The sequence below is a fragment of the Bradyrhizobium sp. LA2.1 genome (genome assembly GCF_040547725.1).
GTDB lineage: Bacteria > Pseudomonadota > Alphaproteobacteria > Rhizobiales > Xanthobacteraceae > Bradyrhizobium > Bradyrhizobium barranii.
In genome coordinates this window covers 1-112,451 of the sequence record NZ_JBEPQI010000012.1, presented here as the reverse complement: position 1 = coordinate 112,451, position 112,451 = coordinate 1, and the positions used below count along the sequence as shown (strand labels likewise).

108 protein-coding genes, 1 tRNA gene and 16 pseudogenes (1 of these 125 running past the window's edge) are annotated in these 112,451 nt (G+C 61.1%); 69 read left to right on the top strand and 56 right to left on the bottom strand.

Annotated elements, in window-relative coordinates; translation table 11 throughout:
* A protein-coding gene (locus tag ABIB95_RS23900) for a response regulator (RefSeq protein WP_354116245.1) crosses the window boundary here: on the bottom strand, positions 1-368 show its 5' portion. The gene continues 295 nt to the left of window position 1, outside the view; 368 of the gene's 663 nt are visible here — the first part of the coding sequence; it begins with the start codon at positions 366-368; its stop codon lies off the left edge, out of view.
* 214 nt (positions 369-582) lie between these two features.
* On the opposite strand from ABIB95_RS23900, the gene ABIB95_RS23895 reads away from it, so the two are divergent.
* From ABIB95_RS23895 to ABIB95_RS23885, 3 genes are all read left to right on the top strand, one after another.
* Positions 583-759 carry a hypothetical protein gene (locus ABIB95_RS23895; RefSeq protein ID WP_247458543.1) on the top strand — a complete coding sequence of 59 codons (177 nt, stop codon included), beginning with the start codon at positions 583-585 and terminating at the stop codon, positions 757-759.
* 449 nt (positions 760-1,208) lie between these two features.
* Positions 1,209-1,400 carry a hypothetical protein gene (locus tag ABIB95_RS23890; protein ID WP_354121855.1) on the top strand — a complete coding sequence of 64 codons (192 nt, stop codon included), beginning with the start codon at positions 1,209-1,211 and terminating at the stop codon, positions 1,398-1,400.
* Positions 1,401-1,627: 227 nt separating this feature from the next.
* The gene (locus ABIB95_RS23885) at positions 1,628-2,029 is read left to right on the top strand and encodes a hypothetical protein (protein WP_354242578.1); all 402 of its coding nucleotides are present in this window, start codon (positions 1,628-1,630) and stop codon (positions 2,027-2,029) included.
* A 51-nt stretch (positions 2,030-2,080) separates the two neighbouring features.
* On the opposite strand, the gene ABIB95_RS23880 is transcribed toward ABIB95_RS23885, so the two are convergent.
* The 4 genes and pseudogenes from ABIB95_RS23880 to ABIB95_RS23865 all read right to left on the bottom strand — a co-directional run bounded on the left by ABIB95_RS23880 (position 2,081) and on the right by ABIB95_RS23865 (position 3,734).
* A tRNA-Met gene (locus ABIB95_RS23880) sits at positions 2,081-2,167 on the bottom strand.
* Positions 2,146-2,599 (bottom strand): annotated as a pseudogene (locus ABIB95_RS23875) (thiaminase II/PqqC family protein). The gene ABIB95_RS23880 and the pseudogene ABIB95_RS23875 overlap by 22 nt, the downstream one beginning before the upstream one ends.
* Positions 2,600-3,254: 655 nt before the next feature.
* Positions 3,255-3,455: a hypothetical protein gene (locus ABIB95_RS23870; protein ID WP_502916682.1), complete on the bottom strand. Its 201-nt coding sequence runs from the start codon at positions 3,453-3,455 to the stop codon at positions 3,255-3,257.
* A gap of 96 nt (positions 3,456-3,551) precedes the next feature.
* Positions 3,552-3,734 (bottom strand): hypothetical protein, encoded by a 183-nt coding sequence (locus tag ABIB95_RS23865; protein WP_354121857.1) that lies wholly within the window; start codon positions 3,732-3,734, stop codon positions 3,552-3,554.
* Between the two features lie 139 nt (positions 3,735-3,873).
* Here ABIB95_RS23865 and ABIB95_RS23860 point away from each other — a divergent pair, with 139 nt between their 5' ends.
* The 4 genes and pseudogenes from ABIB95_RS23860 (at position 3,874) to ABIB95_RS23845 (ending at position 8,027) form a co-directional block, all read left to right on the top strand.
* Positions 3,874-4,314, top strand: a complete 441-nt coding sequence (locus ABIB95_RS23860; RefSeq protein WP_354121858.1) for a hypothetical protein — start codon at positions 3,874-3,876, stop codon at positions 4,312-4,314.
* Between the two features lie 678 nt (positions 4,315-4,992).
* A pseudogene (locus tag ABIB95_RS23855) lies at positions 4,993-5,457 on the top strand (nitrilase-related carbon-nitrogen hydrolase); the annotation flags it as partial.
* Between the two features lie 736 nt (positions 5,458-6,193).
* A pseudogene (locus tag ABIB95_RS23850) lies at positions 6,194-7,005 on the top strand (alpha/beta fold hydrolase).
* 158 nt (positions 7,006-7,163) lie between these two features.
* The gene (locus ABIB95_RS23845) at positions 7,164-8,027 is read left to right on the top strand and encodes an NmrA family NAD(P)-binding protein (RefSeq protein WP_354121859.1); all 864 of its coding nucleotides are present in this window, start codon (positions 7,164-7,166) and stop codon (positions 8,025-8,027) included.
* Positions 8,028-8,292: 265 nt separating this feature from the next.
* Here the strand turns inward: ABIB95_RS23845 and ABIB95_RS23840 are convergent, their stop codons facing one another.
* Complete coding sequence (locus tag ABIB95_RS23840; RefSeq protein WP_354121860.1) at positions 8,293-10,404, bottom strand: adenylate/guanylate cyclase domain-containing protein; 2,112 nt, start codon at positions 10,402-10,404, stop codon at positions 8,293-8,295.
* 320 nt (positions 10,405-10,724) lie between these two features.
* On the opposite strand from ABIB95_RS23840, the gene ABIB95_RS23835 reads away from it, so the two are divergent.
* The 4 genes from ABIB95_RS23835 to ABIB95_RS23820 are packed head-to-tail and all read left to right on the top strand — an operon-like array spanning position 10,725 to position 13,268.
* The gene (locus ABIB95_RS23835; RefSeq protein WP_354121861.1) at positions 10,725-11,030 is read left to right on the top strand and encodes a BufA1 family periplasmic bufferin-type metallophore; all 306 of its coding nucleotides are present in this window, start codon (positions 10,725-10,727) and stop codon (positions 11,028-11,030) included.
* Positions 11,031-11,072: 42 nt separating this feature from the next.
* Positions 11,073-11,981 carry an MNIO family bufferin maturase gene (bufB, locus tag ABIB95_RS23830; RefSeq protein WP_354121862.1) on the top strand — a complete coding sequence of 303 codons (909 nt, stop codon included), beginning with the start codon at positions 11,073-11,075 and terminating at the stop codon, positions 11,979-11,981.
* Positions 11,971-12,753, top strand: a complete 783-nt coding sequence (locus tag ABIB95_RS23825; RefSeq protein WP_354121863.1) for an HvfC/BufC N-terminal domain-containing protein — start codon at positions 11,971-11,973, stop codon at positions 12,751-12,753. The genes bufB and ABIB95_RS23825 overlap by 11 nt, the downstream gene beginning before the upstream one ends.
* Complete coding sequence (locus ABIB95_RS23820) at positions 12,750-13,268, top strand: DoxX family protein (RefSeq protein WP_354121864.1); 519 nt, start codon at positions 12,750-12,752, stop codon at positions 13,266-13,268. Before ABIB95_RS23825 ends, ABIB95_RS23820 begins: the two co-directional genes overlap by 4 nt.
* An 80-nt stretch (positions 13,269-13,348) precedes the next feature.
* On the opposite strand, the pseudogene ABIB95_RS23815 reads toward ABIB95_RS23820, so the two are convergent.
* From ABIB95_RS23815 to ABIB95_RS23805, 3 genes and pseudogenes are all read right to left on the bottom strand, one after another.
* Positions 13,349-13,589, bottom strand: a pseudogene (locus ABIB95_RS23815) (DUF2798 domain-containing protein).
* Between the two features lie 106 nt (positions 13,590-13,695).
* Positions 13,696-14,847: a patatin-like phospholipase family protein gene (locus tag ABIB95_RS23810; RefSeq protein ID WP_354242575.1), complete on the bottom strand. Its 1,152-nt coding sequence runs from the start codon at positions 14,845-14,847 to the stop codon at positions 13,696-13,698.
* Positions 14,848-14,915: 68 nt separating this feature from the next.
* Positions 14,916-15,740: a 3-hydroxybutyrate dehydrogenase gene (locus tag ABIB95_RS23805; RefSeq protein ID WP_354242572.1), complete on the bottom strand. Its 825-nt coding sequence runs from the start codon at positions 15,738-15,740 to the stop codon at positions 14,916-14,918.
* A 191-nt stretch (positions 15,741-15,931) separates the two neighbouring features.
* Between ABIB95_RS23805 and ABIB95_RS23800 the strand changes: the two genes are divergently transcribed.
* A complete protein-coding gene (locus ABIB95_RS23800) occupies positions 15,932-16,819 on the top strand; it encodes a LysR family transcriptional regulator (protein ID WP_354242569.1) in 888 nt (295 codons plus the stop codon).
* A gap of 42 nt (positions 16,820-16,861) precedes the next feature.
* Here ABIB95_RS23800 and ABIB95_RS23795 read toward each other — a convergent pair whose 3' ends face one another.
* Entirely contained in the window at positions 16,862-17,578 is a 717-nt protein-coding gene (locus ABIB95_RS23795) for a peroxiredoxin-like family protein (protein ID WP_354242566.1), read from the bottom strand.
* An 84-nt stretch (positions 17,579-17,662) separates the two neighbouring features.
* Entirely contained in the window at positions 17,663-17,944 is a 282-nt protein-coding gene (locus tag ABIB95_RS23790; protein ID WP_354121870.1) for a hypothetical protein, read from the bottom strand.
* Between the two features lie 228 nt (positions 17,945-18,172).
* Between ABIB95_RS23790 and ABIB95_RS23785 the strand changes: the two genes are divergently transcribed.
* The 6 genes and pseudogenes from ABIB95_RS23785 (at position 18,173) to ABIB95_RS23760 (ending at position 22,007) form a co-directional block, all read left to right on the top strand.
* Positions 18,173-18,667, top strand: coding sequence for a DUF302 domain-containing protein (locus ABIB95_RS23785; RefSeq protein ID WP_354121871.1), 495 nt, complete (start codon positions 18,173-18,175; stop codon positions 18,665-18,667).
* 399 nt (positions 18,668-19,066) lie between these two features.
* A pseudogene (locus tag ABIB95_RS23780) lies at positions 19,067-19,627 on the top strand (FAD-dependent oxidoreductase); the annotation flags it as partial.
* A gap of 206 nt (positions 19,628-19,833) precedes the next feature.
* A pseudogene (locus ABIB95_RS23775) lies at positions 19,834-19,971 on the top strand (hypothetical protein); the annotation flags it as partial.
* Positions 19,968-20,150: a hypothetical protein gene (locus ABIB95_RS23770; RefSeq protein WP_354242743.1), complete on the top strand. Its 183-nt coding sequence runs from the start codon at positions 19,968-19,970 to the stop codon at positions 20,148-20,150. The pseudogene ABIB95_RS23775 and the gene ABIB95_RS23770, both read left to right, overlap by 4 nt.
* A 50-nt stretch (positions 20,151-20,200) precedes the next feature.
* Positions 20,201-20,683 (top strand): cupin domain-containing protein, encoded by a 483-nt coding sequence (locus ABIB95_RS23765; RefSeq protein ID WP_354242563.1) that lies wholly within the window; start codon positions 20,201-20,203, stop codon positions 20,681-20,683.
* A gap of 112 nt (positions 20,684-20,795) precedes the next feature.
* On the top strand, positions 20,796-22,007 hold the full coding sequence (locus ABIB95_RS23760) for an MFS transporter (protein WP_354242560.1): 1,212 nt from the start codon (positions 20,796-20,798) through the stop codon (positions 22,005-22,007).
* Positions 22,008-22,071: 64 nt separating this feature from the next.
* On the opposite strand, the gene ABIB95_RS23755 is transcribed toward ABIB95_RS23760, so the two are convergent.
* Positions 22,072-22,608 (bottom strand): peroxiredoxin-like family protein, encoded by a 537-nt coding sequence (locus tag ABIB95_RS23755; protein WP_354242557.1) that lies wholly within the window; start codon positions 22,606-22,608, stop codon positions 22,072-22,074.
* 74 nt (positions 22,609-22,682) lie between these two features.
* On the opposite strand from ABIB95_RS23755, the gene ABIB95_RS23750 reads away from it, so the two are divergent.
* Positions 22,683-23,564 carry a helix-turn-helix transcriptional regulator gene (locus tag ABIB95_RS23750; protein ID WP_354121876.1) on the top strand — a complete coding sequence of 294 codons (882 nt, stop codon included), beginning with the start codon at positions 22,683-22,685 and terminating at the stop codon, positions 23,562-23,564.
* 311 nt (positions 23,565-23,875) lie between these two features.
* Here ABIB95_RS23750 and ABIB95_RS23745 read toward each other — a convergent pair whose 3' ends face one another.
* From ABIB95_RS23745 to ABIB95_RS23735, 3 genes are all read right to left on the bottom strand, one after another.
* Positions 23,876-24,133, bottom strand: a complete 258-nt coding sequence (locus ABIB95_RS23745; RefSeq protein ID WP_502917528.1) for a response regulator transcription factor — start codon at positions 24,131-24,133, stop codon at positions 23,876-23,878.
* Between the two features lie 216 nt (positions 24,134-24,349).
* Complete coding sequence (locus tag ABIB95_RS23740) at positions 24,350-24,532, bottom strand: hypothetical protein (RefSeq protein WP_354121877.1); 183 nt, start codon at positions 24,530-24,532, stop codon at positions 24,350-24,352.
* 381 nt (positions 24,533-24,913) lie between these two features.
* The gene (locus ABIB95_RS23735; protein WP_354242554.1) at positions 24,914-25,300 is read right to left on the bottom strand and encodes a response regulator; all 387 of its coding nucleotides are present in this window, start codon (positions 25,298-25,300) and stop codon (positions 24,914-24,916) included.
* 294 nt (positions 25,301-25,594) lie between these two features.
* Here ABIB95_RS23735 and ABIB95_RS23730 point away from each other — a divergent pair, with 294 nt between their 5' ends.
* The 6 genes from ABIB95_RS23730 to ABIB95_RS23705 all read left to right on the top strand — a co-directional run bounded on the left by ABIB95_RS23730 (position 25,595) and on the right by ABIB95_RS23705 (position 32,512).
* Positions 25,595-27,049: a sensor histidine kinase gene (locus tag ABIB95_RS23730; RefSeq protein ID WP_354242740.1), complete on the top strand. Its 1,455-nt coding sequence runs from the start codon at positions 25,595-25,597 to the stop codon at positions 27,047-27,049.
* On the top strand, positions 27,034-28,404 hold the full coding sequence (locus ABIB95_RS23725; protein ID WP_354242551.1) for a sigma-54-dependent transcriptional regulator: 1,371 nt from the start codon (positions 27,034-27,036) through the stop codon (positions 28,402-28,404). Before ABIB95_RS23730 ends, ABIB95_RS23725 begins: the two co-directional genes overlap by 16 nt.
* A gap of 112 nt (positions 28,405-28,516) precedes the next feature.
* A complete protein-coding gene (locus tag ABIB95_RS23720; RefSeq protein WP_354242548.1) occupies positions 28,517-29,242 on the top strand; it encodes a hypothetical protein in 726 nt (241 codons plus the stop codon).
* Positions 29,243-29,286: 44 nt separating this feature from the next.
* A complete protein-coding gene (locus tag ABIB95_RS23715) occupies positions 29,287-29,892 on the top strand; it encodes a hypothetical protein (RefSeq protein ID WP_354121883.1) in 606 nt (201 codons plus the stop codon).
* Between the two features lie 52 nt (positions 29,893-29,944).
* Positions 29,945-31,228: an MFS transporter gene (locus ABIB95_RS23710; protein WP_354121987.1), complete on the top strand. Its 1,284-nt coding sequence runs from the start codon at positions 29,945-29,947 to the stop codon at positions 31,226-31,228.
* 51 nt (positions 31,229-31,279) lie between these two features.
* On the top strand, positions 31,280-32,512 hold the full coding sequence (locus ABIB95_RS23705; protein WP_502917865.1) for an arsenic transporter: 1,233 nt from the start codon (positions 31,280-31,282) through the stop codon (positions 32,510-32,512).
* Positions 32,513-32,798: 286 nt separating this feature from the next.
* Here the strand turns inward: ABIB95_RS23705 and ABIB95_RS23700 are convergent, their stop codons facing one another.
* Complete coding sequence (locus ABIB95_RS23700; protein ID WP_354121885.1) at positions 32,799-33,161, bottom strand: VOC family protein; 363 nt, start codon at positions 33,159-33,161, stop codon at positions 32,799-32,801.
* 12 nt (positions 33,162-33,173) lie between these two features.
* On the bottom strand, positions 33,174-34,655 hold the full coding sequence (locus tag ABIB95_RS23695) for a multicopper oxidase domain-containing protein (protein ID WP_354242543.1): 1,482 nt from the start codon (positions 34,653-34,655) through the stop codon (positions 33,174-33,176).
* 145 nt (positions 34,656-34,800) lie between these two features.
* Between ABIB95_RS23695 and ABIB95_RS23690 the strand changes: the two genes are divergently transcribed.
* On the top strand, positions 34,801-36,288 hold the full coding sequence (locus tag ABIB95_RS23690) for a multicopper oxidase family protein (protein ID WP_354121887.1): 1,488 nt from the start codon (positions 34,801-34,803) through the stop codon (positions 36,286-36,288).
* A gap of 5 nt (positions 36,289-36,293) precedes the next feature.
* Here the strand turns inward: ABIB95_RS23690 and ABIB95_RS23685 are convergent, their stop codons facing one another.
* The 4 genes from ABIB95_RS23685 to ABIB95_RS23670 all read right to left on the bottom strand — a co-directional run bounded on the left by ABIB95_RS23685 (position 36,294) and on the right by ABIB95_RS23670 (position 38,113).
* Positions 36,294-36,557, bottom strand: coding sequence for an MFS transporter (locus ABIB95_RS23685; RefSeq protein WP_354121888.1), 264 nt, complete (start codon positions 36,555-36,557; stop codon positions 36,294-36,296).
* Positions 36,558-37,137: 580 nt separating this feature from the next.
* Positions 37,138-37,374, bottom strand: a complete 237-nt coding sequence (locus ABIB95_RS23680; protein ID WP_354242540.1) for a hypothetical protein — start codon at positions 37,372-37,374, stop codon at positions 37,138-37,140.
* Between the two features lie 6 nt (positions 37,375-37,380).
* Positions 37,381-37,854 carry a DoxX family protein gene (locus ABIB95_RS23675; protein WP_354121889.1) on the bottom strand — a complete coding sequence of 158 codons (474 nt, stop codon included), beginning with the start codon at positions 37,852-37,854 and terminating at the stop codon, positions 37,381-37,383.
* Between the two features lie 40 nt (positions 37,855-37,894).
* On the bottom strand, positions 37,895-38,113 hold the full coding sequence (locus ABIB95_RS23670) for a hypothetical protein (RefSeq protein WP_354121890.1): 219 nt from the start codon (positions 38,111-38,113) through the stop codon (positions 37,895-37,897).
* A gap of 103 nt (positions 38,114-38,216) precedes the next feature.
* Here ABIB95_RS23670 and ABIB95_RS23665 point away from each other — a divergent pair, with 103 nt between their 5' ends.
* The 3 genes from ABIB95_RS23665 to ABIB95_RS23655 all read left to right on the top strand — a co-directional run bounded on the left by ABIB95_RS23665 (position 38,217) and on the right by ABIB95_RS23655 (position 40,234).
* On the top strand, positions 38,217-38,519 hold the full coding sequence (locus ABIB95_RS23665) for a PadR family transcriptional regulator (RefSeq protein ID WP_354121891.1): 303 nt from the start codon (positions 38,217-38,219) through the stop codon (positions 38,517-38,519).
* A gap of 22 nt (positions 38,520-38,541) precedes the next feature.
* Positions 38,542-39,744: a chromate efflux transporter gene (chrA, locus tag ABIB95_RS23660; RefSeq protein ID WP_354242537.1), complete on the top strand. Its 1,203-nt coding sequence runs from the start codon at positions 38,542-38,544 to the stop codon at positions 39,742-39,744.
* Positions 39,745-39,976: 232 nt separating this feature from the next.
* Complete coding sequence (locus tag ABIB95_RS23655) at positions 39,977-40,234, top strand: rhodanese-like domain-containing protein (protein WP_354121893.1); 258 nt, start codon at positions 39,977-39,979, stop codon at positions 40,232-40,234.
* 380 nt (positions 40,235-40,614) lie between these two features.
* Here ABIB95_RS23655 and ABIB95_RS23650 read toward each other — a convergent pair.
* Together ABIB95_RS23650 and nhaA are read right to left on the bottom strand one after the other, a co-directional pair.
* A pseudogene (locus ABIB95_RS23650) lies at positions 40,615-40,814 on the bottom strand (hypothetical protein).
* A gap of 779 nt (positions 40,815-41,593) precedes the next feature.
* Positions 41,594-42,934, bottom strand: coding sequence for a Na+/H+ antiporter NhaA (gene nhaA, locus ABIB95_RS23645; protein ID WP_354242534.1), 1,341 nt, complete (start codon positions 42,932-42,934; stop codon positions 41,594-41,596).
* 710 nt (positions 42,935-43,644) lie between these two features.
* Here nhaA and ABIB95_RS23640 point away from each other — a divergent pair.
* On the top strand, positions 43,645-44,442 hold the full coding sequence (locus tag ABIB95_RS23640; RefSeq protein WP_354121894.1) for an IS110 family RNA-guided transposase: 798 nt from the start codon (positions 43,645-43,647) through the stop codon (positions 44,440-44,442).
* 364 nt (positions 44,443-44,806) lie between these two features.
* Here ABIB95_RS23640 and ABIB95_RS23635 read toward each other — a convergent pair whose 3' ends face one another.
* The 4 genes and pseudogenes from ABIB95_RS23635 to ABIB95_RS23620 all read right to left on the bottom strand — a co-directional run.
* On the bottom strand, positions 44,807-45,229 hold the full coding sequence (locus tag ABIB95_RS23635; protein WP_354242531.1) for a DUF3147 family protein: 423 nt from the start codon (positions 45,227-45,229) through the stop codon (positions 44,807-44,809).
* Between the two features lie 5 nt (positions 45,230-45,234).
* Complete coding sequence (locus ABIB95_RS23630; protein ID WP_354121896.1) at positions 45,235-45,576, bottom strand: DUF3147 family protein; 342 nt, start codon at positions 45,574-45,576, stop codon at positions 45,235-45,237.
* A 32-nt stretch (positions 45,577-45,608) separates the two neighbouring features.
* A complete protein-coding gene (locus tag ABIB95_RS23625; protein ID WP_354121897.1) occupies positions 45,609-45,764 on the bottom strand; it encodes a hypothetical protein in 156 nt (51 codons plus the stop codon).
* Between the two features lie 41 nt (positions 45,765-45,805).
* Positions 45,806-46,022 (bottom strand): annotated as a pseudogene (locus tag ABIB95_RS23620) (divalent metal cation transporter); the annotation flags it as partial.
* 455 nt (positions 46,023-46,477) lie between these two features.
* Here ABIB95_RS23620 and ABIB95_RS23615 point away from each other — a divergent pair.
* Both ABIB95_RS23615 and ABIB95_RS23610 read left to right on the top strand, forming a co-directional pair.
* Positions 46,478-47,041 carry a phosphatase PAP2 family protein gene (locus tag ABIB95_RS23615; protein WP_354116238.1) on the top strand — a complete coding sequence of 188 codons (564 nt, stop codon included), beginning with the start codon at positions 46,478-46,480 and terminating at the stop codon, positions 47,039-47,041.
* Between the two features lie 2 nt (positions 47,042-47,043).
* Positions 47,044-47,652, top strand: coding sequence for a cysteine hydrolase family protein (locus tag ABIB95_RS23610; RefSeq protein ID WP_354121899.1), 609 nt, complete (start codon positions 47,044-47,046; stop codon positions 47,650-47,652).
* Positions 47,653-47,808: 156 nt separating this feature from the next.
* Here ABIB95_RS23610 and ABIB95_RS23605 read toward each other — a convergent pair whose 3' ends face one another.
* From ABIB95_RS23605 to ABIB95_RS23595, 3 genes are all read right to left on the bottom strand, one after another.
* Positions 47,809-47,988, bottom strand: coding sequence for a hypothetical protein (locus ABIB95_RS23605; RefSeq protein ID WP_354116236.1), 180 nt, complete (start codon positions 47,986-47,988; stop codon positions 47,809-47,811).
* A 325-nt stretch (positions 47,989-48,313) separates the two neighbouring features.
* Positions 48,314-48,829, bottom strand: coding sequence for an inorganic diphosphatase (locus ABIB95_RS23600; protein ID WP_354121900.1), 516 nt, complete (start codon positions 48,827-48,829; stop codon positions 48,314-48,316).
* 76 nt (positions 48,830-48,905) lie between these two features.
* Complete coding sequence (locus ABIB95_RS23595; RefSeq protein ID WP_354121901.1) at positions 48,906-49,421, bottom strand: YciE/YciF ferroxidase family protein; 516 nt, start codon at positions 49,419-49,421, stop codon at positions 48,906-48,908.
* 213 nt (positions 49,422-49,634) lie between these two features.
* Between ABIB95_RS23595 and ABIB95_RS23590 the strand changes: the two genes are divergently transcribed.
* Positions 49,635-50,477 carry an NAD(P)/FAD-dependent oxidoreductase gene (locus ABIB95_RS23590; RefSeq protein ID WP_354242527.1) on the top strand — a complete coding sequence of 281 codons (843 nt, stop codon included), beginning with the start codon at positions 49,635-49,637 and terminating at the stop codon, positions 50,475-50,477.
* A 19-nt stretch (positions 50,478-50,496) separates the two neighbouring features.
* The gene (locus tag ABIB95_RS23585) at positions 50,497-50,724 is read left to right on the top strand and encodes a hypothetical protein (protein ID WP_354121903.1); all 228 of its coding nucleotides are present in this window, start codon (positions 50,497-50,499) and stop codon (positions 50,722-50,724) included.
* A gap of 407 nt (positions 50,725-51,131) precedes the next feature.
* Here the strand turns inward: ABIB95_RS23585 and ABIB95_RS23580 are convergent, their stop codons facing one another.
* From ABIB95_RS23580 to ABIB95_RS23570, 3 genes are all read right to left on the bottom strand, one after another.
* Positions 51,132-51,848, bottom strand: coding sequence for a tyrosine-type recombinase/integrase (locus ABIB95_RS23580; protein ID WP_354121904.1), 717 nt, complete (start codon positions 51,846-51,848; stop codon positions 51,132-51,134).
* On the bottom strand, positions 51,817-52,092 hold the full coding sequence (locus ABIB95_RS23575) for a hypothetical protein (RefSeq protein WP_354116232.1): 276 nt from the start codon (positions 52,090-52,092) through the stop codon (positions 51,817-51,819). Before ABIB95_RS23575 ends, ABIB95_RS23580 begins: the two co-directional genes overlap by 32 nt.
* Before the next feature lie 68 nt (positions 52,093-52,160).
* The gene (locus ABIB95_RS23570; protein ID WP_354116231.1) at positions 52,161-52,430 is read right to left on the bottom strand and encodes a helix-turn-helix transcriptional regulator; all 270 of its coding nucleotides are present in this window, start codon (positions 52,428-52,430) and stop codon (positions 52,161-52,163) included.
* Between the two features lie 322 nt (positions 52,431-52,752).
* On the opposite strand from ABIB95_RS23570, the gene ABIB95_RS23565 reads away from it, so the two are divergent.
* The 3 genes from ABIB95_RS23565 (at position 52,753) to ABIB95_RS23555 (ending at position 53,768) form a co-directional block, all read left to right on the top strand.
* Positions 52,753-52,953 carry a hypothetical protein gene (locus tag ABIB95_RS23565; RefSeq protein WP_354116230.1) on the top strand — a complete coding sequence of 67 codons (201 nt, stop codon included), beginning with the start codon at positions 52,753-52,755 and terminating at the stop codon, positions 52,951-52,953.
* Between the two features lie 33 nt (positions 52,954-52,986).
* Positions 52,987-53,220 (top strand): hypothetical protein, encoded by a 234-nt coding sequence (locus ABIB95_RS23560; RefSeq protein ID WP_354121905.1) that lies wholly within the window; start codon positions 52,987-52,989, stop codon positions 53,218-53,220.
* 356 nt (positions 53,221-53,576) lie between these two features.
* Entirely contained in the window at positions 53,577-53,768 is a 192-nt protein-coding gene (locus tag ABIB95_RS23555) for a hypothetical protein (protein ID WP_354121906.1), read from the top strand.
* Between the two features lie 358 nt (positions 53,769-54,126).
* Here the strand turns inward: ABIB95_RS23555 and ABIB95_RS23550 are convergent.
* Positions 54,127-54,760 (bottom strand): annotated as a pseudogene (locus ABIB95_RS23550) (FAD-binding protein); the annotation flags it as partial.
* A 154-nt stretch (positions 54,761-54,914) separates the two neighbouring features.
* Between ABIB95_RS23550 and ABIB95_RS23545 the strand changes: the two are divergent.
* The 12 genes from ABIB95_RS23545 (at position 54,915) to ABIB95_RS23490 (ending at position 66,606) form a co-directional block, all read left to right on the top strand.
* Complete coding sequence (locus tag ABIB95_RS23545) at positions 54,915-55,184, top strand: helix-turn-helix domain-containing protein (protein ID WP_354121907.1); 270 nt, start codon at positions 54,915-54,917, stop codon at positions 55,182-55,184.
* A gap of 49 nt (positions 55,185-55,233) precedes the next feature.
* Entirely contained in the window at positions 55,234-57,249 is a 2,016-nt protein-coding gene (hyfB, locus tag ABIB95_RS23540; RefSeq protein ID WP_354121908.1) for a hydrogenase 4 subunit B, read from the top strand.
* On the top strand, positions 57,240-58,196 hold the full coding sequence (locus ABIB95_RS23535; RefSeq protein ID WP_354121909.1) for a respiratory chain complex I subunit 1 family protein: 957 nt from the start codon (positions 57,240-57,242) through the stop codon (positions 58,194-58,196). The genes hyfB and ABIB95_RS23535 overlap by 10 nt, the downstream gene beginning before the upstream one ends.
* Before the next feature lie 5 nt (positions 58,197-58,201).
* Positions 58,202-58,864 carry a hydrogenase-4 component E gene (locus ABIB95_RS23530; RefSeq protein ID WP_354121989.1) on the top strand — a complete coding sequence of 221 codons (663 nt, stop codon included), beginning with the start codon at positions 58,202-58,204 and terminating at the stop codon, positions 58,862-58,864.
* A complete protein-coding gene (locus tag ABIB95_RS23525) occupies positions 58,861-60,312 on the top strand; it encodes a hydrogenase 4 subunit F (RefSeq protein WP_354121910.1) in 1,452 nt (483 codons plus the stop codon). Before ABIB95_RS23530 ends, ABIB95_RS23525 begins: the two co-directional genes overlap by 4 nt.
* Positions 60,313-60,330: 18 nt before the next feature.
* On the top strand, positions 60,331-61,842 hold the full coding sequence (locus tag ABIB95_RS23520) for a hydrogenase large subunit (RefSeq protein ID WP_354121911.1): 1,512 nt from the start codon (positions 60,331-60,333) through the stop codon (positions 61,840-61,842).
* 13 nt (positions 61,843-61,855) lie between these two features.
* The gene (locus ABIB95_RS23515) at positions 61,856-62,389 is read left to right on the top strand and encodes an NADH-quinone oxidoreductase subunit B family protein (RefSeq protein WP_354121912.1); all 534 of its coding nucleotides are present in this window, start codon (positions 61,856-61,858) and stop codon (positions 62,387-62,389) included.
* Positions 62,390-63,021: 632 nt separating this feature from the next.
* Entirely contained in the window at positions 63,022-63,774 is a 753-nt protein-coding gene (locus ABIB95_RS23510) for a methyltransferase domain-containing protein (RefSeq protein ID WP_354179269.1), read from the top strand.
* A gap of 21 nt (positions 63,775-63,795) precedes the next feature.
* On the top strand, positions 63,796-65,394 hold the full coding sequence (locus ABIB95_RS23505) for a phosphoenolpyruvate carboxykinase (RefSeq protein ID WP_354121914.1): 1,599 nt from the start codon (positions 63,796-63,798) through the stop codon (positions 65,392-65,394).
* 104 nt (positions 65,395-65,498) lie between these two features.
* Positions 65,499-65,858: a DUF983 domain-containing protein gene (locus tag ABIB95_RS47395; protein ID WP_502917527.1), complete on the top strand. Its 360-nt coding sequence runs from the start codon at positions 65,499-65,501 to the stop codon at positions 65,856-65,858.
* A gap of 187 nt (positions 65,859-66,045) precedes the next feature.
* On the top strand, positions 66,046-66,294 hold the full coding sequence (locus ABIB95_RS23495) for a hypothetical protein (protein WP_354121916.1): 249 nt from the start codon (positions 66,046-66,048) through the stop codon (positions 66,292-66,294).
* Between the two features lie 90 nt (positions 66,295-66,384).
* On the top strand, positions 66,385-66,606 hold the full coding sequence (locus ABIB95_RS23490; RefSeq protein ID WP_354121917.1) for a hypothetical protein: 222 nt from the start codon (positions 66,385-66,387) through the stop codon (positions 66,604-66,606).
* Between the two features lie 13 nt (positions 66,607-66,619).
* Here the strand turns inward: ABIB95_RS23490 and ABIB95_RS23485 are convergent, their stop codons facing one another.
* The 3 genes from ABIB95_RS23485 to ABIB95_RS23475 are packed head-to-tail and all read right to left on the bottom strand — an operon-like array spanning position 66,620 to position 68,329.
* Positions 66,620-67,018, bottom strand: a complete 399-nt coding sequence (locus tag ABIB95_RS23485; RefSeq protein ID WP_354116217.1) for a DUF983 domain-containing protein — start codon at positions 67,016-67,018, stop codon at positions 66,620-66,622.
* A 54-nt stretch (positions 67,019-67,072) separates the two neighbouring features.
* Complete coding sequence (locus ABIB95_RS23480; RefSeq protein WP_354121918.1) at positions 67,073-67,969, bottom strand: SMP-30/gluconolactonase/LRE family protein; 897 nt, start codon at positions 67,967-67,969, stop codon at positions 67,073-67,075.
* 39 nt (positions 67,970-68,008) lie between these two features.
* Positions 68,009-68,329: a helix-turn-helix transcriptional regulator gene (locus tag ABIB95_RS23475; protein ID WP_354116215.1), complete on the bottom strand. Its 321-nt coding sequence runs from the start codon at positions 68,327-68,329 to the stop codon at positions 68,009-68,011.
* A gap of 268 nt (positions 68,330-68,597) precedes the next feature.
* On the opposite strand from ABIB95_RS23475, the gene ABIB95_RS23470 reads away from it, so the two are divergent.
* From ABIB95_RS23470 to ABIB95_RS23430, 9 genes and pseudogenes are all read left to right on the top strand, one after another.
* A complete protein-coding gene (locus ABIB95_RS23470) occupies positions 68,598-69,332 on the top strand; it encodes a spermidine synthase (protein ID WP_354242522.1) in 735 nt (244 codons plus the stop codon).
* A pseudogene (locus ABIB95_RS23465) lies at positions 69,301-70,155 on the top strand (beta-ketoacyl synthase N-terminal-like domain-containing protein); the annotation flags it as partial. The gene ABIB95_RS23470 and the pseudogene ABIB95_RS23465, both read left to right, overlap by 32 nt.
* A pseudogene (locus ABIB95_RS23460) lies at positions 70,152-71,471 on the top strand (beta-ketoacyl-ACP synthase). The pseudogenes ABIB95_RS23465 and ABIB95_RS23460, both read left to right, overlap by 4 nt.
* Before the next feature lie 1,158 nt (positions 71,472-72,629).
* Complete coding sequence (locus ABIB95_RS23455) at positions 72,630-73,301, top strand: helix-turn-helix transcriptional regulator (RefSeq protein ID WP_354116209.1); 672 nt, start codon at positions 72,630-72,632, stop codon at positions 73,299-73,301.
* A gap of 169 nt (positions 73,302-73,470) precedes the next feature.
* Positions 73,471-73,761 (top strand): circadian clock KaiB family protein, encoded by a 291-nt coding sequence (locus ABIB95_RS23450; RefSeq protein ID WP_354116208.1) that lies wholly within the window; start codon positions 73,471-73,473, stop codon positions 73,759-73,761.
* Positions 73,758-75,239: a circadian clock protein KaiC gene (gene kaiC, locus ABIB95_RS23445; protein WP_354116207.1), complete on the top strand. Its 1,482-nt coding sequence runs from the start codon at positions 73,758-73,760 to the stop codon at positions 75,237-75,239. Before ABIB95_RS23450 ends, kaiC begins: the two co-directional genes overlap by 4 nt.
* A gap of 29 nt (positions 75,240-75,268) precedes the next feature.
* Positions 75,269-77,161, top strand: a complete 1,893-nt coding sequence (locus ABIB95_RS23440; RefSeq protein ID WP_354121923.1) for a response regulator — start codon at positions 75,269-75,271, stop codon at positions 77,159-77,161.
* Positions 77,162-77,235: 74 nt separating this feature from the next.
* Positions 77,236-77,760 carry a hypothetical protein gene (locus tag ABIB95_RS23435; protein WP_354242517.1) on the top strand — a complete coding sequence of 175 codons (525 nt, stop codon included), beginning with the start codon at positions 77,236-77,238 and terminating at the stop codon, positions 77,758-77,760.
* 311 nt (positions 77,761-78,071) lie between these two features.
* A complete protein-coding gene (locus ABIB95_RS23430; protein ID WP_354121990.1) occupies positions 78,072-79,280 on the top strand; it encodes a sensor histidine kinase in 1,209 nt (402 codons plus the stop codon).
* A 37-nt stretch (positions 79,281-79,317) separates the two neighbouring features.
* Here ABIB95_RS23430 and ABIB95_RS23425 read toward each other — a convergent pair whose 3' ends face one another.
* Entirely contained in the window at positions 79,318-79,704 is a 387-nt protein-coding gene (locus ABIB95_RS23425; protein WP_354116204.1) for a response regulator, read from the bottom strand.
* A 622-nt stretch (positions 79,705-80,326) separates the two neighbouring features.
* On the opposite strand from ABIB95_RS23425, the gene ABIB95_RS23420 reads away from it, so the two are divergent.
* The 8 genes and pseudogenes from ABIB95_RS23420 (at position 80,327) to ABIB95_RS23385 (ending at position 91,871) form a co-directional block, all read left to right on the top strand.
* Positions 80,327-80,503 carry a hypothetical protein gene (locus ABIB95_RS23420; RefSeq protein ID WP_208073966.1) on the top strand — a complete coding sequence of 59 codons (177 nt, stop codon included), beginning with the start codon at positions 80,327-80,329 and terminating at the stop codon, positions 80,501-80,503.
* 192 nt (positions 80,504-80,695) lie between these two features.
* Complete coding sequence (locus ABIB95_RS23415) at positions 80,696-81,604, top strand: DUF3991 and toprim domain-containing protein (protein ID WP_354242513.1); 909 nt, start codon at positions 80,696-80,698, stop codon at positions 81,602-81,604.
* A 321-nt stretch (positions 81,605-81,925) separates the two neighbouring features.
* A pseudogene (locus tag ABIB95_RS23410) lies at positions 81,926-82,487 on the top strand (DUF1419 domain-containing protein).
* Positions 82,488-82,653: 166 nt separating this feature from the next.
* Positions 82,654-87,747, top strand: coding sequence for a helicase-like domain-containing protein (locus tag ABIB95_RS23405; RefSeq protein WP_354242510.1), 5,094 nt, complete (start codon positions 82,654-82,656; stop codon positions 87,745-87,747).
* A gap of 254 nt (positions 87,748-88,001) precedes the next feature.
* Positions 88,002-89,678 carry a ParB/RepB/Spo0J family partition protein gene (locus ABIB95_RS23400; protein ID WP_354121928.1) on the top strand — a complete coding sequence of 559 codons (1,677 nt, stop codon included), beginning with the start codon at positions 88,002-88,004 and terminating at the stop codon, positions 89,676-89,678.
* A 90-nt stretch (positions 89,679-89,768) separates the two neighbouring features.
* Positions 89,769-90,245, top strand: a complete 477-nt coding sequence (locus tag ABIB95_RS23395; protein WP_354121929.1) for a UCP036055 family protein — start codon at positions 89,769-89,771, stop codon at positions 90,243-90,245.
* Entirely contained in the window at positions 90,242-91,108 is an 867-nt protein-coding gene (locus ABIB95_RS23390) for a DUF7007 domain-containing protein (RefSeq protein WP_354242507.1), read from the top strand. Before ABIB95_RS23395 ends, ABIB95_RS23390 begins: the two co-directional genes overlap by 4 nt.
* 238 nt (positions 91,109-91,346) lie before the next feature.
* Positions 91,347-91,871, top strand: a complete 525-nt coding sequence (locus ABIB95_RS23385; protein ID WP_354242504.1) for a hypothetical protein — start codon at positions 91,347-91,349, stop codon at positions 91,869-91,871.
* Here the strand turns inward: ABIB95_RS23385 and ABIB95_RS23380 are convergent.
* From ABIB95_RS23380 to ABIB95_RS47390, 3 genes and pseudogenes are all read right to left on the bottom strand, one after another.
* Positions 91,844-92,083, bottom strand: a pseudogene (locus tag ABIB95_RS23380) (DUF6538 domain-containing protein); the annotation flags it as partial. The gene ABIB95_RS23385 and the pseudogene ABIB95_RS23380 overlap by 28 nt on opposite strands.
* A gap of 278 nt (positions 92,084-92,361) precedes the next feature.
* Entirely contained in the window at positions 92,362-92,922 is a 561-nt protein-coding gene (locus ABIB95_RS23375; RefSeq protein WP_354242737.1) for a tetratricopeptide repeat protein, read from the bottom strand.
* A gap of 373 nt (positions 92,923-93,295) precedes the next feature.
* Positions 93,296-93,943: pseudogene (locus tag ABIB95_RS47390) on the bottom strand (winged helix-turn-helix domain-containing protein); the annotation flags it as partial.
* A gap of 114 nt (positions 93,944-94,057) precedes the next feature.
* On the opposite strand from ABIB95_RS47390, the gene ABIB95_RS23365 reads away from it, so the two are divergent.
* Together ABIB95_RS23365 and ABIB95_RS23360 are read left to right on the top strand one after the other, a co-directional pair.
* On the top strand, positions 94,058-95,449 hold the full coding sequence (locus ABIB95_RS23365) for an FAD-binding oxidoreductase (RefSeq protein WP_354242501.1): 1,392 nt from the start codon (positions 94,058-94,060) through the stop codon (positions 95,447-95,449).
* A 24-nt stretch (positions 95,450-95,473) separates the two neighbouring features.
* On the top strand, positions 95,474-96,643 hold the full coding sequence (locus ABIB95_RS23360) for an MFS transporter (RefSeq protein WP_354242498.1): 1,170 nt from the start codon (positions 95,474-95,476) through the stop codon (positions 96,641-96,643).
* Positions 96,644-97,632: 989 nt separating this feature from the next.
* Here ABIB95_RS23360 and ABIB95_RS23355 read toward each other — a convergent pair.
* The 12 genes and pseudogenes from ABIB95_RS23355 to ABIB95_RS23300 form a co-directional block, all read right to left on the bottom strand.
* Positions 97,633-98,307, bottom strand: coding sequence for an SDR family NAD(P)-dependent oxidoreductase (locus tag ABIB95_RS23355; RefSeq protein ID WP_354121957.1), 675 nt, complete (start codon positions 98,305-98,307; stop codon positions 97,633-97,635).
* 33 nt (positions 98,308-98,340) lie between these two features.
* Positions 98,341-98,604: a hypothetical protein gene (locus ABIB95_RS23350; protein WP_354121958.1), complete on the bottom strand. Its 264-nt coding sequence runs from the start codon at positions 98,602-98,604 to the stop codon at positions 98,341-98,343.
* A complete protein-coding gene (locus ABIB95_RS23345) occupies positions 98,493-99,143 on the bottom strand; it encodes a thioredoxin domain-containing protein (RefSeq protein ID WP_354242755.1) in 651 nt (216 codons plus the stop codon). The genes ABIB95_RS23350 and ABIB95_RS23345 overlap by 112 nt, the downstream gene beginning before the upstream one ends.
* Before the next feature lie 60 nt (positions 99,144-99,203).
* Positions 99,204-100,403 carry an ABC transporter substrate-binding protein gene (locus ABIB95_RS23340; RefSeq protein ID WP_354242495.1) on the bottom strand — a complete coding sequence of 400 codons (1,200 nt, stop codon included), beginning with the start codon at positions 100,401-100,403 and terminating at the stop codon, positions 99,204-99,206.
* A 73-nt stretch (positions 100,404-100,476) separates the two neighbouring features.
* Positions 100,477-101,637 carry an iron-containing alcohol dehydrogenase gene (locus tag ABIB95_RS23335; RefSeq protein ID WP_354121960.1) on the bottom strand — a complete coding sequence of 387 codons (1,161 nt, stop codon included), beginning with the start codon at positions 101,635-101,637 and terminating at the stop codon, positions 100,477-100,479.
* Between the two features lie 97 nt (positions 101,638-101,734).
* A complete protein-coding gene (locus ABIB95_RS23330; protein ID WP_354121961.1) occupies positions 101,735-102,745 on the bottom strand; it encodes an NAD(P)H-dependent flavin oxidoreductase in 1,011 nt (336 codons plus the stop codon).
* Positions 102,746-102,764: 19 nt separating this feature from the next.
* A complete protein-coding gene (locus tag ABIB95_RS23325; protein ID WP_354242491.1) occupies positions 102,765-103,955 on the bottom strand; it encodes an acetyl-CoA C-acyltransferase in 1,191 nt (396 codons plus the stop codon).
* 15 nt (positions 103,956-103,970) lie between these two features.
* Positions 103,971-105,101 (bottom strand): acyl-CoA dehydrogenase family protein, encoded by a 1,131-nt coding sequence (locus tag ABIB95_RS23320; RefSeq protein ID WP_354121963.1) that lies wholly within the window; start codon positions 105,099-105,101, stop codon positions 103,971-103,973.
* A gap of 23 nt (positions 105,102-105,124) precedes the next feature.
* Positions 105,125-106,307 (bottom strand): annotated as a pseudogene (locus ABIB95_RS23315) (acyl-CoA dehydrogenase family protein).
* Positions 106,308-106,319: 12 nt separating this feature from the next.
* Positions 106,320-107,057 (bottom strand): SDR family oxidoreductase, encoded by a 738-nt coding sequence (locus ABIB95_RS23310; protein WP_354121965.1) that lies wholly within the window; start codon positions 107,055-107,057, stop codon positions 106,320-106,322.
* Positions 107,058-107,102: 45 nt separating this feature from the next.
* Positions 107,103-108,650 carry a class I adenylate-forming enzyme family protein gene (locus tag ABIB95_RS23305; RefSeq protein WP_354121966.1) on the bottom strand — a complete coding sequence of 516 codons (1,548 nt, stop codon included), beginning with the start codon at positions 108,648-108,650 and terminating at the stop codon, positions 107,103-107,105.
* Positions 108,651-108,711: 61 nt separating this feature from the next.
* Entirely contained in the window at positions 108,712-109,350 is a 639-nt protein-coding gene (locus ABIB95_RS23300) for a 2-hydroxychromene-2-carboxylate isomerase (protein ID WP_354242488.1), read from the bottom strand.
* A 206-nt stretch (positions 109,351-109,556) separates the two neighbouring features.
* Between ABIB95_RS23300 and ABIB95_RS23295 the strand changes: the two genes are divergently transcribed.
* On the top strand, positions 109,557-110,054 hold the full coding sequence (locus ABIB95_RS23295) for a winged helix-turn-helix transcriptional regulator (protein ID WP_354121968.1): 498 nt from the start codon (positions 109,557-109,559) through the stop codon (positions 110,052-110,054).
* Between the two features lie 665 nt (positions 110,055-110,719).
* Here the strand turns inward: ABIB95_RS23295 and ABIB95_RS23290 are convergent.
* The 3 genes and pseudogenes from ABIB95_RS23290 to ABIB95_RS23280 all read right to left on the bottom strand — a co-directional run.
* Positions 110,720-112,057: a TAXI family TRAP transporter solute-binding subunit gene (locus ABIB95_RS23290; protein WP_354242485.1), complete on the bottom strand. Its 1,338-nt coding sequence runs from the start codon at positions 112,055-112,057 to the stop codon at positions 110,720-110,722.
* Positions 112,058-112,061: 4 nt separating this feature from the next.
* The gene (locus ABIB95_RS23285) at positions 112,062-112,211 is read right to left on the bottom strand and encodes a DUF992 domain-containing protein (RefSeq protein WP_502916683.1); all 150 of its coding nucleotides are present in this window, start codon (positions 112,209-112,211) and stop codon (positions 112,062-112,064) included.
* Positions 112,212-112,262: 51 nt separating this feature from the next.
* Positions 112,263-112,451: pseudogene (locus tag ABIB95_RS23280) on the bottom strand (HdeA/HdeB family chaperone); the annotation flags it as partial.

Sequence of the window (112,451 nt, the reverse complement as noted above, 5' to 3'; positions counted from 1 at the left end):
CTTTTGATGGCATCGATGGCAGAGATGAGTTCGGAAGGATCGCCGCTCTTGGTCAAATAGCCATTCGCGCCTGCGGAGAAAGCGGCCCGGACGGAACGTGGTTCAACATTGGCGGTGAGGACCAGAACGCGCAGCTCCGGCCATTCGGCTTTCAGGTTGGCGATGAACTGAAATCCGCTCACACCGGGCATGCCGAGATCGAGTATGAGAAGATCGGCGGAGCTTTCGTTCAGCAACCGGTGAACGGCTTCACCGTCCGCCGCCTCTCCACTGACTGCAAGCCCGTCCACGGTCGACAGAAGCTGCTTCAGGCCTTCCCGAACGACGGCGTGATCGTCAGCAATGATCGTCCTCACCAGTCCACCCATGTATCGCACCCGCCCATAACGGCCTTAAGATCTCAATCAACGCCAAGCCAGGATCTGGATCCACAAATCTATTTGCCAGATCACTTTAATGCGAAATACGCCACCTGCCGTATTTTTTGCACGTGGTCGCTTCGGTAATCTCGCTGCGGTTGCTCACCTTAAGATTGCCGCGTCGGGTTTAACCGATCAGCTTTGATGAAAGTGGAGATTGAATATGACCAATAGGCAGGACACAAATTCGAAAGCGCCGGCCGAATCGACCGAAAGCCTCAAGGATGCCGCTCAGAACAAGGCACCCCAGATCTCGACGTCTGAAAAGGATGCACTCAACGACAGCTCGCTGGACGATGTGTCCGGCGGTCGCGTGCCTCCCACCCACGGGGCATGGTGACGTTCCGGGCATGATGGCCTGGTTTGGCATGTCCGCTTCGCTCCATTCCTGGGAAGCGGACATGATTGGTTTTTGAGCACACAGCTCAGAGACCGCGGTCCCTTCGGACCGCCATATCCCCGAAATTCACCGAGCGCAGGGTTCCGACGTCGGGTTTGACTGATCAACATAGATCAAAGTGGAGATTGAAGATGACCAATGGGCAGGATGCGAATTCAACGGCGACGGCGGAGCCTCTCGGGAGCAGCAAGGACGCCGCTCAGAACAACGCATCCCAGATCTCGACGACGGCAGATGGGCTGAGCGATAGCTCCCTGGACGATGTGTCAGGCGGCTCTTGGCCGTTCAGTTCAGCAGCGCGAGCCTCCTACTCGGTCAACGGCCCAGGGGGTTAGCGAGCAGCTACAACGTCGAATACAACACTTGCATTGATGAATTTGGAGATTGAGATGACCGACACGCAGGATACGAATTCAAAAGGTGAAGCCGAAGCTCTCAAGGACACGGCTCAGAACAATGCATCCCAGATCTCGACGGCGCCTGACAAGGATGCGCTCGTCGACAGCTCCCTGGACAAAGTGTCGGGCGGTGGCTGGCCGTACGCAACGATGAGTTCTGCTCAGGTCAGTCCGACCATCTGACTTTGAGCAACGGCGGGATCGGTTTGGATCTTGCCGGGCCTTTACAGTGACCGATGCTCCTGCGGGCAGAGCATTGGTCATTTCGTTCTTGTTGGCTGCTGCACTTGGCGCAAACCGGACTCTGTAGAACGTCAAACTGCCGTGGATGAACGTTCCGACGGAGCTGACGCCAGTCCACGCGACCGCGCTCTTCGGATGAATGCGGGGTGGCCACGGAGGACGCAATCATGCGCGCAGTGTTCGGGCACGCAATCGAAAGACCCGGAAAAACAGCACCCAAAGCAATCGGTGTGGGCTTCAAGGCGCCCAACGAGCTTGCGTTGCCCACCTCATCGAAGCCCGACCCACGCCTTGTCGCCTTGGTCAGGATACTCGCGCGGCAGGCCGCGCGAGACTTCTATTCACGCCCCATGGGCCGGCCGGGACTGTGCGGCCTCGCCTCCCTCACACTGTTCGACGACAAGGATGATCGGATTGCGCGTCAACGATCCGTCCTCCTCCCCAACATCAAGGAATACGCAATCGTCGCTGTTTGCCCGACGCGCTTATGCATTCCGCAACTGGTTGCGGGTGATTTGAACCTACGAAAGCAAATCATTGATTTTGCTAGGGCAACGGTTCGATCTTAAAAACAAAAACCCAGCAATCCATTGAGGTTGCTGGGTTTTCAGTATCAATCTTGGTTGCGGGGATAGAATCTGAACCTATGACCTTCAGGTTATGAGCCTGACGATAGCCTAAATTCTTATTCAACACGCTGGCCCGCGCGCCAGCCCATCTCCCAGAAGTCTGCCTCGAGTCGGGCGGCTTCCTTGAAGATCGCAATCAGTTCTGCCTCGCGGGCCGGCGTGGCGTAGAGATCGGCGAGACGCTCCAGGTGCGCCCGCGCCTTCGCCGCGCCCTCCTGGTATGGCTCGCCGGCATACTCGGCGATCCAAACGCGATAGATTCATCTCGACATCAAGGATGGCCGAGAGGCCGGCCGCCGCTTCACGCATGTCGGCAAGCTTGGGCGACTTGTAGACCGAGAGCGCGTAAGCGCGAGCAAACTCGATGAGGAACAGGTAGTCCTGAGCAAGGTAGTAACGAAACGCCGCTTCGGCGAGCGAGCCGTCTGCCAACCCGTTCGTGAAGGGATGCTCGGTGTAGGCCCGCCACTCGGCGGATGCTTCTGTCTTTAGACGCTCGAAGAAACTCACGATCTTTTTCGCCTGGCTTGCTTTCCCATGAACGTCTTTGGCTCGCTACCGATAGCGCGTTGCGAACCGGGTTGAGGCTGACCTTGACAGGCCGCCGCGATCAGCCGGCACCATGGCGCACGAAATTCGCTTGCCGTCGGTCGCCGGGACTGTCTTGCGTTCTCACGTTATCACCAACAGCATATGCCCTAAATCCAAGTTTCAACTGCGGACGAACCGCACCAGTTTCGCACCAGAAACAACCCGCACGAAGCGCAACGAACGTGGCCGAATTCCACGTAAAGCGCAGGAAAATCAACGGCGGCGGCCATTATCCCGCCGCTCATAACGGCGTGGTTGCTGGTTCGAGTCCTGCCGCACATATATCGGGAAATTGCCCGCGCTAGATTTTTGACTAGGCTCCTTCGCCCTGCGGCTCTGAAGGCGCCATTACTTCGTACGCTTGAACGCCGCGTGATAGCTCGCCACTAGGCGTACTTCTTTTCTGCTCAGCCTGCTAAGGTGCTCTTCTAGTCAACCGCAACTGCGGCTGCCCAGCTAAAGTCATAGTGAGCGCCCAACAACTTCATTGCGACAACAGCGACAAGAACGCAGATGATTTGCAACAACGTTCTCGTCGAGAACACTCTATTGAAGAGCGTCATGATGCCGCCTTCTAGCGCTGGTGACCGAGCCGGATTCCAAGCTTGAGCGCCTTTTGGCGGAGTGAGCCTTCGGAGCGCTTTGTGAGCTTCGCAATTTTTGCAACCGGAGTCTTCGCTTTCGAATGAGCGCGCAGCTCCTTCACGTCAGCCTTTGTGTATTCGCGACGCACTGGTTTCTTCTTCGTAGCCGTCTTCTTTGCCTTCTTCGTCACTTTTAGCTCCTCGATTCGAGAGTGGGCGTACTAGCACAGCCGCATTGAGGCGCAACTCTCCATCAGTTGACTCTATAGGCTGGTCCGTGAACTCGCTCATGATGTCAGTTTTGCCGGCGATTTGATGCCGGAGAGATTCGGTCCCTGCCCGAGGTTCAAGCACGCATTGATGCGCTGCTGGCGGCGGGTATGACCACCAGTGCTGCCAAATTCATCCACGACGAGCGCGGCATCCAGACGCTTGGAAAGGCCCCGGGCCGGGCGCTGGCGCGCCTTCACGCCGACTTTCGTCTTTTCTTTGCACACGGGGCGAAGTGAGCACGGGGACGGCGTGTTACGAACTTGCCAACAGCGCATACGGTCTGTCCCATTTCTACGCTACAGCGCGCAGGAGTTAGTCGCGGCATCAGAGAGCCCTTTGTTTGGCACCGCAGGCGACATAGATCGACGCATTCGGGCAATTGGGCTACGCGCAGATGGCGTCGAAACAAGTCAGCATGAACCTCATCAGCTACCACAAAAGCAGTGCCTTCCTGGTAACCCCGCATCGACACCAAGGTCGCGCCATGGAAGTGCCTATGCCGATCTCGCTCAGCGGGACTTGATCCGATTGTGGCGGAAAATCATCGAAGCACACGCAGGAACCGTGGTTGACAATCATGACAACAAGCGGCGCCGGCTCGTCGAGTTCAAGGATGGTTGCCGCTATGGCAAATTCGGAAAGGCAAAGGCTTATGAGCTGCTGATCGCCCACGAGAGGATCAGGGCCTACAAGATGGGAGGTAAGACCATGATCGACCTCGACAGCGTGGATGAATATCATGCTTCGCTGCCGAGGGTCGAAGCGAGAGCAAGCTAGACCGCCGATCTGCGCAGCGGGACGGCGGGCGCACCGTCGCGCAGGCTGTCGAGGCGATCAGTCCAACGCTGCATTAAACGCATGCGTCCGGCCCAATAGGCAGCACAGTTATAGATCCGCGGATCTTGTTCTTGTCGGCCCCTGCCAAGCCGGCGCCGCACAACCTCGTCGCGCCACCAGCGCTTCTCTCTCAGAGTCGTGGGCGAGTTGGACTTCCACTACAACGCCGTCGAACGCGACCTCCTCGTTGAGCGGGGCCGACGCGGTCGAGTGGAAACCGTGCGCGCAATGGTCACCGCCGGGGCAGTATCGCAGCCCATGTCCGCAGAGCCGCGTTCGGTGTGTTGTCGGACATTGGCACGCCATCGTCATTGGACGTCCAGCAGATCGCGGATCAGCGGCGCACGATCAGCGCATTTGGCGTCGGTCTCGCGTCCAGGCAACAGAGTCGCCCCCGAAATCGTCCCAGCCTCCGGCATTTTCGAGTCAGAGCCAGGTTCGATTCCGGTCGGGACATTGTGGAGACCGGAACGGCATGGTGCCTGCCCTGCTGCCGGGGAGCCTGCTGTTTTATTTTTGCCACCTAATACGGCACGTCTGCTTGTTGGTATTTCTGTTGGTATCGGCAACAATCGACGACAGAAACTTGCGTGAATTCAGGTAGTCATTCAGCACTGCCGCAAGATCTCCCCAACCTATCATGAACGCATGGTCTGGGGTCAGGGCGATGGCTCCGGGCTGCGCTGTGTCGACAGCGCCGTGGGGCGCATCGGTCAACTGGCCTGCTGGGAGCACTACAACCCGCTGGCCCGCTATGCCCTGATGGCCGATGGCGAGCAGATCCACTCGGCCATGTATCCCGGCTCGTTCGCCGGCGACGGCTTCTCCGAGCAGATAGCCATCAATATCCGCCAACACGCGCTGAAGGCCGGGTGTTTCGTTGTCTGTGCGACAGCGTGGCTGAATGCCGAGCAGCAAGCCCGGATTATGAAGGACACCGGTAGCAGAATCGAGCCGATTTCCAGCGGCTGCTTCACCGCGATCGTCTCTCCAGAGCGTAAACTCATGGGCGCACCGCTGCGATCGGGCGAAGGCGAGGTTATTGCCGATCTCGATTTCTGGGCCATCGACAAGCGCAAGCGCGAACGCAAACCGCACCCGGCGATCGCTTCCGTCGATGACGTCGCGGATATCGATGATCGGCGACGCGTCGTAAATGCGCAGTGACCAAGAGCCTTGGCGGTGGCGCGAGGCGTTCGCGACGCCGGTGCGGTGGCTGGAGATTTCTCAGAAGACATTCGGGGCGGTGCTTGCCGCCTAGGCAACGCAGCGAGGTATTTGGCATGCTTTCTTACTCCAGATGGATCGCGGTCGCCGCCATGGCCTCAACCTCGGCAACTGGCCTGGCAGCAGAAACGACATTCAAAGCCATGGGAGAAGCTTGCGGCTTTCGAATACTCCCTAATGCTTTGCGATTCCGTGATCTCGTAAACGAAAACAACTATGCGGCAGCATCGAAGCTGTTTCTCGATAATCAGTCGATCGGCGTTGCCCGAATTTTGACGAGGAACGACGTTGTCAGCTTAGAAGATCAATCTGCAGGCATGTCGTGTGTGAGGCGAACGGGAGAGCCCGTTTTGCTACTGGATGAGCACGGAGGACTTCAACGTGCTGGTTGGCCACCCTCAGCAGAGTCCTTAACCGGGGAGTCGACATGACGACCAGTGCACCCATCAATTCCGCGACCTCACGACGCCATCTGCTCCTCGCTGGTGGCGGTGTTGTGGCGGCTCTCGGCCTCCCGAAGGTGACGCTCGCCAAGACGGCGAGCGATGCCAAACCAGCCGCCCACCACGCTTCTCACAAAGGATCTGATCACATGTCGACGGTAACGATGAAAGACGGCACGACGATTTACTACAAGGACTGGAGCGCCGGTCCGGTCATGACCTTCTCCCATGGCTGGCCGCTCACCGCCGATGCCTGGGACGCCCAGATGCTGTTCCTGCAGAACAACGGCTATCGCGTCATCGCCCATGACCGCCGCAGCCATGGCCGATCGGACCAGACATGGACCGGCAACGATATGGATACCTACGCCGATGATCTCGCGGCCTCCTTGAAACACTTGACATCAAGGGCGCGACGATGGTCGGTCATTCGACCGGCGGTGGCGAGGTCGCCCGTTATGTCGGCCGTCACGGCACGTCGCGTCTGTCGAAAGCGGTTCTGATCTCCGCGGTGCCTCCGCACATGGTGCAGACACCCGCGACAGCGCCTATGAGTGTCTTCGACGGCCTCCGCGCGAGCCTGGTAGCCGATCGGGCTGGGTTTTTCAAAGAACTGGCGATTCCGTTCTTTGGCTATAACCGCCCCAACGCGAAGATTTCGCAGGGCCAGATCGATTCTTCTTGGCTTCAGGGCATGATGGGAAGCCTCCAGGGCGAGTACGACTGCATCAAGGCCTTCTCCGAGACCGATTTTACGGATGATCTCAAGAAGATGACCATCCCAACCCTGCTCCTGCAGGGCGATGACGATCAGATCGTTCCTATCGACATTGCCTCCCGGCGCTCGGTGAAAATTCTGCCAAACGCAAGCTTGAAGGAATATGCTGGCGCTCCGCATGGCATGTGCGTCACCCACGCGGACCAAGTGAACGCAGATCTGTTGGCTTTCCTCAAAGGATGACGGGGCGACGTCATATTCCCGATCGACCCGCGGCTTTGAGGCTTCGTGGTGCGGCAATGCATGTGCATTCCAATGCGAGGCGAAGATGAACGCGACACAGCAAGAACTTCCGATCCTCGTGACCGGGGGCGGCGGGGCGGATCGGCTCGGTGGGCCGTATGGTGACAGAGCTGCTTCTCGCTCACGGAGTCCGGGTACGGGCACAGGTTCGGGTTGACGACGAGCGGGCCGCCACACTGCGGGATCTAGGCGCCGAGGTCGTGGTCGGCGATCTGCTCGATCTTACGGCAGCACATCGGGCGATCGAGGGGTGCGAACGTCTTCTTCGGGATGTCGGTCTCGCCGAGCTATCTCGAAGCCGCTGCCAACGTCGCTGGCGTTGCAAAGCACCATGGCGCGAAGGCATTCGTCAATCTCTCCCAGATGACCGTCAACGAGATGGACATCTTCAACACGTCCGCCAGCCCCAACAAAAGCAGCATTGGTTGGCGGAGCAGATATTGTCCTGGTCCGGGCTTCCAGTAGTGGAGGTAAGACCAACTGCGTTCATGGAAGGACTTTTCCTTCAAAGCGTCACGGGCGTTACCATGCAGAATAAGATTATGGCGCCCTTGGGAAAGGGAAAGAACTCAGCGATTGCCGCCTTCGATGTCGCTCGAGTGATCGCTGAAATTTTGAGCGATCCCACAGAGCATATCGGCAAGACCTATCACCTGACCGGCCATGTTTCGCAGGACTTGGACGCGGTCGCACGCGAGTTCTCGGCCGCGCTTGGCCGTACGATTTCGTATGTTGACGTTCCGCCCGAGATGATGAAGGACCAACTTGCCGCCTTCGAGATACCACCTCATGTTATCTCGCACGTCGTGACAATGGCCCAACTCCATCGGGACAACAGGTACGATCGGTTCAGCAAGGATGTCGAAGGGCTGACCGGCATACCCCCGATGAGCGTTCGAGAGTTCGTGCAGAAGAACGCGTATGCGTTCGCACCGGTCGCGCCTTCGAGCGCGGCTGAATAATCACGACGCCGTAACCGGAGTACGTCGTCGCATTGGAGCGTGGTTGCGGGGAGGCCAACCACCGATACCGACATTCGCTCCAGGTTGCGATTTGCGTCTAAGGCGTCTTGTGCCCTGGCTCGGGAACGTTGGGAAACGTTTCTCGCGATAGGCAGCAGCGTATGGAAGTGTCGAGTGGCTTGGTCAGTTCGGCGAATGTAGCCTCTACACCGAAAGCAGATTTGGAAGGTTCGAATCTGACCGCCACCGCCACGACGCGCAAGTACTATTTTGACTTCAACACCGCAATCGGTTGCCAGTCTTTGGGTGCATCCCTCCGTTGCAACTGCCTACAGCGTTCTAGCAGCACCTCGGCAGGTTGATCTTGCTGTCGGTCCCGCAGTACAGCCTCGAATTCAACTATCGCGCCAGTCAGGTCCCGATCTCGATATTTCGCGAGCCCTCGCTCATAGTGTGCTATCCAGGATGCGCGGCGGCTCGCTTCGCGTTCCTCTGAAAGATCAACCAGTTCGTAAACGGCTAGCCCCTCTTCCCGTCCATAGACCGCGATGCTGTCGATTTCGCGGGTGATGATCGCGCCGCGCGCCAGGCGTTCGGTCTCTTCGCCGATCAGGATTTGCGTACCGTAGCTCTTGTTGGCGCTCTCGAGCCGGCTCGCGACATTCACGGCATCGCCGATGACGGTGTAGTTCAGGCGCAGCTCTGAGCCGATATTGCCGACCAGCATGCGGCCGGAATTGATACCGATCCGGATCTGGAGCGGCTTGCCCTGGTCATCGACCAAGCCGGAGTCCTCGATCGCCTGGCGGCAGGCCAGCGCCCCGCTACAGCACAGTAGCGCGTGATCGGGCTGCGGCTGCGGCGCGCCCCAGAACGCCATCACGGCATCGCCGATGAACTTGTCGATGGTGCCGCCATTAGCGACGATGGCCTCCGAGGCGAGATCGAGATAGCGGGACAACAGCGGCACGACGCGATCGCCCATGCGTTCGGACAGGCCGGTAAAGCCGGCGATGTCGATGAACATCACGCTCAGCTCCTGAATGGCGCCGCCGGGCTTTGCCTCGACGCCCTGGCGCAACAGCCCGCGGACGAGATCGGCCGGGATGAATTTGCGGAAGGCGGACAGCCCCGCAGCCATCTCAGCAATGGCCCCGGACAGGCTCGCGATCTCCTTGAGCCGCGAGGGATGCCGGCGGACCAGCTCCAGCGCAAAGGTCTCGACGTGGCGGATCTCGCCAACGACGCGGGACAGGGGTGCTGCAATCACCGTACGTGCCAGCACCGCCGAAGCCAACGCCGCGAATACCGCGCCCACGGCAAGGCCGATGATCAATCGTCGCAGCGTCGTCTCGACTGGTCCGAGAAACTCGGCCTCTGGAATGACGGTTGCAAGCCGCCAGCCGGGAAACGGCAACGGCGTGAGCGCGACTTCATAGGCTGCGCCGCCTGAGGTAAGCCGGCTTCGCCAGGCCTCCTTGCGGCCCTCGGCGCCGGCTTTTGCCAGCGCCATCTGTGCCAGCGGCAGCAGCTTCTGCTCGCCACGCGTGGGATGCAATTCGTCGGCGTCCTTGTCCGGCGCCGCCACGAGCTCGCCGGCGCCATCGAAGATGAATGCGGTTCCGGTATGGCCGACCTCGAGCTGCGACAGAAAACGCGCGAGCCTCGTGTATTCGATGATGACTGCAAGCACACCCTGACGCTCCTGGTAGACGTCGATCGGCCCGGCATACGCAATCGACGGCCGCTCTCCGATCGGGTGATCGGCGACTTTGAACCACTCCGGCTCCTCCGCCTTGAGACCGGTCTTGAACCAGGTCCGTTCGGCGACGCGAAAATCGGTCGGCTCGAAACGGCGGTTGGCGAATTCGATATCGCCCGGTACCACGTCATATTCGTCGATCCGGCGCTGGCCGGGATGATCGGTCAGCGAGATCTCCATCATTTCCATGCGGCGGTCGCCGAGCTTGTGAGCGGCGAAGAACGCGCCGTCGGGCCAGCCGAAGGCGACCCAGGAGATCGTCGCTTGCGACTGCAATTGCGACAGGAACACGAATTCGCGCTTGTCCGCCTCGCGGGTGTCGAGCACGTTTTGCAGGAACAGCGTGCGAATGGCGGTGTGGGCGGCACGCGCCTCGTCGACGATCGCGGAGACCTCCTTGCGGACGGCGGCCACGATCTGCGCGTTGATGGTCGAGGCCAACTGCCGGCTGGTCGCCTCCGCGGTCCGCCACCACAACAGGCTGGACAGTGCCGCGGTCAGCAGGATCGCGGTCAAGACCAGCGCCGAGACCGCAAGTCGGATGCTGACCGTGAGCCGCTTGGCGACCGGTTGAAGCGGGTTGGGGCCATATCGTCGTCCGGGACTGGCCATCATTGTTGTTTCCACTCCGCAAGCTGGGGCGATGGCGACGCCAACTGGTATGGCTATACGCGGTGCGCGCCCGTTCGTTACATCTCGCAAATGCCCGAAGCCCCCTCCAATGCCCGCTGGCTAACGTCTCGATAGGGATAAGGCATTGGCCTTGTCCGGCCGCTTCCCCGCTAATCCGCCCCAAGCGCACCCTGTCGTGCGCGGCGCGCAACGGTCTCACAGACTCGTGAGCGGCTGACCCGGTAACGAAGGCTGCAGCGGGAACGAATGAGGCCATGCGCCTTCGCCTGTCGAGGCGAAGCAACCCCGAGAGGAGAATTCTCATGTCTGCCAAAACCACCATCAGTTCGCTCGTCCTCGCCGGCGCCGTCTCCACCGCGCTCGCGACACTGGCCTCCGCCGCCCCCCTGACCAAGGCGGAGGCCGATGCGGCCGTCGCCGCCAAGAAGGAGAAGTGCTTTGGCGTCGCGCTGAAAGGCCAGAATGACTGCGCGGCGGGACCGGGCACGACCTGTCAGGGCACCTCGACGGTCGATTTCCAGGGCAACGCGTGGAAATTCGTCCAGGGCGGCACCTGCACTAGTATCGAACTGCCGGGCGGCAAGAAGGGTTCGCTGAAGCCGGTTTGACACGGCAATTCAACACATCACCACAACAGCGGAGGGAGCGACATGAACGCGGCGATCAAGGCTCGGGCGTCTGCGACTATTCCCCTCCGCTTTTCCTTGCCCCTCGGCGGCGTCGCCGGGACGAGCTTCAAGCACGAGCATCTCGGCGCAATTATCGGCGAGGGTCCGCAGCGCGGCTTCTTCGAAGTCCATGCCGAGAACTATATGGGCGCGGGCGGTCCGCCGCATCGAACGCTGGAACGCCTGCGCCGCGATCATCCAGTCTCGGTGCACGGCGTCTGCATGTCGATCGGAGGGCCAGAGCCGCTCGACCGCGCGCATCTGGCGCGCTTCCGCGGTCTTGTCGCACGCTATCAGCCGGCGCTGGTGTCCGAACATCTGGCGTGGTCGACGCATGAGACCAGCTATTTCAACGATCTTCTGCCCCTACCTTACACACAAGCGACGCTCGATCGCGTCTGCGATCATATCGACGAGGTGCAGGAGGTGATCCGGCGACCGATCCTGCTGGAGAACCCGTCGACTTATGTCGCGTTTCGCGCTTCGACCATGAGCGAGACCGATTTCATCCGCAGCGTCGCACAGCGCACCGGGTGCGGCCTTTTGCTCGATATCAACAACGTCTTCGTCTCCGCGACCAATCACGGCTTTTCGGCCTTGCAATATCTCGCCGACTTCCCGCTTGCGCGCGTCGGCGAGATTCATCTCGCCGGCCATGCCGAGCAGAGCGACGACGAAGGCGACGTGCTGCTGATCGACAGCCATGACGGTCCGGTTGCGGACGCCGTATGGAAGCTGTTCGAAATCGTCATCGCGCGCTGCGGCCCCATTCCGACGCTGATCGAGTGGGACAGCAAGATCCCGGACTGGCCGATCTTGAAAGCCGAGGCGGAGGCAGCCCAGGCAATCCTCGATTGCTGCGATACCGTGGGGGATCGCCATGCCGCTTGAGCAGCACGCCTCTTATGCGGCCGCCTTCGCGCCGGCGCTGCTCGATCCTGCGCACGAGGTGCCATCCGTCGTCACCGGGCCGAACGGCAAGGCGGCGGCCAAGCGCTACAACGTCTACCGCAACAATGTCACGGTCAGCCTGATCGACGCGCTCGCCGCGACCTATCCGGCGGTGCAGCGCATCACCGGGGCCGATTTCTTCCGCGCCATGGCGCGCTTCCACATCCGCGAGACACCGCCGACATCACCGCTTCTGTTCGAATACGGTCGTGATTTTCCGGCCTTCATCGAACGCTACGAATACGCGCAATCGTTGCCCTGGCTCGCCGACGTCGCCCGGATCGAACGGGCCTGGCTCGATGCCTATCACGCCGCCGACGCCGCGGCGTTTTCCCCGATCCCTTTGTCCAAAGTCGCGCCGGACCAATTGGCCGATCTCGTCTTCACGACGCACCCGGCGACGCGGATCATACGCTCGTCTTCCGCAGCGGTGACGATCTTTTCCGCCAACCGCGGGACGGAACCCGCAGGCACCATCGACGCCGCGACGCCGGAAGACGCGTTGATCACGCGACCGGACTTCGACGTCACGGTGCGACGGTTTCCGCCTGGCGGCGCGATCTTCCTGGCCTGCCTGACGTCGGGACGCCCTCTCGGCGAAGCTGCCGCGGCGGCGCTGGAGGATTTCCCGGCTTTCGACCTTGCCACCAACATCGCCGGCCTGATCGAGGCCGGCGCCTTCACCTCGGTGACTTCCGGAGACGCACGATGACGGAACAACGCATCGCGGCGGGCAGCGGCCAGCCATCGCTCGGGCACTTCGCCGAGAAGGCCAGTCACCTGGTCCAGACGATCGCCGCCCCGTCGATCGTCCAGCTCGTGCTGCGCGTGGCGCTGGCGGTGCCGTTCTGGCGCTCCGGCATTCTCAAATGGGACGGCTTCCTCAAGCTGAGCAATACCGCCGTGACTTTGTTCAGCGACGAGTTCATGCTGCATCTTCCGGGCGGCCCCTATCATTACCCGACGCCGACGGTGATGGCGTTCGTGTCGGGATGTGGCGAAATCCTGTTTCCGATCCTGCTGGTCCTCGGCCTCGGCACGCGGTTCGCGGCGCTCGGACTGCTGCTCATGACCGTCATCGTCGAGCTCACCGTGCCCGACGGCTGGCCAGTTCACATCACCTGGGCGGCCATGGCGCTCGCCATCATGGCTTACGGACCGGGGCGTGTCTCGCTCGATCACTTGGTGGGCAAACTTATGGTCTTGCCGGATAAATCGCGCGCTTAAAAATTGAATCCGTAGGTGCGCGGGCCAAGGTCGGATCTGCGCATCGGTCTCGCAGTGGAATAGCGGCGACCCAGTTTCACTTAGCTCGCAGGCTCGTCCCGCGTCAGAGCGAGCGATAGCGACCTTATTGCGGGCGCGGCGAGCAGAACCACCGGCGACATCGCTGCCCACGAAATCAGCCACGAGGCGAACCAATTCCAAAGGAAATGACCGGTTGCAATCGATGGATTGCTCGCGATCCCTGCGGCAATGAAGCAAGTCAATCCAGACTGGATGACTCCAAAAAACGAAATGGCTATAGCGCCGCGGAATAGCAAACATAGGTGGCCCAGACCTGATGCGGTGGGAGGCTATGCTACTTTTCTCACTTGCAATTTCAATAGGTTCAACCAGCCTCCGACTTCGAACAGCTGAACCGGCTGTGCGATCACTCCGCCGCCATCGGCATCTCTTCCATGTGCTCATGCAACACCACGCCTGACAGGGGGTCGAATTCGCCGACCCACGGCTTGCGTTCGAGCACAGACCTGGTGTGAGCATAGCCGGCGTCCCAGCGCCGCATGATGCCGGACGGGCTGAAGTCGATGTCCTTGGTGTGGGTCTCGTGATCGAGCTGCGGCGCGAGAAGCCGCACTACATGCATGCGGGTCGGGCAACCGTAGCTCATCAACTCGCGCACTGCCGGGTTGCTGCGCTCGCTTTCGGGAAGTCGCGCGGCCAACTGATTGATGACGTGGCGCAGGCGATGCGCCTGCTGCTGGCGCGCGATCTGGCTCGCAATCCGGCTGGAATATTGCACGTCCTTGTGCCGGTTCAGCACCTCCGCCATCGTGGTCGGCTCGGCGCCGACGGGATTCCACAAGTGCACCGCGAAGATCAGCGAGTTCTGGCGCGGGTTGTCGTCGAACACGGCCTCCGTCGGCGTGTTCGAGAGAATGCCGCCGTCCCAGTAGAACTCGCCGTCGATCCGCACCGCCGGGAAAGCCGGCGGCAACGCGCCGGACGCCATCACATGCTTCACCGTCAGTTCGCCATCACGGCTGTCGAAATAGCGCATCTGGCTGGTGCGCACATGCGCGGCGCCGACGGTGAGCCGCGGCGTGCAGCGATTGACCAGGCTGAAGTCGACGAGCTCGCGCAGCGTCTTCTCCAGCGGAACGGTCGAATAGAAGCCCGCGTGATCGGCGCCGAGCGGATAGGAATCACCGGCATGCGCCAGCGGGTTGGGCCGGAAGAAGCCAGGAATGCCGTTGGTGACGGTCGACCAGTAGGCGAGCTTCTCGTTGAAGCCCGGAAAGGCGGTGCGCAGATTCCAGATCGGATTCTGCTCCATCCGCTTCCAGAATTCTTTGAGCCGTGCGAGCCGGGCCTGTGGCTCATTGCCGGCGATCAGACTGGCGTTGATCGCGCCGATCGAGGTGCCGATGATCCAGTCCGGCTCGATTAGGGCTTCGTGCAGCGCTTGGTAGACGCCGGCCTGGTAAGAGCCGAGCGCGCCGCCGCCTTGCAGCACCAGCACGACCTGGCCCGGCAGGTCCGTTGACCTGATGCTCTGCGTATTGCCTTGCATGCCGTTCATGTTCTGCTCCCGGTGAGCTTGCAGCTGTCGAATATTCGCAAATCGCTGCGATTTGTTACGCGTGCCCATCAATGCGCGGTCCAGCCGCCATCGACCGGCAGCGCGGTTCCGGTGATTGAGGCCGCAGCCTCGGTCGATAGGAACACGGTGAGCGCGCCGAGCTCTTCCACCGTGGCAAAGCGCTTGTTGGGTTGCTGCGTGAGCAGCACGTCGCGGATCACCTGATTGCGGGAAATGCCGTGCGCCTTGGCCTGGCCGTCGATCTGCGCTTCCACCAGCGGTGTGTAGACATAGCCAGGGCAGATCGCGTTGCAGGTGATGCCTTCTTCGGCCGTCTCCAGCGCCGTGACCTTGGTGAGGCCGACGATGCCGTGCTTAGCCGCAACATAGGCCGCCTTGAAGGGCGAACCGACGAGGCCGTGAGCTGAGCCGATGTTGATGATCCGCCCAAAACGGTTCTGGCGCATTGCCGGTAGCGCCAGCCGCGTGGTGTGGAAGGCCGACGACAGGTTGATCGCGAGGATCTGGTCCCATTTCTCGACAGGGAATTGCTCGAGCGGCGCGACGTGCTGGATGCCTGCATTATTGACGAGAATATCGAGCCGGCCGGATTGTGCGACGGTGGCGGCGATCATCTCGGCGATCGAGTTCGGCCTGGCCATATCCGCCGGCGAAAAGCTCGCCTTGACGCCGAACTCGGCGGCGATCTGCTCGCGTACCTTCCCGATTTCGGCGAGAACGCCAAGGCCGTTCAGCACGACGTCGGCGCCGGCCGCGGCCAGCGCCCGCGCGATACCGAGCCCGATGCCGCTGGTCGAGCCCGTAACCAGAGCGACCCTGCCGGCAAGTGCCCGTAAGGACTGAGACGTCTGCGGTTTGAGGGGAATGTCCATGGCCGAAACCCTCCGTTGGCGATGGCCGGCCTGATGACCGACCTCTGACTTTCGCAAACTCTGAGGGATCGCCTGCTCAAACGGAAATGCCGGTTGGCTTCCGAAACCATACGTGGACGCTATTGCGGTTGGGATGTCATTCGCGGCCCCTATCGGGTAGATTCCGGGTCGATCTTGCCGGGAGCCAATCCATGGAAATGCACCAGGTCCGCTATTTCCTCGCGGTGGCGCAACTCTTGAATTTCACCCGCGCCGCCGAGGAGTGCAATGTGACGCAGCCCTCGCTGACGCGCGCCATCAAGCAGCTCGAGGCGGAGCTCGGCGGCGACCTGTTCCGCCGGGAGCGGCCGGCGGCGCAGCTGACCGAGCTCGGCCAACGCATGCATCCGCTCCTGAAGCAATGCTACGAGGCCGCGGCCGGTGCCCGGTCGCTGGCCTCCTCGTTCAAAAGCGGCGAAATCGGCGCGCTGCGCGTCGCGCTGACGCATTCGATCGATCTGGCGCTGCTCATTCCCCATCTCAACCAGATCAAGCGCCAGTTCAACCGGCTCGAATTCGGCTTCCTGCGTGGCTCGGGCCGCGAGGTCGCTGAATACTTGAAGAAGGGCGAGGCCGAGCTCGGCATCGCCGCCGAGATCGATGAGGCCTGGGAGCGGCTCGATGTCTGGCCGCTGTTCACCGAGGATTTTGAGCTCGTCGTCAGCAAGGGCCATCGGCTGGCAGCACACAGCAATATCGAATTCGACGATCTGCGCTCGGAGCAGTTGCTCAGCCGGAATTATTGCGAGCATGCCAAGCGCATCTCGGCGAGCCTGCGCGAGCACGGCATCGACGTCGATCACAGCCACGAGATTTCCTCGGAGCGCGATCTAATCGAGCTGGTCGAGGCCGACATCGGCGTCGCTATGGTACCGCACACCTCGCCGGTGCCGGCGAGCCTGAAGCGGGCTGCGGTTGCAGGACTGGACGCCCGCCGCACCGTCAATCTCTACGGCGTCGCCGGCCGCCAGCGCACCGCCGTCGCATCAGCCGTGATGCGCATGCTGCGCGGCGCGGACTGGCGCGAGATTGCGGGATAGCGCTTACCGACTCCTCTCCCCGCAAGCGGGGCGAGGTGAAGATCAATGCTCCCTGCTCGCCTGCTCCAGCGCCTTGAGCAGATCATCGATCTCCATACGCTTGCGGAAGTCGGGATCGACGAAGCGTGCTTTCACGAGGCCGTCGCGACCGACGACGAACACCGCCGGGATCGGCAACATCCAGCCATCATTGCCGTGAAAGCGCGCCATGTCCTGATAGGACAACAGCCGCTGGATCTCGGTTCCCAGCCAGATTGCAAGGTTAAGGGACAGTGCATAGCCGTTGTCGAGATCGGTCAGCACCGGGAACGGCGCGCCGGAATCCGCCTTGAAAGTTCCGGTGAATTCCTGCGTCTCCGGCATGATGGCAACGATGTGCGCGCCCATCGCCCTGATGCGGTCTTGCGCCTGGATCACCGCGCGCACGTTCAGCCGGCAAAAAGGGCACCAATGGCCGCGAAAGAACATGACCGCCACCGGGCCGCGCGCGAGCAGCGACGGCAGCGTGACCAGCCGCCCCTTGTGGTCGGGCAACATGAAGGGCGGCATCACCTCGCCCGGACGCGGCGCATCCTCGCCGCCGCCGTTCTCGGTAAGTCTTGCCACTAGGCGATCGACCGCCTCGCCATAGGCCGGAAAGATCTCGCGCCCGGCATCGGCATAGGCTCGAAGCCGCTCGTTCAGCGTTCCCTCCATGTCACGGCAGCGCTGGAAGGCAAGCTTGAGCCGTTCGGCATCGACTGGTGAAAGGGACGTCATCTTCCGCTCCGGCACAGGAGTTGGACCTATTATTTCGCATTTCGGCCGCCCCGCAAGGGGCGACCATCGCGCGAGGCGCTATAGTCAGTTCACGTAAAAATTGCCGGTCGGATCGAGCCTGCCGGAGGTGTAGTAAAGCGAGCCGTTGTCCATGAAGAACACCGTATTCTCGGGCACCTTCTTCGCGTGCTTCATCATGGACTCGTGGTTCTTCTCAGTTGAGGCCAAGGCCATGGCCGACATTTTGCCCGGCCCATCATAGAGATAGGCCATACCGGACTTGAACTCCCACGGCGTCTGCGCGAATGCGGCTGTGGCGATCACAAATGCGCCGGCGGCGATGAGGCTCTTGGGCAGCTTCGTCATTGGATGTTCCTCCTGACATGAACGCCCGCTGATCGGGCGCTCTGCCATCGAATGCCCGTTCACAGAGGAACGGAAATGCCGATGCCCAATCGGTTTGATAGCCGCTGCCTATCGCGCACGCGATAGCGTGGGGCTATCGCCTCAAGAGCCAGACGGCATTTCACCTCCTTGAAGTCGGCGCCCATCCTGCACGCAATCCCAAGCGGCCCATTTAGAGGAGGAAACGCCATGAATCGTCTCATCACCTCACGTCTTACAAATTTCGCGACCTCGCTTCTGCTGTTGTTCCTCTTGTTTTCGGCAGCGACATCCGTCGCGCGGGCCGACAGCGATGATGGCATCGTCCGCCTGAAGAGCGCGGTACCAATGTCGGAAGCGATCAACCGCATCAAGTCGGACATTGCCGCCAAGGGCATCAAGTTCTTCCTGGAGGTCGATCAGTCGAAACTTGCCGCTGACGCCGGCATCAAGCTCCGGCCTTCCACCCTGCTCATCTTCGGCAATCCGCCGCTCGGTACTCAATTCATCACCGCTAACCCCAACGCGGGGCTGGACTGGCCGGTTCGCCTGCTGCTCACGCAAGACGACAATGGCGACGTCTGGGCCGTATGGACCGATTTCGATTGGATCGCCAAGCGGCACAACATCGGGAATCGCGAAGCGCAGTTCAAGATGGCGACCATGGTGGTCAAGTCCATCACCTCCACCATCACAACCAAGTAGCACGCAGCGAAGAATGCCCCGGCGTCGGACCGCATCGAAAGCGCGGCCCGGTCGCCCAAGCGACGCTCTCATTCGGCATTGGAGACCCGTCCTATGACCAGCGAGACATTCGACGTGGTGATCCTGGGCGGCGGCAACGCCGGCCTTTCGGTCGCGATGATTGAGCCTCGCGATCTTGGCGGCACTCGCCCTAACCGTGGCTGACACCCAAGAAGATTCTGAACGCGGCAGGTCAGGCCCTGCACGACATCGAACGCGCGTCCGCTCATGACATCACGGTCGGTAAACCCTGGCTTGATTGGGCCGCGCTGATCGACCGTGAGAAGGCGATGATCAAGGATATTCCTACGAACCTCGCCCGCGCGATGGCGCGCCGGAACGTCGACGTGATCGGGGGCCATGGCGCCGTCGTCGCCTCCAACGCAATCCGCGTCGGGCGATCGCGTGCTCGAGGCCCGGCATGTCGTGATCGCCACCGGATCCAAGCCGCGATCGCTGCCAATTCCTGGCGCCGAGCACATGATCACCTCGGACGAGATGCTGAGCGATCACGAGCTGCCGGCATCCGTGGTCTTCATCGGCGGCGGCGTGATCTCGTTGGAATTCGGTCATGTCTTTGCACGCGCCGGTGCCGCGGCGGTTCTCGAGGCGCTGCCGCAGCTCCCCCCGGCGATGGACCTTGATGCGGTCGCGCAACTGCAGGCGGAGAGTGAGCGGATCGGCATCAAGATCAGGACCGGCGTCGCCGTCCAGCGGATCGAGGCGGCCGGCGGTTGGCTTCGGGTGGTCTTCACCCATGGTGGTATCGAACAGTCATTCGAAGCCGATCGTGTTGTCAACGGCGCCGGCCGGATCGCCAATGTCGACTCACTCGATCTGGCGAGAGGTCAGGTCGAGCACGTAAACGGCCGGATCGCCATCGATCGACACCTGCGCTCGACCTCGAACCCTCGAGTCCACGTCTGCGGCGATGCCATGCCGATCTCGCCGCAACTGTCGCCGATTGCAACCTATGAAGGCGACATAGTCGGCCGCAACATCGTCGACGGACCGAAACACACGCCCGACTACGCGGGCATGGCGACGTCGGTCTACACCGTGCCGGCGCCGCCGCCGTCGGCCTCACCGAGGAAGCGGCGCGGCAGACTGGCTATGCAGTCGACGTTCACGTCAACGACATGCGCGACTGGTTCTCGTCGCGATCATATGCCGAGACCGTCGCCTGGTCGAAAGTGATCGTCGATCGCGCCACAGATCGCATCCTCGGCGCGCATTTTTCGTCGGCCATGCCGGCCAGGAGCTGATCAACGTCTTCACTCTCGCCATCAAGGTCGGCATCACCGCAAAGCAACTGCGCGACAACGTCTACGCCTATCCGACGTTTTCGGCCGACATCAAGCACATGCTGGGCACGCATAGCGGCTCGCTATCGTTTCGAAAGACACACGGCATTTCAAGGAACGCTCAACTTCGGCGAAGCTGATCTCATAGCCGGCGACCAGTGAGGTTACGGCCAACAGAGGAGACCTCCCTATGTTCAAGAACTTCGAATTAGCGCGCGTTGTCTGGCCTGGCCTTGCCCTCATCGGCGCGCTCACGCTCACCATGCAGCCCGTGCTCGCGGGCGAGTGCCCGGCCGGCAAGGTCAAGCCGAACGCGCAGCCGATGGTCGACTACAAGCCGGTCGGCGTCACCGACGTCACGCTCGGCTCGATAGACCTTGGCAAGCAGCCTGCGCACATCGAGGGCCGCGAGCTGCGCCTCCGCAAGCTGACCATCGAGCCTGGCGGCATCGTGCCCTGGCACAGCCATGACGATCGCCCGGCTTTGATCTTCGTGCAGCAGGGCGAGATCGTCGAATACGCCTCCAACTGCATCGACCCGATCGTGCACAAGGCCGGCGATCTCCGCCCTGAGGTCTTCGGCACCTCGCACTGGTGGAAGAACCTCGGCAAGGAGACCGTCATTCTCTATGTCGGCGACGTCCGCAAGGATCCGCGCGACCACAACATGTAACGAGCGCTCCCAGCCCCAGCCTCGTTACCGGATGTGATGACCCGGGATCCCCCGTGCCGCCCCGCACGCCGGGCGTCACATCCTCCTTTGAAGCCCTATGAGAGGTCGCGCAATGACCGAAATGTCCGCCCGCATGAAGTCGGTTGCGATCAAGATGCAGGAGCATTCGTCAGGCCTCGTGGTTCGCTACCTCGTGATCGGACTGACCGCATTCCTGACCGTCGTCGATCTGTTCGCAACGCAAGCGATCCTCCCTTCCCTGACGCGCCACTACGGCGTGACCCCGGCGGAAATGGGATTTGCAGTCAATGCCAGCACATTCGGAATGGCAATCGCAGGTCTCGTCGTCGGCTTCTTCAGCCCGCACATTGACCGAAGACTCGGCATCCTTCTCAGCCTGACGCTACTCGCGATCCCCACAAGCCTGCTTGCGATCGCGCCTAATATCACCGTCTTCACGATACTGCGCGTAACGCAGGGTCTGTGCATGGCTTCCGCATTTACCTTGACGTTTGCGTACCTTGGTGAGCAGTGCAGTGCTATGGACGCCGGCGGCGCGTTTGCCGCCTACATCACCGGCAACGTTGCCAGCAATCTCATTGGCCGGCTGGTCTCCGCCGCAGTTGCCGACAGTCTGGGCCTGGCCTGGAACTTCTATTTCTTCGCGACCCTGAATCTCGCCGGCGCTGCCTTGGTCTACTTCTCCATACATCGCGTGCAGCCAATGCAGGCGATGACGGCAATCGACTCGCCACTTGGCGCCATGCTCGCGCATTGGCGAAATCCTCGGCTACGCGCAGCCTACGGTCTCGGCTTTTGCATCCTGTTTGCTTTCATCGGTACTTTCACATTCGTGAACTTCGTTTTGGTACGGCCACCACTATCGGTCGGCATGATGGACCTGGGCCTTGTTTACTTCGTGTTTCTGCCGTCGATTTTCACCACGCTGCTCGCAGGAAAGGCCGTCGCGTGGCTCGGGACTCGCCCAACGATCTGGGCCGCCCTCGGCGTTGCCGTGATTGGCCTCCCTCTGATGCTGACGTCGCATCTGTCTCAAGTTCTGACTGGAATGGTACTGGTCGGCGTCGGAACGTTCTTTGCGCAGGCCGCAGCGACCGGATTCGTCGGCCAGGCCGCCAGCGAGAGCCGGGGAATTGCCAGCGGCACTTATCTCGCCTGCTACTTCCTTGGGGGGCTTGTCGGTACCGCGGTTCTAGGCCGGCTCTTTGACTCACTGGGATGGACCGCTTGCGTGATCGGCGTTGGAGCGTCTCTTGCTCTAGCCGCTGTGCTCACGCTGGCGTTGAAACCGAAATTGCGCTGACACGGGCTTGGGCGATTTAGAGCGGCAAGTTGCGGCAGCCCAGCGAGCCCGACGTTCGGCATTCTCATACAGCGCCGATATATTCGCCGCGCGCCGGATAGTCGTTCTTGATGATGAAGTCGAACGCCTGAACCATCTCGCCGAAGTTCGGCCGCACAAAGGGCATCGACTGCACCGAGAGATAGTAGATGGTCTGGTCGGGTCGGATCAGGAAGACGCCGGGTTCGGAGAAGAGCGCCGGCTCGTCGATACCAATTGAGGTCTTGCCGCACGAGGCGGAAATGTAGAGGCCCCATTCGCGTGCCCTGGCAAGGCTAAGTCCATACCCGAAGCGAAGCTTCGAGGCACTCACCTTCTCGGCCATTGCCCGCGCCCGCTCCTCGTTGTCGGAGCTGATCGCAATCGTGCTCACGCCGCGCTCAGCGAAGGCTGGAGAATGGCGTTCCAGCTCCTTGAGATAGTTGGCGCAGATCGGACAGTGCAGGCCGCGGTAGAAGCAGACGAGCGTGAAGCGCTGTGGCGCCTCGTTGGCGAGATCGAAGAGGCCACCGTCGAGCGTTTCGACGGAAAGTTCGGGAGCCTTCTGGCGGGGGATCAGCATAAGAGGTCCTTTTTGCGAGGGGGCCATCTCCTGGCCTCTTGCGACAACGAGCTCTTTCTGCCAGATTTTAAGATATGAAATATCCAGAAAACATGATTGAAAGTCCAATTGCCGCGAAACGCGACCGGCTCGCCGCTTTCTTCGAGACCTTCGACCTGTCGGTGGTCGTGGTTTCGACCGAAGCACCGGGCGCGACAGCCAACCTTGTCGTGGCCGGCGAGGCTGGCGTGGCGGAGCGGGTGCTCTTCCATTCGCGAGGCGACACCCTCGCCGATCCCGACCTGCTCGTCGCCGCGGCGGTCGACTTCGGAGGAACAACGAACCCTCTGGTGAATGCCCTGCCTGAAACGGTCGATGTCGACCTCGACGGGCGCCCAGCCTTGCAGGCCTTGGTCGAGGCCTTCGTTACCGAGGGACAGGGCAATCGCTGCGGGCGGCGGGTCGCCCTGAAGCGGCTCTGCGAATTGATCGTGCTCTTGGTGCTGCGGGAAGCGATCGACACGGCCGCGACGAACCCGGGTCTCCTTGCCGGCCTTTCGCATCCCTCCCTGCACAAGGCAATCGTCGCGATACACGACGAGCCGGCGAAACCTTGGAGCGTCGAGCAGTTGGCCGAAATCGCCGGCATGTCGCGCAGCCGGTTCATGGAGCTCTTTCCTAAAGTCCTAGGCACGACGCCCGCCGCCTATCTGAACGCCTGGCGCCTCACGCTCGGCCAGCGGCAACTTATGCGCGGCGGGCACGTGAAATCGGTGGCTCGTCGTGTGGGTTTTGGGAGTGCCGCCGCCTTCTCGCGGGCCTATTCCAGGATGTTTGGCCATTCTCCGATGTCTACGCGAGGTGCGCAGCAGGACATCGGCAGTGCCGGCCCAAGTGCGGAAGGGTGGTCGATTGGCGCCAGATCGGTGAGTCTACGTCGGCCCGATTCGAGCGCGCCAGGCGCAGAAGGACCTTGATCGGCGTGGAAGAGCCCGCGAGCTTCTCCCAGCCGGCGGTCCATCTTATCCGGCCGGATAGCACGCTCTACTTCGGTAGCGCGAATGCCCAGCGCACTGGAGAGGTAAATTCGCTAACGTTCCCATTGGCCCCAACATACCTCGTCCACAACGCCGCAGGGATTCTCACGGCGCCCGTTCTTGCGGCACCGTCCCCCGCGGCGGTTCGGGGGACGGAAAGCCTCATCGAAATGACACGATGAGTGATGCAGGAAACAATAGGTTCCATTGCGGCGCAAGAGAGCGAAAAATACCAAGCTCCTAGTAGCGCATCATCTTTCCTGATCCCGGAAATCGAGCGGGTGGCGGCTGCGTCGTTTGGCGCCCAGTGCATCCGCCGTGATGCCGCGCTCACGCGCCCATATGATCGCAGCGCTGCGACGGTTGACGCCAATCTTCCGATAGAGCGATGCGACGTGATTTCGTACGGTATTTTCCGACAGTTTCAGATGTTCGCTCATGTCGATATCGCTCTTTCCCTGACATATCAGGGCAAGGACCTCGCGCTCCCGCTCGCTGAGAAAGTCCAGGTCTTGAGATGTATGGTTCTTTGAGCCGTCTGGCGGAGACCTCTGAGCTTGTCGATGACATTGCGAGTAAACGATGAGGTATCGGCCAAAACCGCTTCGAACGCCGCCAACAGGTCACGGTCGGCCTCCTTGGTTTCCTGAATCACGCAGACAACGGACGGCTCGCCATTAATCGTCAAACTGGCAGCCTCCACGAAGCAGTCGATCGCTATCGAATCAGACTTTTGGAGCGGCAGGACCAGATTCCTGCAGTTCGCCGTTCACACGGCGGCGTGTTTTCTCGTCCATCCAAACGATCTGTCCATCGGCATCGGCAAGAATAACGCCGCCGCTCAATGCTGAAGCAATTTGTTCCCGTCGCTCATTATCGCGCGCATCATCGCTCACCACCTGGTCCATGGCTGTCCCCTGCGTTGCTTGATGTCTCTGTATGGTTGGGTCGCAGTACTAACGTCGACAAAGAAACCTAGTTCCTTTCCACTAAGTCCCTGGTAGTTATGCGCCAATAGCAGTCCCTCGCGATCGAGGGATGTCGAAAAACGGCGCAGCGTCCTATTTCCGACGATCCAATCCGCGGCTGATAACCACAAGCGAGATGCGCGAGCCATCCGGCCGCGGCCGGATCATGCTCCGGCGCGACGGACGCATGCTTTGTGTGAATCGGCGCCGAAGGAGGCCCCGCAACGCCAAGCGGATCGAAGCGATTGTTGTGCCGATCAGCGTCGGCAGCCACGTCGATTGACAATCAAATGAAATTTGGGCGACGGGCGTTAAGGCGCCCTAAGTGGTGGACGTGCCGGCGTTGAGAAGCTGGGACACGGCGGTGACAAGCTGCGCCGGCGCGAAGGGCTTGGTCAGGAGAATGCTGTTGGGGACGCCGTTGGCGGCCCAGTCGTCCGCGCTATCGCCGGTCATGTAGACGACCGGAAATGCCGGATCGATTTCTCTGGCGTGCTTGGCGATTTCCCAACCCTCGATCTTCCCATTCAATTTGATGTCAGTAACCAGGGCACGGTATTTGGGCTTGCTCGCATCGAGCAAACTCACCGCCTGCTCGCCGGAAGAAGCGATCACAACTTCGAAGCCGCCTTCGATGAGGGCGTCTTTGACGATGTCTTGGATCATATGGTCGTCTTCGACCACCAGAATGGGAAGGGGTTGATCCAAGCTCCACTCCTGGGCTTCATTGCCTGCGGGATGACGCAAAACACAAGGATCGGTTCCCTTAGGAAAGTCCAAAAGTGAACACAAGACCCGCGGTCCCCATGCTCGGCCCTCGCCCCTCGAGCGCGGTAGGCCCCCTGCGCCGAGGTGCTGGCGGCACCGATCCTTGCCTGCGGCCCTAATCGCCCTGAGAAATCCGTCCGCCCACGGTGTTTAATTCAGGCGAATCGCTTCAGGACGGTCTGGATGGTAGGGTCCGACCAGACGGTAGGCTGCTTCAATTGGGTCGGAGCTTTGATGCGATCTCTTCGGTCCCGGCTGCTTGCCCTTTGGATCATGTTGGTCGTTTCCGGCGCGACAACCGCCTACCTTCTGTTCGAGTCGTTCCGGCAGACCTCTGATGCACGGGTTGCCCGGTCGGAGGAATTAGTGGCGCGCGCGTGCCGCGACATCGCCGACCGCTACCAGTTCTTCGTCTCGGGCTGGTCCGGCGGGCCGATCGACGACCGGCTGAAACATGAGTTCGGCACCCTGGTCCGCACAGCCCTGGTTAATGCCGTGGGTGTCGAGGGCGGAGTCTGGCAGGCCGATATAGGGTCGCTCGCTTATGCGTTCCCCACCTATGAAGGCACCGGGCCAAAGACCGATCTTCCCGCAGCGGAATCGGACACCATCCGCGAGGTGAACGCAGAAGCCTTGCGGTCCGGCCGTCCCGCCATCATTCGCCAAACCGGTCGGTCACAAGTACTGCTGGTGCAGGCGTGCCCGCTGCGAGGGCCGCTCCAAGGGGTTACGGCCTGGACCATGACTCGAACGTTTACAGCCGAAGGGCCGGCCTACAAGCAGTTGCTCACGGGCCTGGCCGTGCTGGTCCTGACGATCTTCGGTTCCGCGCTATGGCTCGCGCGCGTGCTGATCTCTTGGTCGCGCAAGATCGCGCTGATTGAGGATACGCTCGGTAGAGGCAAGAGCGGTTTGGTCGATCTTCCGACGCTACCGCGGACTGGCGAGCAAGAACTCGACCGGCTGGTGGACGCATTGAACAACACGGGCGAGAGGCTTGCGCACGAGCGACAGCGCGCCACGGCTGCCGAGCGCCTTGCCGCCGTCGGGCGGCTTTCTGCTGGTCTCGCCCATGAAATCCGTAACCCAATTGCGGCGATGCGGCTGAAAGCCGAGAATGCGCTTGCCGCCAGCGATGACGCCCGAAAAGCAAAGGCGCTCGAAGCAATCCTGCACCAGGTGGGCCGGCTGGACCGTTTGTTGCATGATCTCCTTGCAATGACCCAGGCCAGCGAGCCGAAGCTTGCGGATGTCGAACTCTCGTCGTTCCTGAAGAGCACCCTGGAGAGCCACCGGGAGCTGGCAACTGCCAAGGGGCTGTCCCTGAAGGCTGGAACCGAGGACCAGCGTCGTCCGTTACCTCAGCTTGATCCGTTTCAGATGCAGCGGGCCCTCGACAATCTGATCCTCAATGCCATCCAGAATACGCCCGGCGGCGGACGGGTCTGCGTGGATGCCGTTCGTCAAGGAGACAACCTATTGTTGCGCGTGAGCGATACCGGCCCGGGCGTGAGCGAAGAGGTTCGCGACCGCCTGTTCGAGCCGTTCGTGACGGCCAGGTCCGACGGGACGGGGCTCGGGCTTGCTATTGTCCGTGAAATCGCCCGCGCCCATCATGGAGATGCCCGGCTTGCCCGCAGTGACAGCGGCGCCACCTTTGAGATCGAAGTGCCATGGCGACCGTCCTGATCATCGATGACGACGCAGCCCTGCGGGATGGGCTATCGGAGACGCTGACCGATCTCGGCCACACGCCCCGGACGGCATCCTCCGGCCGCGAAGGACTGGCTGCCCTCTCGGCAGCAATCGATGCCGTGCTCCTTGATCTCCGGATGCCGGGTGGACTCGATGGCATCGACGTTCTCCGTCGCATACGCTCGCAGGCCGATGCGCCGCCGGTCGTGGTGCTCACCGCGTTTGCGAGCGCCGAAAACACGATCGAAGCCATGCGGCTTGGCGCCTTCGACCATCTCACCAAGCCGATCGGACGAGACGAACTGAGAACCCTGCTCGATCGCCTGCCTTCGCGCACGCGTTCGGTACTCAGCACGAGGCAAAGCAGCCCAGACGCGCTCATCGGGCTGAGTGACGGCATGCGGCGTGTGCAGAAAGCGATCGGCCTTGCCGCCGACAGCCAGGCCACGGTTCTCATCCTTGGCGAGACGGGTACGGGGAAGGAACTGATCGCTCGCGCTCTGCACGTTCATAGCCAGCGCAAGGATCATCCGTTCGTTGCGGTCAACTGCGCAGCGATCCCCGCGGACCTGCTTGAAAGCGAGTTGTTCGGCCATGTGAAAGGATCGTTCACCGGCGCGACCAGCGACCGCGCCGGCGCCTTCCGCGATGCTGAGAACGGAACACTGTTTCTCGACGAGATCGGCGACATGCCTCTTGCCATGCAGGCGAAAATTCTTCGTGCCCTGCAAGAGCGGATCATCACACCCGTCGGCGGCAAGCCGGTCCCGATCTTCGCACGCGTGATCGCGGCAACCCACCGGGACCTGTCAAAGCTCGTGGCAGCCGGACAATTCCGCGAGGATCTCTACTATCGCCTTAATGTCGTGCCGATCGCGATTCCGCCGTTGCGCGAGCGGCCCTCCGATATCATGCCGCTGGCCGAGCATTTTCTTCTCGCCGCTTCGTTCGGATCTTCGGGCAAGCAGCTAACCCCTGCAGCAATCGAGACGCTCTCGCGATACGATTGGCCCGGCAATGTTCGGGAGCTTCGCAACGTCATCGAACGCGCTTGCGTGCTGACGAGGAGCGACATCATCGATGCCTTGGATATCGACACCGGCGCGGGGGGAGGACAATCCCCGACGGCCACCTCTCAGCTCGAGGCCGACTTGCCTGCAGCCGTGGCAAAGCTGGAAGAGATCATGATCCGAACAGCGCTCCAAGCCTGCGGCGGCAATCGGACGGAAGCCGCGCGCCGTCTCAACATCAACCGCCAGCTGCTTTACACCAAGATGCAGCGCTATGGTCTCGCTGACGGCGAGCCGTCAGGAAAGGCGACACCCCCCGTCGGGAAAGACGACAGCTAAAGTCGCCGCGCTCAAGAAAACTCCTTCAAAATCAACGATGTCATCGCTTGGCACGGCGGTTGCTGAACCCTAGGCATCGGCGACTTCGTCGCAAACTTGAGGGAGTTTTCAGATGAACAAAACACGTATGCTGCTGTATGCGCTTCTCGCCACGACCGCGGTGGGTGCGAGCCCCTGCGCTTACGCGCAGACCGTGGGAACAGTGTGGGATTCCTCGCAGCTTCCGGAAACACGAGGCACGGTCAGACAGTACACGCTTACCCCGCGCGGCGACGTCGACGGCCTGATTCTGATCGACGGTACGGAAGTCAAGCTGCCGCCGCATCTCACTGGGCAGATCGTCTTCGCTATCCGGCCGGGCGACGCGGTTTCGATCCGGGGGCTGCGCGCACGCGCCATTCCGCTGATCGATGCAACGGCGATCACGAATGTCGCGACCGGCAAGAGCGTCGTCGACAACGGACCGCCGGGCGGCGGCCGCGATCGCGGCGGGGACACACAAGCCGTCAGCGGCAGGATTGCCTCGACCTTGCACGGCAAGCGGGGTGAAGTGAATGGGGCGCTGCTCGAGGACGGCACCGTGCTCCGCCTTTCCCCACCCGAGGCAGAGCGCTTCGAAGGGTGGCTGCGGCCGGGACAAATGGTTTCCGTCCGCGGCGACATGCTCGATACCGCACTTGGCAGGGTGATCGACGTGCGCGCACTCGGTAGCTCGCCGGATCAGATGACCGAACTCGCCGGGCCTCGTCCGCCACGAGGCCCCAAGGACGGCCCCGACCGGCCCGGTCCGCCTCCCCCGCCGCCCGGCTTTGGGCCGCCTGCCCCGCCGCGGGGCTGATCACACCGGCAAGTCGCACTCAACAGACCAAACAGGAGACACTGATGCACTGGATTGACCCCGAGAGCCTGCCGGAAGTCGCCGGCACTGTCGAACGCTTCATCCTCAATTCTCATGGCGAGGTCGATGGCTTTGTCATGCAGGACTACAAACACGCGCCCATCCTCGTTCACACGCCCCCGCACCTGGAAGACGAGCTCACCCGCCATGTGAAGATCGGCGGAAAGGTCGGCGTGCGCGGCGTGCGGCCGCGCAGCGCGAAGCTCATTGCGGCAGTGGCCGTTAGTGCCGAGAACGGAGCGCAGATCATTGATAAGGGTCCGCCTCACGACCGCAAATCCCGCAAGCCGGACCATCGAAAAATGAAGGTCGAAGGAATCGTGCGGCTCTCGCTGTTCGGTCCGAAGGGCGACCTTCGCGGCGCGCTTCTGACCGACGGCGACATTCTGTGCATCGGTCCGAAGGAGGCCGAGCGGATTGCCGTACTGCTCGCGCCGGGCGCAAGAGTTGCCGCGAGCGGCGATGGCGTTGAGACCGGGCACGGTCGCGTCATCGCGGTGGGAGCGATCGGCATCGCAATGGATGAGCTTCGGCCGGTCGAGAGGCCGAAGCCCAAGCATCCTAAGCACGATCACGCGGCACACGGCTAAAGCCGGCATGCCCGTCGGGAGAAGATGCCGGAATCACCTCGAGGTTTGCCAAATGGCGCAAAGAGCCAATCAGAACCGACAAGCAAACCACGCGCTTGATGCCGCCAACTTCTTCCTCGCCGACGTTCGCGATGGGCTGGGGCCCTATCTCGCGATCTATCTCTTGACCGAGCAAAAATGGGATGAAGCCCGGATCGGCATGGTGATGTCAATCGCTGGCCTTGCTGGTGTCGTCGCGCAGACACCGGCGGGCGCGCTAATCGACACAACGAAAGCCAAGCGCCTCGTTATGGTGACTGCCGCCCTGGTCGTAACGTTGGCGTCGCTGTTGTTGCCGATGTTTCCGAGCTTTTGGGCGGTCGCGATCTCGCAAGGCGCTGCGCACGCGGCGGGCGTGATCTTCCCGCCAGCGATTGCCGCCGTGTCGCTGGGTGTCGTCGGCCATCGTGCCTTTACCGCGCGGATCGGCCGCAATGAGACTTTCAATCACGCCGGCAATGCTACGGCCGCCGCGATCGCAGGTCTTTCGGCCTACCTGTTCGGTCCGACCGTCGTTTTCTACCTTCTGGCCATGATGTCGCTCGCTAGCATCGTAAGCGTATGGGCGATACCGGAAAGCGCCATCGACCATGACCTCGCGCGCGGGCTGCACGACGTCGGGCCTGGGACCGCGCAGGTGCAAGACCAACCAGCCGGGCTAAACGTCCTCCTGACTTGCCGGCCGCTGCTGATCTTCGCAGTCTGCGTAACGCTTTTCCACCTGTCGAATGCAGCGATGCTGCCCCTCGTGGGCCAGAAGCTTGCGCTTCAGGACAAGAATCTCGGCACCAGCCTGATGTCGGCCTGCATCATTGCGGCTCAGATCATGATGGTGCCGATGGCGATGTTGGTCGGTGCGAAAGCCGATGACTGGGGTCACAGGCGGCTTTTCCTCGCCGCGCTCCTGATCTTGCCCATCCGTGGCGCGCTTTACACCCTGTCGGACAATCCCGCTTGGCTCGTCGGGGTGCAACTTCTCGACGGCGTCGGAGCTGGAATTTTCGGCGCTATCTTTCCGGTCATCGTCGCCGATCTCATGCGCAACACCGGGCGGTTCAACGTCGCGCAAGGCGCGGTCATCACGGCACAGAGCATAGGCGCGGCGCTCTCGACATCGCTTTCGGGACTGGTCGTCGTCGGGGCGGGCTATAGCGCAGCTTTCCTCACGCTCGGCGCGGTGGCGGCCATTGGAGCGGCGATTTGCTTCCTGACCTTGCCGGAAACTCGCAATTTTAGTCGAAGGTCGCGTCGTTGGCAGCGGGTGGCGGGATCGACCACCGGCGTCGCGGCGGAGTAGTCACCACATCCATCGAGGTCTCCTTTGCTAGTCGCTGCGTACCAAACAACCATCGCCTCGAGCATCATCATCCTGGCTACCGCGGGGGTCGTCGTCAGGCCGTTTCGCCTGCCAGAAGCCATCTGGTCGTTGGCCGGCGCCGTTGCGCTGGTGCTCTTTGGGCTTCTGCCCTGGGACGGCGCGCTCGATGGAATCCGCAAGGGTCTCGACGTTTATCTATTCCTAACCGGCATGATGCTGATCGCGGAACTCGCCCGGCAAGAGGGCCTGTTCGACTACCTTGCGGGGCTCGCGGTCGAATACGCGCGGGGCTCGCCGCAGCGGCTCTTCCTGCTGGTTTACCTGGTTGGCACGATCGTCACGGTCCTGCTGTCAAACGACGCCACAGCCATCGTGCTGACGCCCGCGGTATATGCGGCAACCCGTGCCGCAGGGGCTTCGCCACTGCCCTATCTGTTCGTCTGCGCCTTCATCGCCAATGCGGCGAGCTTCGTGCTGCCGATCTCGAACCCCGCCAATCTGGTGGTGTTCGGCGAACGCATGCCGCATCTGGCAGAATGGTTGCGCCAGTTCGCGCTGCCTTCCGTGGCGTCGATCGCGGTCACCTATGTCGTGCTGCGGCTGACTCAGCACCGCGCGCTGAAAGCCGAAAACATTGAACGCCGGGTGACGCACGCCCGGCTCAGCCGGGGCGGTCGGCTGACCGCCTGCGGTATCGCCACCATCGGCATCGTGCTCATCGGGGCCTCCGCGCTCGACGTTCGATTGGGATTGCCGACGTTCATCTGCGGGGTGGCCACGACTGTCGCCGTGCTCTTGCTGAGCCGTCAATCACCGTGGCCCGTGTTGAAGGGTGTTTCCTGGAGTGTTCTGCCGCTGGTGGCCGGCCTGTTCGTGATGGTGGAAGCCCTGACGCGCATCGGTGCGATCTCGCATCTAAGTGAGATGCTTCGCGGCTCGGTCGACCATTCCGTAGCAAAGTCGGCATGGGCAGTGGGCATCGCCACTAGCATCGCCGACAATATCGCGAATAATCTGCCGGTCGGCCTGGTCGCAGGATCGGTAGCGACCAACGATCACCTTCCTGCATCCGTGATGAGCGCAATGCTGATCGGCGTTGATCTCGGACCCAACCTGTCGGTCACGGGTTCACTCGCCACCATCCTCTGGCTGGTGGCCCTGCGCCGGGAGAAGATGGATGTCAGCGCCTGGCGCTTCCTGCGGCTCGGTCTGTTGGTGGCGCCGCCAGCGCTGCTCGCCGCTTTGGCCGCCGCGATCTGGTGAGTGGTCAAGTGCTCGCCAAACCAACCGCGCCTTCGCACCAAAAACCGACAACTACCGGAAAAACCGTGCTCGCCGAGGAAAGGGTGCCATCGATTGTTCAACCATGGTCTGACACCCTTCGAGCCCAGTCGGATGCTATCCCCAGCTATCATCACTCAACATCTTCGCCACTAGGACAGCAACTCTGTCATCGGAACAGAACAGTCGTTCGAGGAACGGTCTGATGGTAGCGGGACGATATGCCGAATCCCGTGCAGCGCGTTCCCCGCACACATTAATGCCCCGGCTAAAACAGTTCGATCGGATTGCCCGACGGATCGTCGAGCAGAAGTTGCGAACCGCCTACCCCTTTCAGTATTTCGTTACGAAAGCCCAGCCCGCTTGTGCGCAGTCGATTTGCTTCCGCCTCGATATCGCTAACCGTAAGCAGGATCCGGTTCCAGCCACCGGGGACCGGACGCCGGCCATCCGGCATGGGGCGCGCTCCGGAGCTACCTTGACCGCTCAGCAACAATCGAAGGCCTTCGCGGATAACGGAGGCAAAGGCCGGCCGAGCATCCTGCTCTAACGTGAAGCCGAGATGCGTGACGTAGAATTCAATCGACGCGGCGACGTCATCCACAATGTAGCGGACGCTTACGTTTTTCATTTTGGCCTCCTTTCAGGCGCAGACATATTGCCCCATCATCCCGGCATCCTCGTGCTCAAGAATGTGACAGTGATACATGAAAGGATGCTCCCGCGTCGCGGGGTGATTGAAGGCAACCAAAAGTGCGGCCTTGTCCTCGACGAGAACCACATCCTTCCACCCCGCTAGATGAGCAGGAGGTGGCGCGCCCGCCAGCGACAGAATCCGAAATGACGCGCCGTGCACATGAAACGGATGAGCCATGCCGACCGAGACGATTTCCCAGGCTTCAAGTGTGCCAAGCTGGGTCTCGGCGTCAATACGGGCCAGATCATGGGTCTTGCCGTTGATGCACATGCCGGGCAGCATGCCCATTTCCGTCGGTCGTTGACCTCCGCATATCCCGCTGTCCAGCACGAACTGGCGGCGGCGAACGGCCTTGGCTGAATCGGCTGCAGCAGGCTCAACTAGATGCGTCGGAAAATCTCTTACTGTTGCCGCCGCCGCCGTCGGTTCAAAGCGCAGGATCGAGACAAACGCGGCGCTCCCGTCCGGCGACACCGCGCCAAAGATACCCATGAGTGTGTCAGGGCCGGTCTCAAGCATGACTGGTTTGCGGTCGGCGAAATCGACTAGGATTTCGAATCGTTCCGCGGGAGAAATTCTGAGCTGCTTCACCGCGACCGGCGCTGAAAGGAATCCGGCGTCTGACGCTATGACACGAAACTCGCGACCGTCGCTGAACCGCAGGTCGAAATTTTGCGCGTTGGCTGCATTGAGAATTCGTAGCCGCACCAAACTGCATGGGACCTGGGCGACGGGACGAACCACGCCATTGACGATGATGGTGCTGCCCCGGCTGCCATACTGGATCGTTTGAGGATCGGGATCGCGATCGTACAAAAGCGACCCGTCGGTATCGAACGATCGATCCTGAATGATTATGGATAAATCGTCCAACCCGTATGTGTGCGGCAGACCGAGGCTGATGTCCGAGCCGTCGTCGACAATGATCAGTCCGGTGAGACCCATATAGATTTGCCGGGCCGTGTCATGGTGCAGATGGGGATGAAACCATGCAGTTGAAGCTGGCTGTTCAATCCTGAGTCTCGGGCGCCACATACTGCCCGACTTGATGATCTGATGCGGTCCGCCATCAACATTCCCGGGCACCAGAAGCCCGTGCCAATGGACTGTCGTATCAACGTCAAGCGCATTCTCGATCGTCATCTCCACCTCATCGCCACGGCGCAGGCGGATGACCGGTCCGAGGACGGGTCCCGAATAGCCATAGGAGCGTGTCGGCTTGCCCTTGAGGTAGGAATGCCGTCCGGACGCGACCTTCAGTTTTACTGCGTTGCCTTGCTTGGCCGCATCGATCAGCAGAGGAATGGGCAAGCGCGTGTTGAAGCGCACCGACTCGCTTTGCGCGACGTGAGCGCCGATGACTCCGCCGACGAGACCGCCCGATACGATTGCGGCAGATCCATTTGTAAATTGGCGTCGGGTCAGCATCGATTGCAGAACTCGCCTCTATTCCATTCGAACCAACGTGACGATGAGATGGTACCACATAAGGGGCCATCAGCATTTTGGGCGCACTATTGGGGAGCGGCCAGTAAACGTCTCGTGCTTTGACTGACGGTATCGGAAACCGATAATGATGGCAGATGTTTCTTCGCCTGACGAGGGAGAAAGCAGGATGACATCCTCCGCCGACCGGCTGCCCCAGCACTCAGTCGATCACCGTTTTTTGCGGGAAACGCGCTTCAGTCGTCGAGCACTGTTGCTGGGAGCCGGTACTGCGGGTTTGGCAGCGGTCGCGAACCGGTCTTGCTGCGCACAAGCTGCGCAGAGCTCTGCCGATCATACCATCCGGATTGCCCCTATCTCTCTGGAAATAGGGCCGAGCAGGGTCATCCAGACCACAGGCTACAACAATACGGTTCCGGGACCGCCGCTCCGACTAAAAGAGGGCATGCCAGTAACCATCAATGTCATCAACGATTCCGGCTATCCCAACCTGATCCACTGGCACGGGCTGTTCGTCCCGCCGCTTCAGGACGGCGCCATCGAAGAGGGGTCGCCGATCATCGCGCCCGGGGAGTCGCTGCTCTACAGCTTCGCACCCAAACCCTCGGGCACGCGATGGTACCACAGCCACGCCATGGCGATGACGGACCTCAATCGCAGCACGTATTCCGGCGAGTTCGGCTTCCTCATTATCGATCCAGCGGCGGGCGATCGCGGTCGATACGACCGCGAGGTCATGCTCGCCGCCCATCATTGGGAAGGCTCCTGGGTGAGTATGCAGGACATGCACAAGGGGCCGCCACCCGATAACGGGTTGGAGGCTATGTATCGTTCGGCTACTCTCGGCGATCGGATGCTGGGGCACGGTGAGCCAATCCGTGTGCGCCAGGGCGAGCGGGTGCTGTTCCGAATGCTGAACGCCAGCGGCAGCATGGGCATTTCACTGGCGCTGTCGGGACATCGGTTCACCGTTATCGCACTGGACGGCAATCCCGTGCCCGCGCCAACAACCGTGGATGTGTTGAAGATGGACGTGGCCGAGCGTGCGGACGTCATCGTTGAAATGAACAATCCCGGCGTTTGGGTTTTTGGATCGACAGACGATGATGACCGCAACATGGGTATGGGCGTTGTCGTCGAGTACGAAAATCGAAGCGGAGGCCCGGTCTGGTCTCCTCTCTCCAAAGCGGCATGGGACTACACCGCCTTTGGTCGGAGCAATCCGGCCGCGGCGCCGGACGAGACCATCAATCTGAAGTTCGAGAAAATCCCGGGAGGCCGTGGCGGCTACAACCGCTGGACCATTAACGGCAAATCCTGGCCCAATACCAATCCGTTATTCAAAGTGCAGCGCGGCAAGCGCTATCGCCTGGTTATGAACAATAACAGCGGCGATGAGCATCCCGTTCACCTGCATCGACATAGTTTCGAGGTCACCAAGGTTGGTGACAAGACCACATCGGGGCTAATGAAGGACACGATCAGCATGCCGCGCTACTCCACCGCGGAGATCGACTTCGTGGCCAATGATCGCGGCGACACACTGTTCCATTGCCATCATCAAGACCACATGGACGAGGGTTTTGCTGGACTGATCACCTATGCGACAACCTGAGCGCCTTAGCGCGACGATGGCTCCTGTCGGTTAGCGATTGCAAACAGAGGCAGGGAGATGAGCTGGGTGGCTACTGCGAACGCGACAAGTGCCCCCCGCGATTGGTCATACAGCAGCCCTGTCGCGACGCTGCCGATCAGCCACCCCACTCCATACCCTGTATAAAACAGACCGAACGCCAGATTGCGTTTGCCTTCGGGCAGCACGCCGGCCACCAGTGCCTTGAGCAACGTGTCCTGCGCTGCGTATCCAATACCCCAGAACACCATTCCGACCAGAACCGCCGAGAACGAGACTGGCGATCACGCCGCATGCCGTCGAAAACGCTAGAAAGACCGGTATCCAGTTTTCGGTGACGATCTTGGCCGTGACCAGGTGATAAGCGACCAGTTCGTAGCTCATCAGCCCGGCCGCGAAGCAGGCTGCCGCTACCATATACAGCCAATAGGATCGACTTAACCCGCCCGCTCGTGCCGTTCTTCCCTCTTCCAGACGCGAAGGAACGGGAAAGTTGATGCGCGCAACGGTCAACGCACCGAGCGTGAACACGCTCGAAACCAAAAGCAGCGCGTAGCCGGTCCGATAATCGCCGTGCAACAAAAGCACCAGCGCCATGATCAGGGGGCCAAGCGTGGCACCCGTCTCATCGAGCGCTGTGTTCACGCCGTACACCCATCCTTTGCCGTGCTTGCCCGTTGTATAGGAGAGCATGGCTTCGACCGTAGGCTTGCGAATGGCACGGCCGATGCGTTCAGCAAGGATGAGAAGGGCAGCGACCTGCCAGTTTCCGGCGAGCGCCATTGCAGGAACGGCGAGCAGGTTGATGGTATAGCCGACAAACGTGACAAGCTAGTAGCGCCCGGTCCTGTCTGCGATATAGCCGGAGACGGAGCGTATGGCGTAGCCCAGAAATTCTCCAAGCCCCGCGGTGATGCTGACGACGGCAGCGCTGGCGCCGAGCGTCGCCATGAACTGGCCGTTGATGGCCCCACCGCCCTCATAGGTCATGTCGCCGAACAGGTTCACGACCCCCATTGTCAGCACGAAGTTGAAGGCGGACGACGAACTGAGGCCCGATCTGACCATGGCGCGCTATTCCTTCCTCAGCCAATCGACCGACCACGGCCCGGCACCGACAATGGCTAGGTAGATGCAGCCGAGCAACATTGTGAGATCGGCGCGCGCTTCGTGCATCATGCTCCAGAAACCGGTGCGCTTGATGTCGCTGGCGATGTGAAACATCCCGACATCATGTCCGAGCAGGATCGGAAGCTTGGTCGAGATCAGGGCCACGATCATGATGATGATCAGCGGAATTGCCGCGAGACGGGTGAAGAACCCAATGATGATGAGCAAGCCGCATACGGTCTCGACGACGCCGACAAAAGGCCCCATCAAATCGGGGAAGGGAATCCCGATCTTGGCAAAGCGTCCCGTTCCCAGAAGATCCGGGAATGCCAGCTTCTGAATCCCTTCCGGCAGGAAGACAATGCCGACCAGAAGCCGCACCAGGATGGTCCAGCCGGAAACGTTGGTGCTGGAAAGGTCAGCCGACCTGATCGTCATTTTCAGTGCCGCCAACGCGGTGTGAATAGGGCGAGATCGTTTATGCGGTCTTGCGCCAGGCCGCTTCGTTCTTCTTTTCGTAATCGCCGAAAGCCTTGATCAGGCCGCCGAGCACCTCGGCTGAGGTCTCAAACATTGCCTTGAGCTGCGGTTCGTCGACCTTCTGGATGTCTTCCCGCAAATGGGTGACGGTCTCCTGCAGGCGGGTTTTCATCTTCTGGGTGTGATGTTGTGGGTTTCGGTCGGGCGCTGAAGCCATTATCGTTCTCCTTGCGTTACGCTGATGGCGGAAACGCTTGGCGACAGTATCGGTTCCCGATATCGTTGGACGATATTGGGGCCGAATCACATGAATTTGAGCAATGAAATTCGACGATCTCCTCACCGGCTTCATTCGGTTGCATATTCTGCATCACGCCGCGGAACACGAAATCTACGGGCAGTGGATGATCGACGAGTTGGCGCACCACGGCTACCGTCTCAGCCCTGGCACCCTTTACCCGATGCTGCATGCGATGGAACGCAAGGGGTATCTGACGTCGCGCGTGCAGCGCGAGGGACGTATCGCCAGAAAGCTCTACAAGGCAACCAAGCTGGGCAAACAGGGACTGGCGCTCGCCAAAGTCCGGGTTCGCGAGTTCACCGGCGAGGCCATGAAGCACTGACGTTCGTTGCCGGAGCTGCCCGATGAGCCGCGAATCTGCGAAGGGCTCGGTTGCGGAGGTGTTTGCGGCTTTCCTGAAGCTGGGCTTGACATCTTTCGGCGGCCCGATTGCGCACCTCGGCTATTTCCGCCACGAGTTCGTCGAACGCCGCAAATGGCTGGACGAGACGTCCTATGCTGATCTGGTCGCGCTTTGCCAGTTCCTACCGGGCCCGGCCTCCAGCCAGGTCGGCTTTACCCTCGGCATTCAGCGCGGCAACGGACTTTTGGGCGGGCTTGCGGCCTGGTTCGCCTTCACCATGCCTTCGGCGCTGATCCTGTTCGCTCTTGCGATGGGCGCCGCCGTGTTTACGGGGCCGGTTGCTGAAGGTTTTCTGCACGGGCTCAAGCTGGTCGCGGTCGCAGTGGTCGCGCAGGCCATTTGGGGCATGTCGCGAACCCTCACCCCCGATCGCACCCGCGCCGGCATCGCGCTCGCCGCGATTGGGATCGTTGTCATTTTCGCTGGATCGTTCGGGCAGATCGCGGCCATCGCGCTCGGCGCTTGCGCGGGCCTTTGGCTCTGCCGCGGTGAAGCCGCGCCGGTGTTCGGACATCTGAATTTTCCGGTGACCCGGCGCGCAGGCATTATTGCGCTGGTTCTATTCGCCGCACTTTTCTTGATTCCTCCGATCGTCGTGCGCGTGACCGGCGCGCAGGCGCTCGCGCTGTTCGACGCGTTCTACCGATCGGGTGCGCTGGTCTTTGGCGGCGGCCATGTCGTGCTGCCTCTGCTTCAGGCCGAGGTCGTCACGCCGGGATGGGTCAGCAACGAGACGTTTCTGGCAGGTTACGGGCTGGCTCAGGCCGTGCCGGGACCACTCTTCACCTTCGCCGCCTATCTTGGCGCAGTGACCGGTCCTCCGCCGAACGGTTTTGCCGGTGCAGCAATTGCCCTCGTCGCACTGCTCCTTCCAGGCATGCTGCTCGTATATGGCATGTTGCCGTTCTGGGATGCGATGCGCACACGGCCCGCCGCTCAGGCCGCCATGCGCGGCACCAATGCAGCCGTGGTCGGCATTCTCGGTGCGGCGCTCTACAACCCGGTCTGGACCAGTGCGGTTTTGACGCCGCGCGATTTTGCCCTCGCGCTCGCGGGCTTCCTGCTCCTCACAGTTTGGAAGTGGCCGCCCTGGGTCGTGGTGGTGCTTTTGGCGTTTGCCGGTCCCTTGTCACGAATGATCTGAACGTCATGCTCTGTGGAGACTCCATGCCCAGTGACCCCGTAATTGAACCCGCTGCACTTTCCGGTCTCGGCAAGATTCGCCTCCTCGACGTGCGGGACATAACGAGTTTCGAAGCGGGGCATCGGTCAGATGCCGCCCGCGTACCGATCGAAGTCTGGGAAGCTGCGGCGAAATCTGGTGAGGCCTCCTTCGAGAACACTGGCTATTGGAAAACAGCGATAGGTGCTCTGGAGTGGACGGCTCGGTGCCGGCTATCGTCTATGATGATGGGCGCATGACCGAGGCGGCGCGGGTCTGGTTCATTCTGCAATATTTCGGCGCCACGGCGCTCATCCTCAACGGCGGATGGCCGGCGATTCAGAACCGCGAAGGCCTGCGCGGGTTCGTTTCGGAAGCCGCCTGTGACCCAGATGCGGCAACGATCGTTACCCGAATGTGCGGAGACGCTAGCCAACGGTGGCTCCGGTCGCGGGTCTATGCCCGAGACTAGAGCATGACCGGCCGAAGGGCTGGCCGCGCAGACATCATTTCTCAGTCTACCCTGATAGCAGACATCCGGGGGACTAAGGAAAGGGTCCGAAATGGGCCAAGGCGATCCTGTCTTGAGCAAAATTGAACAGGCGGGATTGTCGATGCGGTTCAGTGTGAGGGATGGCCCGGAAAACAGACGCCCTAACCGCTGAAGAGTTCGCTTCGCTGCTTGTGGTTGGCAATGTGCCCCCAAACGGCCGCGCGCCCATAATCCCCGCCGCACACAGTGATCGGCTCATTGCTTTGGGCTACATGGTCTTTCTAGCGGGTAGACTGCGAATGACCACAAACGGCCGCGTTCGGATATACGCGGGGCAACTCGCGGCTGCCTGGGGCCTACTATTTTGGTGGCTGTAGCCCGGGCGATCTCAGCCATCGCTTATGTGAGAGCCGGTTTCGGCTTGGCGGGCCTCGCGGAGAGCGGCTTCACGTACAGGTCCGTGGTGCAGGAGTTCGGCTTCTTCGCGGAGGCGTTTGGCTTCTTCGGCAACGCGTTCTTCAAGGGAAACGGTTTGCTTAAATCGTCGGCGCGTCTGCATGGGCACTACCTCGGGTCATAACCGTGTGGTTTGAATTCCGATTCCTAATATGCCGATGAGCGGCCTTCAGTTCCGAAGTGAACATTTCAAATCAGGCCACCGTGATTTTCAAACTAGGCCACTGAGGTCGGAAACAGGCCAGCGCCCGCCCTGTGTATGGGAACATAGCGTCGGCACGTTTCAAGAACAGACTAAGAAAGTCAGCTCTGGGTCTTGAGCGGCGGTTTGGCGCTCGGCCGCAAACTTCCGGTCTGCCCTTATGAACCGACATGTAGCTGCATCGAGTCAACGGAAGCGATGAGCACAACAGCCGACATCTCCAAACATCGCAACAAGGGAACCACAAGGTCCATTCTCAACCGAAAATGAAATAGAGAACGTAGAGCGAGTAGCCGATCACAAGGAGGCCCATGACTACTGAAAGCCAGAATAGAAGTTTGTCATCATTCATTGACGATCTACCGGCGGATTAAACCCTTGGCGAGACGGCGAAGCGCAATAGAGCCGATTCCGACGAACAACGGGAGCAGACCGTCAGATCTCCCCGCTTTGGGTCGAAACAAGCCGAATAGCGGCAGGACCTTCTATGTTGACGCTAACATATTCCTGCGCGGCCGAAATGAGACCTTCCACGGCGGATTTATTGTATGAGGAATGCTTCGGATTTAGATGCAAGCCAGTTTCTACGATCATTGCTTGGGTAACCCCGGAGGGCAGAATCTCGATTGCAAACGATACAAAAGATACGTGGGGAGCTTTGAAAGACATTTGAGCTGCTTTCACTGACGTCGAACGTAGGTCGCGCCCCAGCCAAGGCCGAGTGTGGCGGCGACAAGCGAACCGAAGAGTACGCCCAGTTTCGCCGCCCTCAATAATCCTTGATCGGAGAAGGCGAGCATCGAGATGAAGATCGACATGGTAAAACCGATACCAGCCAGCAGGCCGACCAGACAGACGCCACCCCACGTAACTCCAGGAGCCAGGCGACACCAGCCCAGTCGTACCGCGATCCAAGTCGCGCCGACAACGCCAAGCGGTTTCCCAGCAACCAGAGCAAGCGCAGTGCCAATCATCACCAGATGGCCCCCTGCGGAGAGATCAGCGCCCGTTAAGCTGACGCCGGCATTCGCGAGAGCGAAGATCGGCATGACACCGTAAGCCACCCACGGATGCATTGCCATCTGCACCCGTGACACCGGCGGCAATAACTCGCGGTGAGCTACGCGAAGGTCTCGCAGCGGTTGCTCCAACAGGTGCGGATCCCTTGCCTTCACCGCATCGCTGCTTCGCAACTGTTTCAGCACTCGCGACACGACTTCCAGCGGCGGCTCCCGCATAGGTATGGCGCGTGCCGGAGTGATTAGCCCGAGCACGACACCTGCAAGGGTTGGATGGATCCCAGCTATCATGAACCCAATCCAAACCAAAGAGCCGGGCAGTATGTAAAACGGCGCGGAACCGATGCCGATCCGCTGAAATCCTAAAGCCGCGAGAACGCCAATTGACGCGATGATGAAACCGCCAGGCTGAAGACTGGCGGTGTAGAAGAGGGCAATGATCAGTACGGCAATGATGTCGTCGATGATTGCCAGAGCAAGTAGGAAGACCCGCACATTGACCGGGATCGTTCGTCCAAGCAGCGCGAGCACCCCGACGGCAAAGGCGATGTCTGTCGCGGTTGGCACGGCCCAGCCTTGCCCTCTAGCCGGATCGCTGTTGAGGCTCAGATAGATGAGCGCCGGAACGATGACGCCACCAGTCGCGGCGACCAGCGGCAGAATGGCTTGGTCGAGTCTGCTCAGTGCGCCTTCATAGACCTCGCGCCGAATCTCCATGCCCACGACGAGGAAGAAGACTGTCATCAGCGCGTCGTTGACCCAGAAATGCAGCGACCGGGAAAAAACGTACTCGCCGACACCGATTGTGAGCGGAAGGTCCCAAAACGCGTAATAGCTATGAGCGAACGGAGAATTGGCCCAGATTAGTGCAGCGGCGGCGGCAACGAGAAGCGCGGCACCGCTGAGGGCCTCGACATGCAGGAACCGATGAAGGGTGCTGAGGGCCTGTTCCGCGAGCCGCTGGGGTTTCGGCAGATCGTCAAATGAAGGGCTATCATTCATGGGGCGCACGCCTTCCGCGTGGCGGCCCGACCATCGCTCAGCCTGTCGCTGCTCCATGCAGCGAGCACCCGAACGCCGTTATACATGGCGATGGCGACAATTCAACCTCGCAGGAGTGATCGGTCAGCAATGTCTGTTCTGGGTGTGCGCCGTGACAAGGCGGCGCTTTCCAGTGGGTGCGAACCCCACCCGGCAACCGCTCCAGCCGGAAGCAATCGGAGCAGTCATGGAGGTAACGAAGTGGCTGAAGCCTTCGATTAGCGTGTCACGAATTGGTGATAGCGCGAGTGTGCAGGCCGTAACGCGAGTGAACGCTGAGCAATCCTCGAAAAGGACGATGCGCAGGCCGACCCGACAACCCTTTCGGGGAAGGCTGATACGGCTGGGTGAAGCAGAGCGAAGAGTACGCCCAGCCGCTGCGCCGGGGTAGTGGCGACAGCATGTACACAAGGAAAGCGTACGCAACACGGGAAGCCCCATGGCGTGGTCAGCAATGACCAACCGGAAGCCCGCGAGGGACAGACTGGGCGCCTTTGGTTCGAATCTTTGACGCGCAGACACCCAGTCCCTGAACTTAGTCTCCCTGGCTTTTCGTTTGAGCGCGTGCGGCAAGTGCCGCACCGGGCTCCCGTGTTGGGGTGGACGGCCCCCTTCCGCCACAGTGCGTGGCAAGATGAGGTCGTCCCTGACCCCAAACGAAGGAGCCGCCCGTGGAAACGATTGTTCGTATCGGTTTGGATACGTCAAAGAGTGTATTTCAGCTGCATGGCGTTGACGGGACGGAGCAGCCGGTTTTACCGCGTAAGTTGAGGCGCGGACAGGTTTTGGAGTTCTTCAGTCGTTTGCCGCCCGTGCTTGTCGCACTGGAGGCTTGCGGGGCGTCGCACTATTGGGCGCGGGAGCTGCAATCGCTCGGGCATGAGGTGGCGATGATTCCGCCGCAATATGTCAAACCGTATGTGCAGCGCGGAAAATCCGACGCTGCGGACGCCGAGGCGATTTGCGAGGTGGCAAGCCGGCCGAAACTGCGCAAGAACTTTGTGCCTGTCAAAAGCCCCGAGCAGCAAGGTGCACAGATGCTGGCGCGCGTGCGCAACCAGTTCATCGGCAGGCGAACCCAACTCGCCAACTCGATCCGCGGCTACGCTGCGGAGTTCGGCTTTACAGCGCCCAAGGGGCTTTCGTGGCTCCAACAATTGCTGATCGACATTCGGGCTGACGCGACAGTCCCCGAGTTGACGAAGGAGTTGGTGGACGCTTTGGCAACAGAACTGGCGCGCGTCGATGACCCGATCGCCAAGCTCGACAAGAAGCTCATGCAATTACACCGGAGTAACGAGATGAGCCGACGGCTGGCGGCTATCCCGGGCGTTGGTCCGATCGGCGCGACGCTGCTGTCGATCAAGGTCGTGGATGCACGCGGGTTCAAGTCGGCAAGAAATTTTGCTGTGAATCGGCGTCGAACTGAGCCCCTTGAACTAACGCCGATAATCCTTTGTGGCGAATAGGGGAATCTATGTTGGGGTGGGGGTCCCGATCGGCGCCGACGGTGACCCCATCTCGACCGGCGTTTGTTAATTGCCTTCAAAACGTTACTGCCGATACCTGCAACGGCCTGACCCCTGCGCCGAATCACACCCACAACGGATGGTCGCGTTGCGCTTGCGCAACGATCGTGGAAGGACAGCCTGGAAAAGCCAACAGAGGAGCAGAGATACGCCCGCGCGCCCACGAGCTTTGGGAGGCTGCCGGCAAACCGAGGGGCAACAGAACCAGTTCTGGTTTGAAGCTGAGCGTGAGCTCAGACAGCCGGATCCCGCGCTCAACCTTGATGAGAAATCCGGCACCTTCACCGAATGACGAGAGCGCCGCTTAGCGCAATTCGCGCCGCAGGCGCCACATTAAGACGGCGACTGCGAACCAGATCAGCGAAGCAGCGGCGAGGCAGAGGGCGGGCGGTGAGTCGGACGCCCGCCACCAGATCACGAGCGCGAAACAAGCAAGGCCCAGGCTTCCCCAGCCGGCCCCGGCGGCATCAAGCGCCGCCGCACTCCTGCCGCGCTCTTCGCCACGCAGGCCCTTTTGTTGCTTGCGCTCGCGCTCATGCTTTTCGATCAAGGTGGCACTCGCGCAGAAGATCGCTGGAAAGGCTAACATTAGCCCGCCGGCCACCGGCCCGGCCCAATCGGCCACAAGGCCCGCCACGACGGTCGCCAGTCCGCCCAATACAAAACGCACGACATATTCGTAAGGCCGTCCCTGCCTTAGCGCAGATAACTTGAAATGGACCACCATGACCATCACCCAATCAGAACTTGCTTGAGGCCTGCCGCCACCGCAAGCCAGATCGCGAGAGCGACGAGGGTGGCCTTCGGCGCGGACCAGTTGGCCCGCATCAGCAACTGACAGACAACAAGACTGTAAGCTGTGAGCGCGAAAGCGCCGAGGACCATCGAGCGACCTTCGATTGCAACGTATTCGCCGCCATGTTTCCAGAATGCAAGGCCCAGCGTCGCGAGCGCAACGGAAGGCGCGGCGCCAAACAATCCCGCAAAGCTCTTGGGGCGCAGTACGTCGCCTATCGCTGCAAACAGCGAGACGACCAAACCGCCAATCAGAAAGCGCAGCGCGTAGTCCACCATTCCCCCGTGCTCTTCGATTCGATGAGCGGCATCTAGCACGATCCTGGCATCAGCATGCTGATCGCCATGCCAACGATACAAAGGGCCATTGCCGCGGTTGATGCCCAGCCGAGCCAGTACAGCCAGCCTTCGACAACAAGCTTTCCCATCACGTCACGCCTCCTGACCAGCAACATCAGCATGGTCATCACGAGCCAGCACCCCGTTGATAACCGCGCTCCAGTAAAGCGCGACCAATGCGGCCCGAAATCTCTTGGATTGCCGCGCCATCAAGGGATAGCTCAGGAGCATCGTCCGCCGATGCCAAAGCCAAGCTGCGCGCCGGCCTGGCTGTAGATACCAATACCTGACGGTTCGTCGTCCAATGCGCCCGTGATCAGCCCGGGACCAAGCCGCTTCAGAAGGCTGCTCTGCGCCTTCATCTCTTTCGCGTCGGATCTTGCCATGTGCTCCTCGGGATTGGGGCAGCCCCAGGAGGGTCCCGTTGGCCACGCCGAGAAGCAGTGAGGGGTTCACCGGTTCGGACTCAACGCTCGATGCGGGACTAGAAATCCCGCGCAGCCTAAGCTCTGGATGCGCTGGTCATATCTGCGCCGGCCCATCCAGCTCGATGGTCCTCGTGTGGTTACTAACTCTAATGGTGCCAGAAGATCGCGAGCAACAGAATGATCGGCAGCGGTACGCCCAACAACCACAACAATGCGCCTCGTCCAAAGCCCATGGCACTCTCCTCAATTGATTTCCTTCGCTTCCAACGCATCCCTCCTGCGCACGGTTCCTGTCAGGGAACGGTTTTCGAGGCTGCTGATTGAAAGACTGAGGGCTCTACCTTTCCGATCGTTTTTTCGGTAATTGCTGCAGGGCGGTAATGTGAGTGTGTGAAGGGAGGCAGAGACAGTCGATGACTGTAAGAGTGCGTCCACTACCCGCCGATATCGAACTCGCGCGCGCGATAGCGCGAAACACCCGTCCGCTGCCGGAACGGATCTCGGCCGCCCTGACGTGGGGAGCAGACGAACATGTTCTGACAGCGCTCGCCCTGGGATGGTGGCTCTGGTCTCGCGCCAAACCGCTCCCACAGCGTCACGCAAGCAATCATGTGCTGCTGACGACGTTCACTACGGTTCTGCTGCCTCACCTTTTGAAAGCGCACTTCGATCAAGTGCGGCCGGACCGGCGCACCGTGCGCGGCCACCTGCATGGTATCCCGCTTTCCGGCCGCGCTCTCGATGCGTTCCCATCGGGCCACGCCGTGCATGTTGGAGCGCTCGCTTCCGCCGCCACGGTCCTGCCGCGCACTACGCGCAATTTTGTGTGGGCCATCGGGGCGGTTCTGGTGTCGACATGCGTGCTCCTGCTGGCCCACTGGGCAAGCGACGTGCTTGCGGGTCTGGCGATGGGGGCCGCGCTCGAGCGCATGCTGCGGCGGTTGATGGGATTTGGCCATCAGGGAAGATCGGGCTAGTCATGGGCCAACTGATCGCATCTCCCGGTCCGCACGCCATTCATCTCTGCATCGACATGCAGGGACTGTTCGCCCCGGGTGCCCCATGGGCAACGCCCTGGATGGAACGTGCGTTACCGCAAGCGCTCAAGCTGACTGCGCATGCCCCGCAGCGCACCGTTTTCACGCGCTTCATTCCGGTCCGCAACAAGGCCGAGGCGCGGGGCGTCTGGAAAGCCTATTACGAGAAATGGGAATGCGTGACACGCGACCAGGTCGATCCGAGGCTGCTTGAGCTCGTGCCTCCTTTGGCGCGCTTCGTGCCGCCTGCCACGGTAATCGATCGCCAAGCCTACTGCGCTTTTTCCAATAGCCGGCTGCAAGCCTTCCTCGATCAGCACCATGTCGAGACATTGATCGTCTCTGGCGGTGAAACCGATGTCTGTGTGCTCGCGACGGTGCTGGCCGCCGTCGATACCGGCTACCGCGTCATCCTGGCGGAGGATGCGCTCTGCAGCTCGTCCGATGAAAGCCACGACGCGCTGATCAATCTCTATACCCGGCGTTTCAGCTTGCAGATCGAGGTGGCACCAGTTGTCAGTATCATTGCGAGCTGGATCGTCGACGACTGACCACGGTTCCCGACGAGAAGTCGACGGGATTTCATCACGAACCGATCGTGATCCAGTATTGCCCATTAGGTATTTGAGAAGCGTGACAGCGCGCAGCTCCGACCGCCGACTGGGTCCTCTCGGGGTACCAAGGGCAACCGTCGGCCTTATCGACGCTTAATTCTGCGTGGCCGGCCGCAGCGGCGCGGCAGTTGCCGTGCAAAGCACGCCGCGTTCCGCTTCATCCGCGATGCGATTGAGGATAGCTGCCTTGGCGCGATCCTGCTCTGCCATGGCAAGCTTTCGGTAACCTAACGCGCGGCTGTGGTCGTTGGATGAACCGTTGGCTGAAAACATGAGATTTACGCACGTAAATAGACCGATCCCACCAAGCTGACAGAAGGCGAAACGTTCCTTCCGAGACCTGAAACAAGTCGCCGGCCTGCATGTTAAGCAGAAATGCCGGACGAACGTACCCGTTTGCTTGAGGAGGCTTCGCGATGTCGGCGTTTGGCTGCATCCATCAATGATCGAGATGCGGCTGCGAAGATCGAGGCGCTGGCTGAGGACTATGAGAGGCGCGCTGCGACGCTCAGCGCTTTCACAGAAGCGAACCACGCAAAGGGTTCGGACGAACCCCGATTGCGGTAAGCATCAGACTGTGTTCAGCAAGCCTACGCCTCTAGCGGGCCAGGCGCCGGATGGCTTTGGCCGCCCGGCCTGGACCATGCCATCCGAGAAATTTCAGCTCCTTGCCCTCAAGCGCATTCGTCGCCCGAAAGAACTGTTCAAGATCGTCGCGCGCATGGGTAGGAAGTTTGCGGATATCCTTGAGATCCGCTTCGAGCGGCGATCGGTCGGGCACCGCAAACACCCGATCGTTTCGCTCTTTCTTGCCTTTGCCTTTTTGTTCGACTTCGAGAATGCCGACCGGGCGACAGCGGAGCACGACACCCGGATAGGTCTGCGCGTCATGCAAGATCAGCACATCCAGCGGATCGCCATCCTCGGCTTTGGTCGAGGGAATGAAGCCCCAATCGTAAGGATAAGTCAGACCTGCCATCAGCGGTTTCGCCGGGGCAAAAACACCAAGCTTGGGATCGAAATCGAGCTTGCACGAGCTGCCCCGTGGCGTTTCGACCACGGCGAAGATGCTGTTGTCGTCGGCCCAACTCGGTAGTTTCGTCAGATCTGTCATGGCAACAGTCGATTACGCCTTTCGCATCGACAATGAGGGCGGGCCTGGCGAAATCGCTTCCGCGAGGCTCTTTGCATCACGCGGCGGTGGACGCTTTCTTGTTCACGCCCTTGCGCAGTGCGACGGTATTGAGCTTGGTGTTCGCCGCCTTCTCTTCGTTCAGATTCGTGGTCAGAAAGCGCACGACATCGTCGTGGCCGAGTTCTTCCGCCCAGGCAATCAGCGTGCCGTAGCGGCATATCTCGTAATGCTCGACGGCTTGCGCGTTCGCGACGATCGCCGCATCAAGCACCGTCTTATCTTCGATCTCGCCGGCTGTCTCGTTCGCTTCCTTGATCAGACCGTCGATCGCCGGACATTGCGTGCCGCTCGGCGCGTTGCCGAGCTTCTCAAAAGCCTTTTCGAGACGCTCGATCTGCTTGTTGGTTTCCTCCAGATGGATATTGAGGCCTGTCACCAGATCGCGGTTGGTCGCCTTCTCGATCATTTTCGGCAGCGCCTTGGTGATCTGTTGCTCGGCGTAATAGATGTCCTGCAAGCCGTGCAGGAGCAGGTCATCCATTGTCTTGATGTCTTTTGTGAAAAATCCCATGGCTTCGCTCCTCGTTCTTAAAGCGAGGGAACGCGCGCGTGCGAACCTTGTTCCTCTGAGCCAATGCTATCACCGGCGGCGCAAGGACTGTCCCTCGCGCGGCTTCCAGATTGGCTAATTTCCCGCCGCAAGAACGAATTAGCGACGGCCTGCCGCGCGGGCAGAAAGGAACCCCCACATGAAGCCGGCGTTTGCCTTTTTGTGGAGTTTTGCATGGTCAGCACCTCGCTATGGATGGATACCGAGATATTGCCGGAGGCGAATGCGCTCAAAGGCAATGTGCATTGTGATGTGGCCGTTGTCGGCTCCGGGGTTGCCGGCATGTCGACCGCCTATGAACTCTTCAAGCGTGGTCAGTCGGTGATCGTCATCGACCGCAAGGGCATCGCGAGCGGCATGACGGCCCGTACCTCGGCGCGTCTTGCGCCGCTTTGCGATGATCTGATGAGCGAATTCAGGAAGCTGCGTGGTGCGGAAATCGCCAAGCTGTTCTACCAAAGTCAGGCGGCGGCCGTCGATCGTATCGAGGAAATCCAGGCGGGCGAAAAGATCGCCTGTGACTTTCGACGTCTGGAAGGGTATCTCTTTCAGGGCCACGGCATGCCGGCCGATGTTCTCGATGAGGAGCTGGAAGCGGTGCGCGAGGTCGGCGCGCCCGTCCACCGCCTAGTCGGCGTTCCACTCGAGGGATGCGAGAATCGCCACGTGCTGCGGTATCCGCGCCAGGCGACCTTCCACCCTCTCAAATATCTCGCCGGCATGGCCGCGGTTTGCGCGACCAGCGGCGTCCGTTTTTTCGCTAACAGCCCGGTCGAAGAGGTTGCCGAACGGGATGGCGCCGTCACGCTCCGAACCGCACAAGGGCAGATCACGGCCGGACACGCCGTGGTCGCGACCAATGCCTCAATTGCCGACCGCTTTCAACTGCATTCCAAGGTCGCTCCTTACCACACTTACGTGCTAGCTTTCGCGATTGCACGGGGCGAACTCCCCGACGCGCTCTATTGGGACACTGAGGATCCTTTATCACTACGTGCGGCTGCAGCCAGGTCCTGACGATCATGATCTCGTCCTTATGGGCGGCGAAGACCGCAAGAGCGGCGAGGCAAATGACGCCGACCAGCGCTTTGCCCGGCTGGAAAGCTGGGCCCGCGAATTGATCCGGGGCCTTGGCAGGGTCACACACCGCTGGTCAGGTCAGGTTCTCGATACCATTGATTATGTGATTATGCCGGCTTCATCGGCCTCGAGCCTGGCAGCCAGCGCATCTACCTCGCGATGGGCGACTCGGGTCAAGGGCTGACGCATGGTGTGATGGGGGCGATGCTGAACACCTCCCTTATTCTCGGCGAGGACAGCCCCTGGAGGTCTGTTTATGCGCCGGATCGTACGCCGCTTGCGGCCGCCAGGAATTTCCTACGCGAGAACCTGACCGTCCCACAAAATCTCGCGGAGTATGTGGCACCCGGTGAAATCACCTCCCTTCGGGAGATCGAGCCGGGTGAGGGTGCAATCTTGCGTCGGGGTTTCGAAAAGATCGCCGCCTACAGGGACAAGGCCGGCGAACTGCACCTTCATTCGGCAAGCTGCACGCATATCGGTTGTCATCTGCACTGGAACAGCTTCGAGTCCTGCTGGGATCGCCATTTAGATTTTGTCGTCAATGATTTCAATGATTTGCGGGCAGTTTTGCCTAACTTCTCTGATGGGTTAGGCAATCTGATATCGAAACCGGCTTGCAGCTTCGCCATCGCCGCAACTGCCAAACCCCTGCGCAGCGGCGCGGCAATAGCGCTCGATTTCGCGGATATCTGTGTGGCCGGTAATGCTCATGATTTCGAGCGCTGTGCTTCCGGATTCAGCCAAGCGATGGCACGCAGCCTTGCGCACACCTTGCGGAGAGGAGCGTGGAGGCAGGCCAGCGTCCGCCGCAGCCTCGCTAATCCAAGCCGAGAATGCTTTCTCGCTGTGCGCTCGGCCGTGAATGGTTGCAATGAAGGCCGGGCCATCCTTCGGGCAGTCGGCAATGTAGCGGGCCAAGTCGGTGTGCACCGGAATGCATAACTCCACATGACCTTGGCTCTTTTTGGTGGTGATGACGAAGCCGTCCTTCGTCAGGTGCTCCCAGCCAAGCCGCACGGCATCGGAGCGGCGCAGGCCGGTATGCAATAGCACCTCGAAGGCAAGCCGTAGCGGTGTGCCGACTTTATAGCGCCCGCGAAACGCGGTGATGTCCTTTTCCGTCCAGGTGCGATGGCCGGTGGTTTTGAGTTTCACGCGCTTGGCGACAACAACCGGGTTATCGCTGCGCATCTCAGCCGATACCGCATAGTCCATCACGGCCTTAAGGCGTTTTCTGAAATTGCTTGCGGCGCTCGGCGTGTCTGCCATCGCGTCAATCAGGTTGTTGACGTGCTTGGCCAGCAATCGGGCCGTCGCCGTGCTTGTCCACGAAACGGTTCAGGACGTTGCGATAAGTGGTTTGCGTGCTCTCGGCCAGCGCCTTGAATTCGGCGCTGCCGTAGTACCCCTTATCCTTGTCGCCGTACCCTTTGACAGCGGCAGCAATCGTGCCGGCCTTGATACGCCGCACCTCCGGCGTTGGCGCGTCGGTGCTCATCGCGGCGCGGTACGCCGTCCAGAATTCGGGCGAATACAACAGCGCGGGCAATGCGAGTTGAGGCTTGCCCGGCCGGCGCAGGTAGACACGGGGTTGCCCATGTCTATCCACCTATTCATTCACATACTTGGGTTTTCGCTGCCGCACGCCTTGTCCCAATAGTCAGATGCGTTGTCATTGGCGGCCGCCGGCTGGGCGCCGCCGAAAATAGAATCCAATTCCCGCCTGTCATACAATACTACACCTAGAATTTGGCGAGGGGCCGGGATTGCACCGGCCTTGCGCTGGGTGTCGAAATGGCTGGGAGAGATTCCGAGGTACCGCGCAGCCTCTGCACGGCGCAGGCCGCGCGGCTGAACGCGGTTGTTATCGTTGGCGGGAATGGGCAAAATCGCGCCCCTGAGTAGTTGCTCTGTAAACCTCGCCGGCTGGAGCCGACGCACTTGCTGGGTTTATACACGGTCGCCTCGAACAAATGCGGCACAAACCGACATTGTAATCGATTTATAACAATTCGTTACTTGCACTCCAAAAAAGTAGAAGGCCCGCGCCGGCTAAGACGCGGGCCGCTGCGGCGTGGCGGGACTGGGGTCAGGCCGCAGCCGGCAAATAGCCCAAACTGAATTTAGGAACCGGTGCCCCGGCGTCGGCATATTAGGAATCGAGAATTCAAACCCCAACGGTTAGGACCCGTAAAGACGAGGGTGTGCCATGCAGCAACGTCGTCGTTTCAAGCAAACCATCTCTCTTGAAGCTCGCCTTGCTAAAGAAGCGAAGCGCCTCCGCGAAGAAGCCAAAGCGCTTCCGCCAGGTCTCGAACGGGATCTCATTCTGAGAAAGGCCAGACAGGCCGAAACCGGCTCGCACCTGAGCGAATGGTTGACCTCGCCGGGATTGCGGCCTCCTGATTGAGATCAGGAAAGCAGGCACGCCTGTTAGCCGGTCATGGCAGAATCATTTGGCAACGCATTTACTGTCGTTGAAGTGACTGCAGACGACACAGAAACCCAGATTTGGATTGCGCTGGCCAAGCCAGGCCAGGCGCTCACATTGGTCCTCGCCGCCGCCTCAGAAGGTTCGACTGCGGAAGTGTTGAATGTTGCCCTGACGCCGAAGCAGCAGAAAATGTTCGAGGAACTCAACCTTCAGCCAGGCGACGTTTACAAGCTGGATGGATGAGGCCCCGAGCCGCCGCTGGAGCGGGCATCCGCGGCCTGCCTCTGATCGCCAAACTTTCTGTGAACCTTCCCTCGCCCCGGTAAGACCCACCTTCTGCCAGGATTTTGCATCGCCTTCCTGGGGCTAAGGCCAGCGCCGTCTGCAATCTTTTCAAGCAGGCGGCGTGGTATTGTTAGGTGTCCAGGTCCTTCGGAACTGATCGCGCCATTCTGCGTTTCGCAGATCGAAGAGATTTGCGAGGGAGCGCAAATGAAGGCCGAGCGACTGTTTCAAATCGCCATCTTTGGTCTGTTCATGTTTTCGGCCATCCTTGCGTCGATGCTGATCTTGAGTCCGTGACGAACTTGGAGGCGGCCGTGATAGTTTTGGTCGTATCGAACCCCGCCGCGTTCTCGGGGCAAGGCAGCATCATCCTGCTCGAATACATAGATGAGAATGCCGCGATGAAAGCGGCTAGAAAGATCGCTCAAGAAACCGGGCGCTCTGTCACGGTGCGCAACGAGGACATGCGCGTGATTGGTACAATACCGGCAGCCTCGACCCGTTGAAGTGCGGCGCTGTCTTGCTGGGACAGTAATAGCCCGCCCCAACGAGTGAGGCGGGCTTCGGCGGTCGTGCGGATATTGCTACTGTCGGGCGCCGAGCAGGATGTCGTCATCCGAAGTCCGCTTCGCCCACACCGAGCGGGCGTACTCTATGCGCATGACGCCAGCTGGGTCGTGGCGTGCAGCCCACTTGCCGAGGTTGTCCACCGAGGACTCCCTGAGGAGGAGGACGTGAAGAGCGCCGTTGCGGATAATCGGATTGCAGCCCCCGGCGCGCAGGCCAGACCGTGCGCAAAAAGGCGTGGAGAGTTCGATGGTCGCGCTAGCATTCGCGTGATGCGAGATCCCGGGCGGAAGGCTAGCGTTCCATAAAACGTTCGCCCTCGGAATTCACCAGGTAGCCGCCTTCGCCGCGCGCGCCTTCTGTGATGAGGCAGCCCGCCCCATAGATGCCAGTCGGATGAAACTGCATGAATTCCATGTCTTGCAACGGCAGGCCGGCACGCAAGGCTAAGCCGCCTCCATCGCCGGTGCAGGTATGCGCCGACGTGCAGGAAAAGTAGATCCTGCCGTAACCGCCGGTCGCCCGGATGACGGTCTGCGCTCGGAAGAGATGCAGCGTTCCATCCATCATTGACCATGCGTCGTTGGCGCGGGAGAAGGGCATCCCCGCATGCTCCAGTTCGATGACGGTGGGGACGGCTTGCCGGCACATATATTCGATGGCGTCCTGGTCGCCGAGCCAATCGGCTCCTTTGACCGTGTCATACATATGCCATTGCCAACTGTCTTCGCCGAGGTTGCCGAGACTGGCAGCAATGCCACCCTGGGCCGCGACCGTATGGCTGCGTGTCGGAAACACCTTTTGTGATGCAGGCGGTCGTTAAGCCAGCCTCGACAGCGCCCTGGGTGGCCCGCAAACCGGCTCCCCCGGCACCGACGACGACCACATCAAATGTATGGTCGATAAATTCGTAAGCGGTTGTCGAACTCATGCTGTCCCTCGACGCACCAGGATTGGGTGCCGGCAATTCGCGGAACGTTTAGATTAGATGTTTTAGATATCACTAATTGACAATATAACATGACTAGTTAGGATGCAAGGATGACGTTTGGTCGTCGTCGAAAACGGGGTGATGGGGCAATCCGGTGATCACAGCGGCTCAACTGCGGGCGGCCAGGGTGCTCCTCGGTATCGATCAGCGCCGGCTCGCAGAAATGTCCGGGCTATCGGTGCCGACCATCCAACGTATGGAGGCTAGTGAGGCGATGGTTCGGGGCAATGTCGATTCGCTGGTGAAGCTGATTACAGCCCTCGACGCCGCCGGCATTGAGTTGATCGACGAGGGGGCGGTCAGTAACGCCGAGGGACGCGGGGTGCGGCTGAAACTCAACTCCGGATCGGAAAAATCTATTTGAACAATCGGACAGAAAACAAAGTGTCAAGCGGAAGGAAGGCGCGCACATAATGTCGGCTGTCGTTGTCCAAATGCTGTGTGTTGCCGGATTGCTTGGATCGGCAGTTCTGGCGATTGTTCTGAGCCGCTCAAAGACGGCCACGGCCATCATCTATAGCGCGACGTTGACCGCGTCTGCGATCGCGTTGACTGGGTCCATCCACTGGTTGCTTGGCGCCACGGCGAGCGCCTCCGATCTGACCCTCCCAATCGGATTGCCATGGCTTGGCTCCCATTTCCGCCTCGACCCGCTGGCCTCGTTTTTCCTTATCGTTGTCAATCTCGGAGGAGCCGCGGCAAGTGTTTATGGCCTCGGCTACGGCCACCACGAGCCGACGCCGCAGCGCGTGCTTCCCTTTTTTCCGGCCTTTCTAGCCGGCATGAATCTTGTGGTGCTGGCGGGTGATGCGTTTTCTTATCTGCTTTGTTGGGAATTCATGTCGCTCGCGTCCTGGGCGCTCGTAATGGCGCACCATCGTGAACCGGGCAACGCGAAAGCCGGTTACGTCTATCTCGTCATGGCGAGCTTCGGCACGCTCACATTGCTGCTGGCCTTCGGCCTTTTGGCGGGGCCGGCGGGGGACTACGAATTTGTCGCCATTCGCACGGCTCAACATACGCCCTACGTGGCCACGTTGGTGTTGATCCTGATGTTGCTCGGCGCCGGTTCAAAGGCCGGCCTGGTGCCGCTGCACGTCTGGCTGCCACTCGCTCATCCCGCGGCTCCGAGCCACGTTTCGGCACTGATGAGCGGCGTCATGACCAAGGTCGCGATCTACGGCTTTATTCGCGTGGTATTCGATCTACTGGGGCAGCCGAGCTGGTGGGCGAGCGTGATCGTGCTTTCTCTTGGCGGCATCACCGCCGTAATGGGGATCTTGTATGCGATGATGGAAAAGGACCTCAAACGTCTGCTCGCCTACAGTACGATCGAAAATGTCGGCGTCATCTTCGCAAGCCTCGGCCTTGCATTGGCCTTCCAGGCCAACGGCCTGAAACTACTGGCCGCGCTCGCGTTTGCGGCGGCTCTGTTTCACGTTCTCAATCACTCCTTCTTCAAGAGTCTGCTTTTCTTCGGCGCCGGCGCCGTCCTGACAGTGACCGGCGAGCGGGACATGGACAAGCTGGGTGGCCTCATTCATCGCATGCCGTACACAAGCTTCGCCGTTCTCGTCGGCTGTGTCTCGATCTCAGCGCTTCCGCCGTTCAACGGTTTCGTCTCGGAATGGCTCATGTTCCAGGCCGTGCTGCAGAGCCCGGAGTTGCCGCAATGGGCGCTGAAGATCACCGTGCCTGCGGTCGGAGCTCTATTGGCCTTGGCTGCTGCGTTGGCGGCGGCGTGTTTCGTCAAGGCCTACGGCGTGACCTTTCTCGGGCGTCCGCGCGACGTGGCGGCGGAAACCGCGGAGGAAGTCGACCGCTACTCGCTTTCGGCAATGTTCATCCTCGCCGCACTTTGCTTGCTGGCCGGAATTCTGCCGGGGCCGGTGATCGACGCGCTTTCGCCGATCACGCTACAAATCCTCGGGGGCCGCATGCCGATCCAGGCCAACGAACCCTGGCTTTCGATCGCGCCGATTGCGGAGAGTCGCAGTTCATACAACGGGCTGCTTGTTATGGTGTTCATCGCGATATCCGCCTCGGCGGCCGTCGTCTTTATTCATCGCTTTGCCTCTCGTGCGTTAAGGCGGGGGCCGGCCTGGGGCTGTGGCTTTTCCGATCCGACACCCGCGGCCCAATATTCGGCCGGAAGCTTCGCTCAGCCTATTCGCCGCGTTTTCGGTACGCTCGTGTTCCACGCTCGCGATCATGTCGAGATGCCGCCCCCCGGGGATATCAGGCCCGCGCGCCTGCGAATCGAATTGCACGATCTGATCTGGGAGCGAATGTATGAGCCGATAGCAGACGTGGTTGGCTTCTCTGCCGATAAACTCAATCGCCTGCAGTTCCTGACCATCCGGCGGTATCTCAGTCTGGTTTTTGCGACCCTCGTCACACTCCTTCTGGTCCTCGCGATATGGTCGTGATGTCGGACATTCTTGTGCAAGGCATGCAGATGCTTCTGGTGCTGCTGCTGGCGCCGCTGCTGACCGGCTTTGTGCGCAAGATGAAGGCCCGCCTGCTGCGTCGACAGGGAGCGTCGGTCTTTCAACCGTATCGGGACCTCCTGCGATTGCTCCGCAAGGAAGTGGTGCTGGCGGACAACGCCTCCTGGCTGTTCCGCGTGACGCCCTACGTGACCTTTGCTGCGATCTGGGTTGCTGCCGCCCTGGTGCCGACGTTCGCCACCGGCCTCCTCTTCAACTGGACGGCGGACCTGATTGCCATCGTGGCGCTGCTGGGAAGTGCACGCTTCTTTCTTGCGCTCGCCGGGATGGACGTCGGCACCAGTTTTGGCGGCATCGGCTCCAGCCGCGAAGTCATGATTGCGGCGCTTGCGGAGCCGGCAATGCTGCTGTTTGTATTTTGCACGGCCCTGGTTGCCGGCTCGACCCAACTTTCGACGGTCGCGAATTTCATGGCCTCGTCCTATGTCGGCTTACGAGTATCGCTGGGAATGGCGCTGATCGCGCTCATCATGGTGGCACTCGCGGAGAACGCGCGAATTCCGGTCGACAATCCGGCGACGCACCTGGAGCTCACCATGGTGCACGAAGCGATGGTTCTCGAATATTCCGGTCGCCATCTGGCAATGATCGAATTCGGCGCCTTCCTCAAACTATTGCTCTATATCTCGCTAATCGCGTGCGTGTTCCTACCCTGGAAGATAGCAGTCTTCGGTACCGGTCCGTTGTCCTATGCCATCGGCGCCGCCGCCTACCTCATCAAGCTCGCGGCTGCCGGCTTTTTCCTCGCACTGTTCGAGACCGCCACGGCAAAAATGCGGGTCTTTCGCGTTCCGCAATTTCTCGGTGCGGCCCTCATGCTGGGCCTGCTCGGCACCCTCCTCCTGTTCGTGTCAAAGAGCTTCTGATGCAGATGCACAGCCTCTCCTTCGACGTCTCGCACACGCTGGCTGGCGGGCTCGTCCTGATCAGCTTCATGATGCTGTACCAGGACAGGCTTTATTCGCTTCTCAACGTTTTTGCGCTTCACGCCCTGGTGCTCGCGCTTTCCGTCGCTTGGCAGGCCTTTGTCCAGAGCGCTCCTCATCTTTACATCACGGCTGCAATCGCCCTCGTCTTCAAGGCGATCGTCATTCCGGTGGCGTTGCATCGCATCGTCAAGCAGCTTGGGATTCATCGCGACATCGAGGCGGCCGTGGGGATCGGCCCGACCATGCTGGCCGGGATGGCACTGGTTGCCCTCTCCATGGTGCTGATGCTGCGGGTGACCGCGGAGGCCGATCCATTGGCGCGCGAGGATCTCGCTTTTGCCTTGTCGGTCGTACTGCTCGGACTTCTGGTCATGGTGACCCGTCGCAACGCCGTCAGCCAGGTCGTCGGATTCATGTCGCTCGAGAATGGGCTGGTGCTGGCGGCAACCGGCGCCAAGGGCATGCCGCTGGTGGTCGAGATCAGCGTCGCCTTCTCGATCCTGATCGCCTTCATCGTCATCGGCATCTTCCTATTCCGGATCCGCGAACGTTTCGATTCCGTTGATGTCTCTGCGCTCGACGACTACCGGGGCGAACGGCGATGAACGTACCTTCCTTCGATCCGGTGGCGGCTATCCTGATAATTCCGATCGGCTCGGCAGCGTTGCTGGCCATACTGCCGGGTTACCGGCTGACGGCGAGGTTGAACGTCGTGGCGAGCTTGGCGACATTTCTTTCGGCCCTCTCGTTGTTCGTCATCGAACGTCCGCCGCCGGGGCCGTACGTGCTCGTCGACGATCTGAACATCGTCTTCATCGTACTCAACACCTTCGTGGGGTTCACGACCAGCATCTTCAGCGCCAGCTACATCGCGCATGAACTGGAGACTGGTCGGTTGACACCGGTTTATCTGCGTTTCTACCACGCCATGTATCAGACCATGATGTTCGGCATGAACCTAGCTTTCGTGTCGAACAATATCGGCCTGATGTGGGTCGCGGTGGAAATTGCGACGCTCACCACAGTGCTGATGGTCGGCATCTATCGCACCCACGCCGCTCTGGAAGCGGCATGGAAATATTTCATTCTGGGGAGCGTCGGAATAGCGTTCGCCCTGTTCGGCACGATCTTGATCTACATGGCAGCGCGTCCGGTCATGGGCGAGGGTCAGGACGGCATGGTCTGGACACTTCTGATCCAACATGCCGCGAATTTCGATCCTGCGCTTCTCAACGTCGCTTTCATATTCCTGCTGCTCGGCTACGGCACCAAGGTCGGTCTGGCGCCGCTGCACGCATGGCTGCCCGACGCCCACGCCGAAGGTCCGACGCCGATATCGGCGGTACTGTCGGGGCTACTGCTGAATGTCGCGCTCTACGCGCTATTGCGCTTCAAGATATTGCTGGCCGCCCATCCGGCAGCGATCGCTCCTGGTCCCCTTATGGTGACGATGGGCCTAGTTTCGCTCGTCTTCGCGGCTTTCATGCTCTACCGCCGACGCGACATCAAACGGCTGTTCGCCTATTCCTCGATCGAACACATGGGCATCATCGTGTTCGCGTTCGGCATGGGCGGCCCGCTCGCCAATTTCGCAGGGCTGTTGCACATGGTGATGCACAGCCTAACCAAGTCCGCGATCTTCTACGCCGTCGGACATATATCGCAGATCAAGGGCACGCAGCGAATCTCCAGGATCCGGGGCTTGACCGTGACCCATCCGGCGCTCGGCTGGGGTCTGGTAACGGGCGTCGTCGCGATCGCGGGCTTGCCGCCGCTCGGCATCTTCATGAGCGAATTCCTGGTCGTAAGCTCGACCTTCGCACGCCAGCCGCTGCTCGCGATTGTACTGGTGTTCGGGCTGTTGTTGGCGTTCGGCGCTTTGACGTTACGCCTGACAAGCGTCGCATTTGGAGAACCTCGCGGCAGCACCAAGTCAGCCGAGGCTTCCTATGTGCCGATGTTTGCCCATCTCTCGCTGGTTCTGATCGCGGGAATCTATCTTCCAGCGCCGCTCGTCACCTGGTTCCAACACGTGGCTCGCCTTCTTGGATAGTTTGGAGATCAACAGGATATGCCATCGCTGATCGATCTCATGCTGGAGGGCCGCCCGGTCCAACAACACAGCCCGTGGCCGCGAGCTACAGTCGATGCTTCCGTTTGGACATTTGCGGCAAGCGAGCTGGCACATGGACGCTGGAGCCTACTCGGCCTTTGGGGAGAACCCTCAACGGTGCACATGGCGATTATGGATGGACATACGGCAGAAGTCGCCACCGTCAGCCTGGATTGCCCCGACCGCGCTTATCCTTCAGTCGGCAAACACCACCCTCCGGCGCTTCGATTGGAGCACACCATCAACGATCTGTTTGGATTGTCAGCGGAAGGCTTGCCTGACACTCGTCCGTGGCTTGATCACGGTTGTTGGGCCGTTCACTTCCCCTTGGGAAACCGCATCAACGCATTGTCGAAGGCGTCGCCCTATCATTTCCTGCCGGCGGAAGGCGGCGGCCTGCATCAGGTCGCGGTCGGTCCGGTGCACGCGGGAATTATCGAACCCGGGCATTTTCGGTTTACGGCAAGCGGTGAGACCGTGGTCCGGCTGGAACAACGGCTGGGATACACCCACAAGGGTATCGAGGGCCTCATGACTGGAGCCAATCTTGAACGGGCTGTCCAGCTCGCCGGACGCGTATCAGGCGACAGCACAGTCGCCTACGCCTTTGCGTTTTCGCGAGCGGCCGAAGCAGCCTTACAGCTTGTCGTACCCGATCGCGCGGTTTGGCTGCGAGCGCTGCTCGCTGAACTTGAACGGCTTGCCAATCATCTCGGCGACATCGGCGCAATCTGCAACGACGCGTCCTTCGCACTGATGCACGCTCTGTGCAGCGTGTTGCGAGAGAGCATTCTGCGCGCATCCCATACCGCATTCGGTCATCGGCTGATGCGGGATATTATCGTGCCCGGTGGCGTGACCCGCGACCTTAACGATGAAGGGAGAGAGACCATCCAGGCGGCGCTGGATAACATCCGCCGGCGGTTTCCTGCTTTGGTCGAACTCTACGACAATACGGCATCGCTGCAGGATCGCACGGTCGATACGGGCGTGCTTAAGCCCGCATTGGCCAAGCAGTATGCCGCTGGAGGCTACATAGGCCGCGCATCCGGTCGGTCCTTCGACGCGCGAAGCACACTTAAGTATCCACCGTATGACGCGCTGCGCTTCGAAGTCCCGGTCCTGAACGAGGGGGATGTCAACGCGCGCGTCTGGATCCGCGTGCGCGAGGTTGAACAGAGCCTTCTGCTGATCGACCAAATATTGGACCAGCTTCCCGATGGCCCGCTGGGAACGCATGCGGGGCACCGGCGGGAAGTCCGGGAAGGCATGGCGATCGTCGAGGGATTTCGCGGCGACGTCCTGGTTTGGCTCCGCTTGCGGGATGGCCGGGTCGAACGATGCCATCTGCGCGACCCGTCGTGGTTTCAATGGCCGCTTCTAGAGGCCGCAATCGAGGGCAACATCATCGCCGACTTCCCGCTCTGCAACAAATCCTTCAATTGCTCCTATTCGGGCCACGATCTCTGAGGAACGGCACCAGATGCGCAAGCTGCTTTTTGAGAGCCTGTTTCGCCGGCCGTTCACCGAGCAAGCACCGTCACCGGACGACGCCGCGGTGACCGAGCTCGCCACTGCCGTCGGTCGCGCGGCGCGACGGCGTCTCGGCCGAAGCCTCTCGATACGCGAGGTCGATGCTGGATCTTGCAACGGATGCGAACTTGAAATCCACGCATTGAACAATGCCTACTACGACGTCGAGCGCTTCGGTCTCCGGTTCGTTGCGTCGCCGCGTCATGCCGACGTGTTGATGGTAACCGGACCGGTGACGAAGAACATGCGCGACGCGTTGGAGCGCACCTACGATGCGACCCCCAACCCGAAGTGGGTCGTTGCCGTGGGAGATTGCGCCCGGGATGGCGGCTGCTTTGCCGGCAGCTATGCAGTGGTAGGAGGGGTCTCGCAAGTGGTTCCCGTCGATCTTCATATTCCCGGTTGTCCTCCGCCGCCCACCATGATCTTGCAGGGCCTTCTCGCCCTGCTCGATCGAGCGGCCAAAAGCGCCGCTTCCACTTGAGGCTCTGGGGACGCCTTCGACTATTCCAAGCCGGCTTGATCGCAGGGTGCGTTCAAACCGGAATAGTCCTTGCGATGACGCCGTTGATATTCCTTTTCGCACAATATCGGGATGATGGTTCCAGCACGTCTAGTCGCGCCCCGATGTTGTCAGTGGTCTCGTTGCTGCCATTGATCTACGTGGTGCTCGCTGCGGGGGTCGCTCTGACGAAGCACCGCTACGTTACGTTGACGAGCACGCGAATCCACCACGCATCGCGCCTGATGTCGACCTCCGAGCCTGATCGAACAGCCAGTACGCTCGCCATCTGTCTCTTTTTTGCGTCCATCGGGTGCGCATCGCTTGCCCTGCAGCCGCCTCCGGGCATCCTGGTCTCGATGACCTGGCATCTCGGCCCCCACGCGGCTGCGCCCATATTGTGGTCGGCGCTATTGAGCGTCTGCGTGGCCAGTTTCGGAGCTAACGCGCATGCCGCCGTCGACGCCACGCACTGATCTAGAAGGTGACGCTGAATCTCGGGACTAACGGTTCGTCGCATCGGAGAGGCGACTAGACGAAAATATGATCGTTATGTATACATCTATGGGCGATCGCTACTGATGTACAACACATCACATTTGACGAGAGTAGCCTTGAAGATCATCGGCAAATACAAAGGCAAGCTGGGTGAGATCGCGATCTGGGAAAGCGAACAGACGGGCGACCGCTTCTATCGCGAAGGCGAAATTTTCCAGAGCCAAAGCTCGACGTCCGGGGAGAGTAGATTCCCCTACGTAAAGATAATGGAAGCGTTTTTCAGCGACGCCAACAGTGTCCTGCTTCTCGGATGTGGTGGAGGTAACCTCGCGACGATGCTGGCACGCCAAGGAAAGAGCGTGACCGTGGTCGACCACAACCCAGTCAGCTTCGACATCGCCAAGCGCTTCTTCGGATTGCCGAAGGAAATTCCCTGCGTCGTCGCGGATTTTAGGGAGTATCTCTTAGCTGAGACGCGTATTTTTGACGGCATAGCGATCGACGTCGGCGGACCCGGATTTTGCTTCGAGGAGCAGTTCGATCCGGCAACCTGTCATTCGATCACGGCTCGGCTGAAACCCAGCGGACGCGCAATCCTGAACATGCTTGTCGCGACCGATTTTGACGCTGCGCCTGACATGATCAGCAGCGATCTGTCCGAAGGTCACATGACTTCATGGATATTCGACCATCCGGGTCGTCTAAACCGAAATGTCCTCATCGCCTGCCTGCCGAGGCGGCGCCGGGCCGCCAATCGGCGCTACATAGCGAAGCTTTCCAAAACCGTCGGCTGTGGTTGGACGTTGCGGCGCCCGCGTCAGCCCTGGCATGACAATAGGCCCGTCGTCGTCGACACTTGCACGTCCTAACCCGCGCCCAGGAGAAACGAAATGTTAGAACAAGGCACACGCAACCCGGAATTCGGGGCAGACAAATTCGGGTTCAGAGATCTCAAAGGGGTGAACTGGAATTTCCTTGAACCCGAACTGTACGAATGCGCCCTCAAGGACGGTGAAGCGCAGCTCACCTCCGGCGGTGCGCTCTGCGCCGAAACCGGCGTGCACACCGGCCGCAGCCCAAAAGACAAGTATATTGTCTGTGACGACCAGACGGAGCAGACCATCTGGTGGGAAAACAACGGCAAGATGACCCCCGCGCAATTTGCGCGACTGTACCAGGACTTCATTGCTCACTCCGCCGGCAAGACGTTGTATGCTCAGGATCTACGCGCCGGCGCCGATCCGGAATTTGGAATGCCTACGCGCGTTTTCACGGAGCTTGCCTGGCACTCGCTTTTCATCCGCACTCTGTTGCTCAGACCCAACCGCGGCGAACTCTCGACATTCGTGCCGGAGCTCGCGATCTACTGCTGCCCGACCTTCAAGGCTGATCCCAAGCGCCATGGCGTTCGCAGCGATACAGTGATCGCGATCGATTTTTCACGAAAGATCGTCTTGATAGGGGGAAGTTCGTACGCCGGCGAGATCAAGAAGGCCGTGTTTACGACGTTGAACTACTTTCTTCCCGCTCACAATGTCATGCCGATGCATTGTTCCGCAAATGTCGGCCCGCAGGATGATGCGGCCATCTTCTTCGGTTTGTCTGGAACCGGAAAAACAACTCTATCCGCTGATCCGGGACGCACACTGATCGGTGATGACGAGCACGGTTGGGGCTCCAAGGGCATCTTCAATTTCGAGGGCGGTTGCTACGCGAAGGCAATCAAGCTGAGTGCTGAAGCCGAGCCGGCCATATATGCGACCACTCAGCGCTTCGGAACGGTCCTGGAGAACGTCGCCTTCGATCCGATCACGCGCGTCTGCGATTTCGACGATGGCTCGAAGACGGAGAACACGCGTGCCGCGTATCCGATGCACTTCATTCCCAACGCTTCAAAAACCGGGCGCGCCGGGCATCCGAAGAATCTCGTCATGCTGACTGCGGACGCCTTCGGCGTGATGCCCCCCATTGCCAAGCTGACCGCGGCGGAAGCCATGTTTCACTTCCTGTCGGGGTACACCGCCAAGGTCGCTGGAACGGAAAAGGGCGTGGTCGAACCTGAAGCCACCTTTTCGACCTGCTTCGGTGCCCCGTTCATGCCCCGGCAGCCCTCGGTCTACGGCGATCTGTTGCGCTCGCTCATTGCCAAGCACAACGTAAACTGCTGGCTGGTGAACACCGGTTGGACCGGGGGGAAATACGGGGTGGGACAACGGATGCCCATCAAGGTGACCCGTGCTCTGCTGACGGCCGCACTCGACGGCACACTCAACGACGGCGAATTCTACACCGACAAGCACTTTGGCTTTCAGGTACCAGCATCGGTCAAGGGTATCGACAGCCGTATCTTGAAGCCCCGGGAGACATGGGACGACAAGGAGGCGTACGACGCCGCTGCGGCTAAGCTTGTCCAGATGTTCCAGGACAATTTTGCGAAGTTCAAAAGCGTCGTTCAAGCGGACGTCATGGTGGTCGCGGTGTCAGCGTAGGTTCTAACGGAAGGAAAAGCACCTCAGCCGATCAGTGCTCGGGTTCCCTGCCCGATCGCCCTCAAGCCGGGGTAACTTAACTCGGATGTCCGCGAGCGGTTCACATTTGCCTGTGCGCATCTGGCCGACGGTCGCTCGGGCAGTGGCCGGAAAGTGTCCCGCGTGCGGTCAGGGGAGGCTCTTCCGGAGTTATCTGCATCAGGTGGAAAACTGCACCTCCTGCGGCGAGCACTACGGCAAGACCTCACGCCGACGACGGACCGGCTTGGCTGACAATCCTCGTCGTCGGCCATTTGGTCGTACCGTCGGCGTTATATGCCGAGACCACGTTTCGCTGGCCTCTTCGGGTGAGCATAACAGTCTGGCCGCTGACTGCGGCGGCGCTAACATTGACTATTCTGCCGCGTGCGAAAACCATCTTCATCGCGGCAATCTGGGCGATGAACGCTCCGGGTTTCGAATGACGCGACTGGAAGCACAAAATTCGTCGCTTCTTCGTTTGGGGGAGCGAAATATCGAGAAGCGAGTTCGATTCTTCTACATTACCAATCTCCTCACATCTCGCTCGAGCTTTGACTTGGTAGTATCGTCCCGCGTCGCGGCGTAAACAGGCAAGCTTAAGGTCCGCCCGAAATCGCTGGAAACAAAGACGTGAAGCAAGGCCTTGAGTTCTTTTCCGCTTCTGGTTGCGGCCAACCTTTATTTTTCCGCCTCGAATTGATATTGGCCATCGAAGCTCGATCGGCGTCGCTGTTTTCGGACAGCATCGCCTTTCTCGAAGCAACGAGCGTGAGCGTCTTGATGTCGTCCGGATACAACCGGAGCATGCCGGGCCGGGAGACATTTGCCCGATTCTCCAGAACGATCATTCTCATTCCGACCGGTTTTTGCTTTGGATGATCGCGGCGAACTGTTGCGGCGCCGCGATCCCGTCCGCGACGCCGTTGGCCGCAACCGCCTCGGCGTTCCTGCTGACCAACATCGCCTATCTTGTCCAAGCACGGCCTGTTCGCGCATTTGGCCGGTTCGTTCTCCGACATTCGCAATCATGCGGTCATGAACATCGTCATCGTTCTAGCCGTCCTCTTGACCTGGGCATCAGGGACGATGTGGCCGGATGTGCTTACCGCCCTTGGAATTCTATGTGTGAATGTCAGTGGGGCCGAGCATATATGGCTTGTGGCGCGGGAGGCGCCGCCGGTCGATGCATGATCCGCTAAGGCAGCTATTCTTCGGCTCGCGGAACGAGCTTTCCCTGCGACGCCTTGTGATGATACTGCAACGCGATCAAAAGACTTTTCAGGCCTCGTAAGGGCCATAGCGTGACTATCAGGATCAACGGGATCCACAGTACCGCGTGGACCCAGTACGGCGGTTGATACTTGACCTCGGTGACCAAAGCGGCTCCCACGACAATGGCGCCGGCGATCATGATGACGAATATGGCAGGCCCATCACCGGCGTCGGCAAAGCTGAAATCGAGGCCGCACACGTCGCACTTTGATTTCAGGGTCAGGAACCCCTCAAACAACTTTCCCTTGCCGCAACGCGGACATCGACACAGAAGGCCAGCGGTATATGGCGATGGCGTTTTTTCCGAGATCTTTTCGGCCGAGAGGTCCATCGTCAGCTTTCTGCGTTTCGATTGGGTGGTGACTGAGCAAGCCAACTCGAAACGCTAGTGCGAGCCAATTTCCGCCAACCGTACCGAACTCGCAGCTCCCGGCACGTCGACCGTCGCTATCTCGACGCGGGCCGCCTGCTGACGGTTGGGATAGTCGTAAAGATTGGGATAGTCGTTAAGATTGGCGGCTACCGTCAGACAGAAAAGCGTCCGGCCGTCTTGTCCGCCCAACTGACATGCGACCGCATGCCGGCCCGGTACGTGAACGCGATGTGTGATCCGCCCGCCCGGTTGCACACGGACAAAAAGCGACTGTCGGGCGGCAGCCGCCCAGACGGCGCCTTCAGCGTCCCCGCAGATGCCGAGTGGGCTCATCCCCTCGAAGTCGGCGAAAACTTTTCGATGCAGCAATCCTCCGTCGCTGCCGATCTTGAACTCGAGAAGCCGATTTCCGAGCGTCTCCGCAACCAGTAGGTTATGCGAACTTGTGATTGCCAATCCGTTCGGATGTGCGATGTTGTCGGCAACCGATCGGATATTGCCGTCCGGCATTGTCAGAAGGACCCGAGCCGACGCGAAGCCGTCGGGTCCTGTTGCATCCGCGTCGAAAGACGTCACATAGGCGTTTCCATCGCGAGCGACGGCTAGGTCCCGTAGATACCCAGATGCGACATCGGCCATGTCGGCATGGATCACGGGCTTCTCAGCACCGAGTTTCAGGATCAGCCGCCGGGTCATCGAGGCGACCAATAAGCTACCGTCGGGCAAAAAGCCCAGCCCGAAGGGGCGATCTGGTACGTCGGCGACGATCGTAACCTTGCCGTCCAGATCGATGCGGAAGATCTTTCCGGCGCGTACGTCGGACACCCATAAGGCGCCCAGATGCCATCTAGGTGCCTTAAGGCGCGAGAATCCGCTTGCGAGTACACTTGTCTTCAGCGTTTTCATCATCCTCGATCGAGAAACCCATCATTCGGATGGCTCGGGGGGTCATCGCGCCCGTTCCAAAGTCCGCGGCGAAGAAGGCTTGGGCTGCTTCGTGTTCTTCACTTTCGGCTTCGTGACGTGCTCCCTGAGACGGACGCCTCGACCACCGGCCGAACTCTGCCCTCCCGGATTGATCAATTCGATCCCGGCATTCTCCAATGCAGAAACCAATTTCATCAAAGAATCGACGTTCCCGCGGATAACTCCGTCACTTGCTTCCATGCGTTGAATGGTGGGGACTGAAAGATCAGCGAGTTCGGCCGTCTGCCGCTGGTCAATATTCAGAAGCGCGCGGGCGGCCCTAAGTTGGTTGGCCGTGATCATGAAATGGCGAGCTCCGGTAAGTTTCTCATGGAGAGATCTACACCATCCAAATTACTGTCTCAAGCATCAATCTAGATAAAGAATATATCATTGCCGAATTCTCAATGGCGTGAACTGGATTGCGGCCGGAGACTTGTATCGAATTTCTATCGGAGAATGCGGAAACATTACCAGCAAGACCCGAAATCGTTGGTGCCCCGCAAATTACATGATAAGAGATGTTTAATGCATGTATTCTGATACTCTAATCTTAGGATAGTTGCCTGCCGTGAAACTGCTGGGGCGTTATCAAGGAAAGAACGGACAGATCGATATCGTCGAATGTTCTTGGGACGGTACGCGCGTGTACTTCGAAGAAGGCGTAAGGCAAAGTCAGGCAACGCCCGACGGCGAAAGCGTCTTCACCTATGTCAAGCTCATGGACGAACTCCTATCCCGCTCCGAACAAGTCCTCGTCCTGGGCTGTGGCGGCGGAAATCTTGCGACACGGCTGTGGCGTCTCGGCAAGAGATTGACCATCGTCGACATCAACCCGATCAGTTTCGTGCTCGCGCACAGGTATTTCGATCTTCCGGACGAATTGCCATGCATCGTCTCCGACTTTCGAAAATTCGTGTTCGATGACCGCGCATATTACGACGGCATTGCGATCGACGTCGGTGGACCGGGCTTCCTTTTCACGGAAGAGTTTGATGCGGAGACCTGCGACGCCATCCGCGCCCGCCTGGCACCGGGCGGCCGGATCGTGATGAACGTAATGGTCGCCCACGACATTGATCCGACACCCGACCGGATCGCAGCAAGGCTCGCCGGTGAAGAACTGCGGACATGGATTGTCGACGAGCAATTCATCGAGGATCGCAACGCCGTCATCGCCTGCATCCCCGAGAAGACCTTGGGTTCACGGGCGGCGCTCGATCGCGTGATGCGCCATAGCCATGAACGCTGGGCAATCCGCCGCGGAAGATTGCGAAGCCGCGATCTTGCCTGTGGATTGCGCTAATGTCGCAGCTTTCGGCAGACCGACACGAGACGTGGATAACAGGCGTCGGGCTCGTCTCCTCCCTGGGGGAACGCAGCTATCCAATCTGCTCGCCGGCAACATATCGATCGTCCACGGTGTGTCCGGATCGTCGCGGACCTTTATGGGCGAGGCAGCCGCCGGCGTGGACGCCGTCCGGATTGCGTGGGCGAAGATCGCCTCCGGACAGAGCGAGGTTGCCTTGGTCGGCGCCGCGCACAACGGCGAGCGCAAGGAAATGCTGATGCTCTACGAATGCGGCGGCTTCAATCTCAAGAAGGACTTCGCATCGGTCTGGTCGCGGACCGGCGGTGGCTTTGCTTTGGGATCGGGTGGCGTATTTCTGGTGCTTGAGTCGAGACCTCATGCGGAGCGCCGAGGCGCCAAGCCGTTTGCACGGCTCGTCAACGTCGTCTCCGGTCATTCCTCTCGATCTGCCGCGGGCGGAGTCGAAGGCGTTCTGGAAGGCCTCTGGGCGTCCCTGAGGATCACCGAAGATTCAACCGCGATCTACACGGCAGCGACCGGCGCTGCCATTGCCACCGAGGAAGAAGCAGCCTTCCTGTCGGCACACGGGGATGTCCCCGTCCGCGCGATCGGCACGTCCTTCGGACATCTCAGCGAAGCGCAATTCCCGTTAGCATTGGCGCTTGCTTCGTTGAGCGTGTCCCGCGGCGCGTTGGTCCCTCCAAACGACACATCCGGCCGAGAGACCGAGATCGGCGTGATGCCGGCCCAGATAGTGGCCATCGGCGTCGGTCATTGGCGCGGAGAGGGAATGGCGCTCATAGAGGCCGTCGCATGACGGCACTCCTTGAAACCGGCTTGGCATCCACAAAGCTGCGGAGCGCGAAGACGAAGACGCGTGACGGCCACAATCGTCCCATCGTCGTCGTTACCGGTATGGGCGTGATCACGTCGCTTGGCGAAGGCAAGGCTGAGAATTGGGCGAAAATTACCGCCGGAGAGTCTGGAATAAGCACCATCCGGCGGTTCTCCACCCATGGTTTGAAGACGCGTATCGCCGGCACTATCGACTTCGTCGAGGTGAAGCCGTTCTCGTCGACAAAGCTGGCCGAGCGTCTGGCGGATATCGTCATCGAAGAGGCTGTCGGCCAATCGGGAATTGGACGAAAGGGTGATTTTCCAGGCCCGTTGTTTCTCGGTCTGGCGCCGGTCGAAGTCGAGTGGCCGCAACGCGAAGAAATCGCGCGAGCCTCCAGCGAATCAGGCTCCATAGACTACGACATCCTGCTCCAGACCAGCGGCGGCGGGCGTTTCACGCACGTCCACGCTCGCTATCTGTTCGGCTCGGTTGCTGACCACCTCTGTGAGACCTTCGGCACAAAGGGATCGCCCATCTCGGTCTCAACGGCCTGCGCGTCGGGGGCAACAGCGATCCAGCTTGGCGTCGAGGCCATTCGGCGCGGAGAAACCGACGCCGCGCTTTGCGTCGCAACCGATGGTTCCATCAATGCCGAGGCAATGGTGCGATTTTCCCTCCTGTCGGCGCTATCCACTCAGAACGATGACCCCGCGCAGCGCATCGAAGCCCTTTTCGAAGAACCGGCAAGGATTCGTGATGGCTGAAGGTGCCGGCGCGCTCGTGCTGGAGAGCCTGGACGCCGCGCGAAAATCTTGGGCGTGATCGCCGGCTGCGGTGAATTGGCGGACACTTTCCATCGTACCCGTCCCAAACCGGACGGAGTTCCGATCGCCGATTGCATCCGCAACGCTCTCGCCGATGCAAGCATGACCTTCGATCAGATCGACTACATCAACGCTCACGGAACCAGTACGCCAGAGAACGACAAGATGGAATATCTCGGCGCCGCCGCCGTCTTTGGCGATCATGCCCGCAAGATCCCCGTCTCGTCCAACAAGTCGATGATCGGACACACACTCTCTGCCGCCGGTATCATAGAAACGGTGTTCACCCTGTTTACGCTGGAACACCAGCGCATTCCACCCACCATCAACTACGATGTTCCGGATCCGGCAATTCCGTTTGACGTCGTGCCCAACAAGGCAAGAGACGCGCGGGTCGCTACGGCAATGTCGAACTCGTTCGGATTCGGCGGCCAAAATGTATCGCTCATCATGCGACGTGAGCCGGGGTAGACATCCGGGAGACTCGGCAAATATTGAGCGTCCGATCATCTTACACATTCGGAGGTGGGGGCTCGAAGAATGCTGATGAAGTTCGAGAAGCTTGACAGCGTATGGCGCGGACTACCGCAAGATCGAGCGAGGTCATCCATGTCAATTCCGACAATTGAAAAACGCGAGGAATACGTCGGCTACGCCGAGCATTGCGTGAAGTTAGCGAGACAAACAAATGATCGGGAATCGCGTAAGATTCTGCGCGAGATGGCAGCGGAATGGCTAAGATTGGTAGACGCGGCCGACCACTAAGCCCAAGCGAACTGTCCAACGATCGCCATAACGCCGGCGAGTTTGGGCGGGCGAACCAATCGGACCACCATGGCCTCTAGCTCCAACACCAGTATCGCCAAGAAAGCGCGCACGAAGGACGAGGCGGATTTCGCCACTTGGCTCATGCCCTGCTGCTAGGGAGCGCGCGAATTATTTTTGCTAGCTAAGACAGCGCGTCAGTTTGTTGGTATTCCTGTTGGTATCGCCCGAACACGAAGACAAAAATTGCTTTATATTCAATCGGTTATGGTATTAAGCGATTGACGGCCAGGGGCGCCAACTAGGCGGTTCAAGCCCGTTCCAAAGCGTCCGCAGCCGTCCGCGCAGTGCTCGGAAGCCCTTGAAAAATAGGCCCTTCCGCGTACATCGGTGTTCGTCACCGTTTGTTCTCATCCGATTCTAGCCTAGCCGAAACGAATATAACCGCCACCTTGAATCAGCCTCGTTGGGAGCTTGGTTCAGTGACGTTACGGCGTCGAAAGCCAGCCGTGCGCGACCTCAAGGCCCCTTTGCCAGGAGCTCAGACGGGCTGGAGGCTGCGGTAAATTAAGCCATCGCGGCGTGTGGCGGCAACAATGCAGTCCACCATTTGCGCGTTGATCGTCGCAAATGAATTTCTGGCCCGAAGCGAGCGAATTGTTGAAGGCCATTTCTCACGCCTGTCCACCGATTGCTCAAAGATAGTGGGCGGCCAGCGATTGAGATTTGCCCTTCTCCGTGCCGTTAGACCGGAAATAGTTCCGATCTACTAGGGAATTAGTAGGCCGGAACCAGTTTAGCCTCGTAAAGTTATCTCGGCACATTCCAATTCTTTCCTGTCATTTATCAACACAGGGAGCCGTCATGGACCAGGTGACGAAGGATTTTGCGCGAGATGATGAAGAGTTGAAGCCAATCGCTTCTGCTCTCGGGGATGGCGCCATTCTTGTAGATGCCTCAGGACAAATCGTCTGGATCGACGACAACTTGCGCCGTCGGCTTAACGGTGGCCTCCATAAGCTTGAGTTGCCAATACGCAGGTCTGAGCGCCCGGCGCTGGATTGCTTCATTACGACCGCCGACGTCATGATTGATAATGAGCCGCGCCCGGTGTGCGTCATTCAACAGACCGGCGATCAAAAGGAGCCGTGGCAGTTCATCGCCGCGATTGAGGCCATCATGGCCGACAGCTCCTGGCTCACCCGTATGATCGTCGAGAAATTCAGCGCTCTGCGCCAAGGCACGCGATCGGCCCCGCGATCGTCCGACATTGATATTTTAACGGGCCGGGAACGCGAAGTGCTGTGGCTAATTTGCGAAGGGCGAAGCGATTCCCAGATGAGCGAGACGCTCCATCTTTCCCAGAACACGGTTCGCAATCATATTGCGTCCCTGTACCGCAAAATTGGCGTAAACCGCCGTAGTGCGGCCGTTATCTGGGCGCGCGAGCGTGCGGTTACAAGAGACGACGCGTTGAGCCCGCGACGTTCGTCGAGACGCCCGGGCCAAATGCCACAAGGCGGCGGACTCTACTAGTAGGGTTGGTATTTCTCTCTCTCTTGCCGGAAGCGGGCTCACCGTGTCTTCTAAGACGACTCACGGTGGCATTCGGAAGTGCCGCCATGGTCCGCACGCGCGGTGCGAGGTCCGCTGCGGCTTCATCGGCGACGCCCGATGTTTTCAGCGCCAAGAAGGCGATTCCGACGTGACCAACCTCGTGCTTCGACTCTACATCGCCGGACCGTCAGCGACCTCTCGCCGAGCGGAGCAGAATTTGCGGCGCCTGCGAGACGTCGCAAAGTCGCACAACGAGTTGGAAGTCGAAATTGTCGATGTGCTCAAGAATCCAGAACTAGCCGAGCAAGCTGCGATCATCGCCACACCGACCCTCGCTTTTGAACACCCTGTTCGCCCGCGGCGGATAATCGGTGATCTCAGCGACGTGGAGAGAGTGCTCGATTTTCTCGGTATCGAATCTGAAGGAAAAAAAGCATGACCACCGAGGATGTCGACGTTGCTGCCGTGCTGGATCGGGTGCAGACCGGCGTTCAGGCCTTCGATGAACTGGTCATGGGCGGATTGCCTCGCGCCCGAACCACCGTGGTTGGCGGCACGCCCGGGAGCGGCAAGACAGTCTTTGCCACGCAATTTCTCGCTCACGGAATTACCACGTTTGGTGAGAATGGCGTGCTTGTAACGTTTGAGGAGCCTCCGGCGGATATTGAAGCCAATATGCTGGGATTTGGCTGGGAACTCGCGAAATGGCGTAAGGAAGGCCGCTTGGGGTTTGTGGACGCCAGCCCACCAGCAAGCGACGAACTGATTATCGGCGATTTCGATTTGGTTGGTCTGCTTTCACGCATTCAGCACGCGGTCAAGACGGTCAATGCCAAGCGTGTCGTTCTCGATTCGCTTACTCAACTTTTTGACCATTTTATTGGCGACCCGAAGATCCTTCGCCGCGAGCTGTTTCATATTAGCAGCGCCCTCAAAAAGACCGGCCTCACCGTGCTTATGACGGCGGAACGTAACAGTGAGTATGGAGAGATCACTCGACATCGCTTGGAAGAATTCGTTGCTGATAACGTTGTCATCTTGCGCAACGTGCTTCATCGAGAAAAGCGTCGCCGCACCATCGAAGTCCTCAAGATGCGCGGGAGCCACCACGCCGAGGGTGAGGCACCCTTCACCCTGCTGGCGAACCAAGGGGTCGTCGCCGTCCCGCTTTCCTCGCTTCGTCTCGAACAGCAATCGAGCACGGTGCGTGTCACAAGCGGAAATTCTGAAATCGACAAAATGTGCGGGGGCGGGCTTTTTCGCGATAGCGTGACCCTAGTGAGCGGGGCCACTGGCACCGGCAAGACCCTGCTCGTCACCAATTTTCTCGCCGGGGGCGTAACAGCCGGAGAGAAAGCCATTCTGTTTGGATACGAGGAAAGCAAAGGCCAGCTCTTCCGCAACGCGAGCGGCTGGGGCGCCGATTTTGCCCAGATGGAAGCCGCGGGAAAGCTCAAAATCGTCTGTCTTTATCCCGAGGCTCAGGGGCTGCCCGATCATCTGCTTACGATCCAGAGCCTGGTCGATGAATTCCAGCCGAACCGAATCGCCGTGGACAGCCTGTCGGCATTGGAACGGATCGCTCCAGATACCGGGTTCCGCGAATTTCTGATCAGCCTCACCTCCTTCATCAAGAAGCGCGAAATCGCCGGGCTTTGCACCGCCACCAGCAAATCCCTCATCGGCGGCGAGAGCGTCAGCGAGCAACACATTTCGACGTTGACTGATTCCATCATCTTGCTGCGCTACATCCAGGAGCAGAACACCATGCATCGAGGTCTTATGGTGCTGAAGATGCGTGGCAGCGAACATGCCAAGGAAATTCGGAAGTTCACAATCGACGGTGCCGGTATGCACTTTGGCGAAACCTTCAAAGACGTGCCAAATGTGTTCACCAATGATGACGTTGGACAATGAAGCGGTGAACCCACGGCAAGGTCGGTACCATGAATAGTGCGGATGCCAAGTCTCGTAGCGGCATCGATCAAGCCGAGATCAGATTCCTCGTCGAGAAGAATGCCGATGGGATTATTGTCATTGACGAGGGCGGGAATGTCTTGTTTGCCAACCCCGCTGCCGAGGAGATTTTCGGGCGGCACGCCGAGCTATTAATCGGGAGTCCGATCGGAATACCGTTTATCGCCGGAGACACGGCCGAGATCGCTATTCACAAGCCGGATGGCGATCAAATTGACGCAGAAATTCGGATCGTCGAAACAACCTGGGATCGTCAGCCTGTCCGCCTTGCAAGCCTTCGAGATGTCTCGGCCCGCAAGGCAGCCGAGGAACGTCTGAGGCATTCGGCAAAAATGGAGGCGGTCGGACAGCTGACGGCTGGGATAGCGCACGATTTCAATAATCTGCTGACTGTCGTGCTTGGCAATCTGGAAAGCGTTCAGCGCCGATGCGCCATCACCGATCCTGCCTTGTCACGCGCGCTCGAAAACGCCAGCCGCGGCGCGCGACAGGCGGCAAAGCTCACGGAGAAGTTGCTGGCTTTTGCGCGGCGGAAACCGCTCGAACCTCAGTTGCTTGACGTCAACCTTCTTGTTTCTGGGATGTCCGATTTACTTCAACGTACGCTGGGCGAGCAGATCGTCGTGCGGACCAGATTGGTCGAAGACGCCTGGAGCGTTGAAATCGATCCGACCGAACTCGAAGCGGCAATTCTGAATCTTGCGGTCAACGCGCGAGATGCGATGCCATCGGGCGGGCAACTTGTGATCGAGACGGACAATGTCGAGATCGATGCTGCGTACGCAACGAGCGATATCGATGTCAGCAGAGGATCTTACGTTCTCATCACCGTTACAGACACGGGAATGGGCATGACGCCCGATGTGCTCCAGCAGGTCTTTGAGCCGTTCTTCACGACAAAGACCGGTGGACGCGGAACAGGTTTGGGGCTGAGCCAGGTTTACGGATTCATCAAACAGAGCGGCGGCCACGTGAAGCTTTACAGCGAACCGGGTATCGGCACGTCAGCCAAACTTTATCTGCCGAAGGTCCTAGATGCGGCTGTTCCCACCTGGACCCCTATTGCCGAGCCCCAAGCAATTGCTGTGCCGCTCGGCAAACAAAGCGAGACGATCCTTGTCGTTGAGGACGAGGCGGACGTTCGTAACTACGCGGCCAACAGCCTGCGGGAACTGGGCTATCGGGTGTTCGAAGCCATCGATGGCGCGTCCGCGTTGGATATTCTTAGGCGTGAGAACGACATTTGCCTGATGTTTACCGACCTTGGACTGCCGGGTGGAATGGATGGACGCGTGTTGGCGGAACGCGCTCGGGCGATCCACGCCTCCATTCAAATATTAATGACGACGGCTTATGCCGCCGGCGCCTTGGTCCACGAGGGCAGGCTCGATGCCCAGATCGAATTGCTCAGCAAGCCCTTCTCCTACTCCGCACTCGCAACGCGAATTCGGGAATTGCTAGATCGTCATAAAGAGCGGGGAGAAACTCGAATTCTCGTGGTTGAGGATGAGTTTCTGCTCCAAATGTTTGTCGCAGACACTCTCGCTGACGCCGGATGCGTTTCCATCGAAGCCGCCAGCGCCTCAGAGGGATGGGCCAAATTTCGCGCTGAGCAGGACGAGCTTGCCGGCGCTATTATCGACCTCGGATTGCCTGATCGGCGCGGCGATGAATTGATCGCAGATATTCGCGCAGTCCGGCCTGACCTGCCCATTGTCCTTGCGACCGGTTATGCCGACGATAACGTTCGTAGTCGGTTTGCACAGGATGACCGATTGACGGTTCTGTCAAAGCCATTTGTTCCTAAGGAACTCCTGGCCGCGCTTCAAAGATTTGGCATTCGGTTATGGTCAAAACAATGATGTTGCTAGAAGGCCTTTTCCCTTCGCTTCGGACGAACGCAAAGATCCAGGACCCGTAAAATGGAGGGTAAGCCATGCGCATTGTGCTTGCACTTTCACTTCTGGTAATTTCCATCTGTCCAACTTCGTCGTCCGTCGCTCAATCCCAGAACAGCCAGACCGTGACCGTTGGCTCGTGGGAAATTGCGACGAGTTACAAGGCCGACAAGTTCGATTCCTGTGTCATGAATCGTTCAACAGGCGGCCTCGGCATCAGCTTTACGCGGACTCAAGACGGGCTTCTGCTTCTTCTGGATTCCCCGAAATGGAAGCTCGATCGGGGTAAAGCCTACCCCGTCCGCTTGGTCGCGGGTTCGCAGTCCGTTGAAGCCAAAGCCCTCGCTGAAACGAAGGGTGTGACGGTCGCGCTTGCCGATCGTCCGTTTAACGGAAAACTTCGATCCGCTAACGTTCTAGATGTCCGCGGAGAGGGCGCTACGCTGCGTATCCCGCTGGACGGCAGTTCTGCAGCGTTTGAGCGTCTCGAAGCTTGTTTCGAGAAAAATAGTCGAGAGGGTGCAGAGACCAATCCGTTCGTGGCACCCGACCGGAAGCCTTAAATAGAGCGACGCTGAGCGCGAGCCGTCGTTGTCGTGCCGTTCATCTATTCGGCCACAACGGTGAGTCCGATATGCAAGAACCTAACTCGAAGGCATGCTTGAGCCTGGAGATGTTCGGCACTTGACGATTTTGCTTCTCGACGTGGGTTTCCGACTCTCCCACCCTTGTTCGGGTTGATTTTCCAGCGCTAACGAGCCCGGGGGCGGCGACTTGCAACGCTCCTGCCGGATTCCTGTGTCCGCCAAACCTGGGCATGCTAGGGTCCAGGCGCTCGACCTTGGTCGAGATCGGCAATAAGGACTGGCAAATTATGTCCATCTCACCGGGAAAGGAGTCGGTATCCTCTCCGGCGGCATCGACCGCGAGGTCGAGAGAGGAGCTTCCGTACCGTTTGCGGCAGCAGTCCCTGCTGGGCGAATTCGGACGTTCCGCCCTGCAGACCCGCGACATCACACAGATCCTCCAGCGTGCCACCGAACTGTGCGCGCAAGGTCTCGATGCTCCGTTTGCGAAGGTCCTGAAATATATGCCGGACGAAAAACGGCTGCTGGTGTGTGCAGGCGTCGGGTGGGCGCCGGAAACGATAGGCAACGTCTCTCTTGGGATCGATATGGAATCGCCAGCGGGGTACGCGTTCCATACCGGGCAAATCGTGATCTCGAACCACCTTCAGGAAGAAACCCGGTTCCGCACGCCGAGATTGTTGGCGGACCATGGCGTCAAACGGGCTATTAACGTCCTGATCGCGCGAGGCGGCGAAGGCCATCTGCCGTTCGGCGTACTCGAAGTCGACAGTCCCGATGCAGGCCAGTTCGACCTTGCCGATGCTGATTTCCTTGCGGGTTTCGCCGGATTGCTCGGCATCGCCATCGAGCGGCAACATGCCGACGCCCAACTCCGCGATTCCCTGGAGTATCAGGCCATGCTGACGCGCGAGATGAGCCATCGCGTCAAGAACAGCTTGGCGTCCGTCGTCGGGCTGTTGCGCGTGCAGGGCCACAACGCGCAGAAGGACGTTCAAAACGCGCTCAGCGACGCTGCTTCGCGCATCACGACGATAGCGCAGGTGCATGACCATCTCTGGCGAAGCAACCAGATCGGCTTTGTTGACATCGCCGACTTCGCTGGCGAGCTCTGCCACAAGCTGCAGGAAACCTCGCCAGGCCACAACGTAAGCTGCAAGTTCGCCCATCTGATGGTCTCAGCCGACAAGGCGATACCGCTCGGACTCCTTATTAATGAGCTTGTGACCAACGCTGCCAAGCATGCTTACCCTTCGGGTTCGGGCGAGGTCCGCGTCTCCGGGGAACAGCGCGGCCAAGACCTTCATGTCGAGGTATCCGATCAAGGCATCGGACTCCCGAAAGATTTCGACTTTGACCAGCCTCGCGCGAGCCTTGGCTTCAAGGTGATCAAGAGCCTCGTCGGCCAGCTTGACGCGCGTATCACTGTGTCCGCGACCGAACCAAAGGGCGCTACAATTCAACTCGACGTGCCACTCGACACCTCTCTCTCATAACGAGCGATCGGTTTGGGCGACAGGCGTTAAGGCGCCCCTAAGTGGTGGACGTGCCGGTGTTGAGAAGCTGGGAAACGGCGGTGATGAGCTGCGCCGGCGCGAAGGGTTTGGTCAGAAGAATGCTGTTGGGGACGCCGTTGGCAGCCCAATTGTCCGCGCTGTCGCCGGTCATGTAGACGACCGGAAGCGCCGGATCGATTTCTCTGGCACGCTTCGCGATTTCCCAACCCTCGATCTTCCCACCCAATTTGATGTCAGTTACCAGGGCGCGGTATTTGGGCTTGCTCGCATCGAGCGAACTCATTGCCTGCTCGCCGGAGGAAGCGATCACAACTTCGAAGCCGCCTTCGATGAGAGCGTCTTTGACGATCTCTTGGACCAAATGGTCGTCTTCGACCACCAGAATGGGAAGGGGTTGATCCAAGCACCAGCTCCTGGGCTTCATTGCCTGCGGGATGACTCGAAACACAAGGATCGGTTCCCTTAGAAAGGTCCAAAAGTGAACACAAGACGGTCTCCATGCTCGGCCCTCGCCCCTCGAGCGCGGTAGGCCCCTGCGCCGAGTTGCTGGCGGCACCGATCCTTGCTCTGAGAAATCAAGCCCTGGCGAAGGGCCTGCAGGCGGCTCGAAAGTATGCCAAAAAATAACCCGGCTATGCTCTCTCAATTCCGGACGATCGCGCAGCTCTCGTCTTTGGCCCAATCCGAAAAACTCAGGTAATAGGCACGGAATCTAATCCATGTGTGCGCGCGATGCCGACGACCTTCAATACTTTGAATGAACAATTCGCGAAGCAGCCTGCGCTTGGGTTATCCGCGGGACCAACTATGTGCGTTTTGGCTCATGCTCCCGGTGAAGTACCAACCCCGCTCTCGAATGGGCTTTCCTTGGTTCTGGTGCGGCCTTCCACGATCAACCCGCAAGGGGTTCGCTACGCAAGCGTGCGACCTCTCCGGCTTCGCCTCTCGAGGTGACCGCAGCCGCCCCCGAACACGTCGGCGCCTGTCGAGCGGGGATGGTCCCCGCCGCAAGACGGGAGCCTTCAATGTCGCACAATCTCACTCTCGCTCAGAACCACGCCTTCGATCTGGCCCGCACGCTCATGGTGCCGGTCATTCTCTTCCAGGCTGATAACGAATTTGGCGTGATGGTCTCCAGCGAGTACGACGGCGATCAAGACGCCATCGTTCACGAGTACGACCCCTGGAGCCCGGCTCATTGAGCCGGGTGACCGGCTGCCGCTGGCGCCATGCCGGCTGCAAGGGAGGCTTCGCCGCGTCGGACGATGCGACGACTGGCCCTTGGTCAGCGCGCCCTTGCAATCGGCGCGTCGGGGATGTTCCGGAAGTCTAGGAGCGAGTGAGACCAACAGAAGAAGGAGGCGGACTCCCTTGCGCGAGTCCGGTGCAGACAAATGGACAAGAGAGAAATCGAAGAGCTGCGCCAAAAGGTCGGCTGCGCGGCCCTGCTGGAGAAGGACGGTTGGAAGGTCGATGTCAAGGAAAGCACCCGACGCGCGATCAAGTATCGCCGCGACAGCAATATCATCATTGTCCTCCACGGAGGGCGCGGCTGGTTCGACCCGTTGTCGCCGGCGAAAGGGGACGTATTTTCTCTCGCCGGACATCTTGGATCTGTAGGTTTCTCTGACGCATGCGACCGTGTTGCCGATACGATTGGCTTCGTCCCCAGCACGCCGGCGTGGCAGCGTCCGGCAAGGCTGAAGGTGCTTGAGTCTATTGCTGAGCGGTGGGGACATCGCTTCAAGCCGCGCTCGGGCTCGCGAGCCTGGCGCTATCTCACCGATGAACGCGGGCTGCCGGCTGAAATCGTGGAGCAGGCGGTCGCCTGCGATCGTTTGCGTGAGGGGCCAAAAGGCAGCATGTGGGCGGCACATAGCGATTCTGCTGGAGCGCTCACGGGCTGGGAGGAGCGTGGGCCGGCATGGCGCGGCTTCGCCAGTGACGGCGCCAAGGATCTGTTCCGCTTCGGACCGCCCGGGTCCGAGCGGATCTGCATCACTGAGGCGGCCATCGATGCCATGAGCCTTGCCGCGATCGAGGTCCGACTCCCCGATACCCTCTATGTCAGCACCGGAGGTGGCTGGTCGCCGGCGACCGAGGAAGCCATCCGCAGCTTGGCCAAGCGCGCCAACGCCCGGCTTGTGGCAGCAACCGACAACAATCGACAGGGTGACATCTACGCCGATCGCGTTCGTGCCATCGCCGCGGACACGAGCGGGCAGTATGCGCGATTGCGACCGTGCGCCGGCGACTGGAATGAGGATCTGATGGAGTTGGCGAAGAGACTGGAGAACAGCTGAGCAATCGATGCCGGAGGCCCGCCCGACGCGCGAACTCGCGGGCGGCGCGGCGAAGGCTCCCGCATGATCGCAATGGCGGGGCTATGCCCCTGAGCGATGCGACAGGAAGTCCGAAATAAGGAGGGAGAAAGAACGAAGGGGGTAAACCGCTGCCGCATGCCCGGCCGGCGCGTCAAGGGTGAGCTTCGCCCGCGTTCCGCGGCCCTTGACTCGCCGGACCGGTGAGGCGGCCGCCGAGGAGGTGTGATGAAGGACTGAAGTGACGAGGAGATCAGGCGGATCGCTCGCGCTTCAGTCCGGCCAGGCCAAGAGGAGCCGCCAATGCACATCTTACCCACCATTCGCAAAATCTTCGAAGGCGTCGCGACGCGCCACGAGATGCACCGTATGTTCAACCGCCATCGGGGCAATCCGGCCATGGCCGAGGGCGAGGCAGGACACTTCTTCGCCGGCGAGTGGTTCCAGATTGCTGAGTCCGAGCATGACTACACGCTCGAGATCCTGCCGCCACTGTGGATGCGAGGCGACATGTTCGCAATGCGCGAATTCATGACGGCAAGCGTGACAAGCGTTTTCCTGTCCCTGTCGATTGACGGCCAGATGCGCTGGTTCCATGGCTATTGCGACCTGTCGGACAGAGCGTCGCCGGAGCGGATGAAGGCCGCGATCATCGAGCGCGAGTCGCGTCCTGTCCGCGCGATGAGGCGCGAAGAGCGGCTCGAGCACATCTGGTCGAGCACGCATGACGACTATCGCGGCTACGCCGGCGAGCGCTGGCCAGCATGGCACCGCGCTGAAGCTGCTGGATGACCTCACCGAAATGGAGATCGCAGCGAAACTGCCGGTGCAGCTCCGCCACCTGCCGGAGGCGGTCGCGGCCTAGCCGGACCCGCTCTCCTCAAGCTGCGAACAGCCCGGCCCTGCGCCGGGCTGCGCAATTCGGCACCCGGGCTCCCGCCGGCTCTCTCGTCAATCCCGCAACGCCGTGCCGTCCGCCGCAGCTCGCGACGGCGGCGCGGTCGCGCGCGCCCAGCAGAAGGACATTTCCAATGGCGCAGGACGACCCTTTCACCATCGACCTCTTCGGCATCACCGCCCTCTCGTCGGGCCTCGGCCTCGGCGTCACCGCCTTCGCCGCCGACTTGGACGGCGACGACCATGACCGCGACCCGCCGCCGCCGGCCGCCGCCGCGCCGGCGCTCGCACCTGTGCGGCCTTGTGCGCCCAAGACGCGTATGCGCGGCGACAACTTCCACCTCGCCAGCGAGCGCGGTCTGGCAACGGGCTGGAAGCAGCGCGCCCGCGACAGTGTTGCCGCCATCCGGCTCGCCGCGCAGATCGAGGCGGAGCAGCGGCCCGCCTTGCCGGACGAGCAGCGGCAGTTGATCCGCTTCACGGGCTTCGGCGCTTCCGAGCTCGCCAACGGCGTCTTCCGCAAGCCGGGTGAATCCGAGTTCGCGCAGGGCTGGGGGGAGATCGGCGCCGACCTTGAGGACGCGGTCGACGACGCCGGCTACGCCTCGCTTGCGCGGTGCACCCAGTACGCCCACTTCACGCCTGAGTTCATCGTCCGCGCGATCTGGTCGGGCCTGCAGCGCCTCGGCTGGCGCGGCGGCCGCGTGCTCGAGCCGGGCATGGGCACCGGGCTGTTTCCGGCGCTGATGCCGGACGAATTACGCGCGACCTCCCACGTCACGGGCGTCGAGCTCGACCCCGTCACCGCGCGCATCGCCCGGCTGCTGCAGCCGCGGGCGCGGATCGTCACAGGCGATTTCGCGCGCACCGAGCTGCCGGCGAGTTTTGACCTCGCCGTCGGCAATCCGCCATTCTCGGACCGGACCGTGCGCTCGGATCGCCTGTACAGGTCGATGGGCCTTCGACTGCACGACTATTTCATCGCAAGGGCAATCGACCTCCTGAAGCCCGGCGCCCTCGCCGCCGTCGTCACGAGCTCCGGCACGATGGACAAGGCGGACGCATCGGCGCGTCAGCACATCGCGAAGTCGGCCGACCTGATCGCAGCCATTCGCCTGCCCGAGGGCGGCTTCCGCGCCAGCGCCGGCACCGACGTCGTCGTCGACATCCTGTTCTTCCGCAAGCGCAAGATCGGCGACGCGGAAGGCGACCTGTCGTGGCTCGACCTCGACGAGGTTCGGCTGGCGGCGGAAGACGAGAGCGCGATCCGCGTGAACCGATGGTTCGCGCAGCGCCCGGATTTCGTGCTCGGCGCGCACGCGCTCGCGTCCGGTCCTTTCGGCGAGGCCTACACATGCCTGCCGCGCGAGGACGAGGATCTCGAAGCGATGCTCAAAGCCGCGATCGACCTCCTTCCGGAAGCCGTCTACGACGGCGAGCCGGAGGTGATCGATCCCGACCTGGAAGAAGCCGGCGGTCCATCTGACGCCGAGTGGCCTGCTGATAGCCACGTGCGCGAGGGCAGCTACTTCTTCGACAAGGCCCACGGCTTGATGCAGGTCCTGGACGGCGACCCGGTCGCGGTGAAAGCGCGCAAGGGCCGCAGCGCCGACGGCATCCCGGAAAAGCACGTGCGCATCATCCGGAAGCTGATTCCGGTCCGCGACGCCGTGCGCGAGGTGTTGAAGGCGCAGGAGCTCGACCGGCCGTGGAAGGACGCCCAGGTCAGGCTGCGCATCGCCTGGTCGAACTTCGTTCGGGACTTCGGCCCGATCAACTTCACGAAGGTCTCGACCGCCGAGGACGAGGAGACCGGCGAGGTGCGCGAAACGCACCGCCGGCTGAACATCCAGCCCTTCCTCGACGACCCCGACTGCTGGCTGGTCGCCTCGATCGAGGACTACGACCAAGAGACCAACACCACGAAGCCCGGGCCGATCTTCACTGAGCGGGTGATCGCGCCGCCGGCAGCCCCGGAAATCACCAGCGCGGCAGACGCGCTCGCCGTCGTCCTTAACGAGCGCGGCCGCGTCGACATCGACCACATCGCCGAGCTGCTGCACCGGGACCGCGACGACGTCGTCGCCGAACTCGGCAGCGCCATCTTTCGCGACCCCGCTGACGGCTCGTGGCAGACGGCCGACGCCTACCTCTCTGGCCACGTGCGGGACAAGCTGAAGATTGCGGAGGCCGCTGCCGCGCTCGACCCTTCCTACGAGCCGAACCTTACGGCGTTGCAAGGCGTGCAGCCCGCAGACCTTAAGCCCTCCGACATCACCGCGCGTCTGGGCGCGCCGTGGATTCCGGCCGCCGATGTCGTCGCCTTCGTGAAGGAAACCATGGACGCCGAGATCAGAATCCACCACATGCCGGAGCTCGCATCGTGGACCGTGGAGGCACGTCAGCTTGCCTGGATGGCGGCCGGCACGTCGGAGTGGGGCACCGACCGCCGGCACGCCGGCGAGCTTCTCGCCGACGCGCTGAACAGCCGCGTCCCCCAGATCTTCGACACGGTCAAGGATGGCGACAGCGAGCGCCGCGTCCTCAATGTCGTCGACACCGAAGCCGCAAAGACGAAGCTCTCGAAGATCAAGGACGCGTTCCTGCGCTGGATCTGGTCCGATCCCGATCGCACGGACCGTCTTGCGCGCGTCTACAATGACCGCTTCAACAACATTGCGCCGAGAGCTTTCGATGGCTCGCACCTGAAGCTTCCGGGCGCCTCTGGCGCTTTCGTTCTTTATGGGCACCAGAAGCGCGGCATCTGGCGCATCATCTCGGCCGGCTCGACCTACCTGGCGCACGCGGTGGGCGCCGGCAAGACCATGACGATGGCCGCCGCCGTCATGGAGCAGCGCCGGCTTGGCCTCGTTGCCAAGGTGATGCTGGTCGTTCCGGGGCACTGCCTGGCGCAGGCCGCGCGCGAGTTCCTGGCGCTCTACCCGAACGCCCGCATCCTCGTCGCCGACGAGACCAATTTTATCAAGGACAAGCGACACCGCTTCCTGTCGCGCGCGGCAACTGCAACCTGGGACGCGATCATCATCACGCACAGCGCGTTCCGATTCATCGCGGTGCCGTCGGCGTTCGAGCAGCAGCTGATCCAGGACGAACTCGAGCTCTACGAAGCACTGCTGACCAAGGTCGAAAGTGACGATCGCGTCTCGCGCAAGCGCCTCGAGCGATTGAAGGAGGGCTTGCGGGAGCGCCTGGAATCGCTTTCGATCCGCAAGGACGACCTGCTGACCATCTCCGAAATTGGCGTCGACCAGATCATCGTCGACGAGGCGCAGGAGTTCAGGAAGCTTTCCTTCGCGACCAATATGTCGACGCTGAAGGGCGTGGATCCGAACGGCTCGCAGCGCGCCTGGGACCTCTACGTCAAATCCCGCTTCATCGAGACGAAGAACCCTGGCCGCGCGCTCGTGCTCGCCTCTGGCACGCCGATCACCAACACGCTCGGCGAGATGTTCTCGGTCCAGCGCTACCTCGGCTACGAGGCGCTCGTCGAGCGCGGCCTGCACGAGTTCGACGCCTGGGCGAGCACATTTGGCGACGTCACGACCGAACTTGAGCTGCAGCCCTCCGGGAAGTACAAGCCCGTGACGCGCTTCGCCACGTTCGTCAACGTGCCGGAGCTCATCGCTATGTTCCGCTCCTTCGCGGACGTGGTGATGCCGGATGACCTACGCCAGTGCGTAAAGGTGCCGGCGGTCTCGACCGGCAAACGGCAGATCCTTACCGCGAAGCCATCGCCGGCGTTCAAGGGCTACCAGGCCCGGCTCGGCGAGCGCATCAAGGCGATCGAGGAGCGCGACCGCGCACCGGAGCCTGGCGATGACATCCTGCTTTCGGTCATCACCGACGGCCGCCACGCTGCAATCGACCTGCGTCTGGTTGATCCGGATGGCGACAACGAGGCCGACAACAAGCTGAATCTGCTCGTCGGCAACGCCTTCCGGATCTGGAGCGAGACAGCCGAGAGCAGCTACACGCGCGCGGATGGCAAGCCCTTCGAGCTGCCCGGCGCCGCGCAGATGATCTTCTCCGATCTCGGCACCATCAGCGTCGAGAAGAGCCGCGGCTTCTCCGCCTACCGCTGGATCCGCGACGAGCTGGTCCGTCTCGGCGTGCCACCGGGCGAGATCGCCTTCATGCAGGATTACAAGAAGTCGGAGGCGAAGCAGCGCCTGTTCGGTGATGTGCGCGCCGGCAAGGTCCGCTTCCTGATCGGCTCGTCTGATACGATGGGCACCGGCGTCAACGCGCAGCTTCGCCTGAAGGCTTTGCACCACCTCGACGTGCCCTGGCTTCCGTCGCAGATCGAGCAGCGCGAGGGCCGCATCGTGCGGCAGGGCAACCAGCACGATGAGATAGACATCTTCGCCGATGGGACCGAAGGCAGCCTCGATGCGCAGATGTGGCAGAACAACGAGCGCAAGGCCCGCTTCATCGCCGCCGCGCTCTCCGGCGATACCTCGATCCGCCGGCTCGAGGACATGGGGGAGAGCCAGGCCAACCAGTTCGCCATGGCAAAGGCGATCGCGTCGGGTGACCCGCGCTTGATGCAGAAAGCTGGCCTCGAAGCCGACATCGCGCGGCTCGAACGGCTGAGGGCTGCGCACATCGACCACCAGCACGCTGTGCGGCGGCAGATGCGCGAGGCCGAGTGCGACATCGAGCTCTCCAGCCGTCGCATCGGCGAGATCGGCCGGGACATCAAGCGTCGTGTCCCGACCGCCGGTGACGCCTTCTCCGCGGCGGTGACCGGAACGCCCTACGCGGAGCGCAAGCTCGCTGGCCGCGCGCTGATGAAGGAGATCCTGACGCTGGTGCAGCTTCAGTACGAGGGCGAGACCGTCATCGCCTCGATCGGAGGCTTCGGCGTCGCGTACAGCGGCGAGCGCATCGGTCACGACGGCTACCGCTACACCACCATGCTGCAGCGAACCGGCGCCGAGTACGAGATCGAGTTGCCGGTGACGGTCACGCCGATCGGCGCAATCGCCCGTCTTGAGCACGCGCTGGCCGAGTTCGAGGGCGAACGGGAGCGCTATCGCCAGCGCCTCGCCGACGCCCGCCGACGGCTTGCGTCTTACGAGTCCCGCGATGGCGGGGACTTCGCCTTCGCCGGCGAGCTTGCCGAAAAGCGCCGGCAGTTGGGCGAGGTGGAGAAGGCCTTGGCGGAGGACAGCGAAAGCTCTGGTGAGCTGGCCGCGGCCGCATGAAAAAAGGGAGGAGAGAGGAAGGGAGAAGGCCCGCTCGCAGATCGGGCGGGCCGCCGACGCTGGCGCTCAACCGCCGCCTGCGCGATCCCTGCCCGTCGTCCTGCGCAGGGCTTTGCCCCGCTCGGCCTGCCGGCCAGGGATGCACGGCCGCAGTTGCACCGGCCCGTCCGCTCCGCAGGGCCCAGGGGTGTCTTCGGGAAGAAGACGAGCAAGGGCCGGCGACGCCGGTCCGCAACCCCAAAAGGAGCCTTCCCATGCAACTGATCAAGGTCGATCCGCGCGCGCTGAAGGAGAACCCCGAGCGCATGCGCCAGACGAAATCGACTCCCCAGGCCGACGCTCTACTGCTCGCCACGATCAAGGCCGTCGGCATCGTCCAGCCGCCAGTCATCACGCCTGAGACAGGCGGCGGCAACGGCTACGTCATCAATGCCGGCCACCGCCGCGTGAAGCAGGCGATCGCCGCCGGCCTCGAGGAGATCGACGTGCTCGTCGACGAGGCGGCGAACGATAACGGCGCCATGCGCTCGATGGTCGAGAATATCGCCCGCGAGGCGCTGAACCCGATCGACCAGTGGCGCGCAATCGAGCGTCTGGTCGCGCTCGCTTGGACGGAGGAGGCGATCGGCGTCGCGCTCGCGCTGCCGGTGCGTCAGATCAGGAAACTTCGTTTGCTGGCCAACGTGCTGCCAGCGATGCTCGACCACATGGCCAAGGGCGACATGCCCGACGAGCGCCAGCTCCGCACGATCGCTGCCGCCTCGCTCGATGAGCAGAAGGAGGTCTGGAAGAAGCACAAGCCGTCGAAGGCTGATCCGCAGGTCTCGTGGTGGAGCGTCGCACAGGCGTTGCAGAAGACCCGGATGTTTGCTCGTCACGCCAGCTTCGGCGACGACCTCGCGAAGGCCTACGGCATTCATTGGGTCGAGGATCTCTTCGCTCCCGCCGACGAAGACAGCCGCTACACCACAGACGTCGAGGCGTTCCTCGGCGCGCAGCAGGAGTGGATGGCGGCCAACCTGCCGAAGAAAGACATTATCGCCGAGACCACCAACTACGGCGAGGTGAAGCTGCCGCCGAAGGCCGAGCGCGTCCACGGCAAGCCGGCGAAGTCGGACTGCACCGCGATGTATCTCGACCGCGACGGCCGCGTGCAGACGGTGCACTACCGTATGCCTGCGGCGAAGAATCCGAAGGGTAAGACCGGCTCCGGTTCTGACAACGCTCCGGACGATGTCGGCGAAGTCTCGAAGCCACGTCCCGACGTGACGCGCAAGGGCGTCGAGATGATCGGCGACTACCGCACCGACGCGCTGCGCGAGGCGCTCGGCCGGACGCCGATCGAGGACGACACGCTGATGGCGCTCCTGATCCTCGCCTTCGCAGGCCAGAACGTGTCCGTGACGACGGGAAGCGGCGGGACCTATTACGGCCACAGCCGGCTTGCGAAGAACGCGGCGGCACTGTTCGACGGCGCCGGCAAGCTCTCCTTCGACATGGACACGCTTCGTGTCGCGGCGCGCACCATGCTGGTCGACGTATTCTCGTGCCGGGAGAACGCTACCAATAGCGGCATCGTCGCCCGCGTCGCCGGCGAGGTGATTGGCGCGGACACCTTCCTGCCGAACATGGGCACGGAGAACTTCCTCTCCTGCCTGTCGCGCACAGCGCTCGAGGCGTCGTGCAAGGAGACGCCAGTCCTGCCGCGCCAGCGGGTGAAGGACACGCGCGCTGCCCTCGTTGAGCATTTCAAGGAAGGCCACTTCGTCCATCCCGCAGCGCTCTTCGCGCCGGACGCCGTGAAGCTTTCGCAATGGTTATCGTCGAGCGAGACGCCGGCAGACGCCGATGAGGCTGAAGAGGACGCCGCCGGCATGGGAGATGACCTCTCTGACGAAGAAACCGAGGCATTCAGGGAGGCGGCCGAATAGAGGAACGCGCCTGTTCTTCGAATGATCCACCGCCGCCGGCCCAGCCGGCGGCGGCTTTGTTTCCACGCACACGCAACTGAGGAGGACACGATGTCCGCGCACACGATCTTCGACAACGCACCCATCGGCTCGATTATCGCCTGGTCCGACGGAACGCCGCAGCCGCCGGCGCGCTTCAGGAAGAAACTCGCCGCCTGGCAGTCCAGCAATAGCGGGGGCCGCCTGATCCGAAAGCGGGGCGGACGAGGCGTCGGCAATGTCTCGCTGTCGGCCTGTTTCACCCTGCACGAGGTCGACTATGGCGCCGGCGGCGTCATCGCCATCCGCGTCCACCGGACGTTTTCGCTCGAGTCGAAGCTCCACTTCACCGTCGTCGAACGTCCAGCCATCGGCTCGGTCCGCGTGCTCGACCGCGCCGGTGATGACGCCGAACTCGTCTATCTCGCCACGAACGAGGCGGACGCGAAGGAGTGGCTGACACGCCACGGCTATCCGCACGCCGTGCTGCAAGAAGTGACGGCCGACGAGGCAGGCGCCGACATCATCGAGGGGAGGACCGCGGCATGAACGCGTTGTCTCCCGCTTCCGACCAAGCCCCAGAAACCCAGGGCGTCTCTTTTGGCCGCAGCGCTGACGGCCTTCTCGTCGCGCTTGTCGGCGAGACGGCCTTTGCGATGGCGCCGATCCGTGACGGCCGGCATTTTCTCGTGACGGGCTGGCGCATCTCTCGCCCGATGGGCGAATGGACGCGCTCCAATTTCTACGGACACTCCGGTGAGCTCGCCGACGAGGTCGCATTCCGCGCCCGCGTGCTCGAAAACGCCGAGCATCAACGCGAGCGCAGGATGCTCGGTCGCGTCGAAGTCCATTCGCGCGACCACACGCCTTGGGGCGCCTCGCAGGGCGCGACCGTCTACGCTGAAGGCGTTGCGGCGCATTCCGCGGCTGGGCACGGCGGTTTCAAGCTCTCGGCCCAGCGAAACCGCAAGGTCCACCCCATGCTTCGCTCGAAGGGTGGCTGGTACGAGGAAGATGCCGAATGGGCGATCGTGGCGATCACCTTCCCGCATGTCTTCACGGCGTTCGAACGCCGTTGCGCCGAGAGAACGATCAAGGACAGTTGGCCGGACGCCTGGGAGACGATCTTCGGCGCGATCCTCAAGCCGGGCGAGTCCTACGAAAAGGACCGCCGCGCCTTTGAGCAGGCGCACGCGCGGGACTGGATCGTCGTGTCGGCTATCACCTCGAAGCACGCGGCCGGCTTCGTCGAAACTGTCGCCACGCCGGGCGGCAAGCGCGGGCCCGGGACTAAGGAGCGTCGCTTCCTCGTCCCTTCCGACGAATATCAGGTCAGCCGCTTCGGCTTCGTGATCGATGAGGCGCGCCACCAGGTCTACGGCGGCCCCTCCGACATCGTCGGATGGAGGTGATCCATGCCATGGCGCCTCATTGCCAAAGCTTTCGGCTGGCGCACGGCCACTGCCGAGGACGGCGAAACGCCGGTCCTCGTCGTCTGGCATCCGCGGCTCCGACGGCATTTCACCGGCACCGATGCTTGGAGGTGCGCCGTGCGCGTATCCATCCACGCGCCGAAGCCCTGCCCGGCTGACGTCGACAGAAAGGAGATTCAGCCATGAATGCCTTGTCGCCGTCGATCTCCTCATGCACGTGCACCATTATCCCGAGAGCGCCATCGCCTACGCACTCGACGGCATCCTTACGCCAGGCATGCGCAAGCACGCTGGCATCGATTCGGCGCGGGGCGTCGCTGGCGACGACGTCGCTTCATCCATCGCCGCGGTGTCCCTCCCGGACGACAACACTCCCGACGAGTCCGCCTCCTCTATGGCCCGTGAGGACGGAGCGATGATTGAGCGTCAAGACCAACGCCTCCTACTCGCGCGCATGAAAGCCGCGCAAGCCGAGACGCAGCGCCGTCTCGGCCTCATCGAGCGCCAGATCGCGTCACGGGCCGAACGGCTGACGATCACCGACCGGACGAAGCGAAGGCAGCGCGGCCGTAACGCATCGAGCTGGACGAATGCGGATGAGCGGCTGTTTCAGCAGCATGTCGCGGAGCTCGCCTTGGCTCGTCGCGGCGAGATCGACGCTCTCACGCGCAAGCTCGATCGGCAGGAGACGGCGATCGCCCAGTTTCGGACGCGTCATCGCGTTTCCGCTGCGTGGCGGTGAGAGGCGAAGGGCCCACCAATTGGAGCGCGAGTGTCAATCGGCGGTCTTTCTAGATTCTCGAGACCGGCTTTCCAGCGACGCTCGATATCGAGGTTTATGCTCTGACACAGATCGTCGGCATCGTCCCAGTCCTTGGTCTCGAGCGAGAGCTTGATCTCGGCGGGAAGCCCGAGAACTCGGTACTTCGAGGGAACGCGGCGACGAAACCACCAGACCTTGCTGCGCGGATTCTTCCAAGGCGCTTGCGCGGGTCCGTGGCGGAGAGAGTGTCAGTCAATCCCCATTGAAAGATAATGCATTTTCGATCTTCTTAGACCAAAACCCACCGTTTGAGCTACCGCCGGAAATGGAATTCCGCCTTCGACGAAAGTCTGTCCCGTCCAATGGACCGTCATCGACAACGCTGCCATCAGGCGACTAGCGCAAAAGGTGCGTCACTCGATCGGAGTACTCTCCGCAACGTCCGTCGCCGTTGCCAACAACGTTGGCGCTATACAAGGTTGAAGAGTCCATCACTTAGGCCGGCTTTGCGAAGTCCGTTGAGAAAATGATCCCGGTCGATGGGATCTCTATACCTATCGGCGCGCATCCGAGCGAGTTCGAGCGTGTTTAGGGGCAGAGCTTCACCATTCTCAGTCAATTCCAGATATCTCTCTCGAACGAATGCGTCCGCTTCGAAACTTGCTTCTCTCGGTCGATTTGTTTGCGCGTAGCACGCCGCAAGGAGCGCGCGCGACCAGCGGTCGCTCGATCGCGCTTCCCTGAGAACTTTGATCGCCTGTTCGTATTCGCGAGCCGAATAAAGAGCCAGCGCGTGGTACCAATGGTAGATATTGGGTGGAAATGGGTTTAGCCGTTTGGCCGATTTGATCCATGTAAGCGCTTCCTGCCAGTGCCCCCAGTAGATTAGAATATTTGCAAAAGCGGCGGCGATCAGCGTCGTTCGGATTGAGCGCCAGAGCGCGTTTGAAATGAGTCTCGGCCTCTTGATCACGGTTTTGCAGGAAAAGAAGCTGTGCGAAGACGCTGTGCGACCAGGCGTCGTGCTCATCCAGATCGAGCGCGATCTCGATCTCGCTACGAGCCTCATCCAGCGAGGGCGCGGCGGGTGATTCCAGAAACGCGGCGCAGACTACCGTCCAGGCAATATTGGCGTGAGCGCGAGCATAGGCTGGATCGAGCCCTATGGCCTTCTGGAAGTAGCCTCGCGCCTCCTCCATGCTCCTGACGGTCAATTGACGCCATTTCTCGTTCCCCAATAGGACGAGATCGTAGGCCGTGATGTTCGAGGTCTGCTTGCCTCTCGCGATCTCGCGGCCCGCGTCCTCAAGCCGGCCGGGCAGCGCCGAAACGATCTTGCCTACGATTTCGTCCTGGATGGCGAATATGTCTTCGATCTCGCGGTCGTAGCGCTCGGTCCAAAGGGTGAAGCCGCTCGCAGCATCCAGAAGCTTGACGGTCACCCGCACCCGCTTCCCAATCCTGCGCGCGCTCCCTTCCGCTACATATCGCACGCCGAGTTGGCGGCCGACCTCTCTGATGTCGGACGACCTGGCCCGGTAAGCGAAGCTGGAATGGCGGGCCACGACGAGGAGGGACCGGAAACGCGATAATTCCGTAATGATGTCTTCTGTGATCCCGTCGGAAAAGTAGTCCTGCGCGGGATCGCCGCTCAAATTCAAGAATGGCAGCACGGCGATCGATGGTTTGTCGGAGGTCGCGGACAGGAGCCATGTTTGCCGGCTAGCATCGGACAAGTTGGTGGCCGGCGGGCCGACATAGCGGTAACCGCGACGCGGCAGCGTCTCGATCCAGGTACTGCCCCCTTCGACGGCTGCAAACGCCCGGCGCAGAGCCGCTATCTGCACGGTCAGATTGCTTTCCTCGATCGCCAGCCCCGGCCAGGCCGCCTCCATCAATGCGTCCTTGGCAACCGGCTTACCCGCCTTTTCCAGAAGCAGCCGAAGTAGCGCGACCGCTCGCCCTCCGAGAGCAACCGGCTCGGCCCCGCGAAACAGCGTGTCAGCGTCTGCCTCAAGACGAAATGGACCAAACGCGTAGATCGTCGCCATTGCCTAGAGACACCATTTTTAGCGAAATTTGCAACTTTTTCCGATCGGATTCAGGAAACGATTTGGCGCTCCGTGAGATGATGGCATGGGCATTGGTGGCGCGGAGCAAATCGGATGGAGCGGCGGCAGACACATGACGACTTGATGGGCAAATCGCACTCCGAACCTCGGTCCACCCCACAGCTACGGCTCAAGGGCAATGTGGTCATCGAGGGGAACGCCGGCTACGACGAGGCGCGCAAGGTCTGGAATGGCGCTATCGATAAAAAGCCGGCCATGATCGCCTACTGCGCGGATGCCCAGGATGTGGTTGAGGCCGTGACGTTCGCGAGATCCCGCGCGTTCCCGGTGGCCGTTCGCAGCGGAGGCCATAATGTCGCTGGCCTGTCGGTCTGTGACGGCGGCATGGTCATCGACCTGTCGCGGATGAAACGCATCGACGTCGATCCGGTCCGTCGGACCGCGCGCGCGGAGGCAGGCCTCGATCTGGGCGAATTCGACAGGGCGACACAAGAGCACGGCCTGGCGACCACCATGGGCGTCAACAGCGATACCGGCATCGCGAGACTCACGCTCGGCGGCGGCTTCGGCAAGCTCGGACGCAAATACGGACTGACCTGCGACAACCTGATTGCCGCCGACGTGGTGACAGCCGAGGGAAAGATCCTACGGGCTAGTGCGACCGAACACCCCGACCTGTTCTGGGGCTTAAGAGGCGGCGGCGGCAATTTTGGCATCGTGACTGCGTTCGAATACCAGCTGCATGCGATCGGCAGGTCACTGCTCGTCGCGTCAGCGCTTCATCCTTACGATCAGGCGCACGAGGCCATGCGGTTCTATGATGAATTCGCCCGAAGCGCTGCCGACGAGATAAACGTCGATGCAGCCCTCGTAAGGCTGCCGTCGGGCGATCGGTTCTTCAGCATCTCCGGTTGCTATGTTGGTTCGCATCATGACGGTGAGCGCGCCCTTTCACCGATCGCCAAATTCGGCTCGCCCGTTGAGACGCGCCTCGCAACTGTCCCTTATGTTGAGATTCAGTCGAGCGGCGATGCCCTGTTTCCGCGAGGACGTCGCTATTACTGGAAGGCGCAGTTCCTGCGCGAGATCAGTGCTGGTGCGATCGACGCGCTGCTCGACGCCTATGCGATACCCCCCAACACCTCGTCTTTGCTGGTTTTCCAGCACGTCGGCGGCACAATTGCACGGGTTCCGGTATCGGACTCACCCTACGCAAACCGCGATGCGGCGTTCGACTGCTTTCCGATCGCGATCTGGGACGATCCGGCCGATGACGACGCGAACGTGCGTTGGGCGCGCGAGCTGTGGAGCGCCGTTAGGCCCTATTCGACCGGGGGCGTCTATGCCAACAACCTGGGTGATGAGGGCGAGGACCGGGTGCGTGACGCCTATGGTGAAAATTACGCACGCCTTGTCGCGCTCAAGAACAAATACGATCCGACTAATTTCTTCCGCCTGAACCAGAATATCAAGCCAACGGTATAGTTCACGGCGTCGGGGAAAATCCAAATGCGAAGCCGCTGGACCATTCTTGCTGCCCTGTTCGTCGCTCGTGCCGCCATCGCCTTTCAGTTTCAGAGCGTCGCGGCCGTCGCGCCACAGCTCGGCCAGAGTCTCGATGCGATTCTGGCCGATATCGGTGTTCTTATCGGGCTCTATTTTGCGCCGGGCGCGGTACTTGCGCTGCCCGGCGGCGAGATCGGCCGCCGCTACGGCGACAAGGTGACGGTCCTTGCCGGACTCCTGATGATGCTGGCAGGCGAACTGCTGATGACCGCGTCAACGTCGTGGAGCGTGCAGATCGCTGGCCGGCTGACTGCCGGCATCGGCGGTGTTCTCCTGAACGTTCTGATGACCAAGATGCTCGCGGACTGGTTTGCCGGTCGGGAAATCGCCACTGCGATGGCCATTTTCATCAACTCTTGGCCGGCTGGCATCGCACTCTCTCTCATGCTGCTGCCGGCAATCGGAGCCATGCTCGGGCTCCATGCCGTCAACCTTGCCGTCGCAGGGTTGATCCTGATCGGCCTCTGCCTCATCGCGTTAGTCTATCGCGCGCCAGATGCGTCCGTTGCGGTCGAAGGCGAGCGCAGTAACCTGACCGCCGACACGATCTGCGCCGTGATTGCCGCCGGCTTGATCTGGTGTCTTTACAATATCGGGTTTGCGATGATTTTCAGTTTCGGCCCATCGATGCTCGTTGAACAAGGCTGGTCCAGTGCAGCAGCCGGATCAACCGTCAGTATCGTGCTCTGGCTCGCCGCGCTTTCGGTTCCCTTCGGCGGCTTCCTCGCAGATCGGACCAAGCGCGGCGAGGCCATCCTCGTCACAGGCTGCATCGCCTTCGCCCTCCTGACACTTCTCCTGTCGCGAAGCGGCACGGTGCTTCCCATCGTCGTTGCCCTTGGAATCCTCTGCGGCTTGCCCGCCGGTGCGATCATGAGCCTGCCTGCGCGTGTGCTCGAGCAGAAGACGCGGCCGATCGGAATGGGAGTATTCTACACGGTCTTCTACGCCGGCATGCTGGCTGGACCGGCGGTCGGAGGAAAGCTCTCCACGTCGGTCGGCTCCGCGAGCGCCGCGCTCGACTTCGGCGCCGTCGTGCTCCTGGCTTGCCCTGCCGTCCTGTGGCTCTTCCGCCGTATCGGCCGGTATCGGCCGGCCGTTTCACCGACTTGAACGCGCGGGACGGAAGCCTGTGAGTTAACGCCTCAGCCGACGTTCCATCATTGTCGAGGTGAGCAAGCCGATACTGGGCCGAGGCTGACCGCCATTTCGTCTAGGCGTTGCTGTCGCGCTTTGCGCCGGCCGAGTAGGAGGCTGCCTGGGCGGGGACCTACGCCAACTCGCGGGGTTCGACGGGTCGCAGGGGTGGAGCGGCCCAAACACACTGCTGCTGACGACAGGATGAAAACTCTGATTTCTCCGCCTTACTCGTAAAGCGACCGATTTGCTGCGGAGAGCAAATCCGAATGTGCATCGGAAAAGCGATAGGCAAACTTGCAACGGCCCGCAGGTCGATCGCGCTTTCAACGAAAACGTTGCATCGCGATCATTCAATCACGTTGACCAACGCTACCGTGACGCGGTCGATTGGCCGCGAGGCGTCAACCGCCTTCAGCAAAGGGGGAAGGACTCGAACCCCGACCGTGGTGTTGTTCCCTTTAGCGATCAGCCGCCGGACGACCGCTAGACTCAACGTCTTCCATAGCGGTTTCTACACCGATCCGCGCTCGCAGGCTCGAGTTCTGCTGGCGCGCTTGAAATGGTGACCACTCTGATCGCGCAGATGTCCGATTTGCTCGCCCCGATATTCAAATCTACGACGCGCACGTAGGCGACCTGTACCAGTGGGTCTGTGCGCAGTATCTCGTTGGTGTGAAGGGTGCAGAAACAAAGGCAAAGCGCAGTTAGGACCCGCTGATGAAAGAGAGGTGTGATTTAGTTTGAAAATCAACGGTCGTTCCGACACATGCGTCAATAAACCTTCATTGAACCCGCAGTGGAATTTCGTCTTGTCGGAACAGCTGGATCATGATGGCAGACCGGAGGGGTGGACGGGCCGCAGATTGTGTCAGAAGGAGCCGCGACAGCTCGATCGCGCTAGATCGGCTCTTGCCGCTTTGCACGCCCGCTACCAGCTCTCGCCGAAGGGCCGAATTTCAACGTTAAACGACCATGCGCTGCGATCCTGGATCCTGGTGTACGAGGTGCCAGATCTCGCTGGCGATCGCTTGCGGCTTGATGAAGAAGCCGTCCGGCCGCTCCGGCCACCGCTTTCGCGTCCATTCGAGGTCGATCACGGCATCGATCACGACATAGCCAACGTGGACTCCCTGCGGCCCCAGATCCCGGGCCATGGACTCCGCCAAAATCCGCTGCGCCGCCTTGGTCGGCGCAAAGCCGGCGAAGCCGGCCTTGCCGCGTAGCGCCGAGGTGTTGCCGGTCGCAATGATAGACCCCGCACCGGCTGCGACCATCGCTGGGGTAAATCGCCGGGCCAGGAACAAAAGCCCCATCGTGTTGACCTGAAAATTGCGATTGAGGATCGCCGGGTCAATCTCCCGGAAGGTGCCGAAGGCACCGCCGACGGCGTTGTGGATGACGACGGCGGGATGCCCGAGATCACGCTCCACAGCGGATGCCACCGCATCCACCTGCGCGGGATCCGATACATCACAGCGAAATCCCTTCGCGCCAGGCAATTGCGCTTCGAGCGTCGCAAGACGCTCCTCGTTCCGCGCGAGCAGCGCTACGCTATAGCCGCCCTCTGCAAACTTCCTGGCAAGGGCCGAGCCCGTACCGGGGCCGACACCTGAGATTAGGCAAACTGGCGCGGTCATGCGGGCAGACCTCCTTCGTGCAGCCGGCGGCCTTCACGCCGCAGCCCTGGACAGCAACTTCTCGACATATGGCCCGAGATCAGGACGGAAGTGCTCATGCGCGACGAGCCGGTCAAAATGAGCGAACGCCAGAGGGTACTCACTCCGAACACCGGCGTGCAGGATCTTGTCGAGGCTCAGTCTGTTCAACTGTTCAACCCACGCATGCTCGTTCGCGAACAGCGCAAGTTCGGCGGCAAAGCAGATGTCGGCCAACGTGATCCCGTTCCCCACCAGCGTATCCCGCCGCGGCGACAAGGCCTGTTCGATCCCCGACGCATAGATCGCAAACGCCTCCTTCGCGCGCGCGTGAATGGTCGCATCGACCGTGCCGGCCGACAGCGCAAGGAGATAGATCTGTCCCTCGCAAAGACCAGGCTGACATCGAGAAAGCCGTCTATCCTGGACGCTTCATAGGCGTCCCTTCCGTAGAGCTGGTACGTCGCTTCGCCAAGGCGCGCCACAGCACGCATGATGCTGTTGGATTCGAAGATTCCGACCTTGCCGGCAGGCCCGAAGGCGGCCGGCACGTTGCCGAACGGCTGCGCCGCCAAAAAAGCATCGGTCTTGAAGAGCTGCGCGCCGGTCAGCCCGACCCGCCCCGTTCGTGCGAGAGATGACAGCGACTGGCGTTCCTCCTCGACCAGAGGACGTGCGTCATAATCCCACAGCCAGCCTTTGAGCTCCCTGGCGGGCGCCCCTCTGACCTCGACATCCACACCGCAGAACCGTGCGGCAATGGTTGCCTTCCAGACACGCGGGTTCGGCAGATAGGAGAATATGCGCAAGTCGGCCATCGTGGATTTCTCCTGATGAACTTCGTCCTCACGGCCTAAGCGTCGGAGCAGCCGGATGCTCTACTCCGAGCTTGCGTCGAGAATGTCGCCGAACGGCTCCCAGCGGGAACCGGTCCAGCGCTGAAGCTGAAGCTGCGTCCAGATCATGTTGTTGCTCTCACTGGTATTGATCCTGACGCCGGGCAAGGCGGTCGGCAAAACAAAGTCCTTCAGCGACTTTGCCTGCTTGATGATGTTCTCGCGCGAAAGATCGTCGCCGCATTGCCTGAGGATCTGCTCGAGCACCATGCCTTCCTGGTACCCGGTCAGATAGCTGGTGTTGGTGATGTCGGAGCCAACCAGATATCGCTCGAAGAAGGTGCGATAGGCCTTGACCGCCTCATCGTCAGTCCATTTCTGGTCATTCGGATCCTTGTTCGGGGTCCCGACGATGACTCCGATGGAGTTTTCCAGGCCCGCCGGTCTCAGCGTGCCCGCGACCGAAGACGAAGGGAAGTTGATCAGGATCGTCGCCTTCCACCCGGTCTCGGCTGCGCGACGGATCGCCTGTGCCGCGAATTTCGGCGTCCCGGCCACGAACAGTGCCTGCGCGCCGGAACTCTTGAGTGCGACGACCTGCGAGTCGACCGTCGGCTCCGTGACCTCGTAGCTGGCGGTGACCACACGCTTGTCGAAATCCGCGCCCAGCACCGCCTTGAAGGCGTTGACGTAGTCGCGACCGAGATCATCGTTCTGGTAGAGGATTGCGTATTTCGCCGCGGGCAATGCACGCGTCAGGTATCTTGCGTAGATCTTGCCTTCGGTGTCATAGCTGACGAGGCCTGTGGTCGTCAGCGGATAGTCCTTGACGTTGGTGAATTTGCTCGCGCCGGTGACGATCGCAATCGTCGGCACCTTCTTCGTAGCGAGATATTTGGCCACCGCCGAGTTGCCCGCCGTGCCGAGCTGGCTGAACATGAAGGCGACCTCGTCGCTCTCCACCAGCCTTCGCGCGTGCTCGAAGGCCTTGGGCGGGCTGTAGGCATCGTCCATCATGACGTAGTCGATCTTGCGGCCGTTGATGCCGCCGCGATCGTTGATCGATTGCACGTAGGCCTGCACGCCCTGTCCGACCTGACCGATCGAGGACGCCGGTCCGCTCAGGGGAAATATGCCGCCGATCTTGATCTTCGTCGGTGTGACACCCGACGCATCGCCTGCCCAGCAAGGAGTAGAAATCGCAATCACAAGTGCGCAGGCGAGTCGCGTGCTCCAGGACATCGCAGATTCCCTCCACTATTGATTTACGCACGTGGTGCTTGCCGCAAGGCGTGACAGACATTCAGCGGCCGCGTCAGGCCGCCAGCTTGAGTATCTTGACGATGTCGCCGGGCTCACGGATCGGCTGCGGATTGGCCCGCGTGAAGATCGACAACATTGCGTTCTTGCCAATGAGCTCGAAACGGTCCTCGGCTACGCCGACGTCGGCGAGCCGCCGCGGCAGATCGAGCTCCGCGATGAAGGCTGCAAAGGCTTCGCCCGCATCGCGACCGGGCGCGCCGAGTGCGGCGGCGACCGATCTCTGCGCCGTTTGCGTGGCCGGCAGATTGTACCGCAGCACGCTCGGCATCATCACCGCCGTACAGAAATAATGCGGAACATCGCAGGTCCCGCCGAGGACATGGCCGATGGCATGGCTGGCGCCCATCGGAACGCGCGACTGCAAGCCGAAGGCTGACATCCAGGACCCCAACTGACAGCTCAGCCGCGCCGCCTCGTCGTTTGGATTGTCCTTGGTGCGCCGAAGCCCGTCGTACAGATAGCGCAATCCCTGCTGGCATACGGCATCGACGAGCACATTGGGACGGCTGGAGCAGATCGCCTCAATGCCATGGTCCATCGCGCGTGTGCCGGAACCCAGCCAGAGCTTCTCCGGCGTGTATTTGGTAATCGCGGGATCGAGGATGATGCTTCGCGGCATCATCATCGGATGATTGAATATCTGCTTCAGCTTGCGGCTAGTGTCGGTGACCAGCGCACCCGAATTGTATTCGCCGCCGGAGAGCGTGCTCGGGATCGCGATCATCCGCACATTCGGGGTTCGGAATGGCCCGAAGCGGCGGTCCGGCGTGGTCTCGAACCCATCGAGCCCCATCGGCCCAAAAATCTCGTGCTCCATGCACATCAGCACGATCTTTGCCGCATCGACCACGGAGCCGCCGCCGATAGCGACGACCAGGTCGGCCTGGGCATCCTTGGCCTGCCGGGCAATCTGCGTCACCACGTCCCGGGTCGTATGCTGCGGCACGCCGTCAAAGGTCGCGGCATGGCGTTCACCGAGCGCCGTCCGGATATTCTCGATTTCGTCGGTCGTGGTGTTGAGCGTGCGGCTCGCGATCAGATAGACGCGCTTGGCGCCCAGCCGTTCGGCCTCCTCCCGCAGCGCCTCGGCCGCCGGCTTGCCGTAGATCACGGATTCCATGGTGGGATATTGATGGCTACCAACGACGGGCATGCTCTTCCTCCCTGGTTTACTTCTCTCCGCACCGCCGCGGCGTCAGCATCCCGACGCCGCCAGCTATCCCCGGTCTTGGCGTGCTCTTCGCCGCTCGTCAGGCGACCGCGCGCGCCCGCTGCGTCTCGATCTCGCCGTCGAGAAAGCCGGTCAACCGCTGGCGGATGATCGCTTCGGCCTCCGCCATGATGCGATCGATCAGCTCCTTGACCGTCGGAATGTCATGGATCAGCCCGACCACCATGCCGCAGCTCCACGCACCCGCATCCATCTGGCCATCGACCATCACCTTGGGATAGACGCCAGCCACCTGGTCGAGGATGTCGTCGATCTTCAGGCTTGCGCCCTTCTCACGCTCGATCTCGAGCAGCTCGTTGACGCCCTTGTTCTTCAGCACCCGCTCGGTGTTGCGTAGCGCACGCATGACAAGCACGGTGTCGAGCTCGGTCGCCTTGACCAGCGCCCGCTTCACATTGTCATGGACCGGGGCTTCCTTGGTGGCGACGAAGCGGGTACCCATGTTCATGCCAGAGGCGCCCATCGCGAGCGCCCCGACGAGGCTTCGTCCATCCGCCATGCCGCCGGAAGCCACGAAGGGGATCTTCAGCTCATCCGCCGCCCGCGGCAGCAGGATCATGTTCGGGATGTCGTCCTCACCGGGATGGCCGCCGCACTCGAAACCGTCCACGCTGACGGCGTCGCAACCGATCTTCTCGGCTTTGAGCGAATGCCGTACCGAGGTGCATTTGTGGATCACCTTGATGCCGGCCGCCTTGAGCGCCGGCATGTACGCCTCCGGGCTGCGACCCGCGGTCTCGACTGCCTTGATCCCGCCCTCGCGAATGGCTGCGATGTATTCCGGATAGGGCGGCGCCGACAGCGTCGGCAGGAAGGTCAGGTTCACGCCGAACGGCTTGTCCGTCATGTCGCGGCAGCGCGCGATCTCCTTGGCGAGGAGCTCCGGCGTTTTCTGCGTCAGGCCGGTGATGATGCCGAGGCCGCCGGCATTGGACACCGCCGCCGCCATCTCGGCGAAGCCAACATAATGCATGCCGCCCTGGATGATCGGATGCTGGATGCCGAACAGTTCAGTGATTGCTGTTTTCACGCCAAAACTCCGTTTCCGATCAGTGGACGATTTCAAACAGGCCCGCGGCACCCATGCCGCCGCCGATGCACATGGTCACCACGCCGTATTTCGCCTTGCGCCGCCGGCCCTCGATCAGGAGGTGGCCGGTCAGCCGCGAACCCGTCATGCCATAGGGATGGCCGATCGCGATCGAGCCACCGTTGACGTTGAGCTTGTTGGGATCGATGCCGAGCTTGTCGCGGCAATAGATCACCTGCACCGCATAGGCTTCGTTGAGCTCCCAGAGATCGATGTCGTCGATCTTGAGATTGTGGCGCTTGAGGAGCCTCGGGATCGCCGCGACCGGGCCGACGCCCATCTCGTCGGGCTCGACGCCAGCGGCGACGAAGTCGCGGAAGATGCCCAGCGGCTTCAAACCCTTCTGTGCCGCGATCTTGTCGCTCATGATCACGCAGGCCGAAGCGCCATCCGAAAGCTGGCTGGCGTTGCCGGCGCTGATGGTTTTGCCTTCGAACACCGGCTTGACTTTGGCGAGGCCGTCCGCCGTGGTCTCCGGCCGCGGACCTTCATCCCGGCTCAGTGTCACCTGCTGATAGCTGACCTGCTTGGTGTCCTTGTCGACCACGGCCATCCTGGTCGTGATCGGTACGATCTCGTCGTTGAAGCGGCCGCCCTGCAGCGCGGCGCCGACCCGGCGCTGGCACTCCAGGCTGTACTCGTCCTGCTTGTCGCGCCCGATCTTGTAACGCTCGGCGACCACTTCGGCAGTCTCCAGCATCGACATATACATCTCCGGCTTCATCGCCATCAACTCATCGTCGACGGCGTGGAAGCGGTTCATGTGGTCGTTCTGCACCAGGCTGATCGACTCGATGCCGCCACCGATCGCGATCTCGACGCCGTCGAGCATTACCGAGCGGGCGGCCACCGCGATTGCCTGCAGGCCGGACGCACACTGCCGGTCGATCGTCGTGCCGGCAACGGTCACCGGAAGCCCGGCGCGGATCGCGCCCTTGCGCGCAACGTTCATCACCATGGTCCCCTGCTGCATCGCGCAGCCCATCACCACGTCTTCGACCTCGCCGGGCGCGATGCCGGCGCGCTTCACCGCCTCGGCCATGACATGGCCGGCGAGCGTCGGTCCGTCAGTGTTGTTGAGCGCGCCGCGATAGGCCTTGCCGACGCCGGTGCGTGCGGTGGAGACGATGACTGCTTCGGGTGACGACATGCTTGCCTCTCTGTCTCAGGCGGCCGCGTCGAGCTGCGCGTAACGCAACACGTGGTAGGCGGGATCGCCGAACTGGATATTGATGGAAGAGATCCGCTTGAAGTAATGACCGACATTGAGCTCGTCGGTCATGCCCATGCCGCCGTGCAACTGCACGGCCTGATCGGCCACGAATTTTGCGGCATAGCCGATCTTGGACTTGGCGCCCGAGGCGAGCCGCGAGACGCCGGCCTCATCCTCGCCAAGGCTGAGGCTGAGATGCTGCATCAGGGACAGCGCCTCCTGATGCGCGATGAACATGTCGACCATCCGGTGTTGCAGGACCTGGAAGCTGCCGATCGTGACGCCGAACTGCTTTCGCGTCTTGGAATACTCCAGCGTCGCCGCGTTCAGCTCACCGATCGCACCGACCGCCTCGGCACAGAGCGCGCCGATCGCGCGGTCGCGGCAGGCCTCCAGCGCGGCAACGCCCTCGCCCTCCTTGCCCAACAACTCCCCGCGCACGCCCCGAAGGCTAACCTCGGCTGCCTGGCGGCCATCGATGGTCCTAAAACTCTGCAGATCGAGGTTCGCGGCGCGGCGATCGACCACGAACAGGCTGACGCCGCCGCGATCATGACGATGGCCCGAGGTCCGGGCGGAGACGATGAGATAATCCGCCCAGGGTGCGGCCAGCACCGCGGTCTTCTCGCCGGTGAGAACATAGTCGTTGCCGTCCCGGCGCGCCGTCGTGGTCACGGTGGCGAGATCGAAGCGCGAGCCCTTCTCGGTCCAGGCCAGTGCCCAGAGCTTCGCTCCCGCAATAATGTCGGCGATGTAGGCCTGCTTCTGCCTGTCGGAACCCGCCTGCTCGATCAAGCCACCGGCCACTACGACCGTCTCGACAAAAGGCTCGACGACGAGATGGCGGCCGAACTCCTGCATGATGATCATGGTCGACAACGGTCCGCCCCCGAGCCCGCCGACATCTTCCGAGAACGGCGCGGCGAGCAGGCCGAGCTCGGCGAATTCCGCCCATTGCTTGCGGCCAATGTCGTCCTCGCTCGCGACGATCTTGCGGCGCGCATCGAAATCATACTTGTCGCGCAACAGGCGCTGGACGCTGGACCGCAACAATTCCTGCTCTTCCGTGAACTGGATATCCATCCGATCCTCTTGTGGCGCTATTGCTAGAGACCGAGCACTGCTTTGGCGATGATGTTGCGCTGGATCTCGTTCGATCCGCCGTAGATGGAGAGCTTGCGCGCGTTGAGATATTTCTCCGCCGCGGTGTGGCCGTAGTCCGGACCCGGCATGAAATGGTTGGCGCTGACCGGATGCTCGCGGATCGCCAGGCCGTAATTGCCGATCGCGCGATGAGTCAATTCGGTGATGTTCTGGAAGATCTCGGTGCCGCGGATCTTGAACAGCGAAGCCGCCGGCCCGGGATCGATGCCGCGCGCCATCTGGGCCACGACGCGTAGCTCGGTCGCTTCCAGCGCCAGCACGTCGAGCTCGACGCGGGCGATGTCCCTGATGAATTCCAGATGCGCCGGATCGTCCTCCGGAATCTCGGCCTTCACGATCTCCTTCAACCGCTCGATGTAGCGCGTCGAGCGGCCGATCCCGGCCATGCTGGTGCGCTCATTGCCGAGCAGGAATTTTGCGTAGGTCCAGCCCTTGTTTTCCCCGCCGATCAGGTTTTCGACGGGAACGCGGACGTTCTCCAGGAAGACGTCGTTGACCTCGTGCGAGCCGTCGATGGTGATGATCGGACGCACGGTGACGCCCGGCGACTTCATGTCGATCAGGAGGAACGAAATGCCGGATTGCGGCTTGGCCGTCGGATCGGTGCGGACCAGGCAGAAGATCCAGTCGGCGTGCTGGGCCAGCGTGGTCCAGGTCTTGTGGCCGTTCACGATGTAGTGGTCGCCGTCGCGCACCGCCTTGGTGCGGACGGTGGCGAGATCCGAGCCCGAGCCCGGCCCGGAATAGCCCTGGCACCACCAGTCTTCGCCCGACAGGATGCGCCGGCAGGAACTTCTTTTTCTGCCCCTCATTGCCGAAGGTGTAGATCACCGGGCCGACCATGGTGACGCTGAACGCCAGGGGCGGCATCGTGCCGGCACGGCTGGTCTCCTGCTCGAACAGGAAACGGCGGGTGATCGACCAACCAGGCCCGCCGTGCTCCTTGGGCCAGAGTGGCGCGATCCAACCCTTCTTGTGCAGGATGCGATGCCATAGCAGCATCTGCTCCTTGGAAAGGTCGGTCTCCGGATTGGGGACGCGCATCGCGGCCGGATAATTGTCCTTGATGAAGGCGCGGACTTCGTCGCGAAACGCCGCGTCTTCAGGGGATAGCGCGAGCTCCATCGGATGCGCTCCCTACCACTTCTCGCCGAAGGGACGGATCTCGAGCTCGAACGTCCAGGCGCTCTTGGGCTGCTGGTAGAGCTGCCAATAGGACGCGGCCACCGACGCGGGCGGCATCAACAGGTCCGGATTGTCGAGCGCATCGGGGCCGAGCGCTTCGAGCCGGCGCTGCCGCACCCATTCGGTATCGACGCCGGAATCGATGATGAGGTGCGCGACATGGATGTTCTTCGGTCCGAGTTCGCGCGCCATCGCCTGCGCGACGGCCCGCAGGCCGAACTTGGCGCTGGCGAAGGCGGCATAGCCGGAACCGCCGCGCAAGGACGCAGTCGCGCCGGTGAAGAAGATGTTGCCGCCTCCGCGCGGCAGCATCAGCCGCGCTGCCTCGCGCCCGGCAAGGAAGCCGGAGTAGCAGGCCATTTCCCAGACCTTGCGAAACACCCGCTCGGTGGTCTCGAGGATCGGGAAGTTGACGTTGGCGCCGATGTTGAAGATGCAGACCTCGAGCGGCGCTTGCTTGTCGGCGTCATTGAGGAAGGAGATGATCTCCTCCTCCTTGCGCGCATCGAGCGAGCGGGCGTGGATCTCGCCGCCGGCGGCCTCGATGTCCGCAACCAGGGGCGCGAGCTTGTCGCCGTTGCGCCGACCAGCAAAGACCGTGAAGCCTTCCGAGGCGAACTTCTTGGCAATCTCGCCGCCGATGAAGTCGCCGGCGCCGATCACCGCAACCGTCCTGTTTCTCTTCTGCAAGGGACTTCTCCAGCCTTGTGAGTTATTGAGGCGATCTCGCCCGCTTCAGTTGCGCAGCGATTCCGCCAGTTTGTGCTTCAGGAGCTTGCCAGTCGAAGTGGCCGGCAGCGCGTCCATGAGGATGATCTCTGACGGCCGCTTGTAGGAGGTGAGCTCCGGCGCGACATGCGCCATCACGTCCTGCGCAGTGGCCGACGAGCCTTTGAGAAGCTGGACGAAGGCCACGATCTCTTCATTGCCCACGACCGGCCGCCCGACCACGGCGCATTGCACCACGTCGGGATGGGTGCTGAGCACCGCCTCGATCTCTGCCGGATAGACGTTGAAGCCAGAACGGATGATCATCTCCTTGGTGCGGCCAACGATGAACATCGCATCGCCCTCGAAGCGCGCGAGGTCGCCCGTGTTGAACCACCCGTCCGGGTCGATCGCTTTCGCCGTGAGGTCGGGCGCGCGGTAATAGCCGCGCATGACGTTCGGTCCGCGGACATGCAGCTCGCCGATCTCGCCGTTCGTCACGATAGCGCCGTCCCGCGCCACGATCCTGGCTTCGATACCCGGCACGAGGGTGCCGACAGAATTGTCGCTGCGCGGCGCCGCGGGCCGCACACCGGAAATGCCGGGCGAGCATTCGGTGATGCCAAAGGCGTTGCCGAGCGGAAGACCGAGCTCGTTCTCGACCCTCGCCTTGAGTTCGAGGTCGAGCGGGGCGCCGGCGACGCTCATCAGACGCAGCGCACCGCGCTCCAGCCTCTGTAAGCCCGCCATCTGCATGTATTCCAGCAGCCGCTGGTAGGTGGCGGGCACGCCGTTCAGAAGCGTGATGCCTTCCTCGGCCAGCGCCTTGGCCAGTGCAGCGGGATTGTATTTGGTAACCAGCCGGGTCACGCCGCCGACCATCAGCGTCATCGTCAGCAGCGAGATGCCGACAATATGCGAGATCGGCAATACGCAATATTGCACGTCGTCCGCCGTCATGTTGCGCAAGGTCGCCGTGGTCCTGGCCGAGAACAGCAGGTTCCGGTGCGTGAGCATGACGCCCTTCGGCGTTCCGGTCGTACCGGACGTGTAGATGAGGACCGCCACTTGCCGCGCGCCGTCGGCCTCGACCGGCTCGGCCTGCGTCTCCCGGTTCAGGGCAGAAACGCCGATGTCGCGGAGCGGCCCGACGTCCTGCACCCGAGCGTCGTAACGCATCGCGTGCGCGGCCGCCTCTTCGGAAATCTCGGCCGTGAATAACATGCGCCGGGCGCCGCTGTGATCCCTGATCTGATCGAGCTCACGCGGCGACAGCCGCGGATTGGCGACGATCGCCCAGGCATCGAGGCGGCTTGCAGCGAACAGGAGGCAGGCGAGCGCGATCGAGTTCTCGCTGACGATCATCATGCGATCGCCAGCGCGGATACCGAGCGCGCGGAGCGCGTCCGCCGTGGCACCAACCGCCCGGTCGAGTTCGCGATAGGTCAGAGTGGCATTGTCTTCGATCAGAGCCGTTCGGTCAGGTGTGGCGTCAACATAGTGGTCCACCACCTCATGGATGCGATGCGGCAATGCGTTCGTTATTTCGGCCGCAGCCTGCTGCCAGTTCGACAATGACACCTCCCGTTGAAAGGCCCTTTGCGGGCTCGGTTCGTTCTGGATGCCTCCCGCGCGGTCAGGCGCTCTTGCGCTGCTGCGCGGTCGATTGCGCGAGGATTTCATCCTCGACATCGCGCAGACTGTCCTTGCCGAAGTAAATCTCGCTGCCGACGAAGAACGTCGGAGAGCCGAACGTACCGCGCGCCACGGCAGTGCTTGCATTCTCGATCAGCTTCTTCTTGACGTCGTCCTGCTGGGCGCGGGCGGTGATGCGGTCGATGTCCAACCCGGATGACAGGAACGCTTCGCGGAAGACCTGCGGATCGTCCATCTTCTTTGGCTCGACCCACATGTGGTGATACGCAGCGCGGAAATAGGGCTCGAACAGGCCCTCGAAATCGGCCGCAACGACGCCGCGCATTAGCATCAGCGTGTTGACCGGGAAGAACGGGTTCGACTTGAACGTCGTGATGTTGTGACGCCGCAGGAAGCGCTCGGTCTCGAGCGCATTGTATTCCGGCTTGTTCTTGATCCCGCGCAGCGACTCCGCGGGCGACATGTTGCCGGTCGCCTTGTAGACGCCGCCGAGCAGCACCGGCACGTAGTCGAACTTGACTCCCGTTCGCTGCTCGATGGCGGGCAGTGCAAGCTCGGCGAGGTAGGCGTTGGGACTGCCGAAATCGAAGTGAAACTCGACCTTGAGCGGAGCTGCCATGGAACGCCCTTCCCTTCGATGGCGGTGGTCGTTCGCCACCTGATTGACCGTTGCGCGACTCCTAAAGTTCTATTTTAGAACTGTCAATATGATAATCATCATTCAACATCGAAAATCTCGCGGAAAATGCCGCATCCTATTGAAATGCAGCGAGTTCTGATTTAAAATTTACTCTCGTAGATGCCGCAGATTCGTCGGAGACGTTGATGAAATGGGATGCTCTCGAAGAGGAGCCATGCTCGCTGGCCCGCACCGTGGCGGTCATCGGCGACCGCTGGAGCCTGCTCATCCTGCGCGAAGGTTTTCTTCGGATTCGCCGATTCGACGAATTTCAGTCGTCGCTTGGCGTCACCCGGCACCTGCTAGCCGACCGGCTGAAGAAACTCGTTCGCTTCGGGGTGCTTCGCAAAATTCCATATCAGGATGCACCCAAGCGCTACGAATACATCCTGACGCAGAAGGGTCTCGACCTCTATCCGATCATCATGTCGATCGTGCACTGGGGCAACATCCACATGGTCGACTCGCGCGGACGGCCGTTGCTGCACGAACACAAGAACTGCCACAAGATGTTCGACCCCGTCATGGTCTGCTCCGAATGCGGTGAGCCGCTGAGCGCAAAAGCCGTCCACGTGCATCCGGGCCCCGGCGCGCGGAAATCCTCACCTGCGCGTGCGAAGGCCGTCGCGCACGAGACGAAATGACAGCCGGCCGAACAAATGCATCAGCGGCCTGATAGATTTCGATGTAGCGGCTGCTCTTCTGCTTGGCGAGACGCACGAATACCAGAACGAGGAGTTCAGGTATCGGTCGGGAGTTCCAACACCAACCGAGGTGCTTGCCAGTGCGACAACGACGGCCCTTGTGGCCGGCGACGCACGTACGTTGGTCGAGTCTCGAGAGGCGGAAAGCCTGCCTGCGTCTCCGACAGGTTCAAATCCCGGACCTGCAACCATCTCAAATTACTCTTCGAGTCAGCGGCTTGAGATCCCTGCGACTTGCGGTATTCAGCTTGGAAGTCTTCGAATTTCCGGAGTGCTTTCAGCACTCATTCGGACGTTTTGCCCGCTTTCCAGGCGATTGAGATCACTACAGAATTTCTCTTTGTCGGAATGCCTTTATCGATCGTCCATCAAACGCTGAGGACACCGCCGCTTTTTCGGAACGGACGGTCATCTATGGAAGGAATCGATCCCACGTTTGATGGCCGGAACGGCGAAGCGATCCCTATTGCACGGACGGGGAAGTATGCCTGGCACGGCTCGTGCGACGAGCAAGCCGACATGGCGGCCGGAGTATAGTCGCCGCCCGCGCTGATCCAGATCAAGGATGCGGCGCTTGCCCAGCAGGGTGAGTGTTCGTGCACGCGCTAGTTGCTCGCCGGGCGAGCCGATGTGTGGCCGAGCCGGATCCGGCAATGGCTCATCAGATATTGGAGCCGTTGAGAGGCAAGACCTAGCGCGGCCATCTCGGCGCCGTCGGCGCCCTCACCGCCTGCATTTCTGGCGAGTTCAGTCTTGAGGATGCCGTCAATTCTCCGTTCAATTTGGTCCAGTTCGGCCTCGCTCTTCGCCATCCTGATTTCGTTGCCAAGCTCGTAAAGCGGCTCCAGCATACTTTCCGGTCCGCTGCCTGAGCGGGCGAAACGCCAGGCTGCCACGAGGATGGAGATCAGAGAGCCGAGCAGCAGCGACCCGTAGTAAAGCTTGTCATCGTATTTGTCGAAGAAGCTCTGCTGGTTGCCATTGTAATAGGTCGCAGCCCCCGGATGGATCGGGATCAACGCGTCCGCATCCGTGCTCGGCGCCGCGGCCTGGGACAATATCGGAAACTGTGACAGCAGATCCCGTTTTGCATCGACCAGCGACTGCGCCAGATCGGTAATGGCGTCGACATTGACTGACTTGTTGGCGACGAGAAAATACGACAAGCGCAGCGACGTCAGGTCATCGGAGGGAACCGGCGGAGCGCCCCGCAAGGTGCCCTTCGGGATGTCATAGCTCTCGTAATACTGCGCGATGTTGGCGACCGCGCCAGCCGACTCGATTTCGATCAGTTTTGGCCCCGACCCTTTAGCGCGTTCCTGGTGAAAGAACTGCCTGACTTTGGCGAGGTATTTCTCCGTTAGCGGAGCAACGGCCAGCAACGCGTGAACTTTTCCTGATGCGAGCGACGCCGCAGCGTCGTTGATGGCAACATTCTGAAAGGTGACCTTGGCGCGGTCGAATTGATACACCTGCTTGAGGGCCTCAACTGTCGGAGCGTTGACGGCGCCGCCGACGACACCAATGGTCGTATCGTGCAAGTCACCGAGGCTGTCGGCGCTGACAGCCGCGGGCGTCACGATCAGGACCACCCCATGGGTCAGGACCAGAACGCTCCGCGCGTCCGCCAGGCCTCTGGTGTCGCCGCGAACGACTGCAAGATTGGCGTTGCCCGCCGCCAACAATTCGGCGGCCTTCGCTGAACTTCCGGCATCGTTGACCTTCAACAGGACATGAGAGTTCGACGCCGACAGGCGCGCTGATATCGCCGAGATCAGCGCCAGCGACTCGCCATCGGCCGACCCGGCAGCCACGGTGAGCACAACAGGCTTTGCGAAGTACCGATACGCGAACCATCCGCTGCCGATCGCCGCGGCCGTGGCTGCTCCGACAATCAATATCCTGAGCCATCGCGGCCACAGATTGATTGCGAGCGTGCTCATGACATCACGATACGAACGCCAGGATCAGGCCGCATACCCCCAAGGAAACATTGATGCCCGCCTGCCCCTCCACCGAGAGCGGCTGCAGTGCAATGGTGCGGTTTGAACCACCAAATAGCCCGTTGGCAACTGTACGCTTCGCAATGGGCAACATCAGCAGGTCTCCTATCATCGAACACTAGACCTAACGAATGGCGCTCTTCTCTCAATCGGCCTTCATCCGAACTCCCAGTTTCGCCCGCTCATCCTTGAATACGACAGCGATGGCTTCGATGATGAATTTGTCAGGATTTGCCTTACAGTACTGGATCACCTCATGCTCCACGACCTTTCCCTTCCTGAGATCCAGGTAGTGCTTCTTGGCCAGACCGTTGTACCAACCGCTGTACCAGGA

What these genes read in the sequence shown, in the direction of transcription:
- ABIB95_RS23895 (WP_247458543.1), top strand. Translation starts at nt 583, where the DNA reads ATGACCAATAGGCAGGACACAAATTCGAAAGCGCCGGCCGAATCGACC.
- ABIB95_RS23890 (WP_354121855.1), top strand. Translation starts at nt 1,209, where the DNA reads ATGACCGACACGCAGGATACGAATTCAAAAGGTGAAGCCGAAGCTCTC.
- ABIB95_RS23885 (WP_354242578.1), top strand. Translation starts at nt 1,628, where the DNA reads ATGCGCGCAGTGTTCGGGCACGCAATCGAAAGACCCGGAAAAACAGCA.
- ABIB95_RS23845 (WP_354121859.1), top strand. Translation starts at nt 7,164, where the DNA reads ATGGTGACAGAGCTGCTTCTCGCTCACGGAGTCCGGGTACGGGCACAG.
- ABIB95_RS23840 (WP_354121860.1), bottom strand. Translation starts at nt 10,404, where the DNA reads ATGATGGCCAGTCCCGGACGACGATATGGCCCCAACCCGCTTCAACCG.
- ABIB95_RS23835 (WP_354121861.1), top strand. Translation starts at nt 10,725, where the DNA reads ATGTCTGCCAAAACCACCATCAGTTCGCTCGTCCTCGCCGGCGCCGTC.
- bufB (WP_354121862.1), top strand. Translation starts at nt 11,073, where the DNA reads ATGAACGCGGCGATCAAGGCTCGGGCGTCTGCGACTATTCCCCTCCGC.
- ABIB95_RS23825 (WP_354121863.1), top strand. Translation starts at nt 11,971, where the DNA reads ATGCCGCTTGAGCAGCACGCCTCTTATGCGGCCGCCTTCGCGCCGGCG.
- ABIB95_RS23820 (WP_354121864.1), top strand. Translation starts at nt 12,750, where the DNA reads ATGACGGAACAACGCATCGCGGCGGGCAGCGGCCAGCCATCGCTCGGG.
- ABIB95_RS23810 (WP_354242575.1), bottom strand. Translation starts at nt 14,847, where the DNA reads ATGAACGGCATGCAAGGCAATACGCAGAGCATCAGGTCAACGGACCTG.
- ABIB95_RS23805 (WP_354242572.1), bottom strand. Translation starts at nt 15,740, where the DNA reads ATGGACATTCCCCTCAAACCGCAGACGTCTCAGTCCTTACGGGCACTT.
- ABIB95_RS23800 (WP_354242569.1), top strand. Translation starts at nt 15,932, where the DNA reads ATGGAAATGCACCAGGTCCGCTATTTCCTCGCGGTGGCGCAACTCTTG.
- ABIB95_RS23795 (WP_354242566.1), bottom strand. Translation starts at nt 17,578, where the DNA reads ATGACGTCCCTTTCACCAGTCGATGCCGAACGGCTCAAGCTTGCCTTC.
- ABIB95_RS23790 (WP_354121870.1), bottom strand. Translation starts at nt 17,944, where the DNA reads ATGACGAAGCTGCCCAAGAGCCTCATCGCCGCCGGCGCATTTGTGATC.
- ABIB95_RS23785 (WP_354121871.1), top strand. Translation starts at nt 18,173, where the DNA reads ATGAATCGTCTCATCACCTCACGTCTTACAAATTTCGCGACCTCGCTT.
- ABIB95_RS23765 (WP_354242563.1), top strand. Translation starts at nt 20,201, where the DNA reads ATGTTCAAGAACTTCGAATTAGCGCGCGTTGTCTGGCCTGGCCTTGCC.
- ABIB95_RS23760 (WP_354242560.1), top strand. Translation starts at nt 20,796, where the DNA reads ATGACCGAAATGTCCGCCCGCATGAAGTCGGTTGCGATCAAGATGCAG.
- ABIB95_RS23755 (WP_354242557.1), bottom strand. Translation starts at nt 22,608, where the DNA reads ATGCTGATCCCCCGCCAGAAGGCTCCCGAACTTTCCGTCGAAACGCTC.
- ABIB95_RS23750 (WP_354121876.1), top strand. Translation starts at nt 22,683, where the DNA reads ATGAAATATCCAGAAAACATGATTGAAAGTCCAATTGCCGCGAAACGC.
- ABIB95_RS23740 (WP_354121877.1), bottom strand. Translation starts at nt 24,532, where the DNA reads ATGGACCAGGTGGTGAGCGATGATGCGCGCGATAATGAGCGACGGGAA.
- ABIB95_RS23730 (WP_354242740.1), top strand. Translation starts at nt 25,595, where the DNA reads ATGCGATCTCTTCGGTCCCGGCTGCTTGCCCTTTGGATCATGTTGGTC.
- ABIB95_RS23725 (WP_354242551.1), top strand. Translation starts at nt 27,034, where the DNA reads ATGGCGACCGTCCTGATCATCGATGACGACGCAGCCCTGCGGGATGGG.
- ABIB95_RS23720 (WP_354242548.1), top strand. Translation starts at nt 28,517, where the DNA reads ATGAACAAAACACGTATGCTGCTGTATGCGCTTCTCGCCACGACCGCG.
- ABIB95_RS23715 (WP_354121883.1), top strand. Translation starts at nt 29,287, where the DNA reads ATGCACTGGATTGACCCCGAGAGCCTGCCGGAAGTCGCCGGCACTGTC.
- ABIB95_RS23710 (WP_354121987.1), top strand. Translation starts at nt 29,945, where the DNA reads ATGGCGCAAAGAGCCAATCAGAACCGACAAGCAAACCACGCGCTTGAT.
- ABIB95_RS23700 (WP_354121885.1), bottom strand. Translation starts at nt 33,161, where the DNA reads ATGAAAAACGTAAGCGTCCGCTACATTGTGGATGACGTCGCCGCGTCG.
- ABIB95_RS23695 (WP_354242543.1), bottom strand. Translation starts at nt 34,655, where the DNA reads ATGCTGACCCGACGCCAATTTACAAATGGATCTGCCGCAATCGTATCG.
- ABIB95_RS23690 (WP_354121887.1), top strand. Translation starts at nt 34,801, where the DNA reads ATGATGGCAGATGTTTCTTCGCCTGACGAGGGAGAAAGCAGGATGACA.
- ABIB95_RS23685 (WP_354121888.1), bottom strand. Translation starts at nt 36,557, where the DNA reads ATGGTGTTCTGGGGTATTGGATACGCAGCGCAGGACACGTTGCTCAAG.
- ABIB95_RS23680 (WP_354242540.1), bottom strand. Translation starts at nt 37,374, where the DNA reads ATGGTCAGATCGGGCCTCAGTTCGTCGTCCGCCTTCAACTTCGTGCTG.
- ABIB95_RS23675 (WP_354121889.1), bottom strand. Translation starts at nt 37,854, where the DNA reads ATGACGATCAGGTCGGCTGACCTTTCCAGCACCAACGTTTCCGGCTGG.
- ABIB95_RS23670 (WP_354121890.1), bottom strand. Translation starts at nt 38,113, where the DNA reads ATGGCTTCAGCGCCCGACCGAAACCCACAACATCACACCCAGAAGATG.
- ABIB95_RS23665 (WP_354121891.1), top strand. Translation starts at nt 38,217, where the DNA reads ATGAAATTCGACGATCTCCTCACCGGCTTCATTCGGTTGCATATTCTG.
- chrA (WP_354242537.1), top strand. Translation starts at nt 38,542, where the DNA reads ATGAGCCGCGAATCTGCGAAGGGCTCGGTTGCGGAGGTGTTTGCGGCT.
- nhaA (WP_354242534.1), bottom strand. Translation starts at nt 42,934, where the DNA reads ATGAATGATAGCCCTTCATTTGACGATCTGCCGAAACCCCAGCGGCTC.
- ABIB95_RS23635 (WP_354242531.1), bottom strand. Translation starts at nt 45,229, where the DNA reads ATGGTGGTCCATTTCAAGTTATCTGCGCTAAGGCAGGGACGGCCTTAC.
- ABIB95_RS23630 (WP_354121896.1), bottom strand. Translation starts at nt 45,576, where the DNA reads ATGGTGGACTACGCGCTGCGCTTTCTGATTGGCGGTTTGGTCGTCTCG.
- ABIB95_RS23625 (WP_354121897.1), bottom strand. Translation starts at nt 45,764, where the DNA reads ATGACCATGCTGATGTTGCTGGTCAGGAGGCGTGACGTGATGGGAAAG.
- ABIB95_RS23615 (WP_354116238.1), top strand. Translation starts at nt 46,478, where the DNA reads ATGACTGTAAGAGTGCGTCCACTACCCGCCGATATCGAACTCGCGCGC.
- ABIB95_RS23610 (WP_354121899.1), top strand. Translation starts at nt 47,044, where the DNA reads ATGGGCCAACTGATCGCATCTCCCGGTCCGCACGCCATTCATCTCTGC.
- ABIB95_RS23605 (WP_354116236.1), bottom strand. Translation starts at nt 47,988, where the DNA reads ATGTTTTCAGCCAACGGTTCATCCAACGACCACAGCCGCGCGTTAGGT.
- ABIB95_RS23600 (WP_354121900.1), bottom strand. Translation starts at nt 48,829, where the DNA reads ATGACAGATCTGACGAAACTACCGAGTTGGGCCGACGACAACAGCATC.
- ABIB95_RS23595 (WP_354121901.1), bottom strand. Translation starts at nt 49,421, where the DNA reads ATGGGATTTTTCACAAAAGACATCAAGACAATGGATGACCTGCTCCTG.
- ABIB95_RS23590 (WP_354242527.1), top strand. Translation starts at nt 49,635, where the DNA reads ATGGTCAGCACCTCGCTATGGATGGATACCGAGATATTGCCGGAGGCG.
- ABIB95_RS23585 (WP_354121903.1), top strand. Translation starts at nt 50,497, where the DNA reads ATGGGCGGCGAAGACCGCAAGAGCGGCGAGGCAAATGACGCCGACCAG.
- ABIB95_RS23565 (WP_354116230.1), top strand. Translation starts at nt 52,753, where the DNA reads ATGCAGCAACGTCGTCGTTTCAAGCAAACCATCTCTCTTGAAGCTCGC.
- ABIB95_RS23560 (WP_354121905.1), top strand. Translation starts at nt 52,987, where the DNA reads ATGGCAGAATCATTTGGCAACGCATTTACTGTCGTTGAAGTGACTGCA.
- hyfB (WP_354121908.1), top strand. Translation starts at nt 55,234, where the DNA reads ATGTCGGCTGTCGTTGTCCAAATGCTGTGTGTTGCCGGATTGCTTGGA.
- ABIB95_RS23535 (WP_354121909.1), top strand. Translation starts at nt 57,240, where the DNA reads ATGGTCGTGATGTCGGACATTCTTGTGCAAGGCATGCAGATGCTTCTG.
- ABIB95_RS23530 (WP_354121989.1), top strand. Translation starts at nt 58,202, where the DNA reads ATGCACAGCCTCTCCTTCGACGTCTCGCACACGCTGGCTGGCGGGCTC.
- ABIB95_RS23525 (WP_354121910.1), top strand. Translation starts at nt 58,861, where the DNA reads ATGAACGTACCTTCCTTCGATCCGGTGGCGGCTATCCTGATAATTCCG.
- ABIB95_RS23520 (WP_354121911.1), top strand. Translation starts at nt 60,331, where the DNA reads ATGCCATCGCTGATCGATCTCATGCTGGAGGGCCGCCCGGTCCAACAA.
- ABIB95_RS23515 (WP_354121912.1), top strand. Translation starts at nt 61,856, where the DNA reads ATGCGCAAGCTGCTTTTTGAGAGCCTGTTTCGCCGGCCGTTCACCGAG.
- ABIB95_RS23505 (WP_354121914.1), top strand. Translation starts at nt 63,796, where the DNA reads ATGTTAGAACAAGGCACACGCAACCCGGAATTCGGGGCAGACAAATTC.
- ABIB95_RS23485 (WP_354116217.1), bottom strand. Translation starts at nt 67,018, where the DNA reads ATGGACCTCTCGGCCGAAAAGATCTCGGAAAAAACGCCATCGCCATAT.
- ABIB95_RS23480 (WP_354121918.1), bottom strand. Translation starts at nt 67,969, where the DNA reads ATGATGAAAACGCTGAAGACAAGTGTACTCGCAAGCGGATTCTCGCGC.
- ABIB95_RS23475 (WP_354116215.1), bottom strand. Translation starts at nt 68,329, where the DNA reads ATGATCACGGCCAACCAACTTAGGGCCGCCCGCGCGCTTCTGAATATT.
- ABIB95_RS23455 (WP_354116209.1), top strand. Translation starts at nt 72,630, where the DNA reads ATGGACCAGGTGACGAAGGATTTTGCGCGAGATGATGAAGAGTTGAAG.
- kaiC (WP_354116207.1), top strand. Translation starts at nt 73,758, where the DNA reads ATGACCACCGAGGATGTCGACGTTGCTGCCGTGCTGGATCGGGTGCAG.
- ABIB95_RS23440 (WP_354121923.1), top strand. Translation starts at nt 75,269, where the DNA reads ATGAATAGTGCGGATGCCAAGTCTCGTAGCGGCATCGATCAAGCCGAG.
- ABIB95_RS23435 (WP_354242517.1), top strand. Translation starts at nt 77,236, where the DNA reads ATGCGCATTGTGCTTGCACTTTCACTTCTGGTAATTTCCATCTGTCCA.
- ABIB95_RS23430 (WP_354121990.1), top strand. Translation starts at nt 78,072, where the DNA reads ATGTCCATCTCACCGGGAAAGGAGTCGGTATCCTCTCCGGCGGCATCG.
- ABIB95_RS23420 (WP_208073966.1), top strand. Translation starts at nt 80,327, where the DNA reads ATGTCGCACAATCTCACTCTCGCTCAGAACCACGCCTTCGATCTGGCC.
- ABIB95_RS23415 (WP_354242513.1), top strand. Translation starts at nt 80,696, where the DNA reads ATGGACAAGAGAGAAATCGAAGAGCTGCGCCAAAAGGTCGGCTGCGCG.
- ABIB95_RS23405 (WP_354242510.1), top strand. Translation starts at nt 82,654, where the DNA reads ATGGCGCAGGACGACCCTTTCACCATCGACCTCTTCGGCATCACCGCC.
- ABIB95_RS23400 (WP_354121928.1), top strand. Translation starts at nt 88,002, where the DNA reads ATGCAACTGATCAAGGTCGATCCGCGCGCGCTGAAGGAGAACCCCGAG.
- ABIB95_RS23395 (WP_354121929.1), top strand. Translation starts at nt 89,769, where the DNA reads ATGTCCGCGCACACGATCTTCGACAACGCACCCATCGGCTCGATTATC.
- ABIB95_RS23390 (WP_354242507.1), top strand. Translation starts at nt 90,242, where the DNA reads ATGAACGCGTTGTCTCCCGCTTCCGACCAAGCCCCAGAAACCCAGGGC.
- ABIB95_RS23375 (WP_354242737.1), bottom strand. Translation starts at nt 92,922, where the DNA reads ATGAGCACGACGCCTGGTCGCACAGCGTCTTCGCACAGCTTCTTTTCC.
- ABIB95_RS23365 (WP_354242501.1), top strand. Translation starts at nt 94,058, where the DNA reads ATGGAGCGGCGGCAGACACATGACGACTTGATGGGCAAATCGCACTCC.
- ABIB95_RS23360 (WP_354242498.1), top strand. Translation starts at nt 95,474, where the DNA reads ATGCGAAGCCGCTGGACCATTCTTGCTGCCCTGTTCGTCGCTCGTGCC.
- ABIB95_RS23355 (WP_354121957.1), bottom strand. Translation starts at nt 98,307, where the DNA reads ATGACCGCGCCAGTTTGCCTAATCTCAGGTGTCGGCCCCGGTACGGGC.
- ABIB95_RS23345 (WP_354242755.1), bottom strand. Translation starts at nt 99,143, where the DNA reads ATGGCCGACTTGCGCATATTCTCCTATCTGCCGAACCCGCGTGTCTGG.
- ABIB95_RS23340 (WP_354242495.1), bottom strand. Translation starts at nt 100,403, where the DNA reads ATGTCCTGGAGCACGCGACTCGCCTGCGCACTTGTGATTGCGATTTCT.
- ABIB95_RS23335 (WP_354121960.1), bottom strand. Translation starts at nt 101,637, where the DNA reads ATGCCCGTCGTTGGTAGCCATCAATATCCCACCATGGAATCCGTGATC.
- ABIB95_RS23325 (WP_354242491.1), bottom strand. Translation starts at nt 103,955, where the DNA reads ATGTCGTCACCCGAAGCAGTCATCGTCTCCACCGCACGCACCGGCGTC.
- ABIB95_RS23320 (WP_354121963.1), bottom strand. Translation starts at nt 105,101, where the DNA reads ATGGATATCCAGTTCACGGAAGAGCAGGAATTGTTGCGGTCCAGCGTC.
- ABIB95_RS23300 (WP_354242488.1), bottom strand. Translation starts at nt 109,350, where the DNA reads ATGGCAGCTCCGCTCAAGGTCGAGTTTCACTTCGATTTCGGCAGTCCC.
- ABIB95_RS23295 (WP_354121968.1), top strand. Translation starts at nt 109,557, where the DNA reads ATGAAATGGGATGCTCTCGAAGAGGAGCCATGCTCGCTGGCCCGCACC.
- ABIB95_RS23290 (WP_354242485.1), bottom strand. Translation starts at nt 112,057, where the DNA reads ATGAGCACGCTCGCAATCAATCTGTGGCCGCGATGGCTCAGGATATTG.
- ABIB95_RS23285 (WP_502916683.1), bottom strand. Translation starts at nt 112,211, where the DNA reads ATGTTGCCCATTGCGAAGCGTACAGTTGCCAACGGGCTATTTGGTGGT.